Source organism: Vibrio atypicus (assembly GCF_009811315.1).
GTDB classification, from domain to species: domain Bacteria; phylum Pseudomonadota; class Gammaproteobacteria; order Enterobacterales; family Vibrionaceae; genus Vibrio; species Vibrio atypicus.
Genome location: NZ_BLID01000011.1, coordinates 1 through 113,107 on the forward strand (window position 1 = coordinate 1; position 113,107 = coordinate 113,107).

Annotated in this window: 111 protein-coding genes, 1 tRNA gene and 1 pseudogene; 45 read left to right on the forward strand and 68 right to left on the reverse strand. The window is 44.7% G+C overall.

The features are described 5' to 3' along the window. Positions 1 to 495: 495 nt before the first annotated feature. The 7 genes from GVO60_RS19110 to dusA form a co-directional block, all read right to left on the reverse strand. Positions 496 to 1,272: a phosphoadenylyl-sulfate reductase gene (locus GVO60_RS19110; protein WP_159656946.1), complete on the reverse strand. Its 777-nt coding sequence runs from the start codon at positions 1,270 to 1,272 to the stop codon at positions 496 to 498. Then, positions 1,265 to 3,001, reverse strand: a complete 1,737-nt coding sequence (cysI, locus tag GVO60_RS19115; RefSeq protein ID WP_159656948.1) for an assimilatory sulfite reductase (NADPH) hemoprotein subunit — start codon at positions 2,999 to 3,001, stop codon at positions 1,265 to 1,267. Before cysI ends, GVO60_RS19110 begins: the two co-directional genes overlap by 8 nt. Further along, on the reverse strand, positions 3,001 to 4,899 hold the full coding sequence (locus GVO60_RS19120; RefSeq protein ID WP_174855901.1) for an assimilatory sulfite reductase (NADPH) flavoprotein subunit: 1,899 nt from the start codon (positions 4,897 to 4,899) through the stop codon (positions 3,001 to 3,003). Before GVO60_RS19120 ends, cysI begins: the two co-directional genes overlap by 1 nt. Positions 4,900 to 5,005: 106 nt before the next feature. Next, positions 5,006 to 5,236, reverse strand: a complete 231-nt coding sequence (locus GVO60_RS19125) for a hypothetical protein (protein ID WP_159656952.1) — start codon at positions 5,234 to 5,236, stop codon at positions 5,006 to 5,008. A 150-nt stretch (positions 5,237 to 5,386) separates the two neighbouring features. After that, positions 5,387 to 6,052, reverse strand: coding sequence for a TIGR04219 family outer membrane beta-barrel protein (locus GVO60_RS19130; protein WP_159656954.1), 666 nt, complete (start codon positions 6,050 to 6,052; stop codon positions 5,387 to 5,389). A 126-nt stretch (positions 6,053 to 6,178) separates the two neighbouring features. Continuing rightward, positions 6,179 to 6,388, reverse strand: coding sequence for an envelope stress response protein PspG (gene pspG / locus GVO60_RS19135; protein ID WP_159656956.1), 210 nt, complete (start codon positions 6,386 to 6,388; stop codon positions 6,179 to 6,181). Positions 6,389 to 6,546: 158 nt separating this feature from the next. Next, the gene (dusA, locus tag GVO60_RS19140; RefSeq protein ID WP_159656958.1) at positions 6,547 to 7,548 is read right to left on the reverse strand and encodes a tRNA dihydrouridine(20/20a) synthase DusA; all 1,002 of its coding nucleotides are present in this window, start codon (positions 7,546 to 7,548) and stop codon (positions 6,547 to 6,549) included. 537 nt (positions 7,549 to 8,085) lie between these two features. On the opposite strand from dusA, the gene zur reads away from it, so the two are divergent. Beyond that, complete coding sequence (gene zur / locus GVO60_RS19145; RefSeq protein ID WP_159657115.1) at positions 8,086 to 8,535, forward strand: zinc uptake transcriptional repressor Zur; 450 nt, start codon at positions 8,086 to 8,088, stop codon at positions 8,533 to 8,535. Positions 8,536 to 8,561: 26 nt separating this feature from the next. Further along, entirely contained in the window at positions 8,562 to 9,023 is a 462-nt protein-coding gene (locus tag GVO60_RS19150; RefSeq protein ID WP_006878545.1) for a chemotaxis protein CheX, read from the forward strand. 56 nt (positions 9,024 to 9,079) lie between these two features. Here the strand turns inward: GVO60_RS19150 and cysC are convergent, their stop codons facing one another. The 5 genes and pseudogenes from cysC to cobA all read right to left on the reverse strand — a co-directional run bounded on the left by cysC (position 9,080) and on the right by cobA (position 14,734). Further along, positions 9,080 to 9,697, reverse strand: a complete 618-nt coding sequence (gene cysC, locus GVO60_RS19155; RefSeq protein ID WP_159656960.1) for an adenylyl-sulfate kinase — start codon at positions 9,695 to 9,697, stop codon at positions 9,080 to 9,082. Between the two features lie 12 nt (positions 9,698 to 9,709). Continuing rightward, complete coding sequence (locus GVO60_RS19160) at positions 9,710 to 11,434, reverse strand: SLC13 family permease (protein ID WP_159656962.1); 1,725 nt, start codon at positions 11,432 to 11,434, stop codon at positions 9,710 to 9,712. A 24-nt stretch (positions 11,435 to 11,458) separates the two neighbouring features. After that, the gene (gene cysN, locus GVO60_RS19165; RefSeq protein ID WP_159656964.1) at positions 11,459 to 12,886 is read right to left on the reverse strand and encodes a sulfate adenylyltransferase subunit CysN; all 1,428 of its coding nucleotides are present in this window, start codon (positions 12,884 to 12,886) and stop codon (positions 11,459 to 11,461) included. Between the two features lie 22 nt (positions 12,887 to 12,908). Further along, positions 12,909 to 13,823: pseudogene (gene cysD, locus GVO60_RS19170) on the reverse strand (sulfate adenylyltransferase subunit CysD); the annotation flags it as partial. 47 nt (positions 13,824 to 13,870) lie between these two features. Continuing rightward, positions 13,871 to 14,734: a uroporphyrinogen-III C-methyltransferase gene (gene cobA / locus GVO60_RS19175; protein WP_159656968.1), complete on the reverse strand. Its 864-nt coding sequence runs from the start codon at positions 14,732 to 14,734 to the stop codon at positions 13,871 to 13,873. A 259-nt stretch (positions 14,735 to 14,993) separates the two neighbouring features. Here cobA and cpdB point away from each other — a divergent pair, with 259 nt between their 5' ends. The 4 genes from cpdB (at position 14,994) to GVO60_RS19195 (ending at position 19,031) form a co-directional block, all read left to right on the forward strand. Continuing rightward, positions 14,994 to 16,955, forward strand: a complete 1,962-nt coding sequence (cpdB, locus tag GVO60_RS19180; protein ID WP_159656970.1) for a 2',3'-cyclic-nucleotide 2'-phosphodiesterase — start codon at positions 14,994 to 14,996, stop codon at positions 16,953 to 16,955. A 113-nt stretch (positions 16,956 to 17,068) separates the two neighbouring features. Beyond that, a complete protein-coding gene (locus tag GVO60_RS19185; RefSeq protein ID WP_159656972.1) occupies positions 17,069 to 17,632 on the forward strand; it encodes a Crp/Fnr family transcriptional regulator in 564 nt (187 codons plus the stop codon). Between the two features lie 71 nt (positions 17,633 to 17,703). Continuing rightward, complete coding sequence (locus GVO60_RS19190) at positions 17,704 to 18,156, forward strand: GNAT family N-acetyltransferase (RefSeq protein ID WP_159656974.1); 453 nt, start codon at positions 17,704 to 17,706, stop codon at positions 18,154 to 18,156. Between the two features lie 8 nt (positions 18,157 to 18,164). Then, positions 18,165 to 19,031, forward strand: coding sequence for a DMT family transporter (locus tag GVO60_RS19195; RefSeq protein WP_159657116.1), 867 nt, complete (start codon positions 18,165 to 18,167; stop codon positions 19,029 to 19,031). 21 nt (positions 19,032 to 19,052) lie between these two features. On the opposite strand, the gene GVO60_RS19200 is transcribed toward GVO60_RS19195, so the two are convergent. Beyond that, entirely contained in the window at positions 19,053 to 19,616 is a 564-nt protein-coding gene (locus tag GVO60_RS19200) for a LysM-like peptidoglycan-binding domain-containing protein (RefSeq protein ID WP_159656976.1), read from the reverse strand. Positions 19,617 to 19,851: 235 nt separating this feature from the next. On the opposite strand from GVO60_RS19200, the gene bamJ reads away from it, so the two are divergent. Both bamJ and GVO60_RS19210 read left to right on the forward strand, forming a co-directional pair. Next, positions 19,852 to 20,472, forward strand: a complete 621-nt coding sequence (gene bamJ, locus GVO60_RS19205; RefSeq protein ID WP_159656978.1) for a BamJ family beta-barrel-assembly machinery protein — start codon at positions 19,852 to 19,854, stop codon at positions 20,470 to 20,472. 120 nt (positions 20,473 to 20,592) lie between these two features. Beyond that, complete coding sequence (locus tag GVO60_RS19210; RefSeq protein ID WP_159656980.1) at positions 20,593 to 21,090, forward strand: DUF2780 domain-containing protein; 498 nt, start codon at positions 20,593 to 20,595, stop codon at positions 21,088 to 21,090. A 159-nt stretch (positions 21,091 to 21,249) separates the two neighbouring features. Here the strand turns inward: GVO60_RS19210 and rplQ are convergent, their stop codons facing one another. The 30 genes from rplQ to rnr all read right to left on the reverse strand — a co-directional run bounded on the left by rplQ (position 21,250) and on the right by rnr (position 38,593). Next, positions 21,250 to 21,630: a 50S ribosomal protein L17 gene (gene rplQ, locus GVO60_RS19215; protein ID WP_005383141.1), complete on the reverse strand. Its 381-nt coding sequence runs from the start codon at positions 21,628 to 21,630 to the stop codon at positions 21,250 to 21,252. Between the two features lie 26 nt (positions 21,631 to 21,656). Then, positions 21,657 to 22,649: a DNA-directed RNA polymerase subunit alpha gene (locus GVO60_RS19220; protein WP_126575282.1), complete on the reverse strand. Its 993-nt coding sequence runs from the start codon at positions 22,647 to 22,649 to the stop codon at positions 21,657 to 21,659. A 24-nt stretch (positions 22,650 to 22,673) separates the two neighbouring features. Next, the gene (gene rpsD / locus GVO60_RS19225) at positions 22,674 to 23,294 is read right to left on the reverse strand and encodes a 30S ribosomal protein S4 (RefSeq protein WP_159656982.1); all 621 of its coding nucleotides are present in this window, start codon (positions 23,292 to 23,294) and stop codon (positions 22,674 to 22,676) included. A gap of 27 nt (positions 23,295 to 23,321) precedes the next feature. Next, positions 23,322 to 23,711: a 30S ribosomal protein S11 gene (gene rpsK / locus GVO60_RS19230; RefSeq protein ID WP_001118870.1), complete on the reverse strand. Its 390-nt coding sequence runs from the start codon at positions 23,709 to 23,711 to the stop codon at positions 23,322 to 23,324. A gap of 18 nt (positions 23,712 to 23,729) precedes the next feature. Further along, positions 23,730 to 24,086, reverse strand: a complete 357-nt coding sequence (gene rpsM, locus GVO60_RS19235; protein WP_005435100.1) for a 30S ribosomal protein S13 — start codon at positions 24,084 to 24,086, stop codon at positions 23,730 to 23,732. 148 nt (positions 24,087 to 24,234) lie between these two features. Next, positions 24,235 to 24,348 (reverse strand): 50S ribosomal protein L36, encoded by a 114-nt coding sequence (gene rpmJ / locus GVO60_RS19240; RefSeq protein ID WP_000868186.1) that lies wholly within the window; start codon positions 24,346 to 24,348, stop codon positions 24,235 to 24,237. A gap of 39 nt (positions 24,349 to 24,387) precedes the next feature. Beyond that, the gene (gene secY / locus GVO60_RS19245) at positions 24,388 to 25,722 is read right to left on the reverse strand and encodes a preprotein translocase subunit SecY (RefSeq protein WP_159656984.1); all 1,335 of its coding nucleotides are present in this window, start codon (positions 25,720 to 25,722) and stop codon (positions 24,388 to 24,390) included. Positions 25,723 to 25,742: 20 nt separating this feature from the next. Then, on the reverse strand, positions 25,743 to 26,177 hold the full coding sequence (gene rplO / locus GVO60_RS19250; protein WP_004410426.1) for a 50S ribosomal protein L15: 435 nt from the start codon (positions 26,175 to 26,177) through the stop codon (positions 25,743 to 25,745). Between the two features lie 5 nt (positions 26,178 to 26,182). Beyond that, positions 26,183 to 26,359: a 50S ribosomal protein L30 gene (gene rpmD / locus GVO60_RS19255; RefSeq protein WP_004410429.1), complete on the reverse strand. Its 177-nt coding sequence runs from the start codon at positions 26,357 to 26,359 to the stop codon at positions 26,183 to 26,185. A gap of 7 nt (positions 26,360 to 26,366) precedes the next feature. Then, the gene (gene rpsE, locus GVO60_RS19260) at positions 26,367 to 26,867 is read right to left on the reverse strand and encodes a 30S ribosomal protein S5 (protein WP_159656986.1); all 501 of its coding nucleotides are present in this window, start codon (positions 26,865 to 26,867) and stop codon (positions 26,367 to 26,369) included. Positions 26,868 to 26,881: 14 nt separating this feature from the next. Beyond that, positions 26,882 to 27,235 carry a 50S ribosomal protein L18 gene (gene rplR, locus GVO60_RS19265; protein ID WP_159656988.1) on the reverse strand — a complete coding sequence of 118 codons (354 nt, stop codon included), beginning with the start codon at positions 27,233 to 27,235 and terminating at the stop codon, positions 26,882 to 26,884. 9 nt (positions 27,236 to 27,244) lie between these two features. Continuing rightward, entirely contained in the window at positions 27,245 to 27,778 is a 534-nt protein-coding gene (gene rplF / locus GVO60_RS19270; protein WP_159656990.1) for a 50S ribosomal protein L6, read from the reverse strand. A gap of 12 nt (positions 27,779 to 27,790) precedes the next feature. Further along, positions 27,791 to 28,183, reverse strand: coding sequence for a 30S ribosomal protein S8 (rpsH, locus tag GVO60_RS19275; protein WP_159656992.1), 393 nt, complete (start codon positions 28,181 to 28,183; stop codon positions 27,791 to 27,793). Positions 28,184 to 28,213: 30 nt separating this feature from the next. Beyond that, on the reverse strand, positions 28,214 to 28,519 hold the full coding sequence (rpsN, locus tag GVO60_RS19280; protein WP_004410442.1) for a 30S ribosomal protein S14: 306 nt from the start codon (positions 28,517 to 28,519) through the stop codon (positions 28,214 to 28,216). Positions 28,520 to 28,536: 17 nt separating this feature from the next. Continuing rightward, positions 28,537 to 29,076 carry a 50S ribosomal protein L5 gene (rplE, locus tag GVO60_RS19285; protein WP_159656994.1) on the reverse strand — a complete coding sequence of 180 codons (540 nt, stop codon included), beginning with the start codon at positions 29,074 to 29,076 and terminating at the stop codon, positions 28,537 to 28,539. Positions 29,077 to 29,100: 24 nt separating this feature from the next. Beyond that, positions 29,101 to 29,418, reverse strand: a complete 318-nt coding sequence (rplX, locus tag GVO60_RS19290) for a 50S ribosomal protein L24 (RefSeq protein ID WP_159656996.1) — start codon at positions 29,416 to 29,418, stop codon at positions 29,101 to 29,103. Between the two features lie 11 nt (positions 29,419 to 29,429). Continuing rightward, the gene (gene rplN / locus GVO60_RS19295; protein ID WP_004410450.1) at positions 29,430 to 29,801 is read right to left on the reverse strand and encodes a 50S ribosomal protein L14; all 372 of its coding nucleotides are present in this window, start codon (positions 29,799 to 29,801) and stop codon (positions 29,430 to 29,432) included. 164 nt (positions 29,802 to 29,965) lie between these two features. Continuing rightward, positions 29,966 to 30,220 (reverse strand): 30S ribosomal protein S17, encoded by a 255-nt coding sequence (rpsQ, locus tag GVO60_RS19300; RefSeq protein ID WP_159656998.1) that lies wholly within the window; start codon positions 30,218 to 30,220, stop codon positions 29,966 to 29,968. After that, positions 30,220 to 30,411 carry a 50S ribosomal protein L29 gene (gene rpmC / locus GVO60_RS19305; protein ID WP_004410456.1) on the reverse strand — a complete coding sequence of 64 codons (192 nt, stop codon included), beginning with the start codon at positions 30,409 to 30,411 and terminating at the stop codon, positions 30,220 to 30,222. Before rpmC ends, rpsQ begins: the two co-directional genes overlap by 1 nt. Next, the gene (gene rplP / locus GVO60_RS19310) at positions 30,411 to 30,821 is read right to left on the reverse strand and encodes a 50S ribosomal protein L16 (protein WP_004410459.1); all 411 of its coding nucleotides are present in this window, start codon (positions 30,819 to 30,821) and stop codon (positions 30,411 to 30,413) included. The genes rpmC and rplP overlap by 1 nt, the downstream gene beginning before the upstream one ends. Before the next feature lie 11 nt (positions 30,822 to 30,832). Next, positions 30,833 to 31,531 (reverse strand): 30S ribosomal protein S3, encoded by a 699-nt coding sequence (gene rpsC, locus GVO60_RS19315; protein ID WP_005383161.1) that lies wholly within the window; start codon positions 31,529 to 31,531, stop codon positions 30,833 to 30,835. Positions 31,532 to 31,550: 19 nt separating this feature from the next. Further along, a complete protein-coding gene (gene rplV, locus GVO60_RS19320) occupies positions 31,551 to 31,883 on the reverse strand; it encodes a 50S ribosomal protein L22 (RefSeq protein ID WP_004745877.1) in 333 nt (110 codons plus the stop codon). A gap of 10 nt (positions 31,884 to 31,893) precedes the next feature. Next, a complete protein-coding gene (gene rpsS / locus GVO60_RS19325; RefSeq protein ID WP_004745876.1) occupies positions 31,894 to 32,172 on the reverse strand; it encodes a 30S ribosomal protein S19 in 279 nt (92 codons plus the stop codon). A gap of 22 nt (positions 32,173 to 32,194) precedes the next feature. Further along, entirely contained in the window at positions 32,195 to 33,019 is an 825-nt protein-coding gene (gene rplB / locus GVO60_RS19330) for a 50S ribosomal protein L2 (protein WP_069667839.1), read from the reverse strand. Between the two features lie 15 nt (positions 33,020 to 33,034). After that, positions 33,035 to 33,337 carry a 50S ribosomal protein L23 gene (gene rplW, locus GVO60_RS19335; protein WP_004398471.1) on the reverse strand — a complete coding sequence of 101 codons (303 nt, stop codon included), beginning with the start codon at positions 33,335 to 33,337 and terminating at the stop codon, positions 33,035 to 33,037. Continuing rightward, positions 33,334 to 33,936, reverse strand: coding sequence for a 50S ribosomal protein L4 (rplD, locus tag GVO60_RS19340; RefSeq protein ID WP_006878388.1), 603 nt, complete (start codon positions 33,934 to 33,936; stop codon positions 33,334 to 33,336). The genes rplW and rplD overlap by 4 nt, the downstream gene beginning before the upstream one ends. A gap of 17 nt (positions 33,937 to 33,953) precedes the next feature. Then, a complete protein-coding gene (gene rplC, locus GVO60_RS19345; RefSeq protein ID WP_159657000.1) occupies positions 33,954 to 34,583 on the reverse strand; it encodes a 50S ribosomal protein L3 in 630 nt (209 codons plus the stop codon). Between the two features lie 14 nt (positions 34,584 to 34,597). Beyond that, positions 34,598 to 34,909 carry a 30S ribosomal protein S10 gene (gene rpsJ, locus GVO60_RS19350; protein ID WP_004410492.1) on the reverse strand — a complete coding sequence of 104 codons (312 nt, stop codon included), beginning with the start codon at positions 34,907 to 34,909 and terminating at the stop codon, positions 34,598 to 34,600. A gap of 462 nt (positions 34,910 to 35,371) precedes the next feature. Continuing rightward, complete coding sequence (rlmB, locus tag GVO60_RS19355) at positions 35,372 to 36,109, reverse strand: 23S rRNA (guanosine(2251)-2'-O)-methyltransferase RlmB (protein ID WP_159657002.1); 738 nt, start codon at positions 36,107 to 36,109, stop codon at positions 35,372 to 35,374. A 12-nt stretch (positions 36,110 to 36,121) separates the two neighbouring features. Continuing rightward, entirely contained in the window at positions 36,122 to 38,593 is a 2,472-nt protein-coding gene (gene rnr, locus GVO60_RS19360) for a ribonuclease R (RefSeq protein WP_159657004.1), read from the reverse strand. 253 nt (positions 38,594 to 38,846) lie between these two features. On the opposite strand from rnr, the gene GVO60_RS19365 reads away from it, so the two are divergent. After that, positions 38,847 to 40,256, forward strand: a complete 1,410-nt coding sequence (locus tag GVO60_RS19365) for an amidohydrolase (protein WP_159657006.1) — start codon at positions 38,847 to 38,849, stop codon at positions 40,254 to 40,256. A gap of 98 nt (positions 40,257 to 40,354) precedes the next feature. On the opposite strand, the gene motX is transcribed toward GVO60_RS19365, so the two are convergent. The 7 genes from motX to kefG form a co-directional block, all read right to left on the reverse strand. After that, entirely contained in the window at positions 40,355 to 40,993 is a 639-nt protein-coding gene (gene motX / locus GVO60_RS19370) for a flagellar protein MotX (RefSeq protein WP_159657008.1), read from the reverse strand. 252 nt (positions 40,994 to 41,245) lie between these two features. Next, the gene (locus GVO60_RS19375) at positions 41,246 to 42,562 is read right to left on the reverse strand and encodes an adenylosuccinate synthase (RefSeq protein ID WP_159657010.1); all 1,317 of its coding nucleotides are present in this window, start codon (positions 42,560 to 42,562) and stop codon (positions 41,246 to 41,248) included. Positions 42,563 to 42,698: 136 nt separating this feature from the next. Then, positions 42,699 to 43,640, reverse strand: a complete 942-nt coding sequence (locus tag GVO60_RS19380) for an isoaspartyl peptidase/L-asparaginase family protein (protein ID WP_159657012.1) — start codon at positions 43,638 to 43,640, stop codon at positions 42,699 to 42,701. Positions 43,641 to 43,754: 114 nt separating this feature from the next. Further along, complete coding sequence (gene slyD / locus GVO60_RS19385) at positions 43,755 to 44,336, reverse strand: peptidylprolyl isomerase (protein ID WP_038139279.1); 582 nt, start codon at positions 44,334 to 44,336, stop codon at positions 43,755 to 43,757. Between the two features lie 92 nt (positions 44,337 to 44,428). Then, a complete protein-coding gene (locus GVO60_RS19390; RefSeq protein WP_159657014.1) occupies positions 44,429 to 44,623 on the reverse strand; it encodes a YheV family putative zinc ribbon protein in 195 nt (64 codons plus the stop codon). A 21-nt stretch (positions 44,624 to 44,644) separates the two neighbouring features. Beyond that, positions 44,645 to 46,441: a glutathione-regulated potassium-efflux system protein KefB gene (kefB, locus tag GVO60_RS19395; RefSeq protein ID WP_159657016.1), complete on the reverse strand. Its 1,797-nt coding sequence runs from the start codon at positions 46,439 to 46,441 to the stop codon at positions 44,645 to 44,647. Then, complete coding sequence (gene kefG, locus GVO60_RS19400) at positions 46,431 to 47,015, reverse strand: glutathione-regulated potassium-efflux system ancillary protein KefG (protein WP_159657018.1); 585 nt, start codon at positions 47,013 to 47,015, stop codon at positions 46,431 to 46,433. Before kefG ends, kefB begins: the two co-directional genes overlap by 11 nt. A gap of 159 nt (positions 47,016 to 47,174) precedes the next feature. On the opposite strand from kefG, the gene GVO60_RS19405 reads away from it, so the two are divergent. From GVO60_RS19405 to crp, 6 genes are all read left to right on the forward strand, one after another. After that, positions 47,175 to 49,097, forward strand: a complete 1,923-nt coding sequence (locus GVO60_RS19405; RefSeq protein WP_159657020.1) for an ABC transporter ATP-binding protein — start codon at positions 47,175 to 47,177, stop codon at positions 49,095 to 49,097. After that, positions 49,094 to 49,573: a TIGR02444 family protein gene (locus tag GVO60_RS19410; protein WP_159657022.1), complete on the forward strand. Its 480-nt coding sequence runs from the start codon at positions 49,094 to 49,096 to the stop codon at positions 49,571 to 49,573. Before GVO60_RS19405 ends, GVO60_RS19410 begins: the two co-directional genes overlap by 4 nt. A gap of 8 nt (positions 49,574 to 49,581) precedes the next feature. Next, complete coding sequence (locus GVO60_RS19415) at positions 49,582 to 50,559, forward strand: hydrolase (protein ID WP_159657024.1); 978 nt, start codon at positions 49,582 to 49,584, stop codon at positions 50,557 to 50,559. Between the two features lie 46 nt (positions 50,560 to 50,605). Further along, positions 50,606 to 50,818 carry a YheU family protein gene (locus tag GVO60_RS19420; protein ID WP_159657026.1) on the forward strand — a complete coding sequence of 71 codons (213 nt, stop codon included), beginning with the start codon at positions 50,606 to 50,608 and terminating at the stop codon, positions 50,816 to 50,818. An 82-nt stretch (positions 50,819 to 50,900) separates the two neighbouring features. Beyond that, complete coding sequence (locus GVO60_RS19425) at positions 50,901 to 51,770, forward strand: phosphoribulokinase (RefSeq protein ID WP_159657028.1); 870 nt, start codon at positions 50,901 to 50,903, stop codon at positions 51,768 to 51,770. Positions 51,771 to 52,011: 241 nt separating this feature from the next. Then, a complete protein-coding gene (gene crp / locus GVO60_RS19430) occupies positions 52,012 to 52,644 on the forward strand; it encodes a cAMP-activated global transcriptional regulator CRP (RefSeq protein ID WP_004410522.1) in 633 nt (210 codons plus the stop codon). A 91-nt stretch (positions 52,645 to 52,735) separates the two neighbouring features. Here the strand turns inward: crp and GVO60_RS19435 are convergent, their stop codons facing one another. From GVO60_RS19435 to GVO60_RS19450, 4 genes are all read right to left on the reverse strand, one after another. Then, positions 52,736 to 53,527, reverse strand: a complete 792-nt coding sequence (locus GVO60_RS19435; protein ID WP_159657030.1) for a DUF1338 domain-containing protein — start codon at positions 53,525 to 53,527, stop codon at positions 52,736 to 52,738. A 186-nt stretch (positions 53,528 to 53,713) separates the two neighbouring features. Beyond that, positions 53,714 to 55,171, reverse strand: a complete 1,458-nt coding sequence (gene astD / locus GVO60_RS19440) for a succinylglutamate-semialdehyde dehydrogenase (RefSeq protein ID WP_159657032.1) — start codon at positions 55,169 to 55,171, stop codon at positions 53,714 to 53,716. An 18-nt stretch (positions 55,172 to 55,189) separates the two neighbouring features. Continuing rightward, the gene (gene astA, locus GVO60_RS19445) at positions 55,190 to 56,212 is read right to left on the reverse strand and encodes an arginine N-succinyltransferase (protein ID WP_159657034.1); all 1,023 of its coding nucleotides are present in this window, start codon (positions 56,210 to 56,212) and stop codon (positions 55,190 to 55,192) included. Between the two features lie 197 nt (positions 56,213 to 56,409). Then, a complete protein-coding gene (locus GVO60_RS19450) occupies positions 56,410 to 57,624 on the reverse strand; it encodes an aspartate aminotransferase family protein (RefSeq protein WP_159657036.1) in 1,215 nt (404 codons plus the stop codon). A gap of 512 nt (positions 57,625 to 58,136) precedes the next feature. Between GVO60_RS19450 and GVO60_RS19455 the strand changes: the two genes are divergently transcribed. After that, complete coding sequence (locus GVO60_RS19455) at positions 58,137 to 58,517, forward strand: hypothetical protein (protein ID WP_159657038.1); 381 nt, start codon at positions 58,137 to 58,139, stop codon at positions 58,515 to 58,517. A gap of 24 nt (positions 58,518 to 58,541) precedes the next feature. Here GVO60_RS19455 and GVO60_RS19460 read toward each other — a convergent pair whose 3' ends face one another. The 6 genes from GVO60_RS19460 to GVO60_RS19485 all read right to left on the reverse strand — a co-directional run bounded on the left by GVO60_RS19460 (position 58,542) and on the right by GVO60_RS19485 (position 68,681). Further along, entirely contained in the window at positions 58,542 to 59,120 is a 579-nt protein-coding gene (locus tag GVO60_RS19460; RefSeq protein WP_159657040.1) for an aminodeoxychorismate/anthranilate synthase component II, read from the reverse strand. Positions 59,121 to 59,265: 145 nt separating this feature from the next. Then, on the reverse strand, positions 59,266 to 60,153 hold the full coding sequence (locus tag GVO60_RS19465) for an endonuclease I family protein (RefSeq protein ID WP_159657042.1): 888 nt from the start codon (positions 60,151 to 60,153) through the stop codon (positions 59,266 to 59,268). 47 nt (positions 60,154 to 60,200) lie between these two features. After that, positions 60,201 to 63,149, reverse strand: coding sequence for an ExeM/NucH family extracellular endonuclease (locus GVO60_RS19470; protein ID WP_159657044.1), 2,949 nt, complete (start codon positions 63,147 to 63,149; stop codon positions 60,201 to 60,203). 117 nt (positions 63,150 to 63,266) lie between these two features. After that, positions 63,267 to 66,584: an ExeM/NucH family extracellular endonuclease gene (locus GVO60_RS19475; RefSeq protein ID WP_159657118.1), complete on the reverse strand. Its 3,318-nt coding sequence runs from the start codon at positions 66,582 to 66,584 to the stop codon at positions 63,267 to 63,269. A 21-nt stretch (positions 66,585 to 66,605) separates the two neighbouring features. After that, positions 66,606 to 67,691 (reverse strand): porin, encoded by a 1,086-nt coding sequence (locus tag GVO60_RS19480; RefSeq protein ID WP_159657046.1) that lies wholly within the window; start codon positions 67,689 to 67,691, stop codon positions 66,606 to 66,608. A gap of 468 nt (positions 67,692 to 68,159) precedes the next feature. After that, the gene (locus GVO60_RS19485; protein ID WP_159657048.1) at positions 68,160 to 68,681 is read right to left on the reverse strand and encodes an FxsA family protein; all 522 of its coding nucleotides are present in this window, start codon (positions 68,679 to 68,681) and stop codon (positions 68,160 to 68,162) included. Positions 68,682 to 69,025: 344 nt separating this feature from the next. Between GVO60_RS19485 and aspA the strand changes: the two genes are divergently transcribed. The 15 genes from aspA (at position 69,026) to GVO60_RS19560 (ending at position 87,104) form a co-directional block, all read left to right on the forward strand. Then, entirely contained in the window at positions 69,026 to 70,477 is a 1,452-nt protein-coding gene (aspA, locus tag GVO60_RS19490) for an aspartate ammonia-lyase (protein WP_159657050.1), read from the forward strand. 154 nt (positions 70,478 to 70,631) lie between these two features. Further along, positions 70,632 to 71,939 (forward strand): anaerobic C4-dicarboxylate transporter, encoded by a 1,308-nt coding sequence (locus GVO60_RS19495; RefSeq protein ID WP_159657052.1) that lies wholly within the window; start codon positions 70,632 to 70,634, stop codon positions 71,937 to 71,939. Between the two features lie 477 nt (positions 71,940 to 72,416). After that, positions 72,417 to 73,865: a YfcC family protein gene (locus tag GVO60_RS19500; RefSeq protein ID WP_159657054.1), complete on the forward strand. Its 1,449-nt coding sequence runs from the start codon at positions 72,417 to 72,419 to the stop codon at positions 73,863 to 73,865. Positions 73,866 to 74,746: 881 nt separating this feature from the next. After that, positions 74,747 to 75,970 (forward strand): arginine deiminase, encoded by a 1,224-nt coding sequence (gene arcA, locus GVO60_RS19505; RefSeq protein WP_159657056.1) that lies wholly within the window; start codon positions 74,747 to 74,749, stop codon positions 75,968 to 75,970. 69 nt (positions 75,971 to 76,039) lie between these two features. After that, the gene (arcC, locus tag GVO60_RS19510) at positions 76,040 to 76,951 is read left to right on the forward strand and encodes a carbamate kinase (RefSeq protein WP_159657058.1); all 912 of its coding nucleotides are present in this window, start codon (positions 76,040 to 76,042) and stop codon (positions 76,949 to 76,951) included. Between the two features lie 96 nt (positions 76,952 to 77,047). Then, the gene (locus GVO60_RS19515; RefSeq protein ID WP_008078865.1) at positions 77,048 to 78,058 is read left to right on the forward strand and encodes an ornithine carbamoyltransferase; all 1,011 of its coding nucleotides are present in this window, start codon (positions 77,048 to 77,050) and stop codon (positions 78,056 to 78,058) included. Positions 78,059 to 78,470: 412 nt separating this feature from the next. Further along, positions 78,471 to 79,400, forward strand: a complete 930-nt coding sequence (gene pyrB, locus GVO60_RS19520; RefSeq protein WP_159657060.1) for an aspartate carbamoyltransferase — start codon at positions 78,471 to 78,473, stop codon at positions 79,398 to 79,400. A 17-nt stretch (positions 79,401 to 79,417) separates the two neighbouring features. Then, on the forward strand, positions 79,418 to 79,882 hold the full coding sequence (gene pyrI, locus GVO60_RS19525) for an aspartate carbamoyltransferase regulatory subunit (protein ID WP_159657062.1): 465 nt from the start codon (positions 79,418 to 79,420) through the stop codon (positions 79,880 to 79,882). A 296-nt stretch (positions 79,883 to 80,178) separates the two neighbouring features. Further along, on the forward strand, positions 80,179 to 80,667 hold the full coding sequence (locus GVO60_RS19530) for an arginine repressor (RefSeq protein WP_159657064.1): 489 nt from the start codon (positions 80,179 to 80,181) through the stop codon (positions 80,665 to 80,667). A 180-nt stretch (positions 80,668 to 80,847) separates the two neighbouring features. Continuing rightward, complete coding sequence (locus GVO60_RS19535; RefSeq protein WP_159657066.1) at positions 80,848 to 82,647, forward strand: protein-disulfide reductase DsbD; 1,800 nt, start codon at positions 80,848 to 80,850, stop codon at positions 82,645 to 82,647. 286 nt (positions 82,648 to 82,933) lie between these two features. Then, complete coding sequence (locus tag GVO60_RS19540; RefSeq protein ID WP_159657067.1) at positions 82,934 to 83,569, forward strand: response regulator; 636 nt, start codon at positions 82,934 to 82,936, stop codon at positions 83,567 to 83,569. 106 nt (positions 83,570 to 83,675) lie between these two features. Beyond that, complete coding sequence (locus GVO60_RS19545) at positions 83,676 to 84,302, forward strand: MarC family protein (protein WP_159657069.1); 627 nt, start codon at positions 83,676 to 83,678, stop codon at positions 84,300 to 84,302. A gap of 220 nt (positions 84,303 to 84,522) precedes the next feature. Then, positions 84,523 to 84,786, forward strand: a complete 264-nt coding sequence (locus tag GVO60_RS19550; RefSeq protein WP_159657071.1) for a DUF4212 domain-containing protein — start codon at positions 84,523 to 84,525, stop codon at positions 84,784 to 84,786. A gap of 12 nt (positions 84,787 to 84,798) precedes the next feature. After that, positions 84,799 to 86,526: a sodium:solute symporter family protein gene (locus GVO60_RS19555; RefSeq protein ID WP_159657073.1), complete on the forward strand. Its 1,728-nt coding sequence runs from the start codon at positions 84,799 to 84,801 to the stop codon at positions 86,524 to 86,526. A gap of 95 nt (positions 86,527 to 86,621) precedes the next feature. Next, positions 86,622 to 87,104, forward strand: a complete 483-nt coding sequence (locus GVO60_RS19560) for a hypothetical protein (RefSeq protein WP_159657075.1) — start codon at positions 86,622 to 86,624, stop codon at positions 87,102 to 87,104. 69 nt (positions 87,105 to 87,173) lie between these two features. Here GVO60_RS19560 and GVO60_RS19565 read toward each other — a convergent pair whose 3' ends face one another. After that, positions 87,174 to 90,602 carry a hybrid sensor histidine kinase/response regulator gene (locus GVO60_RS19565; protein ID WP_159657077.1) on the reverse strand — a complete coding sequence of 1,143 codons (3,429 nt, stop codon included), beginning with the start codon at positions 90,600 to 90,602 and terminating at the stop codon, positions 87,174 to 87,176. Positions 90,603 to 90,704: 102 nt separating this feature from the next. Beyond that, positions 90,705 to 91,883, reverse strand: coding sequence for a 3-phenylpropionate MFS transporter (locus GVO60_RS19570; RefSeq protein ID WP_159657079.1), 1,179 nt, complete (start codon positions 91,881 to 91,883; stop codon positions 90,705 to 90,707). A 223-nt stretch (positions 91,884 to 92,106) separates the two neighbouring features. Here GVO60_RS19570 and GVO60_RS19575 point away from each other — a divergent pair, with 223 nt between their 5' ends. The 10 genes from GVO60_RS19575 (at position 92,107) to GVO60_RS19620 (ending at position 103,139) form a co-directional block, all read left to right on the forward strand. Beyond that, complete coding sequence (locus GVO60_RS19575; protein ID WP_159657081.1) at positions 92,107 to 93,933, forward strand: DUF294 nucleotidyltransferase-like domain-containing protein; 1,827 nt, start codon at positions 92,107 to 92,109, stop codon at positions 93,931 to 93,933. Positions 93,934 to 93,943: 10 nt separating this feature from the next. After that, entirely contained in the window at positions 93,944 to 94,576 is a 633-nt protein-coding gene (locus tag GVO60_RS19580) for a 3'-5' exonuclease (RefSeq protein ID WP_159657083.1), read from the forward strand. Between the two features lie 208 nt (positions 94,577 to 94,784). After that, positions 94,785 to 96,734, forward strand: a complete 1,950-nt coding sequence (acs, locus tag GVO60_RS19585; protein ID WP_159657085.1) for an acetate--CoA ligase — start codon at positions 94,785 to 94,787, stop codon at positions 96,732 to 96,734. Between the two features lie 328 nt (positions 96,735 to 97,062). Further along, positions 97,063 to 97,512, forward strand: coding sequence for a type II 3-dehydroquinate dehydratase (gene aroQ, locus GVO60_RS19590; protein WP_159657087.1), 450 nt, complete (start codon positions 97,063 to 97,065; stop codon positions 97,510 to 97,512). Between the two features lie 100 nt (positions 97,513 to 97,612). Further along, positions 97,613 to 98,074 carry an acetyl-CoA carboxylase biotin carboxyl carrier protein gene (gene accB / locus GVO60_RS19595; RefSeq protein ID WP_159657089.1) on the forward strand — a complete coding sequence of 154 codons (462 nt, stop codon included), beginning with the start codon at positions 97,613 to 97,615 and terminating at the stop codon, positions 98,072 to 98,074. Positions 98,075 to 98,089: 15 nt separating this feature from the next. Then, positions 98,090 to 99,433 carry an acetyl-CoA carboxylase biotin carboxylase subunit gene (accC, locus tag GVO60_RS19600; RefSeq protein ID WP_159657091.1) on the forward strand — a complete coding sequence of 448 codons (1,344 nt, stop codon included), beginning with the start codon at positions 98,090 to 98,092 and terminating at the stop codon, positions 99,431 to 99,433. A 151-nt stretch (positions 99,434 to 99,584) separates the two neighbouring features. Beyond that, a complete protein-coding gene (gene prmA / locus GVO60_RS19605; RefSeq protein ID WP_159657093.1) occupies positions 99,585 to 100,472 on the forward strand; it encodes a 50S ribosomal protein L11 methyltransferase in 888 nt (295 codons plus the stop codon). 139 nt (positions 100,473 to 100,611) lie between these two features. Further along, positions 100,612 to 101,580: a tRNA dihydrouridine synthase DusB gene (gene dusB / locus GVO60_RS19610; protein ID WP_159657095.1), complete on the forward strand. Its 969-nt coding sequence runs from the start codon at positions 100,612 to 100,614 to the stop codon at positions 101,578 to 101,580. 23 nt (positions 101,581 to 101,603) lie between these two features. After that, a complete protein-coding gene (gene fis, locus GVO60_RS19615; protein ID WP_000462885.1) occupies positions 101,604 to 101,900 on the forward strand; it encodes a DNA-binding transcriptional regulator Fis in 297 nt (98 codons plus the stop codon). Positions 101,901 to 102,152: 252 nt separating this feature from the next. Continuing rightward, positions 102,153 to 103,139 (forward strand): GGDEF domain-containing protein, encoded by a 987-nt coding sequence (locus tag GVO60_RS19620; protein ID WP_159657097.1) that lies wholly within the window; start codon positions 102,153 to 102,155, stop codon positions 103,137 to 103,139. Here the strand turns inward: GVO60_RS19620 and zntR are convergent. Further along, positions 103,136 to 103,582: a Zn(2+)-responsive transcriptional regulator gene (gene zntR / locus GVO60_RS19625; RefSeq protein WP_159657099.1), complete on the reverse strand. Its 447-nt coding sequence runs from the start codon at positions 103,580 to 103,582 to the stop codon at positions 103,136 to 103,138. The two genes, GVO60_RS19620 and zntR, sit on opposite strands and share 4 nt — an antisense overlap. A gap of 284 nt (positions 103,583 to 103,866) precedes the next feature. On the opposite strand from zntR, the gene purH reads away from it, so the two are divergent. Together purH and purD are read left to right on the forward strand one after the other, a co-directional pair. Beyond that, on the forward strand, positions 103,867 to 105,459 hold the full coding sequence (gene purH, locus GVO60_RS19630) for a bifunctional phosphoribosylaminoimidazolecarboxamide formyltransferase/IMP cyclohydrolase (protein WP_159657101.1): 1,593 nt from the start codon (positions 103,867 to 103,869) through the stop codon (positions 105,457 to 105,459). An 85-nt stretch (positions 105,460 to 105,544) separates the two neighbouring features. Continuing rightward, entirely contained in the window at positions 105,545 to 106,837 is a 1,293-nt protein-coding gene (gene purD / locus GVO60_RS19635; protein ID WP_159657103.1) for a phosphoribosylamine--glycine ligase, read from the forward strand. 67 nt (positions 106,838 to 106,904) lie between these two features. Here purD and GVO60_RS19640 read toward each other — a convergent pair whose 3' ends face one another. After that, entirely contained in the window at positions 106,905 to 107,603 is a 699-nt protein-coding gene (locus tag GVO60_RS19640) for a DUF1481 domain-containing protein (protein ID WP_159657105.1), read from the reverse strand. 83 nt (positions 107,604 to 107,686) lie between these two features. Continuing rightward, positions 107,687 to 107,959 carry a nucleoid-associated protein HU-alpha gene (gene hupA, locus GVO60_RS19645; RefSeq protein WP_159657107.1) on the reverse strand — a complete coding sequence of 91 codons (273 nt, stop codon included), beginning with the start codon at positions 107,957 to 107,959 and terminating at the stop codon, positions 107,687 to 107,689. 410 nt (positions 107,960 to 108,369) lie between these two features. Between hupA and GVO60_RS19650 the strand changes: the two genes are divergently transcribed. After that, complete coding sequence (locus GVO60_RS19650; protein WP_159657109.1) at positions 108,370 to 109,458, forward strand: CNNM domain-containing protein; 1,089 nt, start codon at positions 108,370 to 108,372, stop codon at positions 109,456 to 109,458. 73 nt (positions 109,459 to 109,531) lie between these two features. Here the strand turns inward: GVO60_RS19650 and zapB are convergent, their stop codons facing one another. Further along, the gene (zapB, locus tag GVO60_RS19655) at positions 109,532 to 109,774 is read right to left on the reverse strand and encodes a cell division protein ZapB (protein ID WP_159657111.1); all 243 of its coding nucleotides are present in this window, start codon (positions 109,772 to 109,774) and stop codon (positions 109,532 to 109,534) included. 293 nt (positions 109,775 to 110,067) lie between these two features. Between zapB and glpX the strand changes: the two genes are divergently transcribed. Further along, positions 110,068 to 111,075: a class II fructose-bisphosphatase gene (gene glpX, locus GVO60_RS19660; protein WP_159657113.1), complete on the forward strand. Its 1,008-nt coding sequence runs from the start codon at positions 110,068 to 110,070 to the stop codon at positions 111,073 to 111,075. Between the two features lie 50 nt (positions 111,076 to 111,125). Here the strand turns inward: glpX and GVO60_RS19665 are convergent, their stop codons facing one another. Together GVO60_RS19665 and GVO60_RS19670 are read right to left on the reverse strand one after the other, a co-directional pair. Next, positions 111,126 to 112,538, reverse strand: coding sequence for a sensor domain-containing diguanylate cyclase (locus GVO60_RS19665; RefSeq protein WP_225874951.1), 1,413 nt, complete (start codon positions 112,536 to 112,538; stop codon positions 111,126 to 111,128). Positions 112,539 to 112,996: 458 nt separating this feature from the next. After that, positions 112,997 to 113,073, reverse strand: a tRNA-Asp gene (locus GVO60_RS19670). Positions 113,074 to 113,107: the final 34 nt, after the last annotated feature.

Sequence of the window (113,107 nt, forward strand, 5' to 3'; positions counted from 1 at the left end):
AAGAAAGTAATTATTTGTATTGGTCACTTCGTTTCATTGAAACCTAATTTGAAGCCTAAGCTTCTAATTGGATTATCATCAACGAGTGCCCACACAGATTGATAGGTTTATATTGTTAAAGAGCTAACTTCCTGTGACTCACATCACTTCGGAAGAGGCGGCCATTCTAACGAGTTAATTTAATCTAGCAAGTACTTTTTTAAATTATTTCGTTTTTCTTTTTGACCCTGTCGATTTCGCTTGGAACCCTTATGAGCCCTTGCCCTGTCGACGAGGTGGCATTATAGAGATCGCGCTCACATTGGCAAGCGTTATTTTGCAAAACTTGCAAAAATAACGCTTAAGCGCGTGATTTTTGCGCTAAGGCCGATTTATTAAACTTTACCCCAACCTAACCAACATCATACCCACAAAGTTATCCACATTTGGGGCAAATACAAATAAAAAGAGCCGCTAAAGCGGCTCTTCATTTATTCAAATAATCTCGATTTCAGGCTAAATACCAGAACCATCCTGTTCATTATCTTCTTCATGAAGACCACATTCTCTTTTTAAGCCAAAGAAACGGGTTTCTTCTTCACTCATGCCTGGTTCCCATTTTTTCGTAGTATGAGTATCACCTACAGACAAATAACCTTCATCCCACAAAGGGTGATAACTCAAGCCATGCTGATCTAAATAGTAATGCACATCTTTATTAGTCCAGTCGATCACAGGTAAGAACTTAAACACACCATTTTGGATAGATAAGATAGGTAAGCCAGCTCGCGATTTAGATTGCTCACGACGTAGCCCTGAGAACCAAGTACCCACTTCAAGTTCATCTAGTGCTCGGCGCATTGGTTCGACTTTATTCAGCTTATTATATTTCGCGATACCCTCTACACCTTGTTCCCATAATTTACCGTAACGAGCTTCTTGCCATTGAGCACTCTCTACTGCGCGATAAACTTTAAGGTTCAGTGTTAACTGATCACTTAACTGATCAATAAACTGATATGTTTCAGGGAACAGATGGCCAGTATCGGTCAAAATCACTGGAATATCTGGGCGCTGTTGTGTCACAAGATGAAGCATGACTGCAGCTTGAATACCGAAGCTGGATGAAACCGCAAATTCACCTTGTAAGTTTTCCAGAGCCCAAGCGACCCTTTGTTGTGCCGTTAGCTGCTCTAGTTCAACATTGATTTCAGCAAGACGGATTATTTGCTCCGTCTTGGTCAATGTGAGGAGCTCTGCTAACTTCGGCTTTGAAGCAACAGAATCAAGCATGCAAATCCCTCTTAGACACTTTGACTTCTTGGATGATTCCAGCTCGGATAGTGAAATCACCAAACCCTTCACCTTCTTCACGCTCTTTAGCCCAACGACCAACAAGCTGATCGATCTCTTCTAGGATCTGCTTATCTGTGATGTTCTCTTTATACATCTTTGGAATACGCGTCCCTGCTCGATTGCCACCTAGATGTAGGTTGTAACGTCCAGGCGCTTTGCCCACTAAACCGATTTCTGCCAACATTGCTCGACCACAACCATTTGGACAGCCTGTTACGCGAAGAATAATGTTCTCTTCTTTAGGTAACTCATGTTTAGCCAATATACCTTCGACATCGGTAACAAATTCCGGTAAGAATCGTTCAGCTTCTGCCATTGCTAGCGGACAAGTTGGAAACGCCACACATGCCATTGAGCTCTTACGCTGCTCACTAACAGAGTCGTCCATCAAACCATGTTCACGAGCAATCTTTTCAATTTTGGCTTTTTGACTCTTCGCCACACCAGCGACGATTAAATTCTGATTAGCTGTCATGCGGAAGTCGCCTTTATGAATTTTAGCGATTTCAGCCACACCAGTTTTCAGCGGTTTGCCAGGGTAGTCGAGTAAGCGACCGTTTTCGATAAACAGAGCCAAGTGATGTTTGCCATCAATTCCCTCAGCCCAACCAATGCGGTCACCACGTTCAGTAAACTCGTAAGGGCGACTCTCTGAGAACTGCACGCCCGCACGTTTTTCAACTTCCGCTTTAAATACATCAATACCAACACGATCCAATGTGTATTTAGTTTTAGCATTCTTACGGTTAGAGCGGTTCCCCCAATCACGTTGAGTTGTAACCACTGCCGCCGCGACTTCTAAAGTTTTATCCAATGGGACAAAACCGAAATCATCAGCGCGACGAGCGTAAGTCGATGTGTCACCGTGCGTCATTGCAAGGCCACCACCCACTAATACATTGAAGCCCACCAGCTTGCCATTTTCACCAATCGCAACGAAGTTCAAATCATTAGCATGCACATCGACATCGTTCTGAGGTGGAATCACGACCGTCGTTTTGAACTTACGAGGTAGATAAGTTTTACCTAGGATTGGTTCATCGTCGTCTGTAGTTTCCACTTTTTCGCCGTCTAACCAAATTTCCGCATAAGCTTTGGTTTTCGGAAGCAAGTGCTCACTGATCTTTTTCGCCCATTCGTATGCTTCTTGATGGAGCTCAGATTCAATTGGGTTCGTTGTACAAAGAACATTACGGTTCACATCACCTGCAGTGGCGATTGAATCAATACCGATACTGTTTAGTGTTTGGTGCATCAATTTAATGTTCGGCTTTAGCACACCGTGGAACTGAAACGTCTGACGCGTAGTTAGACGGATACTGCCATATAGCGAATGGTCAGTTGCAAATTGATCAATTGCCAACCACTGTTTAGGCGTAATAATCCCGCCAGGCATACGAGCACGAAGCATAACGTTATGCAGCGGCTCTAGCTTCTGCTTCGCACGCTCATTACGAATATCGCGATCATCTTGCTGATACATACCGTGGAAACGAATCAACTGGAAGTTATCTGCAGTAAATCCGCCCGTGATTCGGTCTTGGAGATCTTGCTCTATCGTGCCACGTAAAAAGTTGCTTTGTGTTTTTAGACGCTCGTTATCAGAAAGCTTTCCTAATTCTTGGTCTAACACCACCTGCTTATTATTGTCAGTAGAAAAAGTCATTAGTACACATCCCTTTGGTAACGTTTCGCCTTACGTAAGTCATTAATAAATTCTTCAGCATCATCACGAGACATCTTGCCCTGCTGCTCTGCAACAATCACAAGTGCTTCATGAACATCTTTTGCCATGCGAGTCGCATCACCACATACATAGATGTAGGCACCTTCTTGGATCCATTGCCAAACTTGTTCTGCGTTTTCCAATACTCGATGTTGAACATAGACTTTTTCTGCTTGGTCTCGACTAAACGCGACATCTAAGCGGTTTAACAGACCTGACTTAAGATACTTTTGCCATTCCACTTGATAGAGGAAATCTTGAGTAAAGGTGCGGTCACCGAAAAATAACCAGTTCTTACCTTCTGCATCACGATTGTCACGCTCTTGAATAAAACTGCGGAAAGGTGCAATACCAGTACCAGGGCCAATCATGATTACTGGCGTATTATCATCTTGTGGCAGCTTGAAGTTATTATTGTTCTCAACGAATACTTTAACTTCTCCACCTTCTTCGAGTCTTTGGGATAGGAAGCTCGATGCGCCACCGAAACGTTTTTCATCACCTTTGTCATATTCGACAAGACCAACCGTTAGGTGTACCTCTTCATCTACCTCTGTTTGGCTCGAAGCAATAGAGTAAAGACGTGGAGTTAAACGACGTAACAATCCAACTAGCTCATCAGCCGATAGCTTGGTCTTTTTCTCTGCGAGAACATCGACAACTTGAGTATTGCCTGCATATTCACGAAGCTTATCTTTATCTTCCACCAGCTTTTGTAATTTCTTACTGCCAGAAAGCTCAGCAAATTTGGTAACGAGTTGAGGATTGGCTGCTGTGATTTCAAACTTGCTCACGAGTGCACTGTGAATAGAGAGACTTTCTCCATCGACTTCAACACTCTCGACACCTGATAAGCCTGCTTTAGACAAAATAGCATTCGCAAGCTCTGAGCTGTTTTCAAACCAAACACCCAATGCATCACCTGGCTGATATGTAAAGCCCGACTCTTCTAGATCAATTTCAACATGGCGAACATCTTTGCCAGAATCACGCCCCGTGATTTTTTGGCTTGTGAGCAAAGTCGCCGTATATGGATTTTGCTTTGTGTATTGAGAGTGGCCCGGCGCGGCTTGACCGACAGGTAGTTGAACAACTTCAGCCTCTTGGCCTGAAGAAAGGTCCTCTTTTACTGTTTCTAACGCTTTAGCGCGCCACGTGGTGGCTTCTGCTTCATAATCGACATCACAATCAATACGGTCAATAAAGGCAGTTGCTCCTTGCTTTGCAAGATAAGAGTCGAAATCTTTACCCGTTTGGCAGAAGAACTCATAGCTTGAATCTCCTAAACCAATCACCCCGTATTTAAGATTTGGTAGTTTAGGCGCTTTCTTCGATTGCAAAAATTCATGTAATTCGATCGCATTGTCTGGCGCTTCACCTTCACCATTCGTTGATGCAACGATAATAACGTGCGTCTCTTTTGCGAGGTTTTTACCTTTATAATCACTTGCATCAAACAGCGCGACTTCAATACCTTGTGCTTTTGCTTCTTGCTCTAGTGCTTCCGCGACGCCTTTCGCATTACCCGTCTGCGAAGCATAGATAATAGAAAGCTTACCTGCTGGCTTGGCTGCTACAGCCGCAGCTGCTTGTGAAATTGGAGCGGCAGCACCTGATGTCTGCGGCTGAGTTTGTGAGAGCCCCCAAAAATAGCCACTCACCCAAGCAAGTTGCTGTGAAGATAAACCTGAGACAGTTTGTTGGAGAGAACCTAGCTGCTGATCATTCAACGGAGCAGCGATTGACGGTAACTCTTGCGGAGTATTTCCTTCAGAAGGTCCATTATTCAGTGAAGACTCTTTCTTATTTAAAGACATGGTCACGACATCCCTATTCATTGCGTGATGATAGATTAACCACTCTCTTTAATAACAAGAAAGAATAGAAGTGAATGTTTTATAACTTTTGGACTTAAAGAAAGTGAAATGAAACGGATTGGAAGGGCTATTTGGCTTCTATTCGGACCTGTTTAAAACCGACTGCCATGGCCGATTTAGAGGCTAGATCGAGATCAATATAGTGACACTCTTCACCATGAGAGTCCGTGAGTAGTACGAATCCTCCTCGAGCGTGGCGAAATTCGACGATCCAACTGCCTTCTTGTGCAGAAGGTTCGATAATCGCTTCGACTAGTTTGTTTTCTCGATAAAGGTTTCTTAACTCAGTAATCGTCATGAGATTCCTTTCTCCGCCGGATGCAACACTCCTTATATAAGGATGGTCGAAACGCAGAAAAGTGCTAAACAAAAAAACGAAGATATAATTAAAAGGTATAAAAAAACGCCGCTATATAAATAGCGGCGTTCTTTTTAAGTTCAAATAGAATTAGAAAGCGAACTCGGCACCAATGAACCAACCATTAGCAAATACGAATGGTTTACCTAAATCTGAACCGCCAGCAACGCGGAAGTCTTCAGATTCTAGGTCGATCACTCGGTAACCGCCTTTTAGCGCTAGTTGATTACCATTCAGATCAAAACGGTATTGTGCGCCAGCCATAAGATCGGTGCTCTTAATACCATTGTTATCGCCAAAGTTCATCTCGCCGATAATATCAATCGGCATATTAGGTACTGTCAGCTCAGCGTAACCGTACCACGCCCAGATCATACCATCGTATTTTGCGTTCTTTGTTGCGTCGTCAGCATTCACATACTTAGTGTTAGATAAATCACTGAACGTCACACCCGCATCGAAGTGCATCAAATCATGCTCTAAGATTCGGTAGTAAAGCGACAAATCCAGTTTATCAAACGCCATGTAATCAGCATCAACTGAAGAGTAACGAATGCGAGCATCTGGTAAGTATTTTACGTTGTGCTCAATAGCAGCGTAAAAGCTTGGTGTAGTATCACTATCGCGATTAACTTCATTTACCTTTGTACTAGGGAACCACATCTCAGCCCCGAGTTTAGTCGTCAATGATGACTCAGCAAAAGCTGGAACTGACATAACGGCAGTAGCCAATACAGCGGCGGTTTTTAAACCCATGAACTTGTTTCTCCCAGTAGTGATGCCAACCTCTACTGTCTGCGTTTTGCGTAGAGGTGTATACGATATGCGCGAATTCTATCATATACACACCCTATGCCAGCAAATATTTCTACCTCGGTCACATTAACGTGTCTGCGCGACATGCGACTTAAAGAACCAAATACCGATAGCAATAACAATTAGCCATGGGAGTAGCTTAAGCACAGCGCCTAGCATGCCAAGCAATACCATCACCACGATAGAAAAAGCTACGGCTGCAAACACCGTAAGCATAGTGACACCAGTAACCAATAGAGTGGCAGTGAAGACCAAGACAAATATTAATTCAAACATACGCTTCTCCTTTATTTACTTTAGTACTTTCAGGAAGCGTGCCAACACCAACAAAAGAATTAATTCATTGATTTTAAATATAAAAACAAAAAGAGCGCTTCTAATGAGCGCCCTTTCCAATCTGACATGAGTATTTTTTACCACCTACTTGGTGATTTTTACACATCCAACTCTTTAGGAATCTTAGCCAAAGCAGCTTCTACCACTTCAATACCTGAACCTGGTTTATGTGCGTTCTCACTAATGTAGCGGCGCCACTGGCGAGCACCTGGCATATTTTGGAATAAGCCCAACATATGGCGTGTAATATGCCCAAGATATGCGCCGTTTGATAACTGTTGCTCAATGTATGGGTACATCTCTTCAACGATCTGAGTACGCTTTTTAATTGGTTTATCTAAACCAAAAATCTGTTGATCCACTTCAGCCAAGATATAAGGATTCTGATACGCTTCGCGACCGACCATTACGCCGTCTAAATGCTCTAAATGCGCTTTGGTCTCTTCTAGAGTTTTAACACCACCATTAACCGCAATCGTCAGGTGAGAGAAATCTTTCTTCAACTGATAAGCACGCGGGTAATCAAGTGGTGGAATTTCGCGGTTCTCTTTCGGGCTTAAACCAGAAAGCCAAGCTTTACGAGCATGAATCGTGAACTGATCACAACCGCCTTTCTCCGAGACGACAGAAACAAAGTCCGTTAAGAACTCATACGAATCTTGATCATCAATACCGATACGCGTTTTTACGGTGACCGGAACATCAACAACGTCACGCATTGCTGCGACACAATCAGCCACCAGCTGAGGTTCACCCATTAAGCATGCACCAAAACGACCATTTTGAACGCGATCAGATGGGCAACCAACGTTAAGGTTAATTTCATCGTAACCTCGCTCAACCGCAAGCTTGGCACAAGTCGCCAAATCTTGTGGGTTTGAACCACCTAACTGCAACGCTACCGGATGCTCTTCTTGGTTATACGCTAAGAAATCCCCTTTACCATGAATGATCGCACCAGTTGTAACCATTTCTGTATACAACAGAGTTTCACTTGTCATAAGACGGTGGAAGTAGCGGCAATGTCGATCTGTCCAATCGAGCATGGGTGCAATGGAAAAGCGGTTAGCCGCGTATTTACTAGTATTGTCAGGTTTCATAAGGTGAGTCTCGCTGTACAGTGAGCATCGTGGTCAAAAAAGGATCCCGCGATTATACACAGTCAATCGAAAACATTCAGGAAAAATGAAACCGATAAAAGCAACGCTCAAACACCATAGAAATCAACCGTTCGAAGCCCATCAAGCAATGGAATCCAAGTACATATTAGCTTTATACCACCAGCAACCCAAAATCTTATTCAACGCGAACAAGTCACTTAAATGTTTGATTTTTAATAAACTAAAAAAGTACACATTACTCATTGAACTGGACCAATAGTATTTAGCCTATGGGTGGTCAAAAGCTCAGTGATGTATGATTCAGCCAAAAAGAATTAACTTAGAACAAAGAAAACCCTCACCAAACGTCTTATGTTGTTCCGTTTTTCCCGCAGTTAGAGTAAGTTAAGCAACAATACGCCAATGGTAAATGTTGTCGCTGATTGAGAGTAACTTACTGACCAAGCAATCATAAATTACCAACTGATCAACGATAAACTCCAATAAATGGTATATTATTAAAAATGTCCATGAGTGATGGTGAAAAGTTTGGACCAACAGTTAGTCAAACAAATTGAAGATATATGTGCTGCTCGCGGCGTTAGATTAACAACACAAAGAAAACGTGTGTTTGAATTAATCTGCGCTAGCCCGAAGGCATCGAGCGCCTATGAGCTGTTAGAAGAGCTGAAGCAAACTGAGCCGCAGGCCAAGCCTCCTACAGTGTATCGAGCTTTGGATTTTCTGCTTGAGCAGGGATTCATTCATCGAGTGGAGTCTACTAATAGCTACATTCAATGCGGTTCATGCAATGCCCATAAACATTATTCACATATGCTGATCTGTGATAAATGCAGTAATGTTATTGAACTGGTCGATGATAGTTTGGTAGCCTTGTTAGTTAACAATGCAGAAGAGCGTGGGTTTACTATCACAAATCATGTGATTGAATCCCATGGAGTTTGTAAAAGCTGCTCTTCTGATTAAGCGAATTGAAGATATAGAAGAAAGTTATGCGCGCTGAATTTGTAAACCCGTTTTTAGCTTCACTGATGAACGTACTAAAAACGATGGCTTCACTGGAGCTGAAGCCACAGAAACCTCGTGTGAAAAAAGATGAGATTGCACGTGGGGATGTATCAGGTTTAATAGGGATGGTCGGCCCGCAAAGCCGCGGTTCTATGTCTATTACATTTGATGAAAATCTAGCATTGGAAATCATGCAGAACATGCTAGGTGAACGACCAAATGGCTTAAATGATGAAGTAACCGATATGGTTGGTGAAATCACCAACATGGTGACAGGTGGCGCAAAGAGAATCCTAGCAGAAAGCGGCTTCGATTTTGATATGGCAACACCAGTTGTCGTGTCAGGCAAAGGCCACACGATTCGTCACAAATGTGAAGGCTCTATCATCATCATGCCTTTTACCTCTCAATGGGGTAATGCGTTCATTGAAATCTGTTTCGAATAAGCAGTATCAAAACTCACTCAGAGTAAAAAAGCTTCCCGAAGGAAGCTTTTTTGTTTTTATCCGATAACGCTTCTCTGCTTAAGCGCTTGAATACAATCATCCACCAGCGCGTCTATCGATTTTTCGCCAGCCAATAGGTTAATCTCAGGATCCACTGGCGCTTCATATTCTGAATCAATACCCGTGAAGTTCGGGATCTCTCCTGCTCTTGCTTTCTTATACAAACCTTTAGGATCACGTTCCTCACATACCTCAAGAGGCGCGTTGACAAACACTTCTATAAATTCACCTTCAGGTAAAAGGTCTCGTACCAATTGACGTTCAGCACGATGCGGCGAAATAAACGCAGATAAAACGATAAGACCAGCGTCAGCCATCAATTTAGACAACTCACCAATACGGCGGATATTCTCTCGACGATCTTGCTCAGAGAACCCTAGGTCATTGCATAAACCATGACGAACGTTGTCGCCATCCAGTAAGTAAGTATGGTACCCCTGTTCTGCAAGTCTGTTTTCTAGCGCACCAGCAACCGTTGATTTCCCTGCACCAGAGAGGCCAGTAAACCACAATACAGCCGGCTTCTGTTGCTTTAAGTTCGCGCGAAACTGTTTATCAATCGCATGTTGATGCCAAACGATGTTTTCATCTTTGATTGGAGCATCCGTTGTCATAACACAATCCTTTTAATACGGGAAAAACTGGGGGATCAGCGCTAAAACAAGCACCGAATAAACAATAGATAATGGAATCCCCACTCTTATGTAATCAGTTAGTTTGTAGTTTCCTACGCTATAAACCAGTAAATTAGTTTGATAGCCGTAAGGAGAAATAAAACTCGCACTTGCGCCAAACAAGACGGCCATAATAAAAGGCATCGGATCGACGCCATAGCCTATTGCCATGCTGTAGCCAATCGGGAATGACAGTGCGGCGGCAGCATTATTAGTGACAAGCTCAGTTAGAATTAAAGTCAGCAAATAAGTGGCAACGATGGCACCAAACACGCCCCAACCATTAAACGCTTCAATGAACATCTCACCGAGTGCCATAGAAAGGCCCGATGACAACATCAATTGCGCAATGGACAACGCTGAACCTACGATAACCACAATATCGACTGGGAAACGGCGGCGAAGCTCATTCAATTGAACAATGCCAAAAAAGAGCGCAGCAAGGAGAAAGACTGATAAGCCTTTGATCAGCGGTACCAGTTCAAGCAAAGCTAATGCGATCACGGAAGCAAACCCAAACAAAACCATCGTTGATTTGTTTGCATCTAAACGTGCGCTTGAGTCAAGATCGTTGACCAAAACAAATTCTTTGCGGTGCGCGCGTCGCTCTTGGTCAAAACGTTTACCAGGAACAAGAACTAACGTGTCCCCGGCATTTAAGGTGATATTGCCTAATCCACCTTCTAATCTTTCATGCCCACGGCGAATGGCCACAACGACTGCATCAAACCGATCTCTGAAATGGCTTGATTTAAGGGTTTTATTACAGAAACTTGCCGAAGAGCTCACAACCACTTCAACAAAGCTTTGTCCGTTGAGGTGATGTTGGCCAAATAGAGTGAGCCCTTGGATCTCTTGCAATGTCGCCACGCTTTCAATGTCGCCACAAAAAAGTAAGCGGTCTTTTGCCTCTAAGACAAAATCAGGTTCGACTGATGGCATCGTCTGACCATTGCGAACCACTTCAGCTAAAAAGAGTTTACGTAGCGCACGTAGATTGTTTTCACTGATACTACGCCCAACCAACGGGGATCCAGGCTCGACTCGAGCTTCAAGGAAATAAGGCAAATCATCTTGGCTTTGATCGTCGTAGTTTGGTAACAAATAGCTCAGAGGGATCAAGATCAACAAGCCACCAAACAACACAGACAAACCGATCAAAGTGGGTGTAAAAAAGCCTAAACTCGGTAGCCCTGCATCTTCAACAAAACTGTTAATGATCAAATTAGTCGACGTGCCGATCAACGTCAGTGTTCCACCTAAGATCGCTGCATAAGAAAGAGGGATCAGTAATTTGGAAGGGGCGTGTTGTTGATTGCGTTTAATAGCGCCAATCAGGGACACAACCACCGCCGTATTATTGGTAAAAGAAGAGAGCAGCGCAGTCGATATACCAAGCTTTGCGACTACGGTACCTAACTTACCAGTGGAAAGGGAACGGCTAACCCAGCTGATCAGCAAAGTTTTCTCAAGTGCTGCCGATGCTAAGATCAGCAGCACAAGAGTTAATAAGGAAGAGTTAGTAAAGTTTGTCGCCACATCAACAAGTTCTATCATGCTACCAAGAAAAGCGATGAACGCTGCTCCTGCGAAAATGAAACTCGGTTTAATTCGTGTCGTCAGTAGGCAAGCAACGATGCCGAGTAATATTGCCAACACAAATCCTTGCTGCCACATAACGCTTCCTTATTCGATCAGACACTACTTAAGTAGTTGACTGATATCTTTCGCTTCCCAATGCGGGAAGTGTTTACGTACTAGGGCATTGAGCTCAACCTCAAACGCTGAGATATCACCGGCTTTCGTCTCTACTTGAGACAAGCTTTCACGCACTAGGCCAGCACCAACCGTTACGTTAGTCAAGCGGTCAATTACAATGAAGCCACCAGTATCAGCACACGCTTGGTAAGCATCCAATGCCACAGATTCCGTCAGCGTCAGCTCACACAAGCCAATACCATTCAATGGCAACTCGACTGCACTGTGCGTGGACAGGTTGTTGATGTCGTACTGGTGACGAATTGCTTCCACATGACCGACAGTCTTCTTACCTGCGATTTTCACATCGTACTCGCGACCAGGTTGAAGCGGTTGCTCTGTCATCCACACAATATCTGCAAGTAAGTGATTGCTTGACTCGACTTTTGCGTTTTCCAGTACGATTAAGTCACCACGGCTAATATCAATTTCATCTTGTAGAGTTAGCGTAACGGCTAAACCTGCTTGCGCTTGCTCTAGGTCGCCATCAAACGTCACAATACGTGCAACTTTAGAAGTCTTACCCGATGGCAGTGCTTTAACTTCATCACCCACTTTCACTGTGCCTGAGGCAATCGTACCTGCGAAGCCACGAAAATCGAGGTTAGGACGATTTACGTATTGCACAGGGAAACGGAATTCACCCGCCGCTTTGTCTTGATCCACATCGATAGTTTCTAAGATCTCAAGCAGTGGTGCGCCTTTAAACCAGCTCATTTTAGGGCTTGGCTCTACCACGTTATCGCCTTCTAAAGCGGACAGTGGCAAAATCTGAATATCGGTCTCACCTTGTAAGTTTTTAGAAAACTCCAAGTATTCATCGCGAATTTCTTCAAAACGATCTTGTGAGTAATCAACGAGATCCATTTTGTTTACTGCTACGACAAAATGTTTCAAGCCAAGCAGATTAGAGATAAACGAATGACGACGTGTTTGATCCAATACGCCTTTACGTGCATCAATCAAGATTACAGCAACATCACAAGTAGATGCGCCTGTCGCCATGTTTCGCGTGTACTGCTCATGCCCTGGCGTATCCGCAATGATGAACTTACGCTTCTGAGTCGAGAAGTAACGATAAGCCACATCAATCGTGATCCCCTGCTCTCGCTCCGCTTGTAAACCATCAACCAATAGAGCGAGATCTGGACGCTCCCCAGTTGTACCCACACGTTGGCTATCGTTGTGGACTGCTGCTAATTGATCTTCATAAATTTGTTTTGAATCGTGGAGCAAACGACCAATTAAGGTACTTTTGCCATCATCCACTGAACCACAGGTCAAAAATCGGAGTAATGATTTGTATTGATGCTGTGTTAGGTAACCTTCGATACCTAGCTCTTCTAATTGAGCTTCTACTGCGCTATTCATGTTTCTTTCCTTAGATCTTTAATTAGAAGTAGCCTTGGCGTTTTTTCAGTTCCATCGATCCTGACTGATCGTGGTCGATCGCTCGCCCTTGTCGCTCACTTGAAGTCGCCACCAGCATCTCTTCAATAATGCCTGTTAGCGTATTTGCTTCAGACTCAATCGCTCCTGTCAGTGGGTAACATCCAAGCGTACGGAAGCGCACACTCTTCTCTTCGATCTTTTCGCCTGGTTCAAGCTCCATTCGATCATCATCGACCATGATCAACATACCATCACGCTCAACAACTGGGCGCTTATCCGCAAGGTAAAGTGGCACAATCTCGATGTTTTCTAGATAGATGTATTGCCAAATATCCAACTCAGTCCAGTTCGACAATGGGAAAACACGGATACTTTCACCTTTGTTAATTTGGCCGTTATAGGTGCGCCATAGCTCTGGGCGTTGATTCTTTGGATCCCAAGTATGATTCTTATCGCGGAATGAGTAGACACGCTCTTTAGCACGGGATTTCTCTTCATCACGACGCGCTCCACCGAAAGCTGCATCAAACCCATATTTGTTCAACGCCTGTTTCAAGCCTTGAGTTTTCATAATGTCAGTGTGCTTAGAAGAACCATGTACAAATGGGCTACAACCCATCGCTAGACCTTCAGGGTTCTTATGTACCAAAAGCTCAAAGCCATACTTCTCTGCTGTGCGATCACGAAACTCAATCATTTCTTTGAATTTCCAATCGGTATCCACGTGTAAAAGAGGAAATGGAATCTTACCTGGGTAAAAAGCTTTACGTGCAAGATGTAGCATCACCGATGAATCTTTACCGATGGAGTACATCATCACTGGGTTATCAAACTCAGCGGCAACTTCACGGATGATATGAATACTCTCCGCTTCGAGCTGCTTGAGGTGGGTTAAACGTTCTTGGTCCATGTTAGTGCTTCCTTTGCGGCTCTATAGTGAGCATCTGACTAATCAAAAATGTGTTACGCGAATTGGCGCTGCTGTGTTTGAGGCTGCGGATTGAACCACGCCAATTTGTCTGACAGCGACACCACTTCGCCAATGACAATAAGAGACGGCGATTGCGCATCTTTAGCAAGTTCAGCTAGTTGAGCGAGCTGACCTTTAAAAATTCTTTGTGTTGATTGAGTACCGCGTTCAATGATCGCGATCGGAGTGTCTGGGTTTCGGCCATGTTCAACCAATTGGCTTTGGATGTACTCAGACTTCATTAAGCCCATATAGATGACTAAGGTCTGATTGCCTCGAGCGAGTGTCGTCCAGTCCATTTGATCGCTCTCTGCTTTCAAATGACCCGTAATAAACATGGCTGATTGAGCGTAGTCTCGGTGAGTTAGAGGAATTCCTGCGTATGCCGTTGCCCCTGCCGCGGCAGTAATACCCGGAACAACATGAAAAGAGATGCCCGCATCCGACAGGACTTCTAGTTCTTCTCCACCACGACCAAAGATAAACGGATCGCCACCTTTGATACGCACAACGCGGTGACCTTGCTGAGCAAAATCGACCAACAGTTGATTGGTTTTTTCCTGAGGAACACTGTGATGACCCGCGCGCTTGCCTACGCAAACCAAAATAGTGTCACTAGGAATCAGAGCAAGAATGTCGTCAGAAACTAGGTAGTCATATAGAACCACATCCGCTTGCTGCAAAAAACGCAGTGCTTTAAGCGTGAGTAATTCCACATCACCAGGACCTGAGCCAACGAGGGCAACTTCACCTTTGTTTAAAACACTGTGGCCAACAGTGTTGAGATTTATTTGTTTGCTACGCTGTGCGTGCAGATTACTCACTGGGAATTGAGAAATCGTATCCTTGCTCGCCATAGTGTCACCCTTTCCTTGTTGATGATGGCATTATGGCGCTCATTACATATTACCTGAAATTCTAAAATTTCATTTTTTATATCAATAACTGATAAGGACACATTTTTTGTTGGCGACTATTTAATCGATATTGAGATATAGTTGGCAGAACACCATAAAGTAATTGTTTCACATCACACTTTATTATTGGTTGAAATCATTGTTTCATCTAATTTTGTTACATTAAGCAACGTCTAAATAACGCTATCGGAGCTTAAAAATGAAAGTAGCAGTGAAACCTCTGTCTCTTGCCATTCTTGGTGGAATGCTAACCATGGCTGGTCCAGTAATGGCAGATACGATCAAATTACGTATCGTAGAAACCACTGATATTCACACAAACGTCATGGACTATGACTACTACAAAGATAAGCCATCACAGAAAATCGGCTTAACTCGTACTGCTACTTTGGTGAAACAAGCTCGCGCTGAAGTTGAAAACAGTGTCCTAGTTGACAACGGTGACCTGATCCAAGGCAGCCCTATGGGTGACTACATGGCTGCAAAAGGTATCGAAAAAGGCGAAGTTCACCCTGTCTACAAAGCAATGAACCAACTGAACTACGATGTGGGTAACATTGGTAACCACGAATTCAACTACGGTCTAGAGTTCTTAGCTGAAACAATTAACGATGCAGACTTCCCGTACATTAGCGCTAACGTATTCGATAAGAAAACAGGTAAGCACTACTTCAAACCGTACATCATTAAGTCACACACATTTAAGGATGTAGACGGTGTTGAACACGAAATTAAAGTGGGTTACATCGGTTTTGTTCCACCACAAATCATGGTTTGGGATAAAAAGAACCTAGAAGGCAAAGTCTTCGCTAAGGACATTAAAGAATCAGCAGAAGAGCTGGTCCCACAGATGAAAGCTGAAGGCGCTGACGTTATCGTTGCAATTCCTCACTCTGGCGTTTCTTCAGACCCACACAAAGTTGGGGCAGAAAACTCTACTTACTACCTAGCACAAGTAGAAGGTATTGATGCGATCGCCTTTGGTCACTCTCATGCAGTATTCCCAGGCAAAGGTTTTGATAACATCCCGGGGGTTGATAACGAAAAAGGTACGATCCACGGCGTAGCTTCTGTTATGCCAGGCCGTTGGGGTAGCCATGTTGGTGTTATCGATCTAGAACTGAAAGAACAAGATGGCAAATGGACGGTTGTTAAAGGTCAAACTGAAGCTCGCCCAATCTATGACAAGAAAACTAAGACATCTCTAGCAGAAGCTGACGCTGAGATGGTTAAAGTTCTAGAAGCAGACCACAAAGGTACACGTGACTTCGTTAACCAACCAATTGGTAAAGCTAACGACGTTATGTACAGCTTCTTAGCGTTGGTTCAAGATGATCCAACAGTACAGATCGTCAACCTAGCACAGAAAGATTACGTTGAACGCTTTATTCAAGGTGACCCAGATCTAGCAGACATCCCTGTTCTATCTGCTGCTGCTCCATTTAAAGCTGGTGGTCGCAAGAATGACCCAGCAAACTTTACCGAAGTAGAATCAGGCCAGCTAACTTTCCGTAACGCAGCCGATCTTTACCTATACCCGAATACACTTGTTGCAATGAAGGTAAGCGGTAAAGAAGTTAAAGAGTGGCTAGAGTGTACAGCGGGTCAGTTCAAACAGATTGATGTAAACAGCACTGAACCACAAAGCCTAATCGACTGGGATGGTTTCCGTACGTATAACTTTGATGTAATCGATGGTCTTAACTACCAGATCGACGTAACAACAGCAGCGAAATACGATGGCGATTGTAAGCTAATCAATGAAAGCGCTGAGCGTATCGTTAACCTGACCTACCAAGGTAAGCCAATCGATATGAAGCAAGACTTCATCATCGCAACCAACAACTACCGTGCGTACAGCAACAAGTTCCCAGGCACAGGTTCTGAGTTCGTTGCCTTCGATTCTCCAGATGAAAACCGTTCGGTTATTGCGTCTTACATTACTCGTGTAAGCAATGAAAAAGGCGAATTTAAGCCAAGCGCAGACAACAACTGGACATTTGCACCAATTAAATCAGATAAGAAATTAGACATTCGCTTTGAAACCTCTCCAAGCGAGAAAGCCGCTAAGTTCATTGAAGAAAAGGGTCAGTACCCGATGAAGCGTGTTGGTACCGACGATGTCGGCTTTGCCGTTTATCAAATCGATCTACAAAAGTAAGTTAATCTAAACAGCCGACTCAAAGCCGCGATAGATATCGCGGCTTTTTTATTTCTAGCACATAAGCAATATCAGGTAGAATCAAACCACTTTGTACTCACTAGTGATTCTTTATGCTTGATGCTTTTAAACAGCAACTTACTCTCAATGGGTTTAGCGATACCGAATGTGAACAACTGTGTCAATCGGCTCAATTGATCGAACTTCCGACTCGCCATATCTTGCTCCACCAAGGTGAGATCGCTCAAGAGATCCATTTTCTATTAGATGGGATTTGTCATTCGGCTTATCTCACCGATAAAGGCAAAGAGTTCAGTAAAGAATTCTATTGGGAGAATGACTGGATCATTGGTTTTGAAAGTTTGATCAAACAGCAAGCGTCTCCTTATTTATTGGAATCCTTAACACCATGCTCATTGATCGCTTTGCCCATTGAGACACTGAGAGTTTGGCGCGAAGAAAAACACAGTATCTACCTCAAGCTACTTGAAACTCAGTTGATGCATAAAGAAAACAAAGAACGCTTTATGCTGCTTTATTCACCTGAAGAGCGCTATGAACTGTTTTGCCATAACTTTCCGGATTTGCTTAATCGACTCAATGATTATCAAATTGCTGCCTATTTAGGTATAACTCCAATTAGTCTGAGCCGTATAAAAAAGCGGGGGCAAAATTAACAATTGTTAATGCCCAATAAAGAGAGAGTTGGTAACGTCTTGCTATTAACTCATTTGGAACGAACTACATTATGATTTCTTGGCAGCGATTACCTTTTAGCGAACTGACCACCACTCAGCTTTATCAACTAATTAAATTACGCGTTGATGTCTTTGTCGTTGAGCAAACCTGCCCTTACCCTGAATTGGACGATAAAGACCATCAGACCGGAGTCCATCACTTACTGGGCTATATCGATGATGAATTAGTGGCTTGCGCTCGATTATTGCCTACAGGGATCAGCTACCCGTCAGTCAGCATTGGCCGAGTCGCGACATCAATGAATCACCGAGGAAATGGATTAGGTCATACGTTAATTCAACAAGCGCTCTCTGACTGCGAAACTCTCTGGCCAGGGGAAAGTATTGAGATCGGCGCTCAGGAGCATCTCGCTAACTTTTACAAGAAGCACGGTTTTGATCAAACCTCTGAGATGTATTTGGAAGATAATATTCCACACATCGATATGAAGCTCTACAAATAGAGATGGCTATCTCCGCCTATCATCTTGCGATTTTGTTGTTGGTTTTTGGTAACTTTACCGCTTCACTCTCCGATGTTGCAGTAAAACTACTCAATGGTGATGTGCCGACATTTCAATATGTGCTGCTTCGCCAATTACTCTCGCTGGCACTCATCTTCCCGCTCTGGTTTAGGCAAAAGCCAAGTGCACGAAAACTCTATCGTCCAGGCCTTAATTTATTTCGTGCGCACCTTATCTTAATTGGTAGCGGCTGTATGGTAGTAGCAATTACTCACTTACCGTTAGCCACAGCGAATGCCGTTTTTTATGCCGCCCCTCTTTTAATGCTGCCGTTATCTATACTGCTGCTGAAGGAAACGCCATCAGCTACTAAGATTGCCGCAAGTTTGGTTGGATTTCTCGGAGTACTTGTGGTGTTGCGACCATCAGAGTTTCACTGGGCGGCTCTGTTTGCGTTGGGTACAGCCATCACTCTCGCGCTGTTTAATGTCACTGCACGCAAGCTTCCAGCTCAACAAACGGTGATCAGCACCTTATTCTGGACAACTCTGCTTTCATTACCTGTCGCAAGCGTGTTGGCTCTCTCAGTATGGAAACCATTAAACGCTCAAGAGTTACTACTGATACTTGCCAGTGCAAGTTTGATCTTGGCTTACAACGGTGTCGCGGTCGCTGCCTATAAAAAAGCGCCGGCAGGGAATATTGCGGTCGCGGAGAATTCAGGATTACTGTTTGTCACCCTATTCGGCGTTATGTGGTTTAACGAAGTGCCAGACTGGTTAACCATTGTTGGAATTGTCATGATCGTCGTGCCGCTGATTCCTTGGAGAAACCTCAAACCAATCAAGCGACACGCAAGAGTATTAGATGAATAATCAATTCGAGAACGTAAGCGACTACTTACTTCGACCAAAACCGCCATCTGACAGGCGAAAGAACATGACAGATTGATCTTTCTTCTCAAGTTGCAGAATATCGAGTTGGCCTTCGTCCGTGAGCTTAAAGCGCACTAACTGACCCTGTTTGATGTAGCTGAGCGGCTTATCAGAACCTTCCACCTTAACCAGTGCATTCAAGTCAGACATCGCAAGATTATTGCTACGAAATACCTGAGCTAAGGTATCACCACTTTTAACTTGATACTCTTTCCATTCTTTAGATGCGAGATTCTTTTGGCTCGCGCCTTTTTGCTCACTCAACCCTGTGGTGTTGATATCAATAGCCACGCGCTGAGGCTCTGCATCTACGGTATCTGGCTTCGAGTCAGGAAATGGAATAAGCACTAGCAAAAACACAATTGGAACTAGAACCATGAGTGCTCTTTGATGCAGTTTCGGTAATACGTTCCAACGTTCGCTCAGTTTCGACTTCATTTGATGCCAATCTATTGCCGAGCATTTTTCTTTCAATAGCTCAACATAATTCACAGAGGGCTGTTTCTTTTTCTTTCTGCGATTCATCGCATCTCATCTCCAAGCAGGCTTCAATCCAAGTATAAAAACCAAGCGCACATGAGTATAGGAAATTTCGCTCAACTCGGTTATCAACAGGTCAAAATTTGCAGCTAAGTCAATGAAAGTCGATCTAAATCGCACATTGCTACCTGCTCGATACTATATGGAGGTGAACATTTCATCGTGATGCTATTACTGGTATCCTTACGCCTTTAACACAAACCATACAAAGAGAGACACTATGTCTGAAGTAAAATTTGAGACTGTAGAGCAAAAAGCAAGCTACGGTATCGGTCTACAGATGGGTCAGCAACTTGCAGGTTCTGGTCTTGAAGGTCTTAACGTTGACGCAATCGCGGCAGGTATCGCAACTGCACTAGTAGGTGATATGCCAGCTATCGAAGTTGACGAAATCAACAATGCACTTCAAGAGCTACACACTCGCGTAGAAGCAGCACGCCAAGAAGCAGCGAAAGCAGCGGCAGCTGACGGTGAAGCTTTCCTAAAAGACAACGCTCTACGTTCAGAAGTCACTGTTCTTGAGTCTGGTCTACAGTACGAAATCATCACTGAAGGTACTGGTGAAATCCCAACTTCTGACAAGCAAGTTCGCGTTCACTACCACGGTGAGCTAACTGACGGCACTGTATTTGACAGCTCTGTTTCTCGCGGTCAACCTGCAGAGTTCCCTGTAACTGGCGTTATCAAAGGTTGGGTTGAAGCACTTCAACTAATGCCTGTAGGTTCTAAGTGGAAACTATACATTCCTCAAGACTTAGCATACGGTGAGCGTGGCGCAGGTGCTGCAATCCCACCATTTGCTGCTCTAGTATTCGAAGTAGAGCTACTAGATATTCTTTAATCTAAGACTTATCCATTGATGAATTCACGGCGACCATTGTGTCGCCGTTTTTTATATATAATACTGTGGAAACGAATACCGCTGTAAACGGTATCAATGCTTAATGAACAAGGAGAAAGCATGTACAAGAAATTAGCCATCGCAGCTTTGGTTGCAACAGCATTAGTTGGTTGTCAGAGTACATCAAAAGATTCATCGACAGCATCTAATGACAGCGGGTACGGTGCCATTGCAAACGCTGCTCTTATAGGCGCAGTGCAAACTTGGTCCCAACAAGGGGCTGCTGACACTGATTTAGTTTCAGCTATTCAAAACAATGCTAACGTTTCCTCAGAGCAAGCAATCGGTGGTGTCGGTTCACTGTTAGCATTAGCACAAAACTCATTAGGTAGCAGTGAGACAAGTGAATTAGCCGGCCTGATCCCAGGCTTTGACTCACTGCAATCAAGTGGTCTAACGGCAATGATTGCCAACAACGAGACAGTGAAAAGTGCTTTCTCTGCACTTGGTATGGATCCATCGTTAATTTCTACCTTTGCACCCATCATTCTAAATGCGCTTCAAAGCCAAGGTGCAAGCTCGGGATTACTTGATAGCCTAGGTGCTATCTGGAAGTAATCACAGCAGAATTCTATTAAGGGGTTGGCGTGAAAGCGTCAGCCCTTTTATATGAAGACGATCTAGTTAGAACTTGCTAGGTGGGTTAGTGATTAGCTCAAACGACAGACACAAAAAAGCCGAGCATTAAGCTCGGCTTTTTTTGTTCATACGAACTGATTACTCAGCAGCTTCTTCAGCAGCTGGGCGATCAACAAGCTCAATGTAAGCCATTGGAGCTTTATCACCAGCACGGAAGCCAGCTTTTAGGATACGAGTGTAACCGCCCTGACGAGCAGCAAAACGTGGACCTAGTTCGTTGAATAGTTTTGCAACTACTTCGTTGTCACGAGTACGTGCAAATGCTAGACGACGGTTAGCAACACTGTCAGTCTTAGCTAGTGTAATCAAAGGCTCAACTACGCGACGTAGCTCTTTTGCTTTTGGCAATGTAGTCTTGATAACTTCATGACGTACTAGAGAGCTAGCCATATTGCTGAACATCGCTTTACGATGTGAGCTGTTGCGGTTGAGTTGACGACCACTCTTACGATGGCGCATGACCTAATCCTTCTAACTATTATCGATTAATCTTCAGCGATAGACGCTGGTGGCCAGTTTTCTAGGCGCATGCCCAGAGACAGACCACGTGATGCAAGTACGTCTTTAATCTCAGTAAGAGATTTTTTACCAAGGTTAGGCGTTTTAAGTAGCTCAACCTCAGTACGCTGTACAAGATCACCGATGTAGTGAATCGCTTCTGCTTTCAAACAGTTAGCAGAGCGAACTGTTAGTTCAAGATCGTCTACAGGACGCAGTAGGATCGGATCGAATTCTGGCTTCTCTTCCTTCTCCTCAGGTACACGTACATCACGAAGATCTACGAACGCATCCAATTGCTCAGCTAGAATAGTAGCTGCACGACGGATTGCTTCCTCAGGGTCTAGAGTACCGTTCGTTTCCATATCGATAACTAGCTTATCTAGGTCAGTACGCTGCTCTACACGAGCTGCATCAACAGAGTAAGCAATTTTATCTACTGGGCTGTACGTAGCGTCAACCAGAAGGCGACCAATAGGACGCTCATCTTCTTCAGTATGGATACGAGCGGAAGCTGGAACGTAACCACGACCACGTTCAACTTTGATACGCATAGCGATCTCAGCGTTGTCATCCGTTAGATGACAAATAACGTGTTCTGGGTTAGCGATCTCTACATCACCATCATGGGTGATGTCACCTGCAACCACAGGGCCCGAGCCTGATTTGTTCAAAGTAATGAACACTTCATCTTTGCCTTCGGCAACACGCACAGCCAGACCTTTAAGGTTAAGTAGGATTTCAAGAATATCTTCTTGAACGCCTTCTTTCGTGCTGTACTCATGAAGTACGCCTTCGATTTCTACTTCTGTTACAGCACAACCTGGCATAGAAGATAGAAGAATACGGCGAAGTGCATTACCAAGAGTATGGCCAAAACCACGCTCTAATGGCTCAAGAGTTACTTTTGCGTGTGTCGTGCTAACTTGTTCGATGTCAACAAGACGTGGCTTAAGAAATTCTGTTACAGAACCCTGCATTGTGTCCTCTCTTTAGTTTAAACCTTACTTAGAGTAAAGCTCGACGATCAGTTGTTCGTTGATGTCAGCAGACAGATCTGAACGCTCAGGCATACGCTTGAACGTAGCTTCCATCTTACCAGCATCTACTTCAATCCAAGTTGGTTTTTCGCGTTGTTCAGCAACTTCTAGAGCCGCTTTAATACGAGATTGCTTTTGAGCTTTCTCGCGGATAGCAACAACGTCGTTAGCCGCAACTTTGAAAGAAGGAACGTTTACAACTTTACCGTTAACTAGGATAGCTTTGTGGCTAACTAGCTGACGTGCTTCTGCGCGAGTTGCGCCAAAGCCCATGCGGTAAACTACGTTATCAAGACGACCTTCAAGAAGCTGAAGTAGGTTCTCACCTGTGTTGCCTTTAAGACGCGCAGCTTCTTTGTAGTAGTTACGGAATTGTTTTTCTAGAACGCCGTACATACGACGAACTTTTTGCTTCTCACGAAGCTGAACGCCATACTCAGATAGACGACCGCGACGAGCGCCGTGTACACCTGGTGCGTTATCAATTTTACACTTGGTATCGATCGCGCGTACACCAGACTTAAGGAATAAGTCAGTACCTTCGCGACGGCTAAGCTTCAGCTTAGGACCCAAATATCTTGCCATGATCTTTCTCCAGTAATCTAAAAAACGTTATACGCGACGTTTCTTAGGTGGACGACAACCGTTATGAGGGATTGGTGTAGCATCAACGATGTTTGTGATGCGGAAACCAGCAGCATTCAGTGCGCGAACAGTAGATTCACGACCTGGACCTGGACCCTTAACCATAACTTCCAAGTTCTTTAGACCGTATTCTTTAGCCATTTCAGCACAACGCTCAGCAGCAACCTGTGCAGCGAACGGAGTAGACTTACGAGAACCACGGAAACCTGAACCACCTGCAGTAGCCCAAGCTAGTGCGTTACCTTGACGGTCAGTGATGGTTACGATTGTGTTATTGAAAGAAGCATGGATGTGCGCAACGCCATCTGCAACTTGCTTGCGTACGCGCTTACGAGCGCGAGTTGGTTGTTTAGCCATTGTACTCTACCTTCCCGATTATTTCTTGATCGGCTTACGCGGACCCTTACGGGTGCGAGCGTTGGTTTTAGTACGCTGTCCACGTAGTGGTAGACTGCGACGATGACGAAGACCACGGTAACAGCCAAGGTCCATAAGACGCTTGATGTTCATTGATACTTCACGACGTAGATCACCTTCTACAGTGTATTTAGCTACACCATCACGCAGTTGATCGATCTGCTCTTCAGTTAGTTCACTGATCTTAACATCTTCAGCAATACCCACTTCAGCTAGGATAGCTTGAGAGCGAGTTTTACCGATGCCGTAGATTGACGTAAGTGCAATCACAGCATGTTTTTGATCAGGAATGTTAATGCCTGCTATACGGGCCATTATTCACTCCTAGTGTTTCTTAAAAAGAATTAGCCGCAGCAAAGCCCGTTATGGATACGCTGCGGAATACTACTTCTTTTGCACGCAAAAGGTAGGCCGAGGAATATACTCGACACTACCTTATATTTCAAGTAAAAATTTCTGCTGATTAGCCTTGGCGCTGCTTGTGCTTTGGCTCACTGCAAATCACGCGAACGACACCGTTACGCTTGATAACTTTACAGTTACGGCAGATTTTTTTAACGGAAGCACGAACTTTCATTGCTAAACTCCGTAGTGGAACTGAATATTTACCGCCGAATTAACGGCCGTAACCTTTCAGATTCGCTTTCTTCAACACAGAATCATATTGTTGTGACATCATATGAGTCTGTACCTGTGCCATAAAGTCCATGATAACAACAACTACGATTAGTAGTGATGTACCGCCGAAGTAGAAACGTACGTTCCACGCGACCATCATAAACTCTGGAATCAGACAGATAAAGGTAATGTATAGCGCACCCGCTAGGGTTAAACGCGTCATCACTTTATCAATGTACTTAGCTGTCTGCTCACCTGGGCGGATACCGGGTACGAATGCACCAGACTTCTTCAGGTTATCTGCTGTTTCACGCGGGTTAAATACTAACGCCGTGTAGAAGAAACAGAAGAATATAATCGCTGCTGCATAAAGCATTACATACAGAGGCTGACCTGGGCTAAGAGCTAAAGACACGTCAGTTAACCAACCGAACGCGCTGCTCTCACCATTCTGACCAAACCACTGAGCCAGTGTTCCTGGGAACAGGATAATGCTTGATGCGAAGATTGCTGGAATAACACCTGCCATATTAATTTTAAGTGGCAAGTGAGTGCTTTGTGCAGCAAATACTTTGCGACCTTGTTGACGTTTCGCGTAGTTTACAACGATACGACGTTGACCACGCTCCATGAAAACAACAAAGTAAATAACTGCGAAAGCAAGTACAGCAATCAACAGCAGAAGAAGTACATGCAATTCACCTTGACGCGCTTGCTCGATTGTTTGACCAATTGCCGAAGGCAATCCAGCAACAATACCTGCAAAAATCAGAATGGAAATACCATTACCGATTCCTCGCTCTGTAATTTGTTCACCTAACCACATTAGGAACATGGTGCCGGTTACTAAACTTACGGTTGCAATTAGCGTAAACATGGTTTGGTTGATAACAACCAGATTGTCGACCATGCTTGGTAGGCCAGTTGCGATACCTATAGCTTGGAATGTTGCAAGTACAAGCGTGCCATAGCGTGTGTATTGGCTGATCTTACGACGGCCTGCTTCACCCTCTTTCTTGAGTTCGGCTAACGCTGGATGAACTACAGTTAGCAGTTGGACAACAATAGATGCCGAAATATACGGCATGATGCCCAACGCTAATATAGATGCACGCTCAAGAGCACCACCGGAGAACATGTTAAACATTTCTACGATGGTACCTTTTTGCTGTTCGAACAAATCGGCAAGTACAGCAGCGTCAATACCAGGAATCGGCACAAAAGAGCCTGCTCGGAATACTAAAAGTGCACCAATTACGAATAATAAGCGCGACTTTAGTTCACTTAAGCCGCTCTGAGCACTACGAAAATCTTGTCCTGGTTTCTTAGCCATCTGTACCTCGTTCCTCGAGATTATTCCTCGATTTTGCCGCCTGCAGCTTCGATTGCAGCTTTAGCGCCTTTAGTCACACGTAGACCTTTAACAGTCACTGCTTTGTTAATTTCACCAGATAGAACAACTTTTACGAATTCGATGTTCTTAGTGATAACGTTAGCAGCTTTAAGGCTGTTTAGATCTACTACGTCACCAGTTACTTTCGCTAGCTCAGCTAGACGAACTTCAGCAGACACTAGGCTCTTACGAGAAGTGAAACCGAATTTTGGTAGACGTTGTTTTAGAGGCATCTGACCGCCTTCAAAACCTGGACGAACTGAACCGCCAGAACGTGACTTTTGACCTTTGTGACCGCGGCCACCAGTTTTACCTAGGCCAGAACCGATACCACGACCTACACGCTTAGCGGTAGTTTTAGCACCAGCTGCTGGTGATAGAGTATTCAAACGCATTCTGATTACTCCTCAACTTTAACCATGTAGTAAACCTTGTTGATCATACCGCGTACGCACGGAGTATCTTCAAGTTCTACTGTGTGGTTGATTTTACGAAGGCCTAGACCTTTAAGACACGCTTTGTGCTTAGGTAGACGACCAATTGAGCTTTTAGTTTGAGTTACTTTAATAGTTGCCATCGTGTGCTTACTCCGAAATAGATTCAACAGTTAGACCACGTTTAGCAGCAACCATTTCTGGCGACTTCATACCGCTTAGGCCATCGATCGTTGCACGAACGATGTTGATAGGGTTCGTAGAACCGTATGCCTTAGAAAGTACGTTGTGTACGCCAGCAACTTCAAGAACTGCACGCATCGCACCACCTGCGATAACACCAGTACCTTCAGCAGCAGGCTGCATGTAAACTTTAGAGCCCGAGTGGCGACCTTTCACCGGGTGGTGAAGAGTGCCTTCGTTAAGCGCGATCGTAACCATGTTACGACGTGCTTTTTCCATTGCTTTTTGAATCGCTGCAGGTACTTCACGAGCTTTGCCGTAACCGAAACCTACACGACCGTTACCGTCACCAACTACTGTTAGTGCAGTGAAGCTCATGATTCGACCGCCTTTAACCGTCTTAGATACACGGTTAACTGCGATTAGCTTTTCTTGCAAATCACTAGCTTGTTGTTGTTCTTTAGCCATCGTCCAACCCTACCTTAGAATTTCAGACCAGCTTCGCGAGCAGATTCTGCTAGCGCCGCTACTCGACCGTGGTATTGGAAACCAGAACGATCAAATGCAACTGAAGCTACGCCTTTTTCAAGAGCGCGCTCAGCAACAGCTTTACCAACTGCTTTAGCTGCATCGATGTTACCAGTGTATTTCACTTGCTCACGGATCGCTTTTTCTACAGTAGAAGCAGCTGCGATAACCTCAGAGCCGTTTGCCGCGATAACTTGTGCGTAAACATGGCGAGGAGTACGGTGTACTACCAGGCGAGTTGCACCAAGTTCTGCAATCTTACGACGTGCGCGTGTAGCACGACGGATGCGAGATGCTTTCTTATCCATAGTGTTACCTTACTTCTTCTTAGCTTCTTTGGTACGCACATTTTCATCTGCGTAACGAACACCTTTACCTTTATAAGGCTCAGGCTCACGGTAAGAACGAATGTCAGCCGCAACCTGACCAACAAGTTGTTTGTCACAACCAGTGATCACGATTTCAGTTTGGCTTGGACACTCAGCTTTAATACCCGCTGGCAGTTCATGCTCAACTGGGTGAGAGAAGCCAAGAGTTAGACCTACAGCGTTGCCTTTGATAGCAGCACGGTAACCAACACCCTTAAGGGTTAGCTTCTTAGTAAAGCCTTCAGTAACGCCAACAACCATGTTGTTTACTAGTGCACGAGCAGTACCTGCTTGTGCCCAAGCGTTAACAACACCTTCGCGTGGACCGAAAGTAAGATTGTTTTCTTCCTGAGCGATAACTACCGCATCGTTAAGAACGCGTGATAGTTCGCCTTTAGCACCTTTTACAGTGATTTCTTGGCCGTTTAGTTTCACCTCTACGCCAGCTGGAATAGCGACAGGTGCTTTAGCAACACGAGACATAGTCTACTCCTATTAAGCTACGTAACAGATGATTTCACCACCAAGACCTGCTTTACGTGCAGCGCGGTCTGACATAAGACCCTTGGAAGTTGAAACAATAGCAACACCAAGACCACCCATTACAGAAGGAAGTTCATCTTTCTTCTTGTAAACACGTAGGCCTGGACGAGAAACACGTTTAAGTTGCTCGATAACTGGTTTAGCTTGGAAGTACTTAAGCGTAACTTCTAGCTCAGGTTTAACTTCGCCTTCAACAGCGAAATCAACGATGTAACCTTCAGCTTTTAGTAGTGCAGCGATTGCAACTTTAAGCTTTGAAGAAGGCATTTTAACAGCAACTTTATTTGCTGCCTGACCGTTACGAACACGGGTCAGCATATCCGAAATCGGATCTTGCATGCTCATATGATTTACTCCAAATGATTAAGTGGCAAATTACCAGCTAGCCTTACGAAGACCCGGAATCTCGCCTTTCATGCAAGCTTCACGAACCTTAATACGGCTTAGACCGAACTTACGTAGGTAACCGTGTGGACGACCAGTTTGGTTGCAACGGTTGCGCTGACGTGATGCACTTGAATCACGTGGAAGAGATTGCAGTGTAAGAACCGCATTCCAACGATCTTCTTCAGATGCGTTTACATCGCTAATGATAGCTTTTAGCGCAGCACGCTTTTCAGCGAACTTAGCTACAAGCTTCGCACGCTTTGCTTCGCGCGCTTTCATTGAATTTTTAGCCATAACAGTAACCCTTCACCTTACTTACGGAATGGGAAGTTAAAGGCAGCCAGCAGAGCTCGGCCTTCCTCATCAGTAGCAGCAGACGTCGTGATAGTGATGTCTAGACCGCGTACTCGATCAACTTTATCAAAGTCGATTTCCGGGAAGATGATTTGCTCGCGAACGCCCATGCTGTAGTTACCGCGTCCGTCAAAAGACTTAGCGCTAACACCACGGAAATCACGTACTCGTGGAAGAGCGATGTTAATCAAACGCTCAAGAAAATCCCACATACGTTCGCCACGCAAGGTTACTTTACAACCGATAGGGTAGCCTTCACGGATTTTGAAACCTGCAACAGATTTACGAGCTTTCGTGATAAGTGGCTTCTGACCAGAGATCGTTGCCATATCAGAAGCTGCGTTCTCTAGCAGTTTCTTGTCGTTGATTGCTTCACCAACACCCATGTTTAGGGTGATTTTCTCGATTCTAGGGACTTGCATGACGCTTGTGTAGCTGAACTCTTTGGTCAGTTCAGCGACTACAGACGACTTGTAGTAATCATGCAGTTTCGCCATAGTAGAACTCCAAATTACTTTCTATTAGTTAGAAACAGTTTCGTTGTTAGATTTGAAGAAACGAACTTTCTTGCCATCTTCGAAACGGAAACCGATACGGTCTGCTTTACCAGTAGCCGCGTTAAAGATTGCAACGTTAGAAGCATCAATTGCTGCTTCTTGTTCAACGATGCCACCTTGTTGACCAAGAGCCGGAACTGGCTTCTGGTGCTTCTTAACAAGGTTGATACCTTCAACGATAACTTTACCGGTTGCTAGAACCTTAGTTACTTTACCTTTCTTGCCTTTATCTTTACCAGCAAGAACGATTACTTCGTCATTACGACGGATTTTAGCTGCCATCTACGTGCTCCTTACAGAACTTCTGGAGCCAGTGAAACGATCTTCATGAACTTATCGCCACGAAGTTCGCGAGTCACAGGACCAAAGATACGTGTACCGATTGGTTGCTCAGTATTGTCATTTAACAGTACGCAAGCATTACGGTCGAAGCGAATGACAGAACCGTCTGGACGACGTACGCCTTTACGGGTGCGAACTACCACCGCCTTCAGAACGTCACCTTTCTTAACTTTACCGCGAGGAATTGCTTCCTTAACAGTAACTTTGATGACGTCACCGATATGTGCATAACGGCGGTGAGAGCCACCCAGAACCTTAATACACATTACGCTGCGAGCGCCTGAGTTATCAGCTGCGTCCAGCATACTTTGCATTTGGATCATGTTAGTGCTCCGCTAAATATAAAAAAAACTAGACCCTCACGGGTCGGGCTGCCTCTTTAAAAGGGACGCGAATTGTACCACCCTTTTTTTCAATTGGGTAGTCAAAAAATAAACGGCTCCAAAAATATTTTTGGAGCCGTTTGTTTTCATAGAATTAGCTAGGATTAACCCTTAGCTTTTTCTAGAACTTTTACCAAAGTCCAAGACTTAGTCTTAGACAGTGGACGACACTCAGCGATTTCAACTTTGTCGCCTAGGCCACAAGTGTTGCTCTCGTCGTGTGCGTGTACTTTAGTCGTGCGCTTTACGTATTTACCGTAAATTGGGTGTTTAACCATGCGCTCGATAGCAACTACGATAGACTTGTCCATCTTGTCGCTAACTACACGACCTTGTTGAGTACGTTTTACTTCGCTCATTATGCGCCTGCCTTCTCAGTCAAAACAGTTTTCACACGTGCGATATCACGGCGTACAGCTTTCAGAGTATGAGTTTGCTGTAGCTGACCAGTTGCAGCTTGCATGCGCAAGTTGAACTGTTCGCGTAGCAAATTCAATAGCTCAGCGTTAAGCTCTTCAACGCTTTTCTCGCGTAGATCTTGTGCTTTCATCACATCACCTGCTTAGTTACAAATGTAGTTTTGAATGGCAGTTTACGAGCCGCTAGGCGGAACGCTTCACGTGCCAATTCTTCAGGTACACCACCCATTTCGTACATAACCTTACCAGGTTGGATTTGGGCTACCCAGTACTCAACGTTACCTTTACCCTTACCCTGACGAACTTCAAGTGGTTTTTCTGTGATTGGTTTGTCTGGGAACACACGGATCCAGATTTTACCTTGACGCTTAACGTGACGTGTCATTGCACGACGTGCCGCTTCGATTTGACGAGCAGTTAGACGACCACGGCCAGTAGCTTTAAGACCGAATTCGCCGAAGCTTACATCAGTACCTTTAGCTAGACCACGGTTACGACCTGTCTGAACCTTACGGAACTTAGTACGTTTAGGTTGTAGCATCTGTCGACTCCTTACTTACGGCCTTTGCGCTGCTTCTTAGGCTTGTCGCCTTTAGGCTCTACAGCGTTAGCTGCTGGCATACCGCCTAGGATCTCACCTTTGAAGATCCAAGTCTTAATGCCGATCACACCGTATTGAGTGTGAGCCGAAGAAGTTGCGTAATCAATGTCAGCACGTAGAGTGTGTAGAGGCACACGGCCTTCACGGTACCACTCAGAACGTGCAATTTCAGCGCCGCCTAGACGACCGCTTACTTCTACTTTGATGCCTTTAGCGCCTAGACGCATAGCGTTTTGTACCGCGCGCTTCATAGCACGACGGAACATAACACGACGCTCTAGTTGAGACGCGATGCTGTCACCAACAAGCTGTGCATCAAGCTCAGGTTTACGTACTTCAGCGATGTTAATTTGCGCTGGTACACCTGCGATTTTCGCTACAGCTGCACGTAGTTTCTCTACGTCTTCACCTTTCTTACCGATTACTACGCCTGGACGAGCAGTGTGAATAGTCACACGGATGCTCTTAGCAGGACGCTCGATAACGATGCGTGAAAGTGATGCTTTTTTCAGTTCACTTGTAAGGAACTGACGTACCTTGAAGTCGCCGTCTAGGTTGTCAGCGAAATCTTTGGTGTTAGCAAACCATGTAGCATTCCAAGGCTTAACGATGCCTAGACGAATACCATTAGGATGTACTTTTTGACCCATTGCTTACTCTCCTAGTCTCTTAGCGATCTGCTACAACAACAGTGATGTGGCTTGAACGCTTCAAGATACGATCCGCACGACCTTTAGCACGAGGCATAATACGCTTCATGATCGGGCCTTCATCTACGAAGATTTTTGCGACATTTAGATCGTCAATATCTGCGCCTTCGTTGTGCTCCGCGTTAGCGATAGCTGACTCAAGAACTTTCTTGATCAAATCAGCAGCTTTCTTGTTGCTGAATGTAAGAATTTCTAGAGCCTGGTCAACAGATTTTCCACGAATTTGATCCGCAACTAAGCGAGCTTTCTGAGGCGAAATGCGAGCAAAGTTATGTTTAGCTAGTGCTTCCATCATCTACTCCTTAACGCTTCTTAGCTTTCTTATCCACGACATGGCCGCGGTAAGTACGTGTTGGTGCGAATTCACCCAGTTTGTGACCGATCATTTCTTCAGTTACAAATACTGGTACGTGCTGACGACCATTATGGACAGCGATGGTCAAACCGATCATCGTAGGGATGATCATTGAACGACGGGACCAAGTCTTAATAGGCTTCTTGTCTCCGCTTTCCACCGCTTTCTCTACCTTCTTCAGCAAGTGTAGGTCAATAAAAGGACCTTTCTTGAGAGAACGTGGCATGGCGATTCCTCTTTAATATAGATTACTTGTTACGACGACGTACGATGTACTTGTCAGTGCGTTTGTTCTTACGAGTCTTGAAGCCTTTAGTAGGCTGACCCCAAGGTGATACTGGGTGACGACCGCCAGATGTGCGACCTTCACCACCACCGTGTGGGTGATCTACCGGGTTCATTACTACACCACGTACGGTTGGACGTACGCCGCGCCAGCGTGAAGCACCAGCTTTACCAAGTTCACGTAGCATGTGCTCAGAGTTACCAACTTCACCGATCGTTGCACGACCTTCAGAAAGTACTTTGCGCATTTCGCCAGAACGTAGACGGATAGTTACGTATGCACCGTCGCGAGCAACGATTTGAGCATATGCACCAGCCGAACGAGCTAGCTGACCACCTTTACCAGGTTTTAGTTCAACGTTGTGTACAGTTGAACCAACTGGGATGTTACGCATTGGTAGAGTGTTACCAGCTTTGATTGGTGCATCAACACCAGACTGGATCGCATCACCTGCGTTAACACCTTTAGGTGCTAGGATGTAACGACGCTCACCGTCTGCGTACAGAACTAGAGCGATGTTAGCGCTACGGTTTGGATCGTATTCAAGACGCTCAACTTTCGCTGGGATGCCATCTTTAGTACGTTTAAAGTCAATTACACGGTAGTGGTGCTTGTGACCACCGCCGATGTGACGTACTGTGATACGACCGTTGTTGTTACGACCACCGTTCTTAGAGTTTTTCTCTAGAAGTGGTGCGTATGGCTTACCCTTGTGTAGGTCAGCGTTAACAACTTTAACAACGTGACGACGACCAGGGGAAGTCGGCTTACATTTAACAATAGCCATTCTTAACTACTCCTGTTATTCCGCGCCGCCAACGAAGTCAAGATCTTGACCTTCTTTCAAAGTAACGTACGCTTTCTTAACGTCGCTGCGGCGACCTTGGCGTAGACCTTGACGTTTGGTCTTACCCTTAGTGATAAGAGTATTTACAGACTTAACTTCAACTTCAAATAGCTTTTCTACAGCTGCTTTGATCTCTTTCTTAGTTGCATCTTTAGCTACTTTGAAAACGATAGTGTTCGCTTTCTCAGCTGCCATAGTTGCTTTTTCAGAGATGTGCGGAGCACGTAGAACTTTTAGGATACGCTCTTCAGTGATCATGCTAGCATCTCCTCAACTTGCTTAACTGCGTCAGCAGTCATTACAACTTTGTCGAACGCGATTAGAGAAACTGGGTCAATACCAGCTACGTCACGAGCGTCAACTTTGTATAGGTTACGAGCTGCTAGGAATAGATTTTCATCTACTTCGCTAGTCACGATAAGCGCGTCTGTTAGCTCAAGCTCTTTAAGCTTAGCTACAAGCTCTTTAGTTTTTGGTGCTTCTACTGAGAAGTTATCAACAACGATTAGACGCTCTTGACGAACTAGCTCAGAAAGAATGCTCTTCATAGCACCACGGTACATTTTTTTGTTTACTTTTTGGCTGTGATCTTGTGGTTTCGCAGCAAAAGTAACACCACCTGTACGCCAGATTGGGCTACGGATTGTACCAGCGCGCGCACGGCCAGTACCTTTTTGACGCCATGGCTTAGCGCCACCGCCAGAAACTTCTGAACGTGTTTTCTGAGCACGAGTACCTTGACGAGCACCTGCAGCGAAAGCTACAACTACTTGGTGTACAAGAGCTTCGTTAAACTCACGTCCGAAAGTAGTTTCGGAAACAGTTAGTGCATCAGCACCTTTAACCATTAGTTCCATTACTTACTCCTGAGACGTTATGCTTTAACAGCTGGTTTAACGATCACGTTGCCACCTGTTGAGCCTGGTACTGCACCTTTAATAAGAAGCAGATTGCGCTCAGCGTCAACACGTACGATCTCTAGGTTTTGAGTCGTTACACGCTCAGCACCCATGTGACCTGCCATTTTCTTGCCTTTAAATACGCGACCTGGAGTTTGACATTGGCCAATTGAACCAGGAGCACGGTGAGACAATGAGTTACCGTGAGTCATATCTTGAGTACGGAAGTTCCAACGCTTAACAGCGCCTTGGAAGCCCTTACCTTTAGATGTACCAGTAACGTCTACTTTCTTAGTTTCGTTGAATAGTTCAACTGTTAGCTCAGCGCCAACTTCGAACTCTTCACCGTTTTCCAAACGGAATTCCCAAAGACCGCGACCAGCTTCTACACCTGCTTTAGCAAAGTGACCAGCTTCTGGCTTAGTAACGCGGTTAGCTTTCTTAGCACCAGTAGTAACCTGGATTGCTGCGTAGCCGTCTGTATCAAGTGTTTTAACTTGAGAAACACGGTTAGCTTCAACCTCAACAACAGTTACTGGGATAGAAACGCCTTCTTCAGTAAATACGCGGGTCATGCCCACTTTACGACCGATTAGACCAATCATTCTTCTAATCTCCCTTAACCTAGGCTAATTTGAACGTCAACGCCCGCAGCAAGGTCTAGACGCATTAGAGCATCAACAGTTTTGTCTGTTGGCTCAACGATGTCGATTAGACGCTTGTGAGTACGGATTTCGTACTGGTCACGTGCTTTCTTGTTAACGTGTGGAGAGATAAGAACTGTGAAACGCTCTTTACGAGTAGGTAGTGGGATTGGACCACGAACCTGTGCGCCAGTGCGCTTAGCTGTTTCAACGATTTCCGCTGTAGAAGCGTCGATTAGTTTGTAATCGAATGCTTTTAGGCGGATACGGATACGTTGGTTCTGCATGAGACAGAGCTCCAATATTAAAAATTACACAAACAATATCGCCACTCAAACTCGTCAAGACGAGAGAATGCCGATTGATTTATGTGAAACCGTAGCATCCAAGATTAGGACGCATTGTCAGTTAATTTTCGATTAACTATCCCTACATACCAGAGTCACGTCTGGGGATAGTTTTTCCGAAGAAAAGATAGCTAATTGTATTAACCGCGAACATAAGCTGAGTTTACATTACCTGAAAAATCAAAAAGATAATTCAGCTCCTCTTTACTCATTGGTTCACAACTGGCTTAACCAGTGCGACGCATTATACAGATCACAGTTTTACATGCAATACCTGGATGAAAAATAAACGGGAGAAAATAGCGAATAGTCCATAAACCCAATATCTAGACTACTAAGCAACAAAAAAGCGCAGACCGATTCAACAGCCTGCGCTTTATTACGAGTTAACCAAACGAACAATTACGCTAAGCGTTGACGCACCGCTTCAAACAAACAGATTCCCGATGCAACCGAGACGTTCAAACTCGATACCGAACCCGCCATAGGGATTTTGATCAAGTCGTCGCAGGTTTCACGAGTAAGACGACGCATACCGTCACCTTCTGCACCCATTACGATGGCAAGTGGGCCTGTTAATCTCGCTTGGTAGATATCATGAGTCGCTTCACCTGCAGTGCCGACAAACCAAACACCCTGCTCTTGCAATGTACGCATAGTACGAGCTAAGTTAGTGACACGAACTAAAGGCACCGTCTCTGCCGCGCCACAAGCGACTTTGCTAACGGTTGCCGTCATTGGCGCTGAGCGATCTTTAGGTACAATCACCGCCACAGCACCAGCAGCATCCGCATTACGAAGACACGCACCAAGATTGTGTGGGTCTGTTACACCATCAAGCACTAACAACAAGGGTGCTTCATTATTGGCAATGATGTCATCTAGGTCATTTTCGTTCAGTTGTTTAGCTGGCTTAACACGCGCCATGATTCCTTGGTGATTCGCACCACGTGCTTTTTCATCTAAGGTCTTACGTGTCATTTGCTGAATCGACACACCGCATACCTGTAATTCATTCAGAATCGGCATTAAGCGATCGTCTTGACGACCTTTTAAGACAAACGCTTCAATGAAACGTTCAGGTTCACGCTCTAATACTGCTTTTACTGCGTGAATACCATAAAGAAATTCGTTACTCATTAATCTATCCGCTTACTGTTTTTTGCCACGAGGTTTTTTCGCTTTTGGCTTTGCGCCGCTACGTGGCTTTTTCTTGCGGGCTTTTTCCGCTTTGCCCGCTTTAGATTTGCCTGACTCTTCTTTACTTCCATCAGGTCTTTTCGTTGGCTCAACCATAGGTTTCGCTCTGTCTACAGAACGACGACCAGTTGCAGCAGCGTTCTTTTTCGCTTTGGCTTTTTTCTGCGCTTCAGCGGCACGCTTCTTCGCAGTCTTACCTTTGCCGCGTAGCTTACGACTTGTCTCAACTAATTCAAAGTCAATTTGGCGATCATCTAAATTCACTGCCAGCACTTTAACTTTAACCGCATCCCCCAAACGATAAATCGCCCCAAAACTCTCACCGATAAGTCTTTGACCAATAGGATCAAATTGGTAGTAATCGTTCGCAAGCGCTGAAATATGGACTAAACCATCAATGTGAAGTTCAGTTAAACGAACAAAGAAGCCGAAGCCTGTTACGTTGGCAATCACACCATCCAATTCTTCGCCGACATGGTCTTGCATATACTCACATTTGAGCCAATCAGATACTTCGCGAGTCGCATCATCTGCACGGCGCTCAGTCATCGAACATTGCTCACCGTAGAAATCCATATCATCAAAGGAATAATGATAGCCACCGGTTGGTGTCCAACGATCTTTAAGCGTACCGTTCTCTTTCGCAATCAGGTACTTTATTGCACGGTGAAGCAGCAAATCTGGGTAACGACGAATTGGTGAGGTAAAGTGCGCGTAGCGTTTCAATGCCAAGCCAAAGTGGCCACAGTTATCTGCGTTGTATACTGCCTGCTTCATTGAGCGAAGCAGCATAGTTTGGATCAACTCTTTGTCTTGGCGCTCTGCAATCAGCTTAACCAAATCTGCGTAATCCGTTGGAGACGGCTCAAGACCACCATTTAGGTGTAGGCCTAGCTCACCAAGGAAATCACGGAAGCCCTGCAATCGAAGTTCTCCAGGAGATTCGTGAATACGATATAGCGCGGCTTCTTTGGCTTTTTCAACCAAAGATGCTGATGCGATATTGGCTAGAATCATGCACTCTTCTATTAACTTATGTGCATCGTTGCGAATCACTGGTTCAATGCTGTCAATTTTACGCTCAGCATTGAAGATGAATTTAGTTTCTACCGTCTCAAACTCAATCGCGCCTCGGTTGTCACGGGCACGCTTAAGCACTTTATACATCTTATGTAGCTCTTCAAGATGCGGGACAATTGGCTCATAACGAGAGCGCAACTCTTCATCACCTTCAAGAATGTCATGCACCTTGTTATAAGTAAGACGAGCGTGGGAATTCATGACCGCTTCATAGTGCTTGTAGCCCGATAGCTTGCCCGACTCTGAGATAGTCATTTCACATACCATACATAGGCGATCTACTTGTGGGTTCAATGAACACAAGCCGTTTGATAGCACTTCTGGCAGCATTGGGACAACTTGCGATGGGAAGTAAACCGAGTTACCACGATTAATCGCTTCTTTGTCTAACGCTGTATCAGGTCTTACATAGTAGCTCACATCCGCGATAGCTACCCATAAGCGCCAACCACCACTCTTCTTAGCTTGACAGAAAACCGCATCATCAAAGTCACGAGCATCTTCACCATCAATCGTCACCAAAGGCAGATCACGCAGGTCAACACGACCTTCCTTTGCTTCTTCAGGTACTTCTTCACCTAAATTAGCGATTTGTTTATCTACCGCTTCAGGCCACTCATGTGGAATTTGGTGAGTACGAATAGCAATTTGTGTTTCCATACCCGGCGCCATGTTTTCGCCTAGTACTTCAATCACTTTGCCCATCATACCGCGTGAACGAGAGCCTCGGTCAGTGATCTCAATAACAACCACGTTGCCCATACGCGCACCCGCACGCAGATCATTTGGAATCAAGATGTCGTGTGCGATGCGTGAATCATCTGCAACCACATACGAATAGCCATATTCCATAAAGAATCGACCCACGATGTGTGATTGACGCTCTTCTAATACGCGAACCAGGCGCCCTTCCTTGCGGCCACGTTTAGAGTTGTCAGTTGGCTGAACCAAAACAAAATCGCCATGAATGATATTTTTCATTTGGTGGTGTGGTAAGACGATATCATTATCTTTACCAACGCTTCCTTCAGGACGAACCCAGCCATGACCGTCTTTGTGACCAATCACGTACCCTTTAATCATTTCAAGCTTTTCTGGCAATGCGTAACATTGGCGACGCGTAAAAACCAGTTGGCCATCGCGTTCCATTGCTCTTAGTCGACGGCGCAATCCTTCATAGTGATCTTCTCCACTTAGCTTCAACGCTTCGAATAGGTCATTGCGGTTCATAGGAACCCCAGCTTGCTGCAAAAATTCTAAAATGAACTCTCGGCTAGGGATCGGGTTTTCATAGTTTTCCGATTCGCGAGCTGCAAAAGGGTCATTAGGGATATTGTCTGACATAGGCACGCCTAATTAAGAAGGAAGGTAATTAAATCTAGTATATCCGAGTCACGGTATAAGCTACAGTTTAGTAAGATTAAAATCCCACTTTTTCAATGCCTTTTTCATAACTTAGCATCACTTTTCACAACACTTAACAGCATACGATAAAGATCACACTTCATTGCAACTAATAAAGCAAACGATTGCAACCAGTAAAGAGAAGCGTATTATTCAGGAAAATTTTACTGTTCCTTTTACTAAGAGTATTGCTATGAGTATCAAACGCACACTGCTTGCTACTGCGATTGCCGGCCTAGGTCTTTTTTCTCTCCCAACCATAGGCGCAGAAAAAGCCGACTTAATGATCACCGACGCGATGGTTCTAACCATGAACCAAGATAAAACCGTTTACCAAAACGGTACCGTAGTTGTAAAAGATAACAAGATTATTGCGGTTGGCGACGCTTCACTAGCAGAGCAGTTCAAGGCTAAGCAAACTTTAGACGTGGATGGCGATATTGTCATGCCAGGTTTAATCAATACTCATACGCACGTCTCAATGACAGTGTTTCGCTCTCTTGCAGATGACGTCCCTGACCGCCTACACCGCTATATTTTCCCATTAGAAGCCAAACTGGTTTCTCGCGATATGGTTCGTATCGGTGCAAATCTAGGTAACGTCGAAATGGTGAAAGGCGGTGTAACCACTTATGCCGATATGTACTACTTTGAAGATGAAGTAGCAAAAACCGTCGATAAAATTGGTATGCGTGCCATCTTAGGCGAAACAGTGATTAAGTTCCCTGTTGCTGACGCAGCCAATGCTGATGAAGGTATCAAATACGCTCGGAACTTTATTGAAGAGTACAAAGACCACCCTCGCATCACACCTGCTTTTGCCCCTCATGCGCCATACACCAACACGACAGAAACCCTACAGAAGGTGGCAAAATTATCACTTGAGCTTGATGTTCCTGTAATGATTCACTTAGCCGAATCTCATCGTGAAGAAGAGAAAATCGCCAAGCGAGCAAATGGTATGTCTCCGGTGGAATATATGGATAGCATTGGCGCATTGAACAAAAACCTTGTCGGCGCGCACATGATTCTGGTAGATGACAAAGATATTGAATTGGTGAAGCAGTCAGACATGGGGGTGGCACATAATATGAGCGCTAACATCAAGTCAGCGAAAGGGGTTTCTCCAGCATTGAAAATGTACGACCAGGATATCCGCATCGGTTTAGGTACCGATGGCCCGATGTCTGGCAACACGCTAAGTACGATTGACGAATTCAACCAAGTAGCAAAGGTTCACAAACTAGTAAATAAAGACCGCGCAGCAATGCCACCACTAAAAGTCATTGATATGGCAACAATGGGCGCAGCGAAAGCTCTGCACATGGAAGACAAAATTGGTTCTCTGGAAGTAGGTAAACTAGCCGATATTATCGTTATCGATACGAAAGCACCGAACATGGTACCCGTTTACAACCCATACTCAGCGTTAGTGTATTCAGCTAACTCTGGCAATGTGCGCCACTCTATCGTCGATGGAAAAGTACTGATGAAAGACCGTGAAATGCTAACAGTTGATGAAGACGCGATTCGAAATGAAGCGCTAGAATTTACCAAAGTAGTTCGTGAAACAGTGATTGAATCAGGCGAAGTCGTTCAGTAATCGCAGCGTTAGAATAACAATGCCCAGCAAGTGCTGGGCATTTTTGTTTCCGCTATAAACGACTGAGTGCAGTAAGTCGCTTATATGTAAAGCTTTAGTTACCAGAAGGTATCGCGCTTTTTCGCTCGAACAATGATATTTTCTGGCATTCGACGCTCTAGGCCTTGGCGCAGAATCGAGATTCGCTTGTGAGTTCGCTGATCCGCAGTGACTGAGTTGTATAGCCAACGATAAGCGTCTTCATAATCTAGCGGACTGCCATAATCACGCAGCAGTAATTCTGCAAGATGAATACGAGCGTTTAGATTCCCCATTGCTGCCGCTTCACGTAAATATGGAATCGCTCGTTCTTTGTCTTGCTGCACTAACGTACCGCGAGAGTAATAACGACCAATTTGCTCAAGCGCAGCTGGTAAGCCTTGATGCGCTGCATTTTCCATATAGTAAAGACCGAGCTCTACGTCTTGCTCAACACACACGCCCCAAGCGAGCATATCACCATAGAGAAACTCATAAGATGGTAAGCTGATTCGCGTAGCGCGAGCGACAATATCTTCCACTAGCTGGCAATTGTCTGCTTTCACTCGTTCAAGATGTTGGTTGTTATTGATCAGTTTTATTAGTTCTGCTTCGGTGTATATAGGTATTGGTTCACCAATATCAGGCTGATCACTCGCCTGAACCACAGAGGCACTCAAAGCCAATACCATCGAAGCTGCTAATTTTCTTAGCTTCATTTTCTGCACTCTTCACTTCGATCATCGACGAAGCCATGTACACATCTCATTAGATTGCACGCTGACAACGTTCTCTTTGCCGCATTTACGGCAAGCTTGATAGTTATATCGGCAAGGGGTGCTAACTCTTTAATCAAAATTGCCGCCACAAGGCAAATTGTTGCCATTTGAACAAGATAGATCAAGAAAAATTGGGCATAAAAAAACCAGTGCCGAAGCACTGGTTTTCTAATTCACTGAAATCAATCAGAATTAAGATTCAAATGGGTGAACCTTGATGATTGTTTCGTTACGGTCAGGGCCTGTAGATACGATATCAACTGGAACACCTGTTAGATCTTCAATACGTTTGATGTAATCTAGTGCAGCTTGTGGAAGCGCGTCGATAGACGTAGCACCAAATGTATTTTCAGACCAACCTGGTAGTGTTTCGTAGATTGGCGTTGCTTCTTCAAATGACTCAGCAGCCATTGGAGAAACTTCTAGGATAGAGCCATCTTTCATCTTGTAACCAGTACAGATTTTTAGCTCTTCTAGGCCATCTAGTACGTCTAATTTAGTTAGACAGAAACCAGAGATAGAGTTGATTTGAATTGCGCGACGCATAGCAACAGCATCGAACCAACCAGTACGGCGTAGACGACCAGTTGTTGCACCGAACTCGTGGCCAACTTCACCAAGGTGTTTACCTACAGGATCTTGCTTGTCTAGGCCATCGTATAGCTCAGTAGGGAATGGACCTGAACCTACACGAGTACAGTAAGCCTTAGTAATACCAAGGATGTAACCGATGTGACGAGGACCAAAACCAGAACCTGCAGCAACACCACCAGCAGTCGTGTTCGAAGACGTTACGTATGGGTAAGTACCGTGGTCGATATCTAGTAGCGTACCTTGAGCACCTTCGAACATGATCTTGTCGCCGCGCTTACGAGCTGCGTCTAGTTCGTCAGTTACGTCAATAACCATAGAAGTCAGTAGTTCAGCGTAGCCTTTCGCTTGCTCAAGTACTTCTTCGTAGCTTACTGGTTCTGCTTTGTAGAAGTGCTCTAGCTGGAAGTTATGGAACTCCATTACTTCTTTTAGCTTCTCAGCAAATGCTTCCATATCGAATAGGTCACCAACGCGTAGACCGCGACGAGCAACTTTATCTTCGTATGCTGGACCAATACCACGACCTGTTGTACCGATAGCTTTTTTACCGCGAGCGATTTCACGAGCCTGGTCCATTGCAACGTGGTAAGGAAGAATTAGAGGACATGCTTCAGAAATGAAAAGACGTTCGCGTACTGGAATACCGCGCTCTTCTAGAGGCTTCATTTCTTTAAGAAGTGCTTCAGGCGATAGTACTACACCGTTACCGATAACACATTTTACGTTATCGCGAAGGATGCCTGATGGAATTAAGTGAAGAACGGTTTTTTCACCGTCAATAACAAGAGTATGACCTGCATTGTGACCGCCTTGGTAGCGAACCACGTACTTTGCATCTTCAGTTAAAAGGTCAACAATTTTACCTTTACCTTCGTCACCCCATTGGGTGCCTAGAACGACTACGTTATTTCCCATCTTTCCAATTCTGTTGCTAATTAAAAATGGATTCTAGCACTGAATCACACTTCTTGCAGTCACTTTTTAAGCATAGAAGCAGCGAGAAGCGCTAAATCATTGAGCTAACGAAAAATATCGTGCATTTTTCATACACTTATTCGTCCGCGTAGATTTTTACACTGAGTTCACCGTCAACATCAATACAAGCGCGGTACATTCCCGAACTATTCATGGCAAAGTGAACATAACCGTTATGATCGATCGCAATAAGTCCACCTTCACCGCCCATCTCTTTGAGTTCTCCTTGGATAACTGATTCACTGGCAGTATGCACATCTTCTTTTAAGTAACGCATTCGCGCCGCCACATCTCCAGCCACGGTTTTACGAATGAAGAATTCCCCCATCCCGGTAGTCGAAACTGCAACATTGCCATTTTCAGCAAAAGTACCCGCGCCAATAATGGAAGAATCACCAACTCGGCCATATTTCTTATTGGTGATGCCACCCGTACTGGTTGCTGCAGCTAGATTGCCATGCTGATCCAGAGCCACTGCCCCAACCGTGCCAAACTTTTTATCGTCTGGGTATTTAGATTCCGACAGCGCAAACAAACCTTTTTCTTTCATTGACTGTAGCTGGTCATAACGTCGATCGGTAAAAAAGTAATCTTGCTCAATAAACTCGTAGCCGTGTTCGAAAGCAAACTCCTCAGCACCGTCAGCAATCAAGAGTACGTGATTGCTTTTGGTCATCACATCTCGAGCTAGCTCGACAGGGTTTTTAATATGGCGCACTCCAGCGATGGCACCTGCATCCATCCCCAGACCATGCATGACAGAGGCATCCATTTCGACCATCTCTTTATTGGTCAGCACAGACCCTTTACCAGCATTGAAATTCGGAGAGTCTTCTAGCACTTTCACCGCGGCTACAACGGCATCCAGTGCATCGCCAGATTTCGCTAATACATTATGCCCAGCTCGTACTGATGCTTCCAAATCAGCCAAAATGGAAGCCTGTAGTTCATCGCTCATCTGCTCACGCAGGATGGTTCCTGCGCCACCATGAATGGCCATAGAAAAAGGTTGAGGCATATTAGTCTCCAGATCGAAGTCAGTTTAAACACTATCGACAAACAAAAAGGCGCTTCCCGATTAAGGGAAGCGCCTTTGTTAACTTTTCACGTTATATTCAATCAAGGTTGAATATTAGTGAGAACCGCAGCTACCGCCACCGCAGCAACCGTCTTTTTTCTCTTCACCATGGTCGTGGCCTTCACCACCACAACAGCCACCTTCGTGATCGTGGTCGTGACCACAACCGCCAGCTTGGTGTACGTGACCGTGCTCGATCTCTTCTGCCGTTGCTTCACGTAGTGCTACAACTTCAACGTCAAACGTTAGAGTTTGGCCAGCAAGCATGTGGTTACCATCAACTACAACTTCATCGCCATCGACTTCTGTTACTTCAACAGGGATTGGACCTTGGTCAGTATCCGCTAGGAAGCGCATACCTACTTCGATTTGCTCAACACCTTGGAATACGTCAGCAGGAACGCGTTGAACTAGCGCGTCGTTGTGCTCACCGTATGCTTCTTCAGGAGAAACAGTAACAGAGAACTTAGCGCCCGCTTCCTTGCCTTCTAGTGCAGTCTCAAGACCAGTGATTAGGTTGTTGTTACCATGTAGGTAATCTAGTGGCGCATCAGTTGTAGACTGATCAACAACTACACCGTCTTCTAGTTTTACTTGGTAAGCAAGACTTACAACTACGTTCTTTTCAATTTTCATATTGACTCCAAGGAGAATAAGGAACCACAGCTCAAGCTCTGGTCTACAAACTTTCTACGGGCATATTATGGGGATGATTTAGAGAAACTCAATCAATCTGGTTTAAAAATTCCGATCATTTCTTGCCCAGAATGTGTCCCTGTCTCGACAGATTGCGGTGTTCGCTTATCTTGATGTCCGCACTCTACACACTCGACGAGCTCAATATTGTTTTCTATCCACCAGCGTAACGTGTCTTGCTGTGAGCACTTCGGGCAGCTGGCGCCTGCGATGAATCTTTTTTTCATGGTTACAACTCTATTATTAGATCAATCCCAGAAGTTTCTTGATTGTTGGTCGCTTTCCATCTCACGACCAAATATCTCTTCCAGTTCTTTACGGGCTTCTTTGGCTCTTAAGGCCAATTGTTTATCATCTTTGTGCTGAGGCAGCAGTTCCTTCAGCATAGCATTATCCAGTTTTCTAAAATGTGCTTCGGCTCGTTTCGCTTGATAAGGGTGCATGCCCAAATCGACCAAGGCTTGGCGGCCAAGATCCAGAGCTCCGAGGAAGGTTTCACGCGAGTAGCTATCTACACCGTGGCTGAGCAATTGATAGGCCTCCACTCGACTGCGTGCCCTAGCAAGCAGTTTAAGTTTAGGGAAATGCGTTTGGCACAACTCGATGATCTTCATTATCTCATCAGGAGAGTCGGTACAGATGATCATCGCCTCAGCTTTGTCTGCCCCAGCCGCTCGGAGTAAATCAAGCTGGGTTGCATCACCGTAGTAAACCTTGTAGCCATATTTGCGCAGCAACTGAATTTGGCTCGCATCACTTTCCAAGACTGTTACTTTGATCTTATTGGCGTACATCAAACGACCAATGATCTGCCCGAAACGACCGAAGCCAGCAATAATGACTCTAGGCTGCTTATTAATCACATCACTTGCCAATGTTGCCTCTATCTCTGCATTCAGACCGCGCGCATACCATTTGCTTTGCATCATCAATAGAATCGGAGTGGTCACCATAGACAAACTCACAACAACCAAAAGAAACGCAGTCTGCTCTTGGTTAAGCAAACCTTCCGCGCTCGCAGCCGTAAAGATGACAAACGCAAACTCACCACCTTGGCTCAAAATTGCTGCCATTTTGCTCCGTGATTTCGCCCGGCTACCAGATAGTCGAGCTAAAAAGTAGAGAATCGCCCCTTTTACCGCAACTAAGCTGAACACAGCCGTCAAAACAGCAAATGGCTCTAAAGCGAGTAAACCTAAGTTCACCGCCATTCCCACCGCAATAAAAAATAGCCCCAATAGAAGCCCCTTGAACGGTTCAATGGCAATCTCTAGCTCATGGCGATATTCACTCTCTGCAAGTAGTACACCCGCCAAAAAGGTTCCTAGCGCCATAGATAAGCCAAGGTGTTTCATCATCAAAGCAATGCCAATCACCAACAACAATGCCGCTACCGTGAAGAGCTCACGGACGCCACTAAGAACCACATAGCGAAATAGTGGACGTAACAAGAAGTGGCCACCAACAAGTAACGCACCGACACCAGCTAGCGTCCAAAGTGCATCTAACCAATTCCCGGCAGTATTGCCTGCTAAAACAGGCAGTATGGCCAACATCGGAATCACGGCAATATCTTGGAATAAGAGCACCGCAAAGCCAGATTGCCCCGCCTCTTTACCGGCGAGACCGTGCTCTTCAATTACTTTTAAAGCAATCGCCGTTGAGGAAAGAGCTAACCCCATACCGATAACAAGGCTGGTTTGCCAACTGGTACCAGCGATATATGCGACACTGGCAATAACGCAAGTAGTGATCGCGACCTGCGCTCCACCTAACCCCAATATGGGGCCTTTCATTTGAAACAGTTTTTTCGGATTCAGCTCTAAGCCGATCAAAAACAGTAATAAAACAACGCCAAATTCAGCAAAGTGCAAAATGGCTTCCACGTCACTGATCAGGCCGAGCCCCCAAGGGCCAATCGCCACACCAGCGAGTAAGTAACCCAGAACTGACCCCAAACCCATACGCTGGGCAAGCGGAACCGCAACCACCGCTGCAGTCAAAAAAATCACACTACTTTGAAGAAAGTCATTCTCAAGCGCCATATTGACCTCCTAACTCTTGCTCAAACGAGTACAAGGGATCATTCAACCATTGGCGATATGCTTCCGCGTGCTGGTAACGTTCCATCTCAGAGACATTTCGTGCCCAATACAACACCAGCGGCTCTATCCATTCCATTTGGCATAGCGCTGCGGTCAATTCAAAAGGTTGTAGGATCTCTGATAAAGGATAGCGGTTATAGCCACTTTTACAGAAAGCATCTTCTTTACCACCTGTCGTAATAACACTACGCCAATACTTTCCTTTAAGCGCTTCGCCACCGCCAAAAGCAAAACCTTTGTCTAATACTCGGTCTAACCATTCCTTTAACAAGGCGGGGCAAGAATACATATAGAGTGGGTGATGAAAAACGATCACGTCATGATCATTAAGCAGTTGATGCTCCGCTTTTACATCGATGAAAAAGTCAGGGTAATGAGCATAAAGATCATGCACAGTGACATGCTCAAGGGATTCGATCTTCTTAAGCATCATTTGATTTGCCACGGAGCTTCGTGACTCGGGATGAGCATAGAGCACCAATACTTTGGGCTTATCAGAAACTAAACTCTGCATTCCTTGGACAGCAATCCTTTTGTTTTATTAGCCAAAATCATTGTTTTTATAGGTTATCAGATTGTTATACGTGGTTAGCCAAGATAACGCAATAATCGACTTTTAATCTTATTCCCCCTACTATTCGACGCAATACGAGCAAAGATAAAGCAAAAAAATATGATTACCTTCTCTGGCATGCAGCTTCTACGTGGTGGTAAACCACTTTTAGACCAGGCATCAGCAACGATTCAACCCGGTGACAAGGTCGGCTTAGTTGGCAAAAATGGCTGTGGAAAATCCACCCTATTTGCCTTAATCAAAGATGAACTGTCGATTGATGCTGGCAACTTCAGTAAGCCTGCCCATTGGGAACTGGCTTGGGTTGCACAGGAAACGCCAGCACTAGAACGCAGTGCGATTGAATATGTCATTGATGGTGATCGTGAGTATCGAAAACTCGAAGCAGATCTGGCAGAAGCTGAACAAAAAGACAATGGTACTCTAGTCGCTGAGATTCACGGCAAAATTGAAACTATTGGCGGCTATAGTATTCGTGCCCGCGCTGCTGAACTGTTAGATGGTCTAGGTTTTAGCCAAGCGCAAATGAGTTGGAACTTAACCCAGTTCTCTGGTGGTTGGCGTATGCGTTTAAACTTAGCTCAAGCGCTACTGTGCCGCTCTGATCTATTGTTGCTCGATGAACCGACCAACCACTTAGACTTAGACGCCGTAATGTGGCTCGAGCGCTGGCTGCAAAACTACCCTGGCACCTTAGTCTTGATCTCGCACGACCGAGATTTTCTTGACCCGATCGTAGGCCGCATTATTCATGTCGAAAACCAGCAGTTAAACGAATACACGGGTAACTACTCTTCGTTTGAAGATCAACGCGCTCAAAAGCTGATCTTGCAACAAGCGCAGTTTGAGAAACAACAGAAGCAGATGTCTCACATGCAAAGCTACATCGACCGCTTCCGCTACAAAGCATCCAAGGCTCGCCAAGCTCAAAGCCGTATCAAAGCGCTTGAACGCATGGAGAAGGTGCTGCCAGCTCAACTTGATAACCCATTTAGCTTTCAGTTTAGAGATCCAGAAGCGCTACCCAACCCTATTATCATGATGGATGATGTATCGGCAGGCTACGATGACAATCTAATCTTAGAGAAGATTCGCCTGAACTTGGTCCCTGGTAGCCGTATTGGTCTGCTCGGCCGCAATGGCGCAGGTAAATCAACGCTGATCAAGTTACTTTCTGGTGAGCTTAATCCTCAAGGCGGCGATCTGACATACTCTCAAGGCGTTAAGATTGGTTACTTTGCTCAGCACCAACTAGAAACTCTCCACCCAGAAGAGACACCACTGCAGCATATGATGCAGATTGCTCCTGATAAGAATGAACTGGAACTACGGAATTACCTAGGTAGCTTTGGTTTCCAAGGGGAAAAAGCACTGGAAAAAGTCGCGCCATTTTCTGGTGGTGAGAAAGCTCGCTTAGTCTTGGCTCTGATCGTTTGGCAAAAACCAAACTTGCTGCTGCTCGATGAACCAACCAACCACCTTGATTTGGATATGCGTCAAGCCTTAACCATGGCGCTGCAAACCTTTGAAGGAGCGATGGTGATTGTTTCGCACGACCGCTATTTATTGCGTGCGACCACCGATGACCTTTACCTAGTACATGACCGCCAAGTAGCCTCTTTTGATGGTGATCTCTCTGACTACTACAAGTGGCTCACAGAGCAACAAAAAGCAGAGCGTCGTGAAGCCCAATCACAGCAACCGGAGAAGACTTCTGTCAATAGTGCTGCGACTAAGAAAGAGCAAAAACGTCGCGAGGCAGAATTCCGCAAACAGACGGCGCCAATTCGCAAAAAACTGACAAAGCTAGAAGAAAAAATGGATAAGTTGGGGACAGCATTGGCGGAAGCGGAAACGCAATTATCCGATAACTCACTTTATGATGGCGAAAATAAAGCTAAACTTAATCAAGTATTAGCCATTCAAGCCAACAGTAAAAGCGAGCTTGAAGACGTCGAAATGGAATGGATGGCTCTACAAGAAGAGCTTGAACAGATGGAGCAGGAGTTCAATAGCCAATGAGTTTAAAGCACGTAGAAATTTCTCTCACACTCGAACGCTTATGGCAATTTAGCTTGCAGTATTACAGTGTGCGAGAAGTGAAAGATGCGTGCTTAAATCTCCAAAATCATTGCAAAGGCAACGTTAATCTACTGCTGCTACTCAAATGGCTTGATGAGCAGCAGGTCTGTTTTCATGAGCAAGATTGGCACCGCGTAGAAGAATGCCTAGGGCGATCCGAGACCCTGCTACTGAGCTACCGTGAATTAAGGCGTAAACTAAAACTTCACGTATCCGATACGCTCTACCGTGAATCTCTCCAATTCGAACTCCAACTAGAAAAACAGCAGCAATCTGATCTGGTTGATTGTATTAACAGTATTGAACTAGAAATCAATCACGCAGAGCCGCTCACATTACGATACTGCCGCCAACTTGGTGGTGAGCACCTCTATTCAGCTTTTGCTGAACCTATTGACAATATTGCCAACTTATAGAGACGCCCATGACTCAGTTCATTGCAGCAAAAGGCTTAACCAACCCGCACCTCCAGACTTTGGCTCCGCGCTTTATTCGTAAAAAAGCGCTATTTGAACCAGTCTGGCAAACACTCGATACCCCAGATGGTGACTTTTTAGATATTGCTTGGGGTGAAGAACACCACACCGAGCAAGCGAAGAACAAGCCTATTTTCGTTCTGTTTCATGGTTTAGAAGGTTGCTTCTATAGCCCTTATGCCAATGGACTGATGGACGCTTTTACTAAACAAGGTTGGCTATCGGTGATGATGCACTTTCGCGGTTGCAGCGGTAAACCAAACAAACTGGCGCGCGCCTATCACTCTGGCGAAGTTGAAGACGCTCGGCTGTTTTTGGAGTACCTCGACTCTCTATTTCCTGGTCAGCGTAAAGTTGCTGTGGGTATTTCTCTTGGTGGCAATATGCTAGCTAATTATCTAGCCAAGTATAACGACCAACCACTACTCGACGCTGCAACGATTGTATCTGCGCCACTCGATTTATCGGCCTGCTCTGAGCGTATTGAGCAAGGCTTTTCGAAGCTATATAAAAACTACCTACTTTCTTCATTGAAAAAGAGCGCACTGCAAAAGCACCACCTCTTAAAGGGAGAATTAGGGCTAAGCTACCAATGCATCAAGCGTGTCACTAAGCTGTATGAATTTGATGACTTGATCACTGCACCACTGCATGGATTCAAAAATGCCGAAGATTACTATCTGCGCTGTTCCGGGATCCATCGCCTAAAAGAAATCAAAATCCCAACTCAGATCATCCACGCAAAGGATGATCCTTTCATGACAGAAGCGGTGATCCCTAAATACGTACTTCCAGACAATATTGACTACCGTCTGTTTGAACAAGGTGGCCACGTCGGTTTTGTTACAGGTAGTGCCATGAAACCTCGCTTTTGGTTAGAAGAAGCTCTGCCTGCCTACTATGAAAGCCTGACTGATCCGGCATAGTACGCAAAGATACTCCCAACAACGAACATAAAATTTTGAGGTATTTATGATCATTCCTTGGCAACAGATCGAGCCCGATACACTGGATAACTTGGTCAAAGAGTTTGTCTTACGCGAAGGGACCGATTACGGCGCGATCGAAGTTTCACTGCAAGACAAAGTTAACCAAATCAAAACTCAACTAGAAAACGGAGAAGCGGTCGTCGTCTTCTCTGAATTACACGAAACGGTTGATATTCAACTCAAAAACAAATTTTAGAGAACCGCATACAGTGACGTCCAACTAAAGCGTGCTATAGTGGACGTCGATTACAGGAACGTACTCTCAGACAAGGTTTGTCATGTCAGCTAAACACCCTATTATTGCCGTAACTGGTTCTTCAGGCGCCGGTACTACAACGACTTCCGAAGCTTTTCGCAAGATGTTCAATATGATGAATGTCAGACCCGCTTGGGTCGAAGGAGACAGTTTTCACCGCTTTACTCGCCCAGAAATGGACGTGGAGATTCGCAAAGCGCGTGAGCAAGGTCGACACATCAGCTATTTTGGTCCTCAAGCTAACGACTTTCCGGCACTTGCCGAGTTCTTTCGCAAGTTTGGCCACGAAGGCACAGGTCAAGTGCGTCGCTATTTACACACCTTTGATGAAGCCGTCCCATACAATCAGATGCCAGGCACCTTTACTCCGTGGCAAGATCTGCCTGAAAACTCTGATGTGCTATTTTATGAAGGCTTACATGGTGGCGTGGTCGATGGTGATGTGAATGTCGCTCAACATGTCGATTTCCTGATAGGCATGGTACCAATTGTAAACTTAGAGTGGATACAAAAGTTCGTCCGTGATACCCGAGACCGTGGACACTCCCGTGAAGCGGTGATGGATTCAATTGTTCGCTCAATGGACGACTATCTCAATTACATTACCCCACAGTTCTCTCGAACTCACATTAACTTTCAGCGCGTTCCTACTGTCGATACTTCCAACCCTCTTAATGCGAAAGGTATCCCGAGCTTGGATGAAAGCTTTGTCGTGATTCGCTTACGTGGGATCAAAAACGTCGACTTCCCATATTTGCTGGCAATGATTGATGGCTCATTCATGTCGCGACATAACACCTTAGTTGTACCTGGTGGTAAAATGAGTTTTGCGATGGAGTTGATAGTCCGCCCTATCCTACAACAGTTGATTGAAACCGGGAAAATTGGCTAGAGCTCACGGCTAAAACACGATTACTTTTCATACCGTGATCATGTGCACAATTTTGCGTAGTAAAACCTAAGTAGGACCCGATTAAAATCAAGAAATCGTTTTCGAAAAAGGATACTATTTGTAACCGAAACACAAGTTGGCTTGCAGCATTTGTAAAGTGCTCTTATCCTAGGAAGTCTATTTTAGGCTTTACTAAAACATGGAAAGCGGCAAGCGTACCCTGCAGAGGAAGTGAGATATTATGGTTCTAGGTAAACCTCAAACCGACCCAACATTAGAGTGGTTTCTTTCACACTGTCATATTCATAAGTACCCATCAAAAAGCACGCTAATTCACGCGGGCGAGAAAGCTGAAACGTTGTACTACATCGTTAAGGGTTCTGTGGCAGTACTTATCAAGGACGAAGAAGGTAAGGAAATGATCCTTTCTTACCTAAACCAAGGTGACTTTATTGGTGAACTTGGTCTATTCGAAGAAGACCAAGAGCGTACCGCATGGGTTCGTGCTAAATCTCCTTGTGAAGTTGCGGAAATCTCTTTCAAGAAATTCCGTCAGCTAATTCAAGTTAACCCAGACATCCTTATGCGCCTTTCAGCGCAAATGGCAAGCCGCCTACAAGTGACTAGCCAAAAAGTGGGTGACCTTGCGTTCCTTGACGTAACTGGCCGTATTGCTCAAACGCTACTTAACCTAGCGAAGCAACCAGATGCGATGACTCACCCAGATGGCATGCAAATCAAGATCACTCGTCAAGAGATTGGTCAGATCGTAGGCTGTTCTCGTGAGACTGTAGGTCGTATCCTGAAGATGCTTGAAGAGCAGAATCTAATTTCGGCGCACGGTAAAACTATCGTTGTATACGGTACTCGTTAATTTCTATTAACTGACCAAAATTTCAAAAGCCACCAAATATCAATTTGGTGGCTTTTTCTTTTGTCATCAACTGAATCAAAGCCGCATTAGCTTAACCGTTAGTGCTCTCAAAGATTTTATCTGCTGATGCCGCGACAAACCCTGGATAAAGCTCCCCATTATTCATAGCGTAACGCTTAGCAAACTCATAGAAGCCACCAGGAATCACTTGATCTCCATCTGCAAACTCAACTGACACTTTATCTGCCATAGTCGATGATTGCTCAAGCAGCACCTCTGGAGAGCCTTTCACTTCACCGCCAAATTCGTTGATCGTAAATCCTGATTGACGCAAATAGTTATTGACCTCTTTCACTTCATCAAAAGCTTTCAGTTGATTCACACTCACTGTAAAGTGATTAGCACCGTATCCATGTGCAGCTAACCAAGAAGCGTACTCGCTTTCTGTCGCTAATGTTTGGAAATCAGCAAAGCTCAAATCCCACAAGCGGCCACCGAATAAGAACTCATGATTTTTTAGCTTATCGGTGTCCAGTTGTTCAACAAGCTTAGCAACAATGGCTTGCAGCTCAGCTGAGCACTCATCAACTTTCAAAGCACTAATAAAGACTTTTGGTTGTTTAGGATCAGGGTGTTCAAAATGTTTCGCGACCAACTTCTTGCTTTCGAACTCATAATCTCCGCAAGCCTTATAACCCACATCTAAAAATGGTTGAGCTAAGGTTGCAATGCCGAGTGGTTCAAGATTAAACGTTCGTAAAGCAATATGGTCATTGATTAGCGCTTCATCTTCTTCGAGAAGTTGATGAACCTGCTGCGCAGAGGGACATAAGCGTTGAATATAGTCATTCCATAACGACTGGAATAAAACATCTGGCGTCATAACGCCTCCTTGTATAGGGGTTGTTTACGTAATGGATGTTGTAATAGTTATCTTTATATTATTTTGGCTATAAAAAAGGCCATCTAACCAAGGTATCCAGAAAGTTTGATTAGATAGCCTTCAGCCTGTGACGCAAATGTCTCTCGGCTCAGAGAGACAAAAGGGAAATCCCTGAATACTGTATTTTTATAGTGCTAAACCCGGGCTCAAAGTCGCAGGAAGAAGTGTCTCGCCTCCTTCCATTGATGCCATAGGGTAAGCACAATAGTCTGCCGCATAGTATGCACTAGGACGTAAATTGCCCGATGCACCAGGGCCGCCAAATGGTGCATCCCCACTTGCCCCTGTTAGCTGGCGATTGCGATTCACAATGCCCGCGCGAATATGATCAACAAAGTAATCCCATTCACTGTCATCTGTGGAAACTAAACCCGCTGAGAGACCAAAGCGCGTATCATTTGCTAACTCAACCGCTTTATCGAGTCCTTGGTAGCGAACCACTTGCAACAGTGGGCCGAAGTATTCTTCATCTGGCAGCTCAGTAATTGGCGTTACATCGATAATGCCCGGAGTAACAAATGCAGCTTGACCCGCTTTTGCTTCTAACAAGCTCTCGCCGCCAAGTTTTTGTAGTTCAGACTGCGCATTAAGGATGAAATCTGCTGCGGCTTTTGAGATCTGAGGTCCCATGAAAGGAGCAGGCTCAGCAAATGGCTGATCAACGCGAATATTCTTAGTTGCTTCAACTAACTTCACGACAAGCTGATCGCCCTTTTCTCCAACCGGAACATACAGTCGACGTGCACAAGTACAACGTTGACCGGCACTGATGAAGGCAGATTGAATAATGGTGTAGACCGTTGCATCTAAATCACCATATTGCTCTGAGATAACCATGGGGTTATTACCGCCCATCTCAAGCGCCAGCATTTTTCCTGGTTGACCTGCAAATTGACGATGAAGAATATGACCTGTATTGGCACTACCCGTGAATAGCACTCCATCAAGACCTTTTGCGTCAGCCAGAGCAATCCCCGTCTCTTTCGCACCTTGCACTAGGTTAATTACACCTTTCGGTAAGCCTGCTTGTTCCCACAGTTTCATCGCAAACTCACCGGTTAAAGGAGTCTGCTCAGACGGCTTAAATACCACCGTATTACCTGCAAGTAAGGCCGGTACGATGTGACCATTTGGTAGATGGCCTGGGAAGTTATAAGGGCCAAACACCGCCATAACACCAAGAGGGCGATGGCGTAGAACAATTTGGTTACCAGCGGCTTCACGTTGGGCTTCACCTGTACGTTCATGGTAAGCACGAATTGAGATAGCGATTTTACCCGCCATGGCACCCGCTTCTGTACGCGTTTCCCAAATAGGCTTACCGGTCTCTTTAGCGATAATTTCCGCAATCTGTTCGCTGTTCTCTTTCACTTTTTCAGCGAAAGCAAGTACAACGGCTTCACGATCTGCAAAGCTCAACTTCTTCCAAGTCAGAAATGCCTCTCTTGCTGCACTTACTGCTGACTCAACTTGTGCTGGTGTCGCGCTATCGCCTTGCCAGATCACTTCGTTGTTGTATGGGCTTTGTGAATCCATCGGTTCGCCTTGACCTGCGACCCATTCACCTGCAATCCAATGTGTCATGTTTTAAATCCTTTAAATCTAGTGCTGAGCCAGCATACGAACAAAATCGCCATCTTGTAATTTGAGCGCTTTGGCAACCGCCGGGGATAAGATGACCGACTCTGTGGTCTGGTCATAAGCCGCTTTTGCCGCTGTCGCACGGAAATCTTCAAATGACGTATTCGAAATCAGATAATCCTGTTCATTCGAATGTTCAGCGATGGTCACTTTAGCTCGAACGGAATGACGAACCGATTCGATATTGCGTAAATCACACTCTACCGTTGGGCCACCATCAAAAATATCAACGTAGTTACGGCAAGTGAAACCTTCACGCTCTAACAACTTAAGTGCTGGGCGCGTATTGTCATGCACTTGGCCGATCACTTCTTGCGCTTCTTTGCTCAGTAAATTGATATAAATTGGCAACTTAGGCATTAGGTCAGCGATGAAACCTTTTTTACCAATACCCGTTAGGTAGTCGGCCATAGTGAAATCAATCGAGAAAAAGTGCTCTTGTAGCCACTGCCAAAACGGTGAGTTACCTTCATCGTCTGATACACCACGCATCTCAGCAAAAATTGTCTTCGAGAAACGATGTGGATGCTCTGCCATCATTAAGAAACGGCATTTAGACATCAAACGACCATTGAGACCACCACGGAATGTTGGGCGCAAAAATAACGTGCAGATTTCACTACAACCAGTGTAGTTATTACCAAACGTCAGTAGTTTAACCACGTTGTTCACCCCTAACTTAGGCGATGAGTGAACGACGGTACTAATATGGTATGAATAAAAAGGTACGTCCCAACCAATTGAAGCTTCAATTCCGGTACAACCTGCGACTTCACCCGTTTCACTATCAAAGCCCACCATTAGGTAACCTTCATCACCAGGTTCATTGACTTCTGGCTTAGCAAAACTGTATTCAGAATGTGTAATGCGATTAGTTAACAACTCTTCGTTAACTGGTAAAGATGTGAATCCATGACCCGACTCTACTGCACAAGTATGCAGTGCGTCGTAATCCGACATTGCGATAGGGCGAACAACCAGCATCGAAACTCCCTCCTGATGCGTGAACGCTAGTACTCATTGGTTATCTATTTATACTTTGACTTAGTCATTCCCTACGGTAAGAAATGAACATGATAGGGAACCTCTTAACGCGGTGCTGGAGATCCCCAACTCGGTCGTGTATCCCTTTTGAGGATGACACTGCTTATATCGATATGAGTACTAGACTAGGTTATGTTTTATTTAACTAGGGTCGCTAGAGCTTTATCTAGACGAGCTAATCCTTCTTCCACTTCTTCTTTGCTAATCACCAATGACGGCGTAAAACGAACCACGTTTACGCCTGCGACAAGCACCATCAGGCCTTCTTTGCCCGCAGCAACCAATACATCACGAGCACGGCCTTGCCATTCATCATTCAGAGCAGCACCTAAAAGCAGGCCTTTACCACGAACTTCAGCAAAGATTTGGTATTTATCGTTCAGTTTAGCCAATCCCTCACGGAATAGAGCTTCACGTTCTGCAACACCCGCTAAAGTTTCAGGTGCGCTAACCACATCAACCACCGCTTCTGCTACCGCACACGCGAGTGGATTACCACCGTATGTTGAACCATGTGTACCCACTTTAAGATGCTTAGATAGTTCAGTCGTTGTCAGCATGGCACCAATAGGGAAACCGCCACCAAGAGATTTCGCTGTACTTAGAATATCAGGCGTCACACCAAGACCTTGGTATGCGTAGAAGTGACCAGTACGGCCGTTACCAGTTTGAACTTCATCAAAGATAAGCAGCGCGTTGTGTTTGTCACACAATTCACGAACTGTTTGAGCAAATTCATCCGTTGGAGAAATGATGCCGCCTTCACCTTGTAGCGGCTCCATCATGACAGCACAAGTGCGATCGGAGATATGCGCTTTTAGGGCTTCAACGTCATTGTATGGCAGGTGAGTAACATCACCAGGCTTAGGACCAAAGCCGTCAGAATATGCTGCTTGACCACCGACGGTCACGGTAAAAAACGTACGGCCGTGGAAGCCTTGTTTAAATGCGATGATTTCTGATTTTTCAGGACCAAACTCATCTGCTGCGTAACGACGAGCAAGCTTCAATGCTGCTTCATTCGCTTCTGCACCAGAGTTTGCAAAGAAGACTTTTTCCGCAAAACAAACATCAGTCAGCTTTTTCGCCAGACGAAGTGCAGGTTCGTTAGTCATTACATTGCTTAAGTGCCATAGTTTCTGGCCTTGCTCAGTTAATGCATTGACCATGGCTGGGTGACAATGACCTAAACAGCTCACGGCAATACCACCAGCAAAATCAATGTATTCTTTGCCTTGCTGATCCCAAACGCGAGCACCCTCGCCTTTCACAGGAATCATTTCCATTGGGTTATAACAAGGTACCATTACCTCATCAAACAAACCGCGTTCTACGTTATTTTCTACAGTCATTGCACATTCCCTTCTCGATACCGCATGCCTAGCGAATATGGTGTCCTTACTTTCTAAAAACGAAAGCAAATATTGTTTTGCTTTTGAGCAATTACGGCATTGTATTTACAAATAATTAACCATTTCAATAGTGATTTATGCTTTTTATTCACCATCAAAAAGTCGAATAGTCATCACGTATGAGTATTTATGCATCAAGCAATCACTTTTATGAAGCAATATATTCTTATAACAAAGATAAGCTATGGTTAAGCATAGACGCAGTAAGGGCTGAAAGGCAGGGATAGCAAAGTCTACGAATAATTTTTCACATAATATCCGCAGCAATGAATATGAAAGAAATGTTAAGAAAAGTGATCGCAGTCAGGTTTTCTAACTCAGCTTCATACGTCAAGATAGGAAGCTGACGTCAAAAAACCGACACAGCTAACACAACAAATGAATGACACTTGTATCATTTATAAAAATAATGCGATATTGCAACTCCAATTAACAACTCAATAACTAAAATCATGAAATTAAAAGCACTTTTACTTATTTCAACGTTAGCTTTTGTTGGCTGTAAGTCTACAGATGTTACGCAGTTAAACACTATGGCAAAACCTGAAACTATCGCTCAAGCAAAAGAAGAATTGGGTCAATACGATTATCTAAACGTTACAGACAATGGCGTAATTGTCTATACTGAACGTGTCGCTTCCGGCTATCGATGGAAGAGTGCCAACATTAAAGAGATAAGCTATCGCATAGCATGCGAAAACTTAGGCTGGTACGTAGAAAGTGGTATGATTGTACGTATGCAATTTAAAGGTCAAGGCGGTCAAACTCGTGACTATGATTACACTCGTTGCCTAACTGAAGTGCCAACAGATCTATACGAATCAAAAAGCTAGCTGAGATAACTGCGGCACGACTAACTAACGCCTTAAGAAATTGGCGAGTAGCTCGTGCCCTTGTTCAGTTTTAATCGATTCAGGATGAAACTGCACCGCATCAATCGGCAAGCTCTTATGTTGATAGCCCATAATCTCATCCATTGCTCCATCTTCTAGCACTGTCCAAGCGGTCAATTCAAAGCAATCAGGCAACGTGCCATTTTTGACAACTAAAGAGTGATAACGAGTGACCGTTAGTGGGTTATTCAAGCCCTTAAATACACTATGATCGTTATGACGGATAGGAGACGTTTTACCATGCATCACCTGACGAGCACGCACCACTTCCCCTCCAAACACTTGCGCGATAGCTTGATGGCCTAAACAAACCCCCAAAATCGGCAGTTTACCCGCAAAATACTCTATCGCTTGCAATGAGATACCCGCTTCATTTGGCGTACATGGCCCAGGGGAGATAACAAGGTGGGAGGGGCTCAGTACCTCAATACCTGCAATATCAATTTCATCATTACGTACCACTTTGACCTCTATGCCCAGTTCACAAAAGTACTGGTAGAGGTTGTAAGTAAAAGAGTCGTAATTATCGATAATTAACAGCATGGCTTTAAACTAGCGTTGATAAGTTTCTGATTAAGGCGGTATTGTGCAGTAAGAAGAAGGAAAGGCAAGAGCAAGCGATAAAAATAAGGTCAACTATAGCTGACCTTAATGATTTACACCTTGCCTAAGTAAGGCCACTGTATATTTACTGTGTACAATCTTTTGCAAAAATACTCTCTACCCATTGAGGGTTATCTACAAACGGATTGCGGTTGCCTTGAATAATTTGAATTTTAGAGTTACGGTCAAACTCAAACTGATTCACAGGATCTTGCTGATTCCACTTCAACAAAGTACATACATTACCCAGTGCAGTACCATTGTCTGTTAATGATGGTACCAACTCGAGATCTGGAGTTTTAGGATCATTACCTTCGTAACGAGTGGCCATGTAGAACATCATACGCGCTACATCTCCTTTCACTTCATCTCTTGGTTCAAATGAGTTGGTCGCTTTCTTATTCCCTGGAGCCTCTGTGAGTTCAACCCCACCTTCATCAAATTCTAAATTGCCGCGAGCACTGTTTACACTTTCATCAGTTGGTCTCAGGTGGTGAATATCTGTGTAAGCATAAGCACCTTTATCATTAAAACCACCATTAGATTTCGGGTAGGTATGTTCACGGTTCCAATTATCTTGCCCCAGACTACCTTGACCGGTTTTTTGGCCTTTTGCTTGTGAACGACCACTGTACATCAAAATAACATTATTGCTGTTATTTGGATCTTCATCCGTTATATCCAAGGCATCCCATACGTCAAAGCTACTCGATGAATAAGGAAGTTTAGTAATCCCTGTCGAAATAATGGCGTTCAAAGCAGCCTTTAACTCATCCCCACCTTTATTAAGAGCACTATCGTAATAGCCATTAGGGTTATATATTTCACCGGGTGGGACAGGAGGGTCAATGATTTCTGTTTGGCAAGTCATACTAGGAAGCCCACCAACTGCATGCGGATCATGTGCTTGTTCATAAGCGGCATTGGCACTGAAGGCACATGAAATCAATATCGTAAGTAACGTTCTTTTCATAGTTTGATTTGGGAGGAAGTCCCCCCACTCCTAAATACTGTAAACAATTACGCTTTGAACTTGCGGCGCAAGAAACCAAGACCTAACAAAGCAAGCCATCCAGCTAGGCCGGTACTACCTGCTCCCTCATTGTCATTATCAGCCTTTTCCACAACATTGATTCGAGTAGTTGCAATTGTTTCCCCATCAATGGTTGTTCTAACGCTGTACTCTCCAAGTTCTAATCCCTCAGCAAAATTAACCTCAGTCCATCCCAAAGCAATTTCAAATTCATCCAACGTATCTTTAGCCACCATAGAAGAGGTTGCTACATAGCTTGTAATAGCATTGCTAATGGATACTGACACTTCATCACCAACTTTAAGATAAGCACCATTAGCCATAGTCAGATCAACAAAGTGTTTGAAGCTTTGACCTACTACGGGTGTTGACACTCTAGGTTCATTAATGGGTTCTGAAGGAAGCTCGATTGGAGTTCCTGGGACAATAGGGTTACTTGGGTCAGGAGGGTAAATTGGATCAACTGGCTCTAAAGGTTTACCGTCAAAAGCTATAGAAACAACGACAGGGTCATGTACAGCTGCGCGGTAAACATCTTGGTACTGTTGGCCTAAACTATTGCTGTATGCCAATACGCTCGATTCAGCAGCGTTGATATTCCATTGCACCGCATCAACCACCAAGGATTTCAAACCTGGAGAGGTTAGGATGTAATCTAGGCTTCCTTGTCCATCGTTATGAACGGCGTTGTATCCTTTAGTATCTAAAATTGCTAATACATTTTCATAGCCATATTGAATATCTATAACTTCCCCATCTTCACCTTGAAGTGGCATATCTGCTACAAAAGTGGAAGAGGCAGTCTTAATTTCATAATTTTCCGGAACTGCATTACGGTTGGTCAATACCGAGATAGGATCCTCGTTGAGAAAAGCGTTCAAACTTCCTAATATCACCTTTTCACCCGGTATGGCCTGCAGTTGTTGACCTAAGTAATCAGCCGCTGATACGCGCAGCTCAGCACACTTACCTTGCAGACTTTCTGAGTCGTCTTCAAGACAGGTTTGTTGCTTATCAACAAAGTCGCTTACGGCAACCGTTAATACTTCATCGCGATCTTTGAAGTTAAAGGTCGCTATAACGCTCGCCGCTTGTTCAGCAATGATTTCACCAGCTACCTGCTTTGGCATGTCGGCAACTTTTAAGGACTCAAGCCCTACCTTGCTAGCCTTAAAAATCAGATAGTTTGCAGAAACCAATTCACCTACCTGATCAAGACCTTGTGCACTAGCGATATGATAGTGACTGCTTTCATCTAGATTCTTATTTAGCTCACTAACTAAATGTCCTATAGCAGAAGACGCTGATAAACCATTATTCTCAACTTCTACTAAACCAACAATGTCAGCATCTAGACCTATCAGCGCATTAACTAGCTTTGATGTTTGAACTTCAAACTGTGTTAAATCAGCGGAGCTTTCGATCAACTGCCCACCATTGGCTAAGTTGGCTTCCCCCCCAAATGGGCTATTAAAGTAGCCACCAGTATTAAACGTCGCTAGTTTAATATCACCACTCTTTAGATTCGGTTTGTCGTGACGACTATTTCCGTTCGTAACAAAAGTCCCATTGTTCGCTTGTTCTGTTACATACAGACGATAATCTGAATAGGAATAACCTAAAACGCCTTGTAATTGATTAGCGCGGTCTCCTACACGAATGTAGTCTTCCGTAGAGCCATTTTGGTCTGCGTCACTTTTTGCAAAGTCTGGATACCAAGATGGTAAACCAACGATGTCCTTCTCAAAGGATTCCACAACAAGACGGTAGTCTTCATTACAATCAGCAGTTTTAGCCGCATCATCTGAACTCGGGAAAAACTTCTGGTTGGGGTGAACGCTCGCATGCCCTTTACTTAGTACCATATTGTAGCGTTGCGGCCCCTCATCTAGGCTATAGCTTCGAGAAACCCGCATCTCTAGCATAGAGTTGATATTGATCAACATGCCTTCATGGCGCTCGAGGGTGAAGTCAAACTCCTTATCACTGGACAATTCAGTCAAATCAGCAGCAGTAATCGAGCCTGTTCCAACTTGCTTAATTTGACTAGCAAGAATCTGTGTCCAACCATAGCACTCCTCTACAGGTCCAACCACTTCAACTTTGTAACCAACTTTTAATCCCGACACATCCGCAGCTACAAAGATACCGTCGGAAGTTCTAGCATCATTGTCTGGTACTTCATCCTGCATGTAGAAGCCAAGACGCTCACCTTGATCGAGTTCATTGCTCTGGATAGCGGTAATCACGCCAATAACGGTAAACACTTCATCTGAAACAAACTTTCCATTCAGAGGGTCTGTATAAGGTGAAGCCCAAGAGCTTCCTTGCAGTTCACCAATTAAAGAAGCTGGAGAAGGCTCAGGGTCGGGATCTGGTGTAGGGTTCGGATCTGGATCTGGGTTTGGAGGCGCCACGCCATCCACATTCCCAAGTCCATCATAGTTTCCATCTCCCGCATCTTTCCAATCGCTAGCTTCAAAAGACATGGATGGAGTACTTGGATTAATACGTTGTAGAGAGGCATCTTCAAACACATCCGTTGCATCTTTACCGAGGTGACCAATGAGATCAATATTCCCCCCCTCTTTTGCTAAAGCTACCGCATCTCCCCCTTTTCCGTTAAAAGCGAGTGCTTCTACTTGGTCCACTATGCTAGTTAATTTTCCTGCTAACTGACTGTGCGCCACAACATACACGCCACTAGCCTCTAAAGTTCCGGAAAGGGCGATCTTAATCGTCTGAGGGTTGGAGCCAGTTTGGTTGTTATATTGGATAAGGGAATACCGGGACAGGTCTACAGGAGCTGAACTATTGTTGTACAACTCTACTGCTTTATCATTTCCGTTTTCAACGATTTCTGTAATCAGAACATTTGCGTCTACAGCCGGAACAACAGCTACACTTATAGCTGCCGCTAAGATACTTTTTTTCATTGTTAGCACTCACTGGTAACAAAGTAATGACTCTAAAGTGCTGAAATTGAGTTAACACTCTAATTTCAGCAATAAAAAAGGGGCTAGTGCAGATGCACTAGCCCCCAAGTCGAACAATTAGCGACGACGACGTAAGAAACCAAATCCAAACATAGCCAATAGCGTGCCAAGACCAAAGCTACCACCTGAACCGTCATACTCTGGCTCTACAGGTTTAACATTGCTTGAGTCACGCTTCTCGATAGATACAGGCATCGTTTTAGAATCAATCACCTTTTGCTCAGTTGTTGACGTTGAGCGCTGAGTATTATCTCTGTCACCTTTCAGTACCATCGTTAAGGTGTATTCACCAGCTTCCAAGCCAGCAACGTCAAACATCACCGTTTGAGCACCGTCAGCCTTAAGTGCCACTTTTGGCAGTGTTACACCTGCAGGACGAGGAGAAATTGAGATTTCTGCAACATCCCCCTCTCTAGCTTGATCTGAGACAGGGAACGCAATATCTGCTCGACCACTCTTCATAGTGATAGACACAGGCACTTCTCCAGCTTCGCCATATGTGTAACCTAAACTGATTATTGCTGAATCATGATCTGAAGATCGGAATGGGTTTTCAGCATAGAACGGGTTAGGCTCATTTTCATCACCGCCTTTATATTTGTTGTTGTAGTCATATAAAGACGACTCTGGCGCATTGATATGCCAATCCGTTGCATCTACCAAACGATTTTTAAGCGACGAGGAAATTAGCATGTGATCCAAAGAGCCAACTTCATCATTGTATGAATAGCTCCATGAAGTTTTGCCTTCTTCAGTTTTTAGATCTACGGCATTCAAATAACCAAATGTCTTCTCGATACGCTGACCATTTTTTTCAAATGGAGTCTTACCTACAAAGGTATATTCTGATGCGTAGATTGCCTTACCTGTTGAGTTGTTCGTCAACACTAACATTGGATCTTCATGAGCATATGAGTTCATGTCACCTAAAACAACTTTATCGCCAACGATGTCTTCTAGCTCAGACCCCAAGTGGTATGCAGCTGCAACGCGGAAGTTTTCACAAGAGCCCTGGAAGTCATCGTTACGCACATCATCTTTCACAGGGTCGAAATTCTTCCAAGTTTCCCAGCCTTTCCAATCTTCATAACATGTAGAACCTTTAGATTTGAAGTGGTTAACTGCAACTGATAGTTTTTTACCCGTATGGTTTACTTTAAAGGTCGCTACCACACTATGACGCTGGTAGTTATCACCACTTTCGCGAATCTCACCCTTGGAGTCCAAGATTGGTGCACCATTTTCATCCACAATAGTAGGAGCATGCTGTTCTGGCATAGGAATTACTTCGCCAGTCACAATTGATACTTTTGAAGGACGATAGATTACACCCGTTGTAATAGCATCAGAGCCAACGGTATCCTGGTCATCTAAAACCGCATCACCATTCTTATCAAACCCTACGAAAACATAGCGGTTGTGGATTGAGTTCTGCTTATTGCGATCGCCGTAATCTTCGTCGTAATATTTATCATTAACTGCAGCAAGTAACTCGTTGATAGCACTGAAGTCACCAAAGCCATTGTTCTCAACTTCCATAACGCCCAGAATGTCAGCATCTAAGCCATAAATTGCTTCTACAATTTTTGCCTGTTGACGCTCAAACTCTTGTTGCGATTCCGCACCACGGTTATCACCAAAGCTATTGTCTGAGCCACCATATGGTGAATTGAAGTAGTTCAGTACATTCTGTGTCGCTACTTTAATGGTAAAGCCATGATCGCCGTAAGACTCATTGATCGTTGGTTCGTCAGTTCGGTCTGTGTTGTGAACAAATGTAGTGTTCTGCGAAGACTCTAATGCCTTTGGAACAATGATATTGAAATTACCATATGAATAACCGATAACACCCGTCAAACCTACGACACTATCATTAATGCGCACGTAGTTGTTTTGAGGATCTTGTCTGAATTCAGGGTAATATGGGATCTCGCCATTCGGCGCTTTACCATCAGACTCAAGTATCAAACGAAAATCATCGTTCTCAGCCGATTGAGTCAGAGAGTCGATAGACCCTGCGACATGGTCTTGGTTTGGCTGCGGGTTTGGACGTTTGTAAGCCAGAACCATATTGTTGCGAAATGCGTCATAATCAAAGCTAAAGCTGCGTGACACTCGCATGTCATGTTTGACTGCAGTAAGCTCATCACGGCGCGCTTCTTTGGCTGCAGCTAATCGAACTTGGTAATCTGCCTCATCTTCACCGTCAATTGGCTCGACAGTTACTTGTTCTACTAAAGCATCTATAGCTGCTAACTCTTGGTCAGTCTTACCCATATCTGCTGAAGTCTTGACTAGCATACCTTCGTAACGTTCTAGCGTAGATTCAAATGTTGTATCGTCAGCGTGGCGTTTTAGTTCGACCGGCTCTACAGAAACAGGGTTCTCATCAACAACTTCCCATTTGTCATCAGCAACAACCAGCTGTGTTAAACCATAGTTTTCTTTAACTTTGGCGACCACACACACTTTTTGTCCAACCATACTATCAGTAGCTTGAGCCGTTGGTACAAAGATGCCGTCAGAGGTTAAGTCATTGCCATCATTATCGTATAGGTAGAAGCCCTTAGCTGGGTAACTAGTAACCGCAGACACAATGCCTGTAACTTTATACTGCTCAGTCGTCTCATACCCCTCAGTAATAAGAGGTGAAAACTTACCTTCACCTTGCACAGCTCCGATAGTTTGTTCTTCCGAGTCAGTCGCATCTGTACACGGTGTATTGGCTGGTGGAGCAATTGGATCATTATTGACCGCGACTGGGTCACCTAATCCACCAAAATCATTCTGAGCGAACTCTTCCCAATCATTCACATCATAAGTATTTTTAGGCCCTGAACCAGCTTTACGTCGCAGGGTCATATTTGCCCATGGATCATCAGCAGCATCAGAATCACTGTAGATACCAAAGATATCGTGAACATCACTTTGAGCTGAAGAAGTACCTAGCCAAACCGCATCATCACCATTAAAAGTTAGTGCATTGTATTTCGCTTGATCATACGTACCGGCAGTAACAACTGCGCCTTCTCCACCCAATCGTTCAATGTATTGAAAAATCTCAGCACCGGCTTCACCGTTGACTACAACGATGCTTTTGCCTGGGGCAATGGTGACGTTTTTAAGAACATTAACTTTGTCCTTATCATGAACCATATTTTTATAACGGCTGAAATACAGCGCCAAGTCACCGTCGTTACCTTCAAAGGTCACGGCTGATGTACCTGTATTACTGATTTCAATGGCTTTATTCTGTGAAGAGCCTTCAACATACTCAGTAATAAGTACCTTGCTCATATCACCAATATCAGCAGCTACAACACCGCTTAGTACAGTACTGATTGCACCAGCAAGTAGAGTCATTTTCTTATTCATTTTTGTCATTCTCCGGTCCAATTAGAAGTAAACTCGTGCGTAAGCGTAAGCTTGTTGCGCTGCTTCGCCGCCATTAATTTCAAGTGCAATTACACTAGAAGAAGTTGGCTTATAGTTCACACCAATCGTGGTCCACGTCCGTTCATCACCCCAATCAGATTCTTCAGCACCTTGCTCTGCATTATCGATCGCCCACTGTTCATACTCTTCATAGTTATAAGAAGCGGTAAATTCCCATTGTGGGGTTAGGATGTATTTCGCAGAAACTAAGTAACCTTCGTTGTCTTGTGGTTGATAATCGTTGTAAAGAACACACTCAGGTACGCCGTACTCATTTGGTTTTTCTAGTGCACATGTGCCGATATACTCTTCTTCACGGAACATGTTCACACCTAAATGCAAGTCTTCAGTAACGGCAAGACGAGCGCCAGCCCCAACTAGACGCTGCTCACCATATTTAGATGAACTATCTGAACCACGACGGCCTTCAACACCAACGACAACAGAGAAGCGATCACCGAAATATCCAACATAGCCATTACCTACATCACCTAGTGATGCGCCCGATGCAGATTCACCACCATAACTGTATGAAGCACCTAATTTAACGACATCAAAGAAACGACCTTCATATTTCAAAGTCATATCTTGGTCACCAGCTTCACCTGTTTCTACAGTAGTATCGAAAGTGAAATCCCCCCACTTGTCATAATCATCAAATGCAGTGTCAGTTAATCCCGCTTCAACATAATGAGAAACGTATTTTGCATCCCACAACTCATAGCCGATAAAAACCTTATCAATCGCTAGAACCATGTCACCACTACCGTATTTCCAGTTTTCACGTTCATAATCGAGCTCTAGGCGGTAGTGAATCTTGCCTTGCTTACCTTTAACGCCCATGGTGGCAAAAGAGTCATCGATGAAGTTTTTATCTTCATTGAACTCGCCGTATTCATACTTAGCGCCGATATGACCACCGACACCAACTTCTCCATACAGCTTGGTAAAGTCACCTTGGTCATTTTCATAGATGGTGACGGCACTTGCGTTAGCTGCTAAAAATAACGAAGAAATCGCTATTGCCACTGCATTTCTTTTTAGCATTTGAGTTTCCCTTTCTATTTTCATTTGCCGGTAAACTGCATCTTTTCAACAGACATGGTTAAAAGCATTAGAGGCAGAACGCATCCTCTAAATGAGCAAAATTTTTGTGTCTAGAACGATGTAAATTAACCGGAGATTCATTGACAACGAGACAATTGTCGACCTTTTAGGTAAACAAAAAATGAACATACATAGCTATTGAGAAATTAATCACATTAAATTTATTAGTAGTATGAATACTCTAATGTAATCAACAAAACGGGTTAACAATAAGAAATGGCAGTCTAAACGCTTAATTTTCGTGATGAAATTCACGTAAAAATACATAAAAGTATGCATAAAACTGGGAATAAAACGTTTGCGTCAACGCTTTCGTATAAAAAAAGGTAGGAGTTATGAAATGGAATTCCAAGGAATGTGATGAGACGCTAAAGCGACAAGGTTAGCCGCTTTAGCATGGTAATGACGTTATTTTAAGCGATGATCCTCATCTTCTTTGCGCTCATACTCGCCTTCAAACGTGTCACCTTGTTGTGACTCATAAGGATCGCGACGAAACGGATCGTTTTCAAATGGGCTCTGACCAAATTGCTCGCCGTTAAAACTGCCGTGGAAACCATTTCCTCCAACAGATTTAACCACCATTTTCGCCATTAAGTATTTAGCAATAGCGGCGCGTGGAGCCGGCAACAATACGAGCATCCCAAGAGCATCGGTCATGAACCCTGGGGTTAGTAACAACACACCAGCAACCGCAAGCATGACACCTTCGAAAATCTGTTGCGCTGGCAGTTCACCTTGCTGCAATCGGTTTTGTACCGACATTAAAGTCTGTAGGCCTTGGCTACGAACCAAAGAGGCACCGACAAATGCCGTGATCAAAACTAAAGCGATGGTTGGCCACAAGCCAAGAAAACCACCCACTTGTATAAAGAGACCTATTTCAATGATAGGGACGAAAATAAACAGTAATAATAAGATAGGAAACACACATTCTCCTTTGTCAGGGTCTGTTGACCTGGCTTCAGTGTACGTGCTCCCCCACTTTTGCTCAAATCAAAGCCGTAAAAAAACGTGACAGACACATGATAAAAGCATCAATAAACCCCTACTATTTAAGGGTTATTAATAACCTATTCATATCTTGCAAAATATTAACTAAACAAAAGCGAAAAAGGTGATCTAGTTACTATTTTTATGCGTTGGGTACAGTATCATGTGCCACATAAGTCAGGACGGATTTAACAGCCTAATACTCTGACGAATGGATTCTTAAACTACAGATTGGCTAGTAATTCACTAAAATATCAGAATAATTCTCTAAGGATCCTGTGATGGCTACCCTAACCGATGCTCCAAAAACCGCTAATCAAGCAACTCGTATCGAAGAAGATCTACTAGGCGAGCGCCACGTACCCGCAGACGCTTACTACGGCATCCACACTCTTCGCGCTATCGAAAACTTCAACATTTCAAGCACTACCATTTCTGACGTACCTGAATTTGTACGCGGTATGGTAATGACGAAGAAAGCTGCAGCATTAGCAAACAAAGAGCTGGGCGCAATTCCAAAAGACGTGGCTAGCTACATCCTAGAAGCGTGTGATTTGATCCTTGAAACAGGTAAGTGCATGGATCAGTTCCCTTCAGATGTCTTCCAAGGCGGCGCGGGCACGTCAGTTAACATGAACACCAACGAAGTTATCGCTAACGTTGCACTTGAACTGATGGGCAAAGAAAAAGGCCAATATGAGTTCATCAACCCGAACGATCACGTAAACAAGAGCCAATCAACAAACTGTGCGTACCCAACGGGTTTCCGTATCGCGGTTTACAACAGTGTGCATCAGTTGATGGAAGCGATCGAATACCTTAAAGGTGCATTCGAGCTTAAAGCACAAGAATTCAAAGACGTGTTGAAGATGGGCCGTACTCAGCTTCAAGACGCGGTTCCTATGACTGTAGGTCAAGAGTTCCACGCATGGGCGGTTACACTAAACGAAGAGATTCGTGCCCTAGACTACACGTCTAAATTACTACTAGAAATCAACCTAGGTGCAACAGCGATCGGTACTGGTCTAAACGCACCAACGGGTTACCAAGCACTAGCTGTGAAGCACCTAGCTGAAGTAACTGGTGTTGAAGTCGTTGCAGCAGAAGACCTAATCGAAGCAACCTCTGACTGTGGCGCTTACGTTATGACGCACGGCGCGCTTAAACGCCTTGCGGTGAAACTGTCTAAGATTTGTAACGACCTTCGTCTACTTTCTTCTGGTCCACGTGCGGGTCTAAACGAACTAAACCTACCAGAGATGCAAGCAGGCTCTTCAATCATGCCAGCTAAAGTAAACCCAGTTATCCCAGAAGTTGTAAACCAAGTTTGCTTCAAAGTTCTAGGTAACGACAACACGGTTTCTTTCGCAGCAGAAGGTGGTCAGCTACAACTTAACGTAATGGAACCGGTTATCGCACAAAGCGTGTTTGAGTCTATCTCTCTACTACACAACGCATGTGTGAATCTGCGTGATAAGTGTATCGACGGCATCACAGTTAACAAAGAAGTGTGTGAAAGCTACGTGTACAACTCTATCGGTATCGTAACTTACCTAAACCCATACATTGGCCATCACGAAGGTGACATTGTGGGTAAAATCTGTGCAGAAACAGGTAAGAGTGTACGCGAAGTGGTTCTAGAGCGTGGCCTATTAACAGAAGATGAGCTAGATGACATTCTTTCTGTTGAAAACTTCATGCACCCAACGTATAAAGCGAAACGCTACGAATAATAGCAAACTGAAGAGGCCCCAGACGGGGCCTTTTTTAGGCCTTTATACGGTTAACCACACTCTATTCATGGTCTTTATTTTCTGATTATCTAAACATTCAGACAGTGAGTTTTTAGATAATCAGAATCAAAATAAACTTTATGAGGTAATCAATATGGTGGCAGTCGAACTGTTTGTCGTTCTGCTCTTCATCTATTTGGGAGCAAGAATTGGTGGTATTGGTATTGGTCTAGCAGGTGGTGCTGGTGTTATCGCACTATCACTATTTCTAGGTGTACCAACAAGCCAAGCGTTCATTCCTATCGATGTAATTCTTATCATCATGTCGGTGATTACTGCGATTGCAGCAATGCAAGTCGCCGGTGGTCTAGATTGGATGGTACAGGTTGCAGAAAACTTCTTACGTAAACATCCGGAGCGCATCACTTTTTACGCGCCTATTGTTACCTTCCTAATGACATTAATGGCAGGTACGGGTCACACTGCATTTTCTACGCTTCCTGTAATCGCAGAAGTAGCCAAAGGACAAGGTGTTCGTCCTTCTCGCCCTCTATCGATTGCGGTTGTTGCCTCTCAAATCGCGATCACTGCGTCTCCAATCTCAGCTGCGGTTGTTGCTTTCGCAGCAATGCTTGCGCCAATGGGTGTGGACTACCTAACACTACTTGCAGTGTGTATTCCGACCACATTCGTTGCCTGTATGATTGGCGCATTCGTTGCAAACTTCATGGGTTGTGAGCTAAAAGATGATCCTGTTTACCAAGAACGTCTAGAAAAAGGCCTTATTAAACTCACAACTGAAGAGAAGCGCGAGATCCTACCGACTGCTAAAAAAGCGACGTACATCTTCCTTGCCGCAATTGGTTTTGTGGTTTGTTACGCAGCAGCAATTTCAAACTCGATTGGCCTAATCGAAAATCCAGCGCTGGGCCGTAACGAAGCTATCATGACGGTAATGCTTGCAGCGGCAGCAGCAATCGTAATGAGCTGTAAAATCGACGCAGGTAAAATCCCAGCAGCAGCAACATTCCGTTCTGGTATGACTGCGTGTGTCTGTGTACTTGGTGTGGCATGGCTTGGTTCGACGTTTGTAAACGCGCACGTAGATGGCATCAAAGAAGTCGCAGGTGCGCTACTAGCAGATTACCCATGGATGCTAGCCATGGTACTGTTCTTTGCTTCTATGCTTCTATACTCACAAGGTGCAACCACTGTTGCGCTTATGCCTGCAGCTCTAGCTATCGGCGTAGCTCCATTGACGGCTGTTGCTTCATTTGCTGCTGTGAGCGCGCTGTTTGTTCTTCCTACCTACCCTACGCTACTCGCAGCGGTAGAAATGGATGACACTGGCTCGACACGTATTGGTAGCTATGTATTTAACCACCCATTCTTTATTCCAGGTGTGGCAACCATCGCATCAGCAGTAGCGCTAGGCTTTACTTTCGGTAGCCTATTCATCTAATGATGTTCAAAATTTAAAGGGAGCTTCGGCTCCCTTTTTTATTTCAGTTATCGTAATAATATCCCCCTCACATTTTATTTTTGACTTTGGTCAAGAAAAGCCACGAAAGTTCTTCCTGCATTTTAATCCGAAGCTTTGAATAAAATTTCCGTCAATGTTTTTTCCTGCTCCATTCCATGTGAGTTTCTATCATTACACGTAAAAAACAAGCATATTAATCCGATGAAGTTAACCAATTAACCACTTAAAATTTAATTGGAATGACAGCCTGATTTTTAGTGCTCTATTTTTGTGAAGATCCACAAAGTTACCTATGAACACAGCACTTAAAATACAGCTAAAGAGTTAGTTAACCTCTTAACTCAAAAATAAAAACAATTTCCCAATAGCTTATATTTAAGTTATTTATTTTTAATATCTAATAGTCGCTGATTCACTTTTATTTATGGGTGTATAAATAAAAGTAAGGAGATAGCCATGACAACCCAAACTATACCTACTGAAGAAAAAAAAGGCGGCTTCTTTGCCAACTTTAAATTCCCTTCCGCTTATACCATTCTATTTGTTTTAATTGCATTAGTTGCTCTTCTGACATGGATCGTGCCAGCAGGTCAATATGATCGACAAATGAATGAAGATTTAGGCCGTGAAGTTCCTGTTACTGGTACTTATCAAGCTGTAGAGGGTAACCCTCAAGGTGTGATTGATGTACTACTTGCGCCAATTGATGGTTTTTACGACCACAACAGCTATGAAGCTGCTGCAATCGATGTTTCTCTTTTCATTCTTATCATCGGTGGTTTCCTTGGTCTCGTTACTAAAACAGGTGCTATCGATGCAGGTATTGAGCGAGTCACCGCTCGATTAGCCGGTCGAGAAGAGTTGATGATTCCAATACTAATGGCGCTATTTGCTGCTGGTGGTACCGTCTATGGTATGGCGGAAGAATCTCTACCATTCTACACATTGCTCGTTCCTGTCATGATGGCTGCACGTTTTGACCCATTAGTTGCTGCCGCGACAGTATTGCTCGGTGCTGGTATCGGTGTACTAGGTTCAACCATCAACCCATTTGCTACGGTTATTGCAGCCAACGCTTCTGGTATTCCGTTTACTGACGGCATCATGTTGCGCGCTATCATGCTTGTACTTGGATACGGCATCTGTGTGGCCTACGTAATGCGTTACGCACGCATGGTACGTGCTGACCAATCTAAATCGATTGTGTACGACAAATACGAAGAGAACAAAAAGCACTTCCTTGGCAACCAAGATGGTGGCTCTCTAGAATTCACAACAACTCGTAAAGTTATCCTAACTATCTTTGGTGGTTCATTCGGGGTAATGATTTACGGTGTATCCGTTGCAGGATGGTGGATGGCAGAGATCTCTGCAATGTTCTTAGCTGCGACAATTCTTGTTGGCCTAGTGGCTCGTATGAGTGAAGAGGACTTCACCAACAGCTTTATCGACGGCGCTCGTGACTTACTAGGTGTAGCACTGATCATCGGTATTGCTCGTGGTATCGTCGTGGTCATGGACCGCGGTATGATCACCGATACGATTCTATTCTCTGCTGAGCAGATGGTAACAGGTCTATCATCGGTGGTGTTCATTAACGTTATGTTCTTCCTAGAAATGCTGCTGTCATTCCTAGTGCCATCAACCTCAGGCTTAGCTGTACTGACTATGCCTATCATGGCACCACTGGCTGACTTTGCTGGCGTAGGTCGTGAACTTGTTATCACTGCATACCAATCTGCATCAGGCCTGGTTAACTTAATTACACCAACCTCTGCGGTAGTAATGGGTGGTCTAGCCATCGCACGTGTACCATACGTTCGCTGGGTCAAATGGGTAGCTCCACTGCTCGCAATTCTGACTCTGTTCTGTATCGCGTGTCTAAGTATTGCCGCTCTAATCTAAGTTAATCGTTTCTTTTCCTTACCCGGCTCACAGGGAGTGAGCCATCTCCCAAAGCCGCCTTAGTGCGGCTTTTCTTATATCGATACTCGCCGTCTAGAGATTTCCTAATCCCTCATTCTTCATTCTTCATTCTTCAGCCTATGGAATGACTCACATTCACTTCTCAATCCTTATTCCGTCACCCTCAAGAACGAGTTAGGAACGAGCTGGGAAGCTCTTAACGCTAGTCACACTATTAGAGATACCCTACTTCCTCCTTCGTCGCTCTATAGCATAACTAGAAAAATCATCTACTCACCAGTCTATGAAAGGAATAAAATAATTAACCCTAAAAAATTTTATTAATATTTCTCGCACTCATTAATAAGAAAAAGTATCGCTACCAATTAATTCTATTAATCAATATTACTTTAGTGTTCAACGTGCTTTAAATAGTCAATGTGATCTAGGTTAAACTTATTATCAAAAGTTTTGTTACCAACCGATTGATTCGGACTTAAAAAGCAATTATCTAGAAACTTTGAGTGCATATTTCCAACCTATTCACTTTCCTATCAGATATATTCAACTGAATATAATTTCCCTTCCTGACTATTTTTGCATATCGCGGCGTTATTTTGTGCATAAACTTCCCAAATCGACAGCTAATTAGGGGGTTCACAACAAGATAACAAGTGCATAGATATTGTTAAAGCCCTTGAAAACACTGGCTTTGAGCATAAAAAATGAAGTGTGAGCGACCTCTAAGATTCCTCCCCCAACAAGCGTAATATTAATTCCAGAACAAATAAGTGAATAAATTAATTCACACCTTTATTCCCTACAAATTCAATATTAGTTTTTATTTAAAAGACTAATTAAAAAATAAGAGAGATACGATCATGAGTAAGTTATACGTAGGTTCTGAAATCGGTCAATTACGTCGCGTTCTTGTTCACCGCCCTAGACGAGCTCTGACTCACCTAACACCATCTAACTGTCACGACCTACTATTCGATGACGTATTGGCAGTAGAGCGTGCGGGTAAAGAGCACGATGTATTCACTCAAACTTTGCGTGACCAAGGCGTAGAAGTATTACTTCTTACTGACCTTCTTGCAGACACACTAGCAGTGCCAGAAGCAAAAGAATGGTTGCTGACTCACCAAGTGTCTGACTACCGTCTTGGTAAAACATTCGCAAACGACGTTCGTTGCTACCTAGGTGACCTACCAAACATCGAACTCGCGAAAATCCTAACAGGTGGTTTGTCTTACGCAGAAATGCCTATGAAATCATCTTCTATGATGCAAGGTCTTCACGCTCCAACAGACTTCATCATTGAACCACTACCAAACCACTTATTTACTCGTGATACTTCTTGCTGGGTTTACGGCGGTGTGTCTATCAACCCTATGGCAAAACCAGCTCGTCAACGTGAAACCAACCATGTTCGCGCTATCTACCGCTGGCACCCAAGCTTTGCAGGCCAAGACTTCATCAAGTACTTCGGCGACAACGAGCAAGTGAACTACGACAACTCAACAATCGAAGGCGGCGACGTACTGGTCATTGGTAAAGGCACTGTCCTTATTGGTATGTCCGAGCGTACAACAGCACAAGGTGTTGAGCACTTAGCATCAGGCCTGTTCAAGCATGGTCAAGCAAAACAAATCATTGCAATGGAGCTACCTAAACACCGCTCTTGTATGCACCTAGATACAGTAATGACTCACATGGACGTTGATACGTTCTCTGTTTACCCAGAAGTGGTGCGTAAAGATGTGAAATGCTGGAGCCTAACTGGCGATGAGTCTGGCGCTGTTAATGTGAAAGAAGAAGGCTACTTCGTTACTGCTATCGAGAAAGCACTAGGTGTCGACAAGCTAAATCTAATCACAACCGGTGGTGACAACTTCCACGCTGAACGTGAGCAATGGAACGATGCAAACAACGTTCTAACTGTGAAACCTGGCGTTGTTGTTGGCTACGAAGGTAACACTTACACCAACGAAAAATACGACAAAGCAGGCATCACAGTACTACCTATCCCAGGCGATGAGCTAGGTCGTGGTCGTGGCGGTGCTCGCTGCATGAGCTGCCCAATCGAACGTGATGGTATCTAATTAAGTGATTAAAGGCTGGAATTCCCTATCTCTGATAGCACTCCAGCCCCCTGCAGAGAGATTCAAACAATGACTAAACAAACTGTAGTTGTCGCACTGGGTGGTAATGCCCTACTTCGTCGCGGTGAGCCGTTAGAAGCTGACGTTCAACGCCACAATATTGAAATTGCTGTCAATACTATTTCTAAAATAGCTCAAGAGTACAACGTTGTTCTTGTGCACGGTAATGGTCCTCAAGTTGGCCTTCTGGCTCTACAAGGTTTGGAATACAAAAAAGTAGCGCCATACCCACTAGATGTTCTAGGCAGTGAAACGCAAGGCATGATCGGCTACATGTTGATGCAAGAGTTCAAAAACCAAATGCCTGAAGCAAACGTCACTTGCATGTTGACGCAAATGACCGTGGATCCAAACGATCCAGCGTTTGCTGACCCAACCAAGCCAATCGGACCGATTTACGAAGAAGCTGAAGCGCGTGAAATGGCAGAGAAGTACCACTGGACAATCAAACCAGATGGCCAACACTTCCGCCGCGTGGTTCCTAGCCCACAACCAACAGGCATCATCGAAAACGATGCGATTACTAAGTTAATTGCTGAAGGCCACTTAGTTATCTGTACTGGCGGTGGCGGCATTCCAGTAAAACGTGAAAACGGCAAACTGGTTGGCGTTGAAGCGGTTATCGACAAAGACATGTCTGCTGCGTTCTTAGCAAAACAGTTAGACGCAGATGCACTACTTATCCTGACTGACGCAGATGCGGTTTACCTAGACTGGGGCAAACCAACACAACATGCACTGCGCAGCACTAACCCAACTGAACTAGCAAAATACCAATTTGATGCTGGCTCTATGGGACCAAAAATTGAAGCGTCATGCGAGTTCATTAAGCAAGGCGGAAAAGTGGTCGGTATCGGCTCTTTGGAAGATGGTTTACGCATCCTTCAAGGCACAGCTGGCACCAACATCACTAAAGGTTAATAACGAATTTAAGCAATACCAATAACTCAATTTAACTGCGCTTTCTTACCTCTTTCCCTGCAACCAAGGAAGCGCAAAACAAAAAAGGAAAACATCATGGCTTTTAATCTACGCAACCGTAACTTCCTAAAACTACTAGACTTTACTCCACGTGAAATCCAACACTTCTTGGATCTTTCTGCGGAACTTAAAAAAGCGAAATACAACGGCTATGAGCAACCTCGTCTAAAAGGCAAAAACATTGCCCTAATCTTCGAGAAAACGTCAACTCGTACACGTTGTGCATTCGAAGTTGCAGCATTTGACCAAGGCGCTCAAGTTTCTTACTTAGGCCCATCGGGTTCTCAAATTGGTCACAAAGAGTCAATGAAAGATACAGCACGCGTTCTTGGCCGCATGTACGATGGCATCGAGTACCGTGGCTTTGGTCAAGAGATCGTTGAAGAGCTAGGCGCATACGCTGGTGTACCAGTATGGAACGGCCTAACAGATGAATTCCACCCAACTCAAATCCTAGCTGACTTCCTAACTATGATGGAACACGGCCGCGGTAAACAGCTACACGAAATGAAGTTTGCATACCTAGGCGATGCTCGCAACAACATGGGTAACTCTCTAATGGTTGGCGCAGCGAAAATGGGCATGGACATCCGCCTAGTAGCACCAAAAGCGTTCTGGCCAGAAGAAGAGCTAGTGGCAACATGTCGTGAAATCGCTGAAGAAACAGGTGCGAAAATCACACTAACTGAAGACGTACAAGAAGGCGTTCAAGGTTGTGATTACCTATACACAGACGTATGGGTATCGATGGGCGAAGCAAAAGAAGCATGGGCTGAGCGTATCAACCTAATGATGCCTTACCAAGTAAACATGGAAATGCTAAAAGCAACAGGCAACCCACATGTGAAATTCATGCACTGCCTACCAGCATTCCACGGTGAAGATACAACAGTGGGCAAACAGCTTGCGGCAGAATACCCACAACTTAAAGACGGTGTAGAAGTAACAGATGAAGTGGTTGAGTCTAAACACTCTATCGTATTTGACGAAGCTGAAAACCGTATGCACACAATCAAAGCGGTAATGGTTGCAACTCTAGGCGACTAATCGAACTGCAGGGAAATGCGAGTGGCAGGATTGGAGTCACGCTCCTTGAATAAAGCTCGCATTTTTTTTCACACGATTTGATACAAAATAGCGACCTAGACGCCTTCAAGCAAGTTCTCACAATGGCTGAGAAAACCAAGCGAAAATATGCGAAGTTCGCATAAAAATCCAATTTATGGATACTTTTCGCAAACGCTTGCAAGGCGTTTTTTTGTCCGTATAATCCTCTGCAATTTGTCTAAGGAGTCCTAAGAATGACACAGTCACCAACAACCTTTCGTTGTTACCAAACGCGCCCAGAGTCGGGATCGTTTTCTGTTTCATTTTCTCCATTGATTCTATTCTAAGCCTCCTATTTTTAGGGGGCTTTTTTTTGTCTGTAATTTACCATTCGAGACGAGGAAACACTGCTATGGCGCATTCGTTATTTAATAAGCACATCATCTCCATCCCAGAGCTCAGCCGTAAAGAGCTAGAGCTGATCGTCGATACTGCGGCAAGATTAAAAGCTGAGCCAAACCCTGAGCTACTAAAAAACAAAGTAGTGGCAAGCTGCTTCTTTGAACCTTCAACCCGTACCCGCCTTTCATTTGAAACGGCTGTTCAGCGTTTAGGTGGTACTGTGATTGGTTTTGATAACGGTGGTAACACGTCATTGGCAAAGAAAGGGGAAACTTTGGCGGATTCCGTGCAAGTGATCGCTTCGTATGTAGATGCGTTTGTTATGCGTCACCCGCAAGAAGGCGCTGCGCGCTTGGCGTCTGAGTTTTCTAACGGTGTGCCAATTGTCAACGGCGGTGATGGCGCAAACCAACACCCAACTCAAACTCTGCTAGACCTGTTCTCGATTTACGAAACGCAAGGCACGCTAGACAATCTCAACGTTGCATTCGTTGGTGACCTTAAATACGGACGCACCGTTCACTCTCTGACTCAAGCATTGGCAAAATTCAACAATGTTCGCTTCTTCTTTATCGCCCCAGACGCCTTAGCGATGCCAGATTACATCTGCGAAGAACTTGAAGAAGCAGGCATTCAATTCAGCACGCACACCAATATTGATGACGTTGTGCCAGAGCTGGATGTGCTTTACATGACTCGCGTACAGAAAGAGCGTTTTGATGAATCTGAATACGCTCACATCAAATCGGCCTTTATCCTGACAGCGGCAACATTAACTGAAGCGCGCGATAACCTGAAAGTGCTTCACCCACTTCCTCGTGTTGATGAAATCACCACAGATGTAGATAAGACCAAACACGCTTACTACTTTGAACAGGCTGAAAATGGCGTTTACGCCCGCGAAGCCCTACTAGCCCTAGTTCTTAACGAAAACATTTAATAAGCAGGAGAGACATCATGGTGAAAGAAACTCAACTTCAAGTAGAAGCGATTCATAACGGCTCTGTGATTGACCATATCCCTGCGCATATCGGTATCAAAATCCTTAAGCTGTTCAAAATGCACAAAGCCAATCAGCGCATTACTATTGGCCTCAACTTGCCGTCATCAGCGTTAGGTGCCAAAGATCTGATTAAGATTGAAAACATCTATCTAACTAAAGAGCAGGCTAGCCAACTAGCACTGTACGCACCAAAAGCAACGGTAAATCAAATCGAAGAATACAAGGTGGTTAGTAAGCTGAACTTAACGCTTCCAGAAAGCATTGAAAGTGTTTTTGAGTGCCCGAATAGCAACTGTATTTCTCATGGTGAGCCAGTAGAAAGTCGCTTTAAAGTGCAGCAAAAGCAGGAAAATGTTCACCTGAAATGCCACTACTGTGAAAAAGTATTCTCACGTGAAATCATGACTGAAGCCCGCTAGATAACCTAGCTAAAGGCTACCCATATCCCACCAAAACAAGCCTGGATATTTATTCTTCTTAAGGAATAAATATCCACTTTTCAACAGAATAATTCGTTAACTCATTACAATAAATATAGTTTTTTATTTGGCGATCCCATTCACAAAGCCACATTTTATTTGGTGTTAAACTAAACTCGAATTCAATTCATAAAATCACCGCAGAAGTGATAGCTCAATTAATGGGTGCTAAGGGAGAAATGGAGTGCCTAAGTTTACATGGACGATTTATCCGTACGTCACGTTAAGGAGTTCTCATGAGTGAAACTCTAACCCCTATTAGTAATGATTATACCGAAGACAAAACATTAACTGCTGCTTGCAAGCGCCTACTTCAACAACAGAGCTTTGCGACGCAAAATGAACTGCGCGAAGCCCTAATTAATATTGGTTTTGAAGGCATAAGCCAATCAACAGTCTCACGCTTACTTTCTCAACTTGGTGTTGTAAAAGTGCAAAATGCCTGCGGTAAAAAAGTATACTGTATTACCGTTGAAACCGCGCCAGTTCGCGTAGAGTCCTCTATCTCTTCTCAGATTGAGTTCATCACGCACAACCAAGCGATGGTAGTGGTAAAAACGCACCCAGGCAGCGCACAGTTGGTTGCACGCTTAGTTGATATTGACCCACACACCGAAATTCTCGGCACGGTCGGCGGCAATGATACTGTGTTAGTCATTCCAAAAGACACCGCCCGAATCGATGCCTGTGAAAATGTCGTCCGCGCTCGCCTTGGAGTCGCATAAACACTTCATATTGAATGAGTTTCTTGGTTCTCGAATCGTTTATTAAAAGAGAGCCAAGATACTTGTTTTCAGTCAACCAACTTTTGCATTAAAGTTATTTATCTTTGCTTGAAACTTATTACAGCCTTCCCCTGTCTTATTGAGTTAAAATACATCAAATTTTACTCAAGTGACTGATTTATGCGTTTCGCCTTATCACTGTTAATCCTGTGCTTTTCTGTTGTTTCAACGCCTGCATTGGCCCTATTTGGTAATTCCAATTCTGCGCCAAACTTTGGTAACAACAGCAATACGTTTGTGCCTGTTGATGAAGCCTTCCCATTTAATTTCTATCAGCAAGACGATAAGGTCTTTCTCGATTGGCAAGTAAAGCCCGAGTATTACCTATATCAACACCGAATTTCTTTTAGCGGTGAACATGTCACGCTGGGTGATGTCACGATGCGAGACGGCGAACCTTACAAAGATGAATTTTTCGGTGATGTGAACATCTACACCACACCACTGTTTGCCGAAATTCCATTAACCAACTATCAAACAGGTGCTCGTTTGACGGTTCAGTATCAAGGCTGCGCGAAAGCCGGCTTTTGTTACCCACCAGAAACTCGCGTGATTGATTTGACCAGCTTTGCCTCTGCAGACACTCAGAAAATCACACCAGCGCAGTCTAACAACACTGAAGCGCTAACCTCTCAAAACGATACAACCGTTACTTCTGCCCCTCAATCAAAAGAGTCTAACCTGGCTTCTAAGCTTGGTGATAATTGGTGGACACCGCTACTCTTTTTGGCTCTTGGTATTGGTCTAGCCTTTACCCCTTGCGTACTGCCGATGTACCCAATTTTAACCAGTATTGTACTGGGCAGCGGTAAACTGAGTCATGGGCGCGCACTTGGTCTGTCATTCATTTACGTGCAAGGCATGGCACTGACTTACACATTACTTGGTTTGGTCGTTGCGTCAGCTGGTATGCAATTTCAAGCCGCGATGCAACACCCTTACGTGCTTATCGGCCTCAGCCTTCTATTTGTTACTTTAGCGATGTCGATGTTTGGCTTGTATAACTTGCAGTTACCAAGCAGCGTTCAGACTTGGCTTAATAACATTAGCAACAAGCAACAAGGTGGTAGCACATTAGGTGTATTTGCGATGGGTGCTATTTCAGGCCTTGTCTGTTCACCTTGTACGACAGCGCCATTGTCTGGAGCGCTACTGTATGTGGCGCAAAGCGGAGACTTACTAACAGGCGGCGTAGCGCTCTACGCATTGGCCTTGGGTATGGGCATCCCACTGATATTGGTTGCAGTGTTTGGCAATAAGTTACTACCAAAAGCAGGCAACTGGATGGATCGCGTAAAAACCTTGTTTGGTTTTGTGCTGCTCGCTGCACCGCTATTCTTACTAGAGCGAATTCTGCCAGAAATTTGGGCAACAGGTTTATGGTCTGCGCTCGGTATTATTGCCTTTGGTTGGCTATATCATGTGAAAAACTCGCTACCTTTTGGCGGATGGAAACAGAGCACTGTGGGCATTATTGCTTTCTTAGGCCTATTTGCTTCTGCCCAACCGGCGCTCAATTACTGGTATGGTAACCATGCAGAGCAAGTTCAAGCGAATATTCAGTTCACTCGCATTTCTAACGTGTCAGAATTAGAGACACAATTAGAGCAGGCCAAATTGGCAGGTAAACCGGTTATGCTGGATTTCTACGCTGACTGGTGTGTCGCGTGTAAAGAGTTTGAAAAGTACACATTCCACCAGCCAAACGTAGAGCAAAAACTGCAAGGCTTTGTACTGCTGCAAGCGGATGTCACCAAAAACACCCCGCAAGACATTGAACTACTCAAACAAATGAACGTACTGGGGCTTCCGACTATCGAGTTTTGGGATAGCCAAGGAGAGCATGTAAGCAACGCTCGCGTGACAGGTTTCATGCAAGCCGAGCCTTTCTTAGAGCATTTGGTTACCCATAACCTTTAAGCTTAACTGTGTCGCGCCTTTGGTTTACGAAAAGGCGCGACTCATCAAAAACCTCTACTTCTATACCTCGCGATACTGAATTAGCTTTGGGTTACCCATAAACCAAAAGCATATCGACTTACCGCTATATTGACGTTCCTAAAGTTCCAAAACGCAATTCGCTCATTTATATGCAATTTTTCTAATAAAACCCGATACAGTTCAGACTTTTAATGCATAAACATTGTCCACACTCTCAAAGGTGTCAATAATTCTGTTAACCAATTTGTTATAAGTGCTTAACGTCATGGATTCGACCTACAACATTATCATAGCCGACGACCACCCTCTGTTTCGCAATGCACTATTCCAGTCTGTGCATATGGCCGTGAGTGGTGCCAATCTTTTAGAGGCGGATTCTCTAGAAGCGCTACTTTCCGTTCTTGCCAAAGAAGAAGAACCCGATCTGCTGCTATTGGATTTAAAGATGCCCGGAGCAAATGGTATGTCTGGCTTGATTCATTTACGTGCAGAATACCCTGATCTGCCAATTGTCGTCGTGTCAGCCAGTGAAGAATCATCTGTTGTTACTCAGGTCAAAAGCCACGGTGCATTTGGCTTTATTCCTAAATCAAGCGATATGCGCGAACTTGTCAGCGCCTTGAACCAAGTGCTAAATGGCGAACCCTTCTTCCCTGAAGGTTCAATCACCAACAATGCTGCATGTAACGATTTAGCTGAGAAAATTTCTACTCTAACACCACAACAATACAAAGTTCTCGGAATGCTATCTGATGGTTTACTGAATAAGCAAATTGCCTATGAGTTAAATGTTTCAGAAGCCACAATCAAAGCCCATATGACGGCCATCTTTAGAAAGTTAGGTGTAAAAAATCGCACCCAAGCGGTAATTTTACTTCAACAGCTAGAATCAGAAGCTTAATTCACTTAATTTTAACTTAAGGCACCAATATTTTTGCTATTCTCTCTGAGTCAGTCACTACTGACTCATCCATCCCTCTGTTCCTTTACTCTGGGAGAAAAGCAAAGTGCTCAGCATTCTTATTACTCAATTCGTTGTCCTGTGGGCTGTCATCGACCCTATCGGCAGTGTTCCGGTCTATTTGTCACAAACCTCACACTTAACTGCAAAACAGCGCCGCTTAGTCGCCCTGAAAGCCGTTGCTATAGCCACTGGTGTCTTACTGTTTTTCCTACTCGCTGGACAACTGTTGCTTGAAGCGATGCAAATTCCACTGCCCGCATTCCAAGCCGCAGGTGGATTGGTGTTGTTACTTTTTGCCCTGACGATGATTTTCGGTGAGTCCAAGCCAGAGCAAGAGACCAAGTTATCCCAAGAGATCAGCCACTCTGATCTAGCCGATTTAGCCGTCTACCCTTTAGCGATTCCATCCATTGCTTCTCCTGGTGCAATGATGGCAATTGTGATGCTAACCGATAACCACCGCTACTCTCTGTTTGATCAAGGCTTAACCGCAGCCGTGATGATTGCGGTTCTATTGATTACCTTACTGCTTCTTCTTGGAGCAACGCACATACAAAAGTGGATTGGTAATGTTGGCGCGGCGATTATCAGTCGCGTAATGGGGCTAATATTGGCAGCAGTGGCAGTCAATAATCTGCTGATGGGGATCAAAGATTTCTACTTAAGCTGATTTATTTTCCTTACCGCACTGCAGAAACATTAGACTTTTGGCTAATTTAACACGGTGTTAACATCACAAATTCCAAACGATTCCCTTTAAGCGCCTTATTTTTAGGCGCTTTTTGTTTTATACGCCCCGACTAAAGTTGAAAAGAGTTCTTGCCCCACCCTTGCTAGTGTAGATATTGAAACATTTTCTTAACAACAAAACCAATCGTAAGGAGGCGGCAATGGCGTTTGAAAGTCAGGAAAGAGCCAAAGCCTATTGGGACAAGAACGTAAAACTGATGATCAACCTAATGGTAGTTTGGTTTGTCGTTTCTTTTGGGTGCGGCATTTTATTTGTCGACGTACTTAATCAATTTCAAATAGGTGGTTACAAACTAGGATTCTGGTTTGCACAGCAAGGATCCATCTATACCTTCCTAGGTATTATTTTCTACTACGCGTGGAAAATGCGCCAACTAGACCGTGAATTCGGCGTAGATGAGTAAGGAGTAACTCAGATGGATTTGAAAACAATCACTTATCTCGTAGTAGGTGCTACCTTTATTCTCTATATCGGTATAGCGATTTGGGCACGCGCGGGTTCAACAAAAGAGTTCTATGTTGCTGGCGGCGGTGTAAACCCAATTGCTAACGGTATGGCGACAGCTGCGGACTGGATGTCTGCTGCATCATTTATTTCAATGGCAGGTTTGATTGCCTTTATGGGCTACGGCGGCAGTGTCTTCCTCATGGGTTGGACTGGCGGGTACGTACTGTTGGCACTATTACTTGCTCCTTACCTACGTAAGTTTGGTAAGTTCACGGTACCTGAGTTTGTAGGTGAGCGTTTCTACTCAAACGCAGCACGTATTGTAGCAGTAGTCTGTCTTATCATCGCATCGGTAACCTACGTTATCGGCCAGATGAAAGGCGTTGGTGTTGCGTTCGGTCGTTTCCTTGAAGTAGATTACTCAACTGGTCTTCTGATTGGTATGTGTATCGTATTTATGTACGCTGTAATGGGCGGTATGAAAGGCATCACGTACACGCAGATTGCTCAATATTGCGTACTCATTCTTGCTTACACTATCCCTGCAATCTTTATCTCTCTGCAACTAACAGGTAACCCACTACCACAAATCGGTCTAGGAAGTACCATTTCCGGCACCGATGTCTATCTCCTCGATAGGCTCGACCAAGTGGTGACCGAACTAGGATTCAGTGAATATACCACCCAAGTCCGTGGTGATACGCTAAACATGTTTGTTTACACCATGTCACTGATGATTGGTACTGCTGGTCTACCACACGTAATCATCCGCTTCTTCACTGTACCAAAAGTGCGTGACGCACGTACCTCAGCAGGTTGGGCATTGTTCTTCATCGCGATCCTATACACGACTGCACCAGCAGTATCTGCAATGGCTCGCTTAAACCTAATGGATACAGTAAACCCTGCACCTGGCCAACACCTTGCTTATGATGAGCGTCCGGATTGGTTCAAGAACTGGGAGAAAACAGGTCTACTAGGCTTTGATGATAAGAACGGCGACGGCCTTATCGAATACACATCAAGCGCAGCAACAAACGAGCTAAAAGTTGACCGTGACATCATGGTACTGGCTAACCCTGAGATTGCGAAGCTACCTAACTGGGTAATCGCTCTTGTGGCAGCGGGTGGTCTAGCGGCGGCACTTTCTACGGCGGCAGGTCTACTGCTTGCGATATCCTCGGCCATCTCCCATGACTTAATCAAGGGCGTAATAAATCCGAATATATCCGAGAAGAAAGAGCTACTCGCAAGTCGAATAGCCATGGCGGTCGCCATCGCAGTCGCAGGTTATCTTGGCCTCAATCCACCTGGTTTTGCGGCAGGTACGGTAGCTCTGGCGTTCGGTCTGGCGGCATCCTCTATCTTCCCTGCGTTGATGATGGGTATCTTCAGTAAGAGCATCAACAAAGAAGGTGCAATCGCAGGTATGATTGCGGGTATCACAATTACACTGTTCTACGTATTCCAACACAAAGGCATCCTATTCATCGCTGATTGGAAATACCTAGAAAGCTGGGGCAGCAACTGGTTCTTAGGCATTGAACCAAACGCATTCGGTGCAATTGGTGCAATGTTTAACTTCATCGTTGCATTCGCAGTATCACGTGTAACTGAAGAAACACCACAAGAAGTGAAAGATTTAGTTGAACACGTACGCGTACCTGCAGGTGCTGGCGACGCTGTTGACCACTAATAATAATACCTGAACCACAAAAGCCCCGATTGGGGCTTTTTTATTCGCTAGATTAGGTTAATTTAACCTTACGTCGTTGTAGCAAGGAAGCCAACATGTTCAAAAATAAGCATTTTATTATCGCATTACTGATCGCCCCAATTCTTTCTTTGATTGCTTACTTTGGCACTGACATGGCGTTAAGTGAGAAGCCACATGCAGCAAAAGAAGGGGAAAGCTACAAATTAGCCGCCAAATCGAACTGCCGCTATACGAGTGGTCTGTGTGACTTAAATAATGGCGATTTCAAAGTGCAATTTCGTTCGGAAAAGCTCACCGAATCAGAACTACAGCTGTCATTAAAATCCGCGTTCCCATTAGACGGCGTGAAACTCTCTTTAGTTGATAGCCAAGATCAAGCTGGACAACCTATTGACATGACGGCAGCCGACCAAGCCGGGAACAATTGGTACATTACCCTACCTAAACCTGCATCAGCAGAAAGCTGGTTACGCATGGCGATTCAAGCAGACGGCACTTTTTACTACGGCGAAACTCAAACTGCATTTGTTAAATACGAAACACTCTTTACTGAATAGCCATTAGCTTAAACGTACAAAGGGTTGGCAATTGCCAACCCTTTTTTATCAATGTCATTGAGTAACTCTCTATACCCGATTCAATATCGCTCTTAACTTAAGCGGCTTCACGGGCTTAGGAATAAAACCAAAGCCATTAGATTTAATACCATCCATCATGTCATTGGTGCGGTCAGCACTAATGATGACCCCTTCAAAGCTATCTCCGAGGCGCAGTCGACACTGCTGCAAGACTTCAAGCCCCGTTCGACCATTGTCGAGACGATAATCAGAAAGAATCACGTCTGGTAGCCAGTCGTCTTCGATCGATTTCAAGCTAGTTACAATATCGGTTGCCGTTCTTACGTCACAGCCCCAACGAGCGAGAAGGTTCTCCATCCCCACGAGAATGTCTGGCTCATTATCAACGCAAAGGACTTTAAGATGACTCAAATCAGATACCGCAGCCGTCGGTGCCACTTGAGGCTGAGCTAATACTTGTGTAGCGCGACTCAAAGTAATAGAGAAGACACTCCCCTCACCGGGCCAAGAACGCATCGAGATCTGGTGTCCAAGCACGTGGGCAATACCTTTAGAAATGGCTAAACCTAAACCCAAACCTTGATCCGAACGAACCTGACTACCACGAGTAAACTCCTCAAAGATCTCTTGCTGCTTATCTTCATCAATACCCGTGCCGTTATCCCACACATCAATACGCGCTTGTCCATCTACCCGTCGAACACCCAATACCACTTTGCCATTTGGGTTATAACGGAACGCATTGGTTAAGAAATTTTGAACCACGCGGCGGAGCAGTTTTGGGTCAGATTCAACAATAAGTTGGCTAGGCACCATCTCAAACTCAATCCCCTGCTGTTTGGCTAATGCACTAAACTCAGCATTCAAATTGGCCAACACATCATTGACGGCAAACGCATGCACATTGACATCGAGCTTGCCCGATTCAAGTCGTGAAATATCAAGTAAATCACCAATCAAATCTTCTGCCGCACCCAACGCACTTTCAATGTAGTGAGAAAGCTTTTTGGTCTCTTCTTCTTTTGCCACTTCAGACAATGACGACGCAAATAACCTTGCTGCATTTAACGGTTGCATCAAGTCGTGGCTCACGGCCGCAAGAAATCGTGATTTAGACTGTGACTCATGCTCCGATCGTTGAGTCGCTGCGACTAACTGCTTATTTAGATTCTCTAACTCTTGAGTTCGTTTATGAACACGCTCTTCCAGAGATTCGTTCGCCTCTTTTAACGCTTGTTCTGCGTCTCGGAAAACGGTGATGTCAGTAAAACTCATTACAAAGCCGCCACCCGGCATTGGATTCCCCTGCACTTCAATCACTCTGCCATCAGGGCGAACGCGAGAAGAAGTATGCCTTGTACCATGCTCAAGGTGATAGACGCGGCGACGAACGTGTTCTTCTGGATCGCCAGGGCCGCATAAACCCTGCTCCGCATTGTGACGAATCACATCCGCAATGGGTCTGCCGACCTGAATCAATCCGGTTGGAAAGGTAAACAGTTCTAAATAACGTTGGTTCCACGCCACCAGCCTAAGTTGTTTATCAACCACAGCAATGCCCTGACCAATATGTTCAATCGCGCCTTGCAGTAAGCCACGGCTAAAGTCATACAGCTCCGAGGCCTCATCAACAATGGTTGCCACCTCTTCGAGCTGCATATTGCGCCCTTGCAGCGCAGAGGTCAGTACTAACTTAGCTGATGACGCACCGAATACCCCAGCGAGAACCCGCTCAGTATGACGAATCAGTGTAGAAGGGGCTTGCTGGTTCGGTAGCATGGTTTCATGCTGCTGCATCCAATACTGCTTGAACGCATTTCGCACCCGCTGCCGCCCAACAAAGCGTGAAGCAAGCATCTCTAATTCACCGACAGTGACACGGCTTTGGTAGAGACTCATGTTTTCGCTTTCTGGCAGTGGCGTCCCGACGAATGAAGCAGATTGTAAACGCTCACTCAGGCTGGCGCGCGTCACAGAGGAGATCAAAACATAACAAAGAGCATTGGCAACAACACTCAATACAATGCCCCAATCAGAGCTTTGAATCCCAGAACCATCAAGAAACGCTGGAGGGCTCACCACCCAGAGCAAGAAGTTACTATCCGCATCGCCTGCCAGCATGTCCGTTTGGCTCATCAAGGTAATCAGCCAAATAGTGAAGCCAACAGCAAGGCCTACATAAGCCCCTTTACGATTGCCTTGACGCCAATACATACCACCAATGATGGCAGGTGCGAATTGGGTAATCGCCGCAAAAGAGAGAAAACCAATCGCAGATAAAGAGTGAATATTGCCAAGTGCCTGATAGAAGCCCCATGCTCCAAACAGTAGCAACATGATCAAGCCACGACGAATAACTAACAATAACCCTGAAAAATGGCGATGATTGCGCTGAGTTAACCGCATTCGGCGCAATAGCAATGGCATCACTAAGTCGTTCGACACCATGATTGCCAAAGCAATAGTAGAAACAATCACCATACCACTCGCCGCAGACGTACCACCAAGAAAAGCCAATAGAGCGATATCTTGCGCCCCGACAGCCATAGGCAAGCTGATCACATAGGTATCGGCACTCACACCCGATAATAAGCTTTGCCCCACCCAAGCGATTGGTAAAACAAATAAGCCCATTAAGATGAGGTATAGCGGGAACAACCAACGCGCGGTGTGCAGATCTTGCGCCCGTTCATTTTCAACCACCATAGTATGAAACTGACGAGGCAGGCAGACGATCGCCATCATCGTCAGCAAGGTATGGATAATCAGGGTTGGGACATTAGGGGATTGATAGGTTTGTGAAGCGATCTCAAGCAGTTCAATATCACTACGACCAAGAGCTAAATAGAGAATAAAACAGCCGACCACTAAAAAGGCTACCAGCTTGAGTACTGACTCAAAAGCGATCGCCATCATCATGCCGCGGTGGTGCTCAGTGTTATCAATATGACGAGTACCAAACAGCATGGTAAAAATAGCCAATGCTGCAACCACGAACCAAGAGACATCAGCCCCTTCTTCGCCCACGCTACCAGAGAGTTCGGGAGCTATGATCTCAAGCCCCATGGTAATACCACGCAGTTGTAGTGCAATATATGGCAAGATACCAGCAACCGCGATTAGAGTAACGACCACCGCTAACCCTTGCGACTTACCATATCGAGCAGCAATAAAGTCAGCAATGGAAGTGATGTGCTCTCGTTTGGCGGTAATGATTAAGCGAGCCAACACCCGCCAACCCAAAGTAAACACAATAATGGGCGCGATGTAGATCGGTAGAAATGACCAAGGGTTATTGCTGGCCTGCCCGACCGTTCCATAGAAGGTCCACGACGTACAGTAAACCGCAATCGACAAGCTGTAGATCCAAGGTCGCCACTTTGCCAACCACTTGCTTTGCTTATCTCCATACCAGGCAATAAAAAACAGTAACCCGAGATACAACAGTGATACCAATATCACTAACCAACCTTGCATCAGATATCCTTATCTATTCGCTATTTCAGTCGTAAAAAAACCTCTCCATATTGGAGAGGTTTCATTTAACTAAGGATACCCTTTGAACTCAATCAGTCCGGGTTAATTCTGTGGTTCAGGCTCCATAACCTTAGCGCCATGAGACGATTGAGGATCAACTTTAATCAACAACGCCAACACCCCCATTGCCGCCATCGCCCAGAATACATTCGCTCCCCATCGCTCGTATCCCCAGCCACTTAAGGTTGTCATCAAAGCGATAAAGGCACCTAGAGGAATCGCATTATACAAGGCTTGCAGCGCCACCATTTTGTGCGGTTCTGAATTCTGAATGTATTGAATAGCACCAATATGAGCAATGGCAAACGTCACCCCATGCAACAGCTGAATCATCACCAATGCAAGCAGCATCGTCGTAGAAGCAGTTAGCCCCCAGCGCACAATCACACCCACAGCGGCAACAACAAAAAAGGCCCGAAGTGACCAGCCTGCAAACAGGCGCTTACTCAGTGCGAAAATCGCTACTTCGGCGACGACTCCAAGACTCCATAGGTAACCAATAATATCTTCTGAGTAACCCGCGCCTTTCCAGTAAATAGAACTAAAACTGTAATACGCTGCGTGGCTACCTTGAATCAAAGCCACCAGCAGCAAGAACTTCACGACTGGAATTTCACGCAGTAACTCAGTGAGTTTTGGTCGCTCTGCATGCTCTTCCGCCGTAGTGACTGGCATGGGATTAATACTGCGCATTGAAAAAATCAAACCGACCAATACACCAACTAAGGCCGTATACAGAATCATATCAGTGCCAAACTTGGCCACCATAAAACCAACAACCGTTGAGCCTGCAATAAAGGCAATCGAACCCCATAGGCGGGTACGTCCATAGTCGAGCAATTTTAGACGAGAATAGTAGTTCGCCATCGCATCAGAAAGGGGAACAATTGGGCCACAACATAAGTTAAACAGTACTGTTGCTAACGCCATCAACCAAAAACTGCCGCCAGCAAAGAAGTGGAAACCAACAAACAGAAGCGCAGCAAAACTTAACCAACGCAGTGCTGGTATGAGATGCTCTACTTTATGGATTCGAGGTGTCAACACCATATTCGCCACACAACGAGTCGCAAAACCAATACCGACTAACAAACCAATATCAGTTGGTGATACGCCCTGCTCTTCAAACCACAGTGCCCAAAATGGCAGATACACACCATAGGCAAAGAAAAAGCCGATAAAATACTGGGAAATCCAGCCATAAGGAGAAGGGGTCAGCATTATTACCTCAAAATGCTTAAGAACAGATGCCGTATTATCCACTTTGTAACAAAACTTAAAAAGGGAAGAATCAGTCCGAAACCGTTTCCGTATTCTCCCCTTGTAAACCTTACCCAAGTGAAAAGAGCCATTTATTGATCTGACAACTTCGACCAAAGTCGTCTGGCGGTTCTTTATAAACTTGTCACACTTAGGCTATGGTCTCTGCACATGTAGGTCACTCATGCCTGACAAATTTAATATGCACTCCGCTCCGTTCAACCGCCTTGATGAGAAGCAACAAGCTCAGCTGCGGGCTTCTCTGGACGTTGCGTACTTTCGAGAAAAAGAGACCATATTGGCAACCAATGCAGACAGTCAGCACTTACATATTCTGATCAAAGGCGCGGTTGAAGAGCGTAGTGAAGATGGCAGCGAGATTTTTGCCCATTACGCTAATGATGACCTATTTGATGTTCGAGCCTTATTCGAAAACCAGGTTCGCCACCACTACGTCGCACTAGAAGATACTTTAGTTTACCTACTGCCTAAGAAGATCTTTCTTGAGCTATACAACGATAACGGCCAATTCGCTGCCTATTTCGACACCAACCTTGCCAAGCGACAAGAGCTGATTGAAGCCGCGCAGCAACAGCAAAACCTCGCTGAGTTTATTCTGACTAAAGTCGATAGTGACATTTATCATCCGCCAATGATTTTAGAGCCGGACCAACCTCTCAATGAAGTTACTCGCACTTTAAAAGAGAACGGCATTGACTCAGCACTGGTGAAATTGAATGATGACGATATTCGTTTAATTGATGATCCAAGTAGCCTCCCTTATGGCATTGTCACTCGCACCAATATGCTTCATGCCGTTATGCTGGACGACCACCCTCTTGATACGCCAGTAGGTAAAATTGCCACCTTTCCTGTGATTCATATTGATGACGGTGATTTCCTATTTAACGCCATGATCAAGATGACTCGAAATAGAATGAAACGCGTCATGGTCGCCGATGGAAAAGAAGCCGTCGGCATGCTAGATATGACGCAAATATTGAGTGCTTTCTCAACCCATTCTCACGTACTCACTTTGAGTATTGCTCGCGCATCCAGCGTAGAAGAATTGGCTATGGCTTCAAACCGCCAACGCCAATTGGTTGATAGCCTACTAAGCAACGGTATCCGCACTCGATTCATCATGGAATTGATCTCTGCGGTTAATGAACAAATCATTGAAAAAGCCTTTGAACTGATTGTTCCACCAGCTCTTCACGATTACTGCTGCTTGGTGGTATTAGGCTCAGAAGGTCGTGGGGAACAGATCTTAAAAACCGATCAAGACAATGCCCTAATTGTTAAGGATGGTCTTGAGTGGCATCAATGCGAAAGTGTGATGGACCAACTCACTCACACCTTACAACAACTGGGCTATCCACTCTGCCCGGGCAATGTCATGGTCAACAACCCTAAATGGGTTAAAAGTCAAAGTGATTGGCAAAAAATGATCAGCAAATGGTCAAAGCCGACATCAGCCGAACAAGTGATGGACTTAGCCATATTTAGTGATGCTCATGCTGTCGCTGGCAATAAAGAATTATTAAAGCCAGTTAGGCATCATTTACGCCAGTTAATGCTCAACAATATGTTGGCTCTGCAAGATTTCTGTCGCCCCGCACTGCAATTTTCATTGCCACTCACTCTGTTTGGCAACGTAAAAAAAGACAAACAAGGCGTCGACCTAAAAAGCGGCGGCATCTTTCCGATTGTTCACGGTATTCGAACGTTGGCGCTTGAGTACGGCATTGAAGAAAGCAACACTTTCGACCGGATAGAAACTCTGCGCACCAAACGTATTCTGGAGCCCGATACGGCAGATAACCTCAGTGAAGCACTTAAGCTATTTTTCAAACTGCGCTTGGGCCAACAACTCGCTAACCAACACAGCAGTAATCGTATTGATTTAAAACAACTAGAACGAACCGAGCGAGATCTATTGCGCCATAGTTTGCACGTCGTGAAGAAATTTAAGCAGTTTCTTGGCTATCATTATCAGATAAGAGACTAAGGAAGTAGGTATGAACTGGCTTGTCCGTCGTTACTGGCATTTCAAACTCAAAGGGTCACCTTATCGTCCTTTATTTGCTTCGGTTGAAAAAGGCGAATACGTTTCGCTCGATTGTGAAACTACCAGCCTAGATCCAAATCGCGCTGAACTTGTCACCATTGCAGCCACCAAAATCATCGGCAATCGAATTATCACTAGCCGCCCATTTGAAGTTCGCCTGAGAGCACCGCAATCTCTCGACTCCAATTCAGTCAAAATCCATCAAATCCGCCACAAAGACCTCGTCGATGGTATTGATGAGAAACAGGCGCTAATTCAACTGCTCGACTTCATCGGAAACAAACCGCTAGTGGGTTACCACATCCGCTATGACAAAAAGATTCTCGATCTCGCGTGCTTACGTCATCTGGGTTTTCCATTACCTAACCCCCTAATTGAAGTTAGCCAGATCTACCACGACAAACTAGAAAGGCATCTCCCTAACGCTTATTTTGACCTCAGTTTAGATGCCATCTGTAAGCACCTAGACCTGCCGATGCAAGACAAACATGACGCCCTACAAGATGCGATTTCTGCTGCATTGGTTTTTGTCAGGCTAACAAAAGGTGATCTACCTAGCCTTAATCTGCCCTACGTTCGTTAATTCAACTTACGACTCAACTCTCAATTTGCGTTTTAATCCCTTAATTTTTAAGCATAAGTATCACTCTCATCCTAAAGTCTAATTGTCGAATCCAAGCCTGTGATTAAAAGTTATAGCCATAGGGAATTTACGACGTCAGGGTCTAGGACCTTATCGTTTTAAACGGACACTGCTCAATTCAAGGGAATTAAGCACAAGGAGAAAAGCAATGAGTGAAGCCCATATCTATCCGGTAAAAGAAAACATCAAAAAAAATACCCACGCGGATAGCGATACTTACCAAGCCATGTACCAACAATCTGTAACAGATCCAGTCGGGTTCTGGAGTGAACACGGCAAGATTGTTGATTGGATGAAGCCTTTCACCCAAGTGAAGAACACCTCTTTTGATACTGGCCACGTCGATATTCGTTGGTTTGAAGATGGTACGTTAAACGTTTCAGCTAACTGTATTGACCGTCATCTAGCTGAACGCGGCGACGACATTGCAATCATCTGGGAAGGTGACGATCCAAATGATGACTCAACCTTAACGTTTAAAGAGCTGCACAAAGAAGTATGTGAGTTCTCTAACGCGCTGAAAGAACAAGGCGTTCGCAAAGGCGATGTCGTTTGTCTTTACATGCCAATGGTCACGGAAGCTGCCGTTGCGATGTTAGCTTGTACGCGAATCGGTGCGGTACATACCGTCGTGTTTGGTGGTTTCTCTCCTGAAGCCCTTTCTGGTCGAATCATCGATTCAGATGCGAAAGTAGTAATCACAGCAGACGAAGGCGTACGTGGCGGCCGTGCTGTACCACTGAAGAAAAACGTCGATGAAGCACTAACCAACCCAGAAGTGAAAACGATTGAGAAAGTCATCGTCATGAAGCGTACAGGCGGTGATATCGACTGGCACGAACATCGTGATGTTTGGTGGCATGAAGCAACGGCAAACGTCTCTTCAGATTGCCCGCCAGAAGAGATGAAAGCGGAGGATCCACTATTCATCCTTTACACTTCAGGCTCTACGGGTAAACCAAAAGGCGTTCTGCACACAACTGGCGGTTACCTCGTTTATGCAGCAATGACGTTCAAATACGTATTCGATTACCAACCAGGCGAAACTTTCTGGTGTACAGCAGATGTGGGCTGGATTACCGGTCACACATACCTAATCTACGGACCACTCGCTAACGGCGCGAAAACCATTCTATTTGAAGGTGTGCCAAACTACCCAAGCACAAACCGTATGAGCCAAGTCGTCGACAAACACCAAGTCAACATTCTATATACTGCGCCAACGGCTATTCGTGCGTTAATGGCAAAAGGCAACGAAGCGGTGGAAGATACCTCACGTAGTAGCCTACGTATCATGGGTTCAGTTGGAGAGCCTATTAACCCAGAAGCTTGGGAGTGGTACTACAAAACTATCGGCAACGAGAAGTCTCCAATTGTTGATACTTGGTGGCAGACAGAAACTGGTGGTATCTTGATTGCACCACTTCCAGGAGCAACCGATCTCAAACCAGGTTCAGCAACTCGTCCTTTCTTTGGTGTTCAACCTGCACTAGTTGATAACATGGGTAACATCATTGAAGGCGCGACAGACGGCAACCTAGTCATTCTAGATTCTTGGCCAGGGCAAATGCGCACCGTTTATGGTGATCACGAACGCTTTGAACAAACCTACTTCTCTACCTTTAAAGGCATGTATTTCACTAGTGATGGCGCTCGCCGTGATGAAGATGGTTACTACTGGATCACTGGTCGTGTTGATGACGTGTTAAACGTATCTGGCCACCGTATGGGTACAGCAGAAATTGAATCTGCGTTAGTTGCTCACGATAAGATCGCAGAAGCGGCGATTGTCGGTATTCCTCACGACATCAAAGGCCAAGCTATTTATGCCTACATCACCCTAAACGATGGTGAATTCCCAAGTGCGGAATTGCACGCCGAAGTGAAGAAGTGGGTACGTAAAGAGATTGGCCCAATCGCAACACCAGATGTACTGCACTGGACAGACTCTCTACCGAAGACTCGCTCTGGTAAGATCATGCGTCGTATTCTACGTAAGATCGCCACGGGTGACACAAGTAATCTAGGTGATACGTCAACACTGGCGGATCCTAGTGTGGTAGACAAGTTGATTGCTGAAAAAGCAGAGCTCGTCTAACCAATAATGCGCTTGTCAGCCTGACCAGCGTTTAAAACAGGCTCAATCAACCAAAGTCGTCACTGATGTGGCGACTTTTTTGTTTGTTAGAGCACAAAATAGCCCACCGAAAATGCCTCAAAAACGCCGTTTTTGTTATCTTGGTTGCAAAATCGCCCCCCTCTTCTGGGTGATTAGACCAGTAAATTGCTGCTAAATGCGCTGAATTAGCTATAATCTGGGTCTATTTCAAAGATCCAGCCCAATTTCTGACAAAGAAATCATGCTGAATCTGCGATAATATGGGAATATTCAAGTTCGTCTCATGAAATAGGAAGATAGCGACACAATGACAGCAAAATCACGCATTCTTGTCTTAAATGGTCCCAATCTAAACCTGTTAGGCTTACGCGAGCCCGCACACTACGGCTCTCAAACCCTAACTCAGATTATTGATTCACTTACTCAGCAAGCCAAACAAGCTGGTGTTGAGTTGGAGCATTTACAGTCTAACCGCGAGTACGAACTGATTGAAAAGATTCACGCTGCTTATAACAACGTGGATTTTATCATTATTAATCCAGCCGCTTTCACTCACACTAGTGTTGCGCTGCGCGACGCCTTACTCGGCGTAGCAATCCCATTTATCGAAGTACATCTTTCAAATGTACACGCCCGCGAGCCATTCCGTCATCACTCGTATCTTTCTGACAAAGCAGAAGGTGTGATTTGTGGTCTAGGAGCTCAGGGTTACGAATTTGCTCTGTCTGCCGCCCTAACTAAATTGCAGGCAAAGTAGCCCAATTACTGTCGAAGTAACCAAATTACTATCAAAGTAAACAAACACTCTGCAGCTCAACAAGAGCTGTCTTATTCACAAGATAAAAGAGAAAGAAAAGATGGATATCCGTAAAATCAAGAAGCTTATCGAGTTAGTAGAAGAGTCTGGCATTGCAGAGCTAGAGATCTCTGAAGGTGAAGAATCGGTACGCATCAGCCGTAGCGGTACAGCAGCACCTGCACCAATTCAATACGCAGCAGCGCCAGTAGCTGCGCCAGCTCCTGTAGCAGCACCAGCTCCAGCGGCGGCGGCACCTGCAGAAGCAGCGGCACCAGCAGTACCTGCGGGCCACCAAGTTCTTTCTCCAATGGTCGGTACTTTCTACCGTTCTCCAAGCCCAGATTCAAAATCATTCGTAGAAGTTGGCCAAAGCGTTAGCGCTGGCGATACTCTATGTATCGTTGAAGCGATGAAAATGATGAACCAAATCGAAGCTGACAAATCTGGCGTTGTTACCGCTATCCTAGTTGAAGACGGCCAACCAGTTGAATTCGACCAACCACTAGTTGTTATCGAATAATAGAGGCTTTCTCTTATGCTAGATAAATTAGTCATCGCGAACCGAGGTGAAATTGCACTTCGTATCCTTCGCGCATGTAAAGAATTAGGAATCAAGACGGTTGCTGTTCACTCAACAGCAGACCGCGACCTAAAACACGTACTACTTGCAGACGAAACCGTATGTATTGGTCCTGCTCGTGGTATCGATAGCTACCTAAACATTCCTCGCATCATTTCTGCTGCAGAAGTAACGGGAGCAGTCGCTATCCACCCAGGTTACGGCTTCTTGTCAGAAAACGCAGATTTTGCTGAGCAAGTAGAACGCAGTGGCTTTATCTTTGTTGGCCCTAAAGCGGAAACCATCCGTATTATGGGTGACAAAGTATCGGCTATCACGGCGATGAAGAAAGCTGGTGTTCCATGTGTACCAGGTTCTGACGGCCCACTTGATGACGATGAAGGCAAGAACAAAGCCCACGCTAAGCGTATCGGCTACCCAGTGATCATCAAAGCCTCTGGTGGCGGTGGTGGTCGCGGTATGCGTGTCGTACGTTCTGAAGCAGAACTGGTTGAAGCGATCGCTATGACTCGCGCAGAAGCAAAAGCAGCGTTCAACAACGACATGGTTTACATGGAAAAATTCCTAGAAAACCCACGTCACGTTGAGGTTCAAGTAATTGCTGATGGCCAAGGCGGTGCAATCCACCTAGGCGAACGTGACTGTTCTATGCAGCGTCGTCACCAAAAAGTAGTGGAAGAAGCTCCAGCTCCAGGTATTACTGAAGAAATGCGTAAGTACATCGGTGAGCGTTGTACTCGAGCATGTCTAGAAATCGGTTACCGCGGCGCAGGTACGTTTGAGTTCCTATACGAAAACGGCGAGTTCTACTTCATCGAGATGAATACCCGTATTCAGGTTGAACACCCAGTAACTGAAATGGTAACTGGCGTAGACTTAATCAAAGAGCAGCTTCGTGTTGCCGCTGGCCAACCTCTATCATTCACTCAGGATGATATTAAGATCCGTGGCCACGCGATCGAATGTCGTATCAATGCTGAAGATCCAGAGCGCTTCCTACCTTCACCAGGTAAAATCGAACGTTTCCACGCGCCAGGCGGTATGGGTGTTCGTTGGGAATCGCACATCTACACTGGCTACACAGTACCACCTCACTACGATTCAATGATCGGTAAGCTGATCACATTCGGTGAGAACCGCGACGTAGCGATTGCTCGTATGAAGAACGCTCTTGGTGAGATGATCGTTGAAGGCATCAAGACAAACGTTCCTCTACAAGAAAGCATCATGAATGATGAGAACTTCCAACACGGTGGTGCCAACATTCATTACCTAGAGAAGAAACTAGGTCTTCAGTAATCTTAGATTCTGAATCATTCCAAAATGCTCACTTCGGTGGGCATTTTTACTTTTAGCCCTCTTAACCAATACATCTATACTCAAATAACCGCCGCAGTTCTGCTACACTCTGCGCCTATCAAAATTTAACCATCTAAAAGAGCACATACCCATGCCTTGGATTCAAATTAAACTCAACGCGACCAATGAAAACGCTGAACAAATCGGCGATATGCTAATGGAAGAGACGGGGGCACTGTCGGTAACCTTCCTAGACGCTCACGATACGCCAGTATTTGAGCCTCTGCCTGGTGAAACGCGCCTTTGGGGTGATACGGATATCTTGGCACTGTATGACGCTGAAGCGGATACACACTTCATCATTGAGCAAGCAAAACTAAGCAACCTATTACCTGAAGGCTTTGCATTTAAAGTCGAGCAGCTTGAAGATAAAGATTGGGAGCGCGAATGGATGGATAACTTCCACCCAATGAAGTTTGGCGAACGCTTATGGATCTGCCCAAGCTGGCGTGAAGTTCCAGAGCCTGATGCGGTAAACGTTATGCTTGATCCAGGCCTTGCATTTGGTACTGGAACCCACCCAACAACAGCACTTTGTCTAGAGTGGTTAGAAGGTTTAGACCTTACCGGCAAAACTGTCATCGACTTCGGTTGTGGCTCTGGCATTCTCGCGATCGCGGCGATCAAACTTGGCGCAGAAAAAGTTATCGGGATCGATATCGATCCTCAAGCTCTACTGGCGTCAAAAGACAACGCTGAACGCAATGGCGTTGCTGAACAACTCAATGTATTCCTACCACAAGATCAACCAGAAGGTTTAATTGCTGATGTGGTTGTAGCGAACATTTTGGCCGGCCCACTTCGCGATCTTTCACCGATTATTAAATCACTTGTGAAGCCAAATGGGCAGCTTGCGATGTCGGGTGTTTTGGATACTCAAGCAGAAGATGTAGCAAACCATTACCGTGATGAGCTTCACATTGATCCGATTAAAGAGCAAAGTGAATGGTGTCGCATCTCTGGTCGCAAGCAAGGCTAGATAAGACTTTCAGGGCTAATTGATTGAATTTCATGCAATTTCGTAAAACAAATTGTAAATGCTCAAATATTAGTCTTTTCACACAGTGAAAAAATGCGTAAAATGCGCGCCCTTACTGGTATTAAGCTGTGAAGACGTTTTGAAAATCGGGAACCACCAACTTAAGAATAATCTCATCGTTGCCCCTATGGCAGGTGTGACTGATAGACCGTTCCGTGAGTTGTGTCTCCGCTATGGTGCAGGAATGGCCGTCAGTGAAATGATGTCGTCAAATCCTAAGCTATGGAAAACGTCTAAATCAAAGCAACGCATGGTGCATGAAGGCGAATCGGGCATTCGTTCTGTACAAATTGCGGGAGCGGATCCACAGCTTATGGCAGATGCTGCTCAGTTTAGTGTTGAGAACGGTGCGCAAATCATCGACATCAACATGGGCTGCCCAGCCAAAAAAGTGAATAAGAAGCTAGCCGGATCTGCGTTGCTACAGTATCCAGATATCATTCAAGATATTCTGAAGACTGTTGTGAATGCAGTTGACGTTCCTGTGACGTTAAAAACCCGAACTGGCTGGGATACAGATAACATTAACTGTGTCCATATCGCTAAATTAGCCGAAGACTGCGGCATACAAGCATTGGCTCTGCACGGTAGAACTAAAGCGTGTATGTACAAGGGTGAGGCCGAATATGACAACATTAAAGCGGTAAAAGAGGCCATCTCAATACCGGTTATCGCTAACGGTGATATCGATAGCCCAGAGAAGGCTAAATTTGTTCTGGAATACACTGGAGCAGACGCTTTGATGATTGGACGCCCTGCCCAAGGTCGTCCATGGATTTTTCAGGAAATCCGACACTTTTTGGAAAACGGCACCACAATGCCAGAGCTTCCTACCGAGGAAGTGAAAAGCATTATGCTAGGTCATGTAAACGCTCTTCATGAGTTTTATGGTGAGTATTTAGGTCCACGAATCGCGCGTAAGCACGTGGGTTGGTACCTAAAAGAACATGAGCAAGCGAGTGAGTTTCGCCGTACCTTCAACGCTATTGACGCAGCTCCGCTGCAACTTGAAGCGTTAGAAGGTTATTTTGATAACGTTGCATCATAATTAAGAGAAGAGCTAGACCGAATATGTTCGAACAAAATCTGACTTCAGAAGCATTAACAGTAACTACAGTAACGTCGCAAGACCAGATTACTCAAAAGCCTTTACGTGACTCTGTTAAAGCATCTCTTAAAAACTACTTGGCTCAACTAAACGGCCAAGAAGTCACAGAACTATACGAATTAGTTCTAGCTGAAGTTGAACAGCCACTACTAGATACTATCATGCAGTACACTCGCGGTAACCAAACTCGCGCAGCAACTATGATGGGTATCAACCGCGGTACTCTTCGCAAAAAACTTAAGAAATACGGCATGAACTAATCGTTCATTGCACTATTTCTGATTTGAAAAAGCCGAGCGCCTATTATGGACTCGGCTTTTTCTTTATTAGAATATCCTTATTTTCACTTCGAAACTCGCATCTCCCACCAGCTTAAGCCGTTGCAACTAGTAGCACCCACTTTATGTGGCACTTATTGACTAATTTATAATCAAAGTGTGATCTATTAAGATTGATCCAGTCGAATGCCCTTATATAATGAACGATTATTTATATTATCCGGATATGGCTATATGACTGATATGCAACGGGAAGAGTGGCTACAGCTCCTATTGAGCGAGCTTCCCGAACGATTATTCGTGCTTGATCAGCATGGTCGCTTCATTGAGAGCTTTGGTGGAACATTTCACGCAACTCGATTAAATACGGATAACAATACAAACCGTGGGCTGAGTGATCTCCTCACTCAAGAAAGTGCCCAACCTTTGCTCGCTGCGATATCACAAACGATTGAATCCAATCAGGTTCAAGTCATTCAATATGGGATTACACCGCTTGAGTGCCTACAGCTTTCCATCAAAGAGTTAGAGGATACCGATCCTGAGCAACAAAACTGGTTCGAAGCAACCATAAAGCCTTTGTGCCACATTGATGGAAACAGCTATGTACTTTGGCAAGAGCGCGACATTACTGACTCTTACACTAAGCAGCAAGAGCTTCAGCGCTTATCAGAAACAGATGAGCTAACAGGAATTCTAAACCGACGTGCATTTCTGCTTGCCCTTGAAAACAGCTTTAAACAAGCACAAACCTCCCAGCGCGGCTTAACCTGTTTGATGGTCGATATCGACCACTTCAAAGAGATCAATGACCAAGTCGGCCACCTTTCTGGTGACGAAGTCATCACTCACGTCGCTCACATCTGTGAAAAGCAAATCCGTGGTAGTGATTCTATCGGTCGCCTTGGTGGAGAAGAATTTGGTATTTTGCTCAATAACATTAGTGCAATTCAAGCCTATGAAATTGCCGAGCGGATTAGACACTCTATCGAAGAACTGCCTTGTCATGTAGAAGACAAGATCATACATCCCACTGTGAGCATTGGTATTGCAGAAGCCAATAGCCAAATAACCCAAACCCGTGAGTTACTGATCCAAGCAGATAAAGCGATGTATTACTCGAAACAAACGGGCCGTAATCAAGTCACCATTTATCATGACAACCTGCCAGATATGCAGACTCAGGCTGACGACAGAATTAAAATCCTTATCGCCTCTTAACTGTGATTGTGCTCGCTGCAACACGACTCACCATGTATCTCATCTTCCGCTAGTGCACCTAATATTGAACAATGGCTGGCATCATCATCCACATCCCCACAGCACGCGTCATTGATTTTCTTCAGCGCACTGCGAATTCGAGTCAACTCGTTAATCTTTTCATCGATTAAAATTAACTTCGCTGTTGTAATCGCCTTAACTTCTGCACAACTATGTTCAGTCGCTTCCAATTTGATTTCTAGCAACTCTTTAATCTCATCCAAGCTAAGACCAAGATCTTTTGCTTTTAAGATAAAACCGACCTGCTTTTGGTTCTCTTCATTATAGAGTCGATAACCTGATTCGCTCCGGCCCGCTGGTTGGATCAACTGGTTTTTCTCGTAAAATCTGAGTGTATCTGCGGTCACACCACAGCGTTTAGCCAATTCTCCGATCTGAAACATAACTTTCCTTATTAACCATTTCGTTACTTTTAATACGAAATAGTGAGTTAATTACAATTATTTTTGCGATGCCAAACGATTGCGCAAGCTTTTTTGTAATAAATTGGTTAGAATACGCGCCATCAAGTTCAGAGACTACTCCGTCACCAGTTTGACTGGTCACAAAGGTCTTTACCAAAACTGGCCAACATCTTACCGCTCTCTTTATTGCAGGGTAAGAACAAGTTCATTTTTGGCAAACATCTTTATCTTATTTAACTCTGTGACTTTGAGGAAATAGAAGCATGAGTAACGCTCGCCCTATTCGCCGCGCACTTATCAGCGTATCAGACAAAACTGGCATTGTAGAATTTGCTAAAGCCTTGACTGAACGCGGTGTGGATATCCTTTCTACTGGTGGCACTGCTCGCCTATTAGCAGAACAAGGCATCTCGGTAACAGAAGTGTCTGACTACACTGGCTTCCCTGAAATGATGGATGGTCGCGTTAAGACTCTGCACCCTAAAGTTCACGGTGGTGTACTAGGCCGTCGCGGTCAAGATGATGAAGTGATGGAAACGCACGGCATCAATCCTATCGATATGGTTGTGGTAAACCTATATCCATTTGCAGAAACCGTTGCTAAAGAAGGCTGTACACTTGCTGATGCCGTTGAGAACATCGACATCGGTGGTCCAACAATGGTTCGCTCTGCAGCGAAAAACCACAAAGACGTAACTATCGTTGTTAACGCTCACGACTACGACCGCGTTATCGCTGAAATGGACGCGAACGAGAAGTCTCTAACACTAGAAACGCGCTTCGACCTAGCTATCGCAGCTTTTGAGCACACAGCTTCTTACGACGGCATGATCGCAAACTACTTCGGCACTATGGTTCCATCTTACGGTGAGAACAAGGAAGGTGATGAAGAGTCTAAGTTCCCTCGCACGTTCAACCAACAGTTCGAGAAAAAACAAGACATGCGCTACGGTGAGAACAGCCACCAAGCGGCAGCATTCTACGTTGAAGCAAACCCTGAAGAAGCGTCTGTTTCTACTGCTCGCCAAATCCAAGGTAAAGCACTTTCTTACAACAACATCGCTGACACTGATGCAGCACTTGAGTGTGTGAAAGAGTTCGACGAGCCTGCATGTGTGATCGTTAAGCACGCTAACCCATGTGGTGTAGCACTAGGTGGAGACATCTTAGAAGCTTACGACCGTGCATTCAAAACAGACCCAACATCTGCATTTGGTGGCATCATCGCATTCAACCGTGAACTAGACGCTGCAACAGCAACGGCTATCACTGAGCGCCAATTCGTTGAAGTTATCATTGCTCCTTCTGTTTCTGCTGAAGCAGTAGAAATCGTAGCGGCTAAGAAAAACCTTCGTCTACTTGAGTGTGGTGAGTGGACAACTAAGACGACTGGCTTTGACGTGAAACGCGTTAACGGCGGCCTACTGGTTCAAGACCGCGACCAAGGCATGGTGTCTGAAGATGACCTTAAAGTGGTTTCTAAGCGTCAACCAACCGCTGAAGAGCTAAAAGATGCCCTATTCTGCTGGAAAGTAGCGAAGTACGTGAAATCTAACGCGATCGTTTACTCGAAAGGCGACATGACTATCGGTGTGGGCGCAGGCCAAATGAGCCGTGTTTACTCTGCGAAAATCGCAGGCATCAAAGCTGCAGACGAAGGTCTACAGGTTGAAGGTTGTGTGATGGCATCAGATGCATTCTTCCCATTCCGTGACGGTATCGACGCGGCGGCAGAAGCGGGCATCAAATGTGTTATCCAACCAGGCGGCTCTATGCGTGATGACGAAGTTATCGCAGCAGCAGACGAGCACGGCATGGCGATGATCTTTACGGGCATGCGTCACTTCCGCCACTAATTTTCTGTTTATCTAAACGATTAGTAATTATCGAGCCTCTCAACTTTGAGGGGCTTTTAAGAATTAAAGACTTAAGGATTGAAACATGAACGTATTAATCATCGGTGCTGGCGGTAGAGAACATGCTTTAGGTTGGAAAGCGGCACAAAACCCAAACGTTGAAACAGTATTTATTGCTCCAGGCAACGCTGGTACTGCGCTTGAGCCAAAACTTGAGAACGTAAATATCGGCGTTGAAGACATCGCTGGTTTAGTGGCGTTTGCTCAAGAGAAAAAAATCGAACTGACTATCGTTGGCCCTGAAGCGCCATTGGTTATCGGTGTGGTTGACGCGTTCCGCGAAGTTGGCCTTCCTATCTTTGGCCCAACTCAAGCAGCAGCGCAACTTGAAGGCTCTAAAGCCTTCACTAAAGACTTCCTAGCACGCCACGACATTCCTACAGGTTCTTACGCTAACTTCACTGAGATTGAGCCAGCTATCGCTTACGTTCGTGAGCAAGGCGCACCAATCGTAGTTAAAGCGGATGGCCTCGCGGCTGGTAAAGGCGTTATCGTTGCGATGACTCTGGAAGAAGCAGAAGACGCAATCAAAGACATGCTAGCAGGCAACGCATTTGGCGAAGCTGGCAGCCGCGTAGTTATCGAAGAGTTCCTTGAAGGCGAAGAAGCAAGCTTCATCGTCATGGTTGACGGCTCTAGTGTTCTACCTATGGCTACCAGCCAAGACCACAAACGTGTCGGCGACAAAGATACAGGCCCTAACACTGGCGGCATGGGTGCTTACTCTCCTGCTCCGGTAGTAACACCAGAAATCCACAACCGTATTCTTGAAGAAGTTATCTACCCAACAGTGCGCGGTATGGATGCTGAAGGCGCACCTTACACAGGTTTCCTTTACGCAGGCCTAATGATCGATGCTGACGGTACACCGAAAGTTATCGAATACAACTGTCGCTTCGGCGATCCAGAGACGCAACCTATAATGATGCGTATGGAGTCGGATCTTGTTGAGCTTTGCTTAATGGCTATCGATGAGAAACTAGACCAAGCAGAATCTAAGTGGGATCCACGTGCATCTATCGGTGTTGTTCTAGCAGCAGGTGGTTACCCAGCGGATTACGCAAAAGGTGATGTGATTTCACTACCGACAGGCGAAATTGAAGGTCAAAAAATCTTCCACGCGGGTACTGCAAATAATGACGCTGGCGACGTTGTGACTAACGGCGGACGAGTTTTGTGTGCAACGGCTCTTGGTAATAGCGTTTCTGAAGCTCAGGAGCGCGCATATGCGCTTACGAAACAAGTAAGCTGGAATGGTATGTTCCACCGCAACGACATTGGTTACCGTGCGATTGCACGCGAGCAAGAGCAAAAATAACAACAATCTCAGCTGGCTTAAATACAAAAGGCGCACAATGAGCGCCTTTCTTATATAACCCTAGCCATCACTCGCTTTCAATCAAGCTTGGGCGTTCCATACAATCTTGACTATCTTCTGCCAACATCAGTAATTCTTTAACTGTTACTTTGCTCCCACGCGTTGAGCCTAGGAAAGCAACGTAATTATCAACAGACGACAAACGATTCACAACAAAGCTGGGCAGGGTTTGATTAAATTCGATACTTGAGTAGCTATTACCACGACAACTTTCAAACGAACTGCCATCCCAATAACCTTGAATCAATTCGTAATTATCTCGCTCTTGTTGTTTAGTTATGGTCGTGATGTCTTTTGCTTCTTGCCTTAGCCAAGCAAGCTTGTCACTACTCAAAGGAAGAACTCGACCATCCAAACGATATTGCTGGTAGACTGCCTCTCCACTCTTATTGAAACGAACATGAATGCGGTAAGGCACCAACTCTTGGTTGTCCTTAATCTGTTCGCCCTGACGAACTAACTCTCGAAGTTCGCCTTCTGACCAACGATAATCGCTCTTGAACCAACCATAGTCACCTGCTGTAACATAATCTGCGGCCGTATAGGGCACCGTTAGCCGTTCAGTATACCAATACAAACTAGTGGCATCGCCCATAGTGCGGCCACCAGTGAAATCTGAGAACTGGTCCAAACTTGGTTGCGGCGTACCTGATGAGCATCCCACCAGTAGAGCGCAAGCCCATGCTGACAATAAAATTTTCTTCATAATAAAAATATACGCCAAGATAGAAGCTACCTTGGCGTATTTTAAACTATTCCAACAAAAAAGCGTTGGATTGGTTTATTTAATTATTTAACTGCGTCTTTCAGCGCTTTGCCCGCTACGAATGCAGGAACGTTAGCAGCTGCGATTTGGATCTCTTCGCCAGTCTTTGGATTACGACCAGTGCGAGCTGCACGGTGGTTAACTTTAAATGTACCAAAACCAATTAGTTGAACCTGGTCACCCTCTTTAAGTGCATCAGTCACACCTTCAAGAGTCGCTTCAAGTGCAGCTTTAGCTTGTGCTTTAGAAAGATCTGCTTTTTCTGCAATAAAGTCGATTAATTGGGTCTTGTTCATTAGGTTTCCCTTCTTATATGTTATCGAATTCAACTCACTCTAAAACATAAATGCCCTATCTGGCAAAGGTTTGTAAGCGATCTTTCGCTCTCATGACGTACTTTTAACCATAATCTGAGTATTAACTCACAATTTGTTACTATGAAGCGCTATGCTTCACCTTGTTTTTAACCATTTCGGCCCTATTTATTAACTGGCAAAAGCCTGCGAAGCCTGATGTTGCAGGAGCTGATGCGAATAGAAAACACTCACACCAATAATGCCCAGGTATGGCTTTCCCATTCTTGAATTGAAGAATTCAACGGGTAACATGCAAAGTTCGGTTGTGACACCAACGTCATTTAAGGAATAATCCTTCCAGGCTCATTTATTGAGAACGTTGGTATTTAATTAACCTCCATAGGACATTTATGTTACTGCTAACTCTGTACGTCACTATTGCTATTGGCGTATCGTTTGTTTGTTCCGTATTAGAAGCGGTACTTCTGAGTATTTCACCCAGCTACCTTGCACAGCTGCGCCAACAAGGCCACCCTGCAGCAGAACAACTAACAAAACTCAAAGCGGATATCGATCGTCCGCTGGCTTCGATCTTAACCCTAAACACAATTGCTCATACAATTGGTGCTGCAACTGCTGGTGCGCAGGCAGCGGTAGTATTTGGTAGTCAGTGGCTAGGCGTTTTCTCTGGTGTGCTTACGCTAGGTATCTTAGTGCTATCAGAAATCGTACCGAAAACCATTGGCGCAACATACTGGCGTCAACTATCACCGATGGCGGCGACAGTTCTGCGTTGGATGGTATGGGCTCTAACACCATTTGTGTGGTTCTCAGAACAAATCACCAAACGTTTAGCTCGCGGTCATGAAGCACCAAAAATGCGAGACGAACTCTCAGCTATGGCAATGCTAGCAAAAGAGAGTGGCGAATTTGCAGAAGGTGAAACGAAGATCTTAAATAACCTTCTAGGTATTCAAGATGTACCAGTTACTCAGGTAATGACCCCGCGCCCGGTAGTTTTCCGTGTTGACGCTGAGTTAACCATTAATGAATTCCTTGCAGAATACAAAGATACACCTTTCTCACGCCCTTTGGTTTATAGCCAAAGTAATGACAACATCATCGGCTTTGTACACCGCTTAGAGCTATTTAAGCTGCAACAAACCGGCTGTGGAGAAAAACAACTTGGTGCGGTTATGCGCCCAGTACACGTTCTCCTCAATACAATTGCACTACCAAAAGCATTTGAGCAGATGATGGCGCATCGTCTACAACTGGCGATGGTCGTAGACGAATACGGTACGGTTCAAGGTATTCTTACTCTTGAAGACATCTTTGAACATTTAGTCGGTGAAGAGATTGTCGATGAAGCTGACCGCACAACCGATATGCAAGAACTAGCGTTTGAGCGTTGGGAGAAATGGAAAGAGACTCATGGCGTAATTGAAAATCGCGATGAAGACGACCTAGAAGAGAATAAAGAGCCTAAGAACAATTAAGCTTTACAACGTAAATAAAAAACCAGCAGCGATAGCTGCTGGTTTTTTATTACTGGTAGAATGAGGCCAGGCCTTATTCTACTTCATCCATTTTACCTAGTAGGTTACGAATGCGATCTTGCCATGCAGCGTGCTCTTGCTGCATCTGCTGAGCTTTCTGTTCAAGCTCTTCACGATTAGCACGTAATTCGTTTGCTTCTACAGCTAGTTTCTCTTTTTCTTCTTTTAGTTCTTCTACTTCCATTTGAAGAAGAGAAATAGTGTCAACTGCAGTTTGGATTTTTGCTTCTAGCTGTTCTAGTACTTCAAAAGACATCTTAGCCTACCTTTAGTTATTCGTTTCTACGTGAAGGATTCTCCACTCAATACCCTCATTCTACTCAGCCAGAGAATGATAAACACGCCCTATATTCGATAATTTGTGCCATTCGGTCAAAAAAACAGCATTGATTGACAATCAGCTGACTGAAAGCGACTTGCCCTAGGAATTCTGCGAATTTCGATACTGTTTTGATCGAGTTCAATTCAAATCAATCAAAATAGCAAACGTTTTCTTTCTGTTGTGATAGAATCCTGCCGATTTTCTAATTCCCCTACTTTGGAGTCATCATGAAACGCGATTTAGCAATGGCATTTTCTCGAGTAACAGAAGGCGCTGCTTTGGCAGGATACAAATGGCTAGGCCGAGGCGACAAAAACGCAGCCGATGGCGCAGCGGTTGAAGTTATGCGTACTTTACTCAACAAAACAGAGATAAGCGGTGAAATCGTTATCGGTGAGGGCGAAATTGATGACGCTCCGATGCTATACATTGGAGAGAATGTAGGCATAGGTGGTGATGCGGTTGATATTGCAGTAGACCCAATTGAAGGTACTCGTATGACTGCTATGGGCCAATCAAATGCACTTGCAGTATTAGCTGCTGGTGAGAAAGGCAGTTTCTTAAAAGCGCCTGATATGTACATGGAAAAGCTTGTCGTAGGTCCAGGTGCTAAAGGTTGCATCGATTTACATAAGCCATTAAAAGAAAATCTAGAAAACATTGCGAAGGCTCTAAACAAGACTCTCGGTACGCTTGTTGTTATCACTCTAGCTAAGCCTCGCCACGACGCTGTTATCGCAAAAATGCAATCTATGGGCGTACGCGTATTTGCAGTGCCTGACGGCGATGTGGCTGCCTCTATCCTAACTTGCATGCCAGATAGTGAAGTAGATGTCATGTACTGCGTCGGTGGCGCTCCTGAAGGTGTGGTATCTGCAGCAGTGATCCGCGCTCTAGATGGCGACATGCACGGCCGACTATTACCGCGCCACGAAGTGAAAGGCGATAGCGAAGAAAATCGCATCTACGGCGCTGCAGAACTAAAGCGCTGTGAAGAAATGGGGGTGAAAGCCAATGTGGTGCTTAAGATGGAAGACATGGCCCGCAGTGATAACGTCGTATTTTCCGCTACAGGTATTACTAAAGGTGACCTTCTGGAAGGAATTACACGTCAAGACAATATAGCGACAACGGAAACTCTGCTTATCCGTGGTCGTTGCCGTACAATCCGCCGAATTAAGTCAATTCACTACTTGGAACGCAAAGACCCTGAAGTAAGAGATATTATTCTCTAACAAGGTTTAAAGTAAACTAAGATCGAAAGGTCAGCTCTTGCTGACCTTTGTTAACTATAAGAAATACAGACCTTATTTTTACCACTGCTTTTAGCTTGATATAGCAATTCATCGGCACGACGAATCCCTTCACTACTCCATACATGCCAAAGGCTTTCAAAATGACTCGATGTATAAATCACTGCGCCTCCTGATACGGTAACCCGAACAACATTCCCTGTCGGAAGCCGATATCCTTGCCAACTAATGTCTCTTTGAATGCGTTCTAAAATAGAAGAGACTAGTTCCGTTGATTCTCCGGTTATAGCAACGATATCGCACTGACGAAGGCTATCAGCAATTACGTCTCCTATGTAGCAAAGCACTTTATCGCCAACCTCATGGCCATACTCGTCGTTAATTACCTTAAAATTGTCGATATCAAAAACACCAATTGCTAAGTAATGTTTTTTTTCCTGATTCTTGAGTTTTTCCTCAAACCCTCGACGATTGACTAGCCCAGTTAACGGATCACGCATTGCGAGTTCACGCAGTTTTAGCTGCGCGGATTGAGTATAGCGATACCAAATGAAACTAAGTCCGACGCAATACAAGAGCAATAAAATGACAAACTGATCTTGCTCATGATCGATGATGTGAAATATATGAATACGCTTTGGTTCATCAACATTCAAATAGAGCCCTGTATGTTGCTCATTAATATAAACAGGCTGTGAGAATGTAAAACTGACTAAATCGCCTTTATTTTTTCCTTTACGATCTTCTAATCGATATCCGGAGCTATTGTCTAGCAGTAAATCTTTAAGAAATGCATCTATTGCGAGCACTCCTTTAAACTCATTATCTATATAGATACCGCGAGTGATCGTAATAACTTTAGCACCAGTTAAGTAGTCTTCATAATCTCCCGTATAAACGACTTTATCGTGCTGCTGCGTTAGGCCGTATCGAATCGCATTTATCCAATAAGGTCGATTCATCACGACACTATCAAAGGTATCTCCTTGAATAACCAGTGCAAATTCTTTTGGTGAAGAAATAATAAACTTGTCTTTTGATAGAAAGTAAATTGAAGAAATCTTCTCTATCGCGCTAGCAAAGTAAGCCATTGAAGGTGCGATAAAGAGCCTACGATACGCTTCTTGATATAATTCAGAATTTTCATCACACATCTCAGCTGGGCCGGGAAACAGAAAGTCATAATTCTCGCCTTGTTGACTTACCCCACCAAAATTACAAGTCATCTCTTTAAGCTCGATAGTATGAGGTAATACATAGTGCTCATTGTGTAAGGGGTATAATGCTGAAATATTGTATTCGAGCGCGTTTAATACTTGGCTCAACTCTCCAAGGTTCTGCTCTACCCTCTGTTTTTCTTGGAGGTATTCCACTTTAGACTCGTCAGCAGAATCCACAATCAATAGCGCTATAAACAATAGAAAGACTACTGTTATCCCTGCCAATGTTTTTTAATCCCTTTTTACAATTTGACGTCACTGAGTATTCACAATATTGAATTTGAACTTTACATTAACAGAATGCCATCCCATTTCTAGCCTGTTTTTAATCTATATGCCATTAAATGCAAAGAAGGGAGGGAAGTGAGACTTTACGCATACGAAAAAGCCCTAGCTTTTCTACCGGGACACGTAGTTTAGCGCTTTGTTTGAAGAAATGCCGAGGCAGCGGGGGACACCTAGCCCGGGTAGCGTTCAATTGGACTCGCACACGAGCGGGACTTGTTCCCTGGGAGGGAGAGTCACTTTGTTCTAAAACGACGAAACCCAGTCCGAAGACTGGGTTTCTAAATAAGTGGCTGACGGCTGGGGTTGCAGGCAACCGGGACTCGTTGGTCGCAGACCAAATTAATCCTGTAGATACGAAAAACCCTAGCATTTCTGCTAGGGTTTTTCTGAATAAATGGCGGAGCGGACGGGACTCGAACCCGCGACCCCCGGCGTGACAGGCCGGTATTCTAACCAACTGAACTACCGCTCCGCACTGGTCAGACATTGAAGTCTAAATTTAAAGC

Bases quoted from the DNA above. Each gene is read 5' to 3' on its own strand.
- GVO60_RS19365 (WP_159657006.1), top strand. From the start codon at position 38,847: ATGAGTATCAAACGCACACTGCTTGCTACTGCGATTGCCGGCCTAGGT.
- GVO60_RS19160 (WP_159656962.1), bottom strand. From the start codon at position 11,434: ATGTGGCAGCAAGGATTTGTGTTGGCAATATTACTCGGCATCGTTGCT.
- secY (WP_159656984.1), bottom strand. From the start codon at position 25,722: ATGGCTAAGAAACCAGGACAAGATTTTCGTAGTGCTCAGAGCGGCTTA.
- GVO60_RS19515 (WP_008078865.1), top strand. From the start codon at position 77,048: ATGGCTTTTAATCTACGCAACCGTAACTTCCTAAAACTACTAGACTTT.
- GVO60_RS19570 (WP_159657079.1), bottom strand. From the start codon at position 91,883: ATGCTGACCCCTTCTCCTTATGGCTGGATTTCCCAGTATTTTATCGGC.
- GVO60_RS19190 (WP_159656974.1), top strand. From the start codon at position 17,704: ATGATTTCTTGGCAGCGATTACCTTTTAGCGAACTGACCACCACTCAG.
- GVO60_RS19420 (WP_159657026.1), top strand. From the start codon at position 50,606: ATGATCATTCCTTGGCAACAGATCGAGCCCGATACACTGGATAACTTG.
- rpmC (WP_004410456.1), bottom strand. From the start codon at position 30,411: ATGAAAGCACAAGATCTACGCGAGAAAAGCGTTGAAGAGCTTAACGCT.
- rplQ (WP_005383141.1), bottom strand. From the start codon at position 21,630: ATGCGCCATCGTAAGAGTGGTCGTCAACTCAACCGCAACAGCTCACAT.
- cobA (WP_159656968.1), bottom strand. From the start codon at position 14,734: ATGGCGAGCAAGGATACGATTTCTCAATTCCCAGTGAGTAATCTGCAC.
- GVO60_RS19200 (WP_159656976.1), bottom strand. From the start codon at position 19,616: ATGAATCGCAGAAAGAAAAAGAAACAGCCCTCTGTGAATTATGTTGAG.
- rplD (WP_006878388.1), bottom strand. From the start codon at position 33,936: ATGGAACTAATGGTTAAAGGTGCTGATGCACTAACTGTTTCCGAAACT.
- cysC (WP_159656960.1), bottom strand. From the start codon at position 9,697: ATGACAACGGATGCTCCAATCAAAGATGAAAACATCGTTTGGCATCAA.
- GVO60_RS19530 (WP_159657064.1), top strand. From the start codon at position 80,179: ATGAGTGAAACTCTAACCCCTATTAGTAATGATTATACCGAAGACAAA.
- glpX (WP_159657113.1), top strand. From the start codon at position 110,068: ATGAAACGCGATTTAGCAATGGCATTTTCTCGAGTAACAGAAGGCGCT.
- rpsS (WP_004745876.1), bottom strand. From the start codon at position 32,172: ATGCCACGTTCTCTCAAGAAAGGTCCTTTTATTGACCTACACTTGCTG.
- prmA (WP_159657093.1), top strand. From the start codon at position 99,585: ATGCCTTGGATTCAAATTAAACTCAACGCGACCAATGAAAACGCTGAA.
- cpdB (WP_159656970.1), top strand. From the start codon at position 14,994: ATGAAAGTAGCAGTGAAACCTCTGTCTCTTGCCATTCTTGGTGGAATG.
- GVO60_RS19455 (WP_159657038.1), top strand. From the start codon at position 58,137: ATGAAATTAAAAGCACTTTTACTTATTTCAACGTTAGCTTTTGTTGGC.
- rpmJ (WP_000868186.1), bottom strand. From the start codon at position 24,348: ATGAAAGTTCGTGCTTCCGTTAAAAAAATCTGCCGTAACTGTAAAGTT.
- purD (WP_159657103.1), top strand. From the start codon at position 105,545: ATGAACGTATTAATCATCGGTGCTGGCGGTAGAGAACATGCTTTAGGT.
- bamJ (WP_159656978.1), top strand. From the start codon at position 19,852: ATGTCTGAAGTAAAATTTGAGACTGTAGAGCAAAAAGCAAGCTACGGT.
- GVO60_RS19130 (WP_159656954.1), bottom strand. From the start codon at position 6,052: ATGGGTTTAAAAACCGCCGCTGTATTGGCTACTGCCGTTATGTCAGTT.
- acs (WP_159657085.1), top strand. From the start codon at position 94,785: ATGAGTGAAGCCCATATCTATCCGGTAAAAGAAAACATCAAAAAAAAT.
- pyrI (WP_159657062.1), top strand. From the start codon at position 79,418: ATGGTGAAAGAAACTCAACTTCAAGTAGAAGCGATTCATAACGGCTCT.
- rpsJ (WP_004410492.1), bottom strand. From the start codon at position 34,909: ATGCAGAACCAACGTATCCGTATCCGCCTAAAAGCATTCGATTACAAA.
- GVO60_RS19640 (WP_159657105.1), bottom strand. From the start codon at position 107,603: ATGAAGAAAATTTTATTGTCAGCATGGGCTTGCGCTCTACTGGTGGGA.
- pspG (WP_159656956.1), bottom strand. From the start codon at position 6,388: ATGTTTGAATTAATATTTGTCTTGGTCTTCACTGCCACTCTATTGGTT.
- GVO60_RS19535 (WP_159657066.1), top strand. From the start codon at position 80,848: ATGCGTTTCGCCTTATCACTGTTAATCCTGTGCTTTTCTGTTGTTTCA.
- slyD (WP_038139279.1), bottom strand. From the start codon at position 44,336: ATGAAAATTGAAAAGAACGTAGTTGTAAGTCTTGCTTACCAAGTAAAA.
- GVO60_RS19405 (WP_159657020.1), top strand. From the start codon at position 47,175: ATGATTACCTTCTCTGGCATGCAGCTTCTACGTGGTGGTAAACCACTT.
- GVO60_RS19125 (WP_159656952.1), bottom strand. From the start codon at position 5,236: ATGACGATTACTGAGTTAAGAAACCTTTATCGAGAAAACAAACTAGTC.
- astD (WP_159657032.1), bottom strand. From the start codon at position 55,171: ATGACACATTGGATTGCAGGTGAATGGGTCGCAGGTCAAGGCGAACCG.
- arcC (WP_159657058.1), top strand. From the start codon at position 76,040: ATGACTAAACAAACTGTAGTTGTCGCACTGGGTGGTAATGCCCTACTT.
- GVO60_RS19450 (WP_159657036.1), bottom strand. From the start codon at position 57,624: ATGACTGTAGAAAATAACGTAGAACGCGGTTTGTTTGATGAGGTAATG.
- GVO60_RS19460 (WP_159657040.1), bottom strand. From the start codon at position 59,120: ATGCTGTTAATTATCGATAATTACGACTCTTTTACTTACAACCTCTAC.
- kefB (WP_159657016.1), bottom strand. From the start codon at position 46,441: ATGGCGCTTGAGAATGACTTTCTTCAAAGTAGTGTGATTTTTTTGACT.
- GVO60_RS19380 (WP_159657012.1), bottom strand. From the start codon at position 43,640: ATGCCTCAACCTTTTTCTATGGCCATTCATGGTGGCGCAGGAACCATC.
- GVO60_RS19565 (WP_159657077.1), bottom strand. From the start codon at position 90,602: ATGCAAGGTTGGTTAGTGATATTGGTATCACTGTTGTATCTCGGGTTA.
- rplP (WP_004410459.1), bottom strand. From the start codon at position 30,821: ATGCTACAACCTAAACGTACTAAGTTCCGTAAGGTTCAGACAGGTCGT.
- astA (WP_159657034.1), bottom strand. From the start codon at position 56,212: ATGCTGGTTGTTCGCCCTATCGCAATGTCGGATTACGACGCACTGCAT.
- GVO60_RS19390 (WP_159657014.1), bottom strand. From the start codon at position 44,623: ATGAAAAAAAGATTCATCGCAGGCGCCAGCTGCCCGAAGTGCTCACAG.
- rplE (WP_159656994.1), bottom strand. From the start codon at position 29,076: ATGGCGAAACTGCATGATTACTACAAGTCGTCTGTAGTCGCTGAACTG.
- rplX (WP_159656996.1), bottom strand. From the start codon at position 29,418: ATGGCAGCTAAAATCCGTCGTAATGACGAAGTAATCGTTCTTGCTGGT.
- dusA (WP_159656958.1), bottom strand. From the start codon at position 7,548: ATGAAACCTGACAATACTAGTAAATACGCGGCTAACCGCTTTTCCATT.
- motX (WP_159657008.1), bottom strand. From the start codon at position 40,993: ATGAAGCTAAGAAAATTAGCAGCTTCGATGGTATTGGCTTTGAGTGCC.
- GVO60_RS19555 (WP_159657073.1), top strand. From the start codon at position 84,799: ATGGATTTGAAAACAATCACTTATCTCGTAGTAGGTGCTACCTTTATT.
- GVO60_RS19475 (WP_159657118.1), bottom strand. From the start codon at position 66,584: ATGAATAAGAAAATGACTCTACTTGCTGGTGCAATCAGTACTGTACTA.
- cysI (WP_159656948.1), bottom strand. From the start codon at position 3,001: ATGACTTTTTCTACTGACAATAATAAGCAGGTGGTGTTAGACCAAGAA.
- rpsK (WP_001118870.1), bottom strand. From the start codon at position 23,711: ATGGCTAAACAACCAACTCGCGCTCGTAAGCGCGTACGCAAGCAAGTT.
- pyrB (WP_159657060.1), top strand. From the start codon at position 78,471: ATGGCGCATTCGTTATTTAATAAGCACATCATCTCCATCCCAGAGCTC.
- rplR (WP_159656988.1), bottom strand. From the start codon at position 27,235: ATGGATAAGAAAGCATCTCGCATCCGTCGTGCTACACGCGCACGTCGT.
- GVO60_RS19435 (WP_159657030.1), bottom strand. From the start codon at position 53,527: ATGACGCCAGATGTTTTATTCCAGTCGTTATGGAATGACTATATTCAA.
- rpsN (WP_004410442.1), bottom strand. From the start codon at position 28,519: ATGGCTAAAAATTCAATGAAAGCGCGCGAAGCAAAGCGTGCGAAGCTT.
- hupA (WP_159657107.1), bottom strand. From the start codon at position 107,959: ATGAACAAGACCCAATTAATCGACTTTATTGCAGAAAAAGCAGATCTT.
- GVO60_RS19470 (WP_159657044.1), bottom strand. From the start codon at position 63,149: ATGAAAAAAAGTATCTTAGCGGCAGCTATAAGTGTAGCTGTTGTTCCG.
- GVO60_RS19185 (WP_159656972.1), top strand. From the start codon at position 17,069: ATGCTTGATGCTTTTAAACAGCAACTTACTCTCAATGGGTTTAGCGAT.
- aspA (WP_159657050.1), top strand. From the start codon at position 69,026: ATGGCTACCCTAACCGATGCTCCAAAAACCGCTAATCAAGCAACTCGT.
- accC (WP_159657091.1), top strand. From the start codon at position 98,090: ATGCTAGATAAATTAGTCATCGCGAACCGAGGTGAAATTGCACTTCGT.
- GVO60_RS19110 (WP_159656946.1), bottom strand. From the start codon at position 1,272: ATGCTTGATTCTGTTGCTTCAAAGCCGAAGTTAGCAGAGCTCCTCACA.
- rpsC (WP_005383161.1), bottom strand. From the start codon at position 31,531: ATGGGTCAAAAAGTACATCCTAATGGTATTCGTCTAGGCATCGTTAAG.
- zntR (WP_159657099.1), bottom strand. From the start codon at position 103,582: ATGTTTCAGATCGGAGAATTGGCTAAACGCTGTGGTGTGACCGCAGAT.
- rpsM (WP_005435100.1), bottom strand. From the start codon at position 24,086: ATGGCCCGTATAGCAGGCATTAACATTCCTGATCAAAAACATGCTGTG.
- GVO60_RS19465 (WP_159657042.1), bottom strand. From the start codon at position 60,153: ATGAAAAGAACGTTACTTACGATATTGATTTCATGTGCCTTCAGTGCC.
- kefG (WP_159657018.1), bottom strand. From the start codon at position 47,015: ATGCAGAGTTTAGTTTCTGATAAGCCCAAAGTATTGGTGCTCTATGCT.
- GVO60_RS19480 (WP_159657046.1), bottom strand. From the start codon at position 67,691: ATGCTAAAAAGAAATGCAGTGGCAATAGCGATTTCTTCGTTATTTTTA.
- GVO60_RS19575 (WP_159657081.1), top strand. From the start codon at position 92,107: ATGCCTGACAAATTTAATATGCACTCCGCTCCGTTCAACCGCCTTGAT.
- aroQ (WP_159657087.1), top strand. From the start codon at position 97,063: ATGACAGCAAAATCACGCATTCTTGTCTTAAATGGTCCCAATCTAAAC.
- rpmD (WP_004410429.1), bottom strand. From the start codon at position 26,359: ATGGCAACTATTAAAGTAACTCAAACTAAAAGCTCAATTGGTCGTCTA.
- GVO60_RS19410 (WP_159657022.1), top strand. From the start codon at position 49,094: ATGAGTTTAAAGCACGTAGAAATTTCTCTCACACTCGAACGCTTATGG.
- GVO60_RS19580 (WP_159657083.1), top strand. From the start codon at position 93,944: ATGAACTGGCTTGTCCGTCGTTACTGGCATTTCAAACTCAAAGGGTCA.
- GVO60_RS19620 (WP_159657097.1), top strand. From the start codon at position 102,153: ATGACTGATATGCAACGGGAAGAGTGGCTACAGCTCCTATTGAGCGAG.
- GVO60_RS19210 (WP_159656980.1), top strand. From the start codon at position 20,593: ATGTACAAGAAATTAGCCATCGCAGCTTTGGTTGCAACAGCATTAGTT.
- GVO60_RS19560 (WP_159657075.1), top strand. From the start codon at position 86,622: ATGTTCAAAAATAAGCATTTTATTATCGCATTACTGATCGCCCCAATT.
- accB (WP_159657089.1), top strand. From the start codon at position 97,613: ATGGATATCCGTAAAATCAAGAAGCTTATCGAGTTAGTAGAAGAGTCT.
- GVO60_RS19495 (WP_159657052.1), top strand. From the start codon at position 70,632: ATGGTGGCAGTCGAACTGTTTGTCGTTCTGCTCTTCATCTATTTGGGA.
- fis (WP_000462885.1), top strand. From the start codon at position 101,604: ATGTTCGAACAAAATCTGACTTCAGAAGCATTAACAGTAACTACAGTA.
- rplC (WP_159657000.1), bottom strand. From the start codon at position 34,583: ATGATTGGTCTAATCGGTCGTAAAGTGGGCATGACCCGCGTATTTACT.
- zapB (WP_159657111.1), bottom strand. From the start codon at position 109,774: ATGTCTTTTGAAGTACTAGAACAGCTAGAAGCAAAAATCCAAACTGCA.
- GVO60_RS19415 (WP_159657024.1), top strand. From the start codon at position 49,582: ATGACTCAGTTCATTGCAGCAAAAGGCTTAACCAACCCGCACCTCCAG.
- GVO60_RS19375 (WP_159657010.1), bottom strand. From the start codon at position 42,562: ATGGGAAATAACGTAGTCGTTCTAGGCACCCAATGGGGTGACGAAGGT.
- cysN (WP_159656964.1), bottom strand. From the start codon at position 12,886: ATGAATAGCGCAGTAGAAGCTCAATTAGAAGAGCTAGGTATCGAAGGT.
- GVO60_RS19220 (WP_126575282.1), bottom strand. From the start codon at position 22,649: ATGCAGGGTTCTGTAACAGAATTTCTTAAGCCACGTCTTGTTGACATC.
- zur (WP_159657115.1), top strand. From the start codon at position 8,086: ATGGTGAAAAGTTTGGACCAACAGTTAGTCAAACAAATTGAAGATATA.
- GVO60_RS19540 (WP_159657067.1), top strand. From the start codon at position 82,934: ATGGATTCGACCTACAACATTATCATAGCCGACGACCACCCTCTGTTT.
- rplF (WP_159656990.1), bottom strand. From the start codon at position 27,778: ATGTCTCGTGTTGCTAAAGCACCTGTCGCTATTCCAGCTGGCGTAGAG.
- GVO60_RS19425 (WP_159657028.1), top strand. From the start codon at position 50,901: ATGTCAGCTAAACACCCTATTATTGCCGTAACTGGTTCTTCAGGCGCC.
- rnr (WP_159657004.1), bottom strand. From the start codon at position 38,593: ATGTCAGACAATATCCCTAATGACCCTTTTGCAGCTCGCGAATCGGAA.
- rplN (WP_004410450.1), bottom strand. From the start codon at position 29,801: ATGATCCAAATGCAAAGTATGCTGGACGCAGCTGATAACTCAGGCGCT.
- rpsD (WP_159656982.1), bottom strand. From the start codon at position 23,294: ATGGCAAGATATTTGGGTCCTAAGCTGAAGCTTAGCCGTCGCGAAGGT.
- rplB (WP_069667839.1), bottom strand. From the start codon at position 33,019: ATGGCTATTGTTAAATGTAAGCCGACTTCCCCTGGTCGTCGTCACGTT.
- GVO60_RS19500 (WP_159657054.1), top strand. From the start codon at position 72,417: ATGACAACCCAAACTATACCTACTGAAGAAAAAAAAGGCGGCTTCTTT.
- GVO60_RS19120 (WP_174855901.1), bottom strand. From the start codon at position 4,899: ATGAATAGGGATGTCGTGACCATGTCTTTAAATAAGAAAGAGTCTTCA.
- purH (WP_159657101.1), top strand. From the start codon at position 103,867: ATGAGTAACGCTCGCCCTATTCGCCGCGCACTTATCAGCGTATCAGAC.
- rpsE (WP_159656986.1), bottom strand. From the start codon at position 26,867: ATGGCTAAAGAACAACAACAAGCTAGTGATTTGCAAGAAAAGCTAATC.
- rplO (WP_004410426.1), bottom strand. From the start codon at position 26,177: ATGCGTTTGAATACTCTATCACCAGCAGCTGGTGCTAAAACTACCGCT.
- GVO60_RS19650 (WP_159657109.1), top strand. From the start codon at position 108,370: ATGTTACTGCTAACTCTGTACGTCACTATTGCTATTGGCGTATCGTTT.
- rplV (WP_004745877.1), bottom strand. From the start codon at position 31,883: ATGGAAGCACTAGCTAAACATAACTTTGCTCGCATTTCGCCTCAGAAA.
- rpsH (WP_159656992.1), bottom strand. From the start codon at position 28,183: ATGAGCATGCAAGATCCGATTTCGGATATGCTGACCCGTGTTCGTAAC.
- rlmB (WP_159657002.1), bottom strand. From the start codon at position 36,109: ATGAGTAACGAATTTCTTTATGGTATTCACGCAGTAAAAGCAGTATTA.
- rplW (WP_004398471.1), bottom strand. From the start codon at position 33,337: ATGATCACTGAAGAGCGTATCCTAAAAGTTCTACGTGCTCCGCACATC.
- crp (WP_004410522.1), top strand. From the start codon at position 52,012: ATGGTTCTAGGTAAACCTCAAACCGACCCAACATTAGAGTGGTTTCTT.
- rpsQ (WP_159656998.1), bottom strand. From the start codon at position 30,220: ATGAGCGAAGTAAAACGTACTCAACAAGGTCGTGTAGTTAGCGACAAG.
- GVO60_RS19150 (WP_006878545.1), top strand. From the start codon at position 8,562: ATGCGCGCTGAATTTGTAAACCCGTTTTTAGCTTCACTGATGAACGTA.
- GVO60_RS19550 (WP_159657071.1), top strand. From the start codon at position 84,523: ATGGCGTTTGAAAGTCAGGAAAGAGCCAAAGCCTATTGGGACAAGAAC.
- arcA (WP_159657056.1), top strand. From the start codon at position 74,747: ATGAGTAAGTTATACGTAGGTTCTGAAATCGGTCAATTACGTCGCGTT.